Genomic DNA, 114064 nt, shown 5'->3' on the forward strand with positions numbered 1-114064 from the left:
CGACGAGGAACAGGGCGTGTCCTTCACCCTGCCCGAGGAGGCAGAGGGGGATCGCTATGAGGCGGCGCTGGAGATCGGAGAACCTCCGCGCCGTGGCGAATGATACCGCCGACCATCATGACATACAGTCGTGGATGTATGGTTTACATTCACGACTGTATGCGTGTAGTCTCTGTCGACTCTTGACGCGCTCAACGGGATAGCAAGGCATGAAAACGATCATCCAGAGGAGCCGGGCCAGCCTGCTGGCGCTGGCCTCGAGCCTGATGCTGGCAGCCTGTGGCCAGGAAGAGGTCCCGCCACAACAGGCCGGCGGAGGGGACGCCCCGCCCCGGCCCATGCAGGTGATGGAGATGGCGCGCCAGGACATCCCCCTGGACAAGTCCTATCCCGCCAAGCTGCGCAGCGAGAACGAGGTGACCCTGGTGGCCCGCGTGGATGGCTTCCTGGAAGCCAGGCACTTCGAGCCGGGGGAGTTGGTGGAGAAGGGCGACAGCCTGTACTCCATCGAGCCGGACCTCTACGAGTCCGTCGTGGCCCAGCGCGAGGCCGACCTGGAGAGCGCCGAGGCCGAGCTGCTGCGGGCCCAGCGCGATGCCAACCGCTTCCGGCAGCTGCTCAGCCAGAACTCGGTGAGCCGTCAGCAGTACGACCAGGCCCTGGCGGACCAGAACGTGGCGCGGGCCGCGGTGGCCCAGGCCGAGGCGGCCCTGGCCAATGCTCGGATCGATCTCGGCTATGCCGACGTCACCGCCCCGGTGACCGGCATGATCGGCCTGAGCCGGGTGAATGTGGGCAATCTGGTGACCGCGGGCACCGAGCTCGCCACCATCACGCCCCTGGATCCGCTGGAGGTGCGCTTCCAGCTGCCCCAGGAGGACGCCTTCGCGCTGCGCCGCCAGCTGAATGACCAGGCGATCAGCGATATCGGTGCCCATCTGGAGCTGCCCGCCGGCGACGGCGGCACCCTGAGGGGGCACCTGGACTTCCTGGGCTCGCGGGTCGACGAGGCCACCAGCACCGTCCAGGCCAAGGCGACCTTCGCCAACCCCGAGGCGCGGGTGCTGCCCGGCCAGTTCGTGCGGGTGCAACTCGAGGGCGTGAAGCGCTTCAACGTCATGGCGGTGCCCGAGATCGCCCTGACCCAGGGGCTGATGGGGCCCCAGGTCTTCGTGCTCGACGAGGACGACAAGGCCAGGGCCCGCACCGTGCAGCTCGGCGAGGTCGCCGGCCCCTGGCAGCTCTTGCGCGATGGCCTCGAGAGCGGTGAACGAGTCGTGGTGAGCGACCCCGCGGGCCTGCAGCCCGGCACGCCCATCGCCGCACAGGCCTTCGACGGCGATGCGGAGGCCCTGATGGCCCAGCAGACCGCTGCCGGCCCGGAGCCGGCAGGCGCCTCCGCGGCCGCCTCGGCCGAAGGGGACGGCAGGCAATGAACGTCTCCAACTTCTTCATCAAGCGGCCGATCTTCGCCTCGGTACTGGCCATCATCCTGACGCTGATCGGGCTGATGAGCATGCGGGTGCTGCCCATCGAGCAATACCCGAGCGTGGTGCCGCCCACGGTCTCGGTCAACGCCACCTTCCCGGGGGCCGACGCCGAGACCGTGGCCCAGACCGTGGCCGCGCCCCTGGCCGAGGCCATCAACGGCGTCGAGGACATGCTCTACATGACCTCCACCAGCGCCGACAATGGCTCGATGCAGCTGCAGGTGGCCTTCAACATCGGCACCGACGGCGACATCAACACCATCAACGTCAACAACCGGGTACAGGGGGCGCTGTCCCAGCTGCCCGAGGCGGTGCAGGACCAGGGCGTGACCGTGGAGCTGCGCTCCAGCTCGATCCTGATGCTGGTCTCGCTGATCTCCCCCGAGGGCGACTACGACCGCACCTACCTGCAGAACTATGCGACCCTCAATGTCCTGGACGAGCTGCGCCAGGTCCCCGGAGTCGGCGATGCCGAGGTGCTGGGGGGTGGCGAGTTCGCCATGCGGGTGTGGATGGACCCGGACAAGCTGGCCCAGTACGACCTGACCCCCGCCGAAGTCGCCTCGGCGATCCGTGCCCAGAACACCGAGGTGCCGGCGGGCAACCTGGCGGCCACGCCCCAGTCGGACCCGCGTGCCTTCACCTACACCATCACCGCCGGGGGGCGGCTGTCGAGCACCGACGACTTCCGCGAGATCTTCCTGCGTACCAACCCCGACGGCTCGGCGCTGCGCCTGGGCGATGTGGCGAGCATCGAGCTGGGGGCGTCGTTCTACGGGGTCGAGGCGCGGCTGAACGGCGGCACCATGGCGCCGATCATCATCAACCAGCAGCCCGGGGCGAACGCCCTGGAGACCGCCGGGGCGGTCGAGGCCGCCATGGACGAGCTGGCCGGCCGCTTCCCGCCGGGGCTCGAGTACGTGGTGCCCTATGACACCACCCAGTTCATTGATGCCTCGGTGGAGACGGTGCTGCATACCTTCATCGAGGCCTTCCTGATCGTCGGCGTCATCCTGTTCATCTTCCTGCAGAACTGGCGCTTCACGGTGATCGCCATGTCGGTGGTGCCGGTCTCGGTGCTGGCGACCTTCGCCGGCTTCTTCGCCTTCGGCTTCACCATCAACCTGCTGACGCTGTTCGCCCTGGTGCTGTCCATCGGCATCGTGGTCGACGATGCCATCCTGGTGGTGGAGAACGTCGAGCGGGTGCTCGGCGAGGACGAGGAGGTCACCGTCCGCCAGGCGACCGTGCAGGCCATGCGCGAGGTGGGCGGGCCGGTCATCGCCACCTCGCTGATCATGGCGGCGGTGTTCGTGCCGGTGGCCTTCCTGGGCGGCTTCACCGGGCAGATCTACCAGCAGTTCGCGCTGACCATCGCCCTCTCGGTGGCCTTCTCGGCACTGATGGCGCTGACCTTCACCCCGGCGCTCTCGGCGATCTTCATCAAGCGCAAGTGGCACCAGACGACCACGGCCTTCGGCCGTGCGGTGGGGACCCCGCTGCGGCTCTTCGACCGCCTGTTCGCGGGCATCACCGCGGTCTACATGTGGATCGTGAAGGCGCTCGTGCGCTTCTGGGGGCTGGCGCTGCTGCTCACCGCCCTGGTGGGCGGCGGTTCCTGGTGGCTCTACCAGAGCACGCCGTCGACCCTGGTGCCGGAGACCGATCAGGGCATCGTGCTGGCCGCGGTGCAGCTGCCGGATTCCGCCTCCCTGGCGCGGACCCGGGACTACATGGGGCGGCTCAGCGCGGCCATCGAGGAGATCCCCGGGGTCAAGTACTCCTCGGCGGTCGCCGGCTACGACATCCTGTCGAGCTCGGTGAACACGGCCCGGGGCATCATCTTCGTCAACATGGACCCCTGGGAGGAGCGGACCCTGACCGCCAGCGGCCTGGTCGGTCGCATCATGCAACTCGGCGCCCGGCTCGAGGGTGGCTCGGCCATGGCCTTCAACATGCCGCCGATCATGGGGCTGTCGACCACCGGCGGCTTCACCGGTTACCTGCAGTCCTTCGAGGGCGCCACGCCCCAGGAGCTGTACCAGGCCTCGCTGAAGGTGATGCAGGCGGCCGGCCAGCATCCCGCGCTGAAGCAGGTGTTCACCACCTTCAACGTCAACGTGCCGTCCTTCCGCGCCGAGATCGACCGGCAGAAGGCGCTCAGCTACGGCGTGGCGCTGGAGGACCTGAATGCCACGCTGTCGAGTACCTTCGGCAACGGCTTCGTCAACTACTTCAACTACCAGAGCCGCAACTTCCAGGTCTACCTGCAGAACGAGGACGAGTTCCGCAGGACGCCGGACGACGTGTCCAGCATCTACGTGCGTGGCGGCAATGGCGAGCGCATCCCGCTCTCCGAGTTCGTGACCCTGGAACGCCAGGCGGCGCCGGCGGTGGTCACGCGCTTCGGTGTCTACACCGGGGCCCAGTTCCAGGGCGGCCCCGCCCCGGGCTACAGCTCGGGGCAGGCGATCGCCGCCATGGAGGACATCGTCGCGGAGCAGCTCGGCGACGGCTGGGGCATGGGCTGGACCGGCACCGCCTACCAGGAGAGTCAGGCGGGCAGTGCGGCGACCCTGGCCATCGTCTTCGGCCTGCTGATGGTGTTCCTGATCCTGGCGGCGCAGTACGAGAGCTGGTCGTTGCCGCTGGCGGTGCTGACCGCCACGCCCTTCGCCTTCCTGGGCGGGGTCGGCGGCATCTTCCTGCGCGGCCTCGATACCAGCGTCTACGTGCAGATCGGCATGCTGGTGGTGGTCGGCCTGGCGGCCAAGAACGCCATCCTGATCGTCGAGTTCGCCGAGCTGCAGCGTCGCGAGATGGGCAGGTCGATCCGCGAGGCCGCGGTGACGGCGGCGGAGCTGCGCTTCCGGCCGATCGTCATGACCTCCCTGGCGTTCATCTTCGGCACCCTGCCGCTGGCACTGGCCACCGGGGCGAGCGACACCAGCAGCCACCATATCGGGACCACGGTGGCGGTGGGCATGGCCTCGGTGGCGGTGCTCGGCAGCCTCTTCGTGCCGACCTTCTATGCCATGATCGCCGCGGTATCGGACTGGCTGCGGCGCAAGACTCGCCCGGTCGACCGGGAGGGCGAGACGGCGCTGGCCCACGATGCGCCCTGACCCTGCGGCAGCGGTCGGCGGGCACCGTCTCCCGGGGGGCGGTGCCCGCCGCCGTTTGGGGCGTCGCGGCCGCCGGGACGGCGGCCCCGTCTATGCTGTGGGTCAGGAGCACGTTGCCGACTCACCCGCTGGCCGGAGGCGCCGCCATGAATACCCTTATCGATCTCGCCACGAGCTTTCCGCTGGTCGTCTTCACGGGGCTGCTGGTGCTGCTGGCCGTCTACTGGCTACTGGTGCTGCTGCGCCTGGCCCCGACCGAGCTCTTCGAGCACGACAGCCTCAAGGAGGAGCACCTGGCCAGCACCATGGTCTCGCTGGGCTTCGCCGGGGTGCCCGTGTCGCTGGCGCTGAGCGTGCTGATCGTCCTGGCGGGCGGGCTGACCCTGGTCGTCGAACTGGCGGTGCTGCGCTGGCTGCCCCTGGGCCTGTTCCGGATCCCGCTGGGGGTGCTGGTCCTGTGGGGCGCCTTCGCCCTGGCCTCGCCCCTGGCGGCCGGGCTATGCCAGCGACTGCATCCTCGACTGCACCGTGCGCCCGAGCGCCTGCCGCGGTGCCTGCTCGGCGAACGGGTGCGCGTCACTGCCGAGGCCGGCGCCGATGGGCGCGTCACGGCCGTGCTGGACGAGGATGACCGTCATGAGGTGGTATTGCTGGGCAAGCCGGGCCACCTGCCCAGGCCGGGCGAGCGATACGTGCTGGTCAAGTACCTGCCGGAAGCCGACGGCTATCGTGCGGTGCCGGAGCGGGACTTCCTGGACGCCCATACGCGGCTGATGCGCCTGCACATGCGCAAGCGCCACCGTCGCCCCGGAGGACGCAACGGCTCGGCGTCCTCCGCTTAGGAGCCTGTCGGACCCGACGCTGATCTGCAGCGATCGGTCAAGTCCGACAGGCTCCCGGGGTGACCCACCTAGGCGGGCGGGGGATGGCGGCTCAGCAGGGCCAGCTGGGCATCGACCAGGACCATGCCATGCTCGCGCAGGGAGAAGGCCTGGGTGTCGCGCAGCCAGTCATGGAACAGGCCGCTGAGCAGCGTCTGCAGCAGGCGGGTGGCGAGTGCCGGGGCGATGTCCGCCCGAAGCAGGCCCTGGGCGTGGGCCGCGTCGAAGTAGTCCCCCAGTGCCGCCAGGCACTCGTCGGCCATCTCGCTCTGCATGGCGCCGGGGTCGATGTCGCTGAAGAATTCGCAGCGGTGCACGAGGATGGCATGCACGCGGCGGTGACGGGGCTGCTCCAGGCGCAGGAAACCCTGCTGGCAGCCCAGCCGGATGGCCTGGAGGGGCGAGGCGGCGGCGGCCGGGTCCTCGGCCTCGTCGACCAGCTCCTGGAAGGGCATGCGGACCCGGTCCATCATCGCCCGGAACAGGTCGGCCTTGTTGCGGAAGTGCCAGTAGACGGCGCCCCGGGTCAGTCCGGCGTGGCGGGCGATCTGCTCCAGGGAAGTGCGGGCCACGCCTTTCTCGAAGAACACCTCCTCGGCGGCATCCAGCAGTGCCGCCCGGGTGGCCTCGGCTTCGGCCTTGGTACGTCTGGCCATGGGGATTTCGCCTCCGGGAGAAAGTCGTCTCATTCTACCGGAGCCGCCGGCTGTTTTACATTCGTTCGTGTATGCCAATCGCCGCTTCGGGGCTCGTCATTTGCCGGTGCCGGGCGTATAACGGGACATGAGAAAACACTGTTTTTGACATACTGTTGTTGCCATACAAGGATGGCCCATGTCCCGTGCCCCCTTCGAACTCGCCGGCGTCCGGGTGGCGCCGGGATCCCGCAGCCAGATCGACGTGCCCGTGGCGCGTCTCTATACCCATGCCCCCCTGTACATCCCGGTGGAGGTGGTGCATGGGCGCCAGCCCGGACCGGTGATGCTGGTGTGTGGCGGCATCCATGGCGACGAGATCAATGGCGTGGAGATCGTGCGACGCCTGCTGCGCTCCCGCCAGATCCAGCGCCTGCGCGGGACCCTGATCGGGGTGCCCATCGTCAACGTCTTCGGCTTCGTGCAGCACAGTCGCTACCTGCCGGATCGCCGTGACCTCAATCGCTGCTTTCCCGGCAGCGAGGCCGGCTCCCTGGGGGGGCGGGTGGCGGCCCTGTTCCGTCAGCAGATCGTCGACCACGCGACTCACATCATCGACCTGCATACCGGCGCCATCCATCGCACCAACCTGCCCCAGATCCGGGCCCAGCTCACCCCCGATGGCGAGACCGAGCGCATGGCCAATGCCTTCGGTGCGCCGGTCATTCTCAACGCCGACCTGCGCGAGGGGAGCCTGCGGCACTATGCCCAGACCCGGGGCACCCCGGTGCTGACTTACGAGGCCGGCGAGGCGCTGCGCTTCGACGAGTGGGCGATCGCCCCCGGGGTGCGGGGCGTGTTGCGGGTGATGCGCCGGCTGGGCATGCTCAGCGGCGAGCAGCGGCGACGCTCCCCGCCGGCGGCGGAGGTCGCCAATGGCTCGAGCTGGGCGCGGGCTCCCATCGACGGCATCCTCAGGCCCCGGGTACGGCTCGGCGCACGGGTGGCCAAGGGGGAGTTGCTGGGGCGGGTCGCCGACCCCTTCGGCAACGCCGAGGGGGAGGTGCGCTCCATTGCCGACGGCATCGTCATCGGCATGGGGCGACTGCCGCTGGTCAACGAGGGCGAGGCGCTCTTCCACATCGCCCGCTTCGATGCCATCGAGGAGGCGGAGAGTGCCGTGGAGACCTTCCAGTCCAGCCTGGAACCGCCCCCGGATGCGCTCTATTGACGGCATGCGGGGAGGCACGCAGCACTGCGTGGAGTGGCCAGGCGTTCTATGATGAGAAGTTCGCCATCCACCAGACGAGAGATCTCCCATGCAGTGGTCGTTTTCCCGGCGCGCCCAGGCGCTGACCAGTTCCGCCATCCGTGAAATCCTGAAAGTGACCGAACAGCCGGACGTGATCTCGTTCGCCGGCGGCCTGCCGTCGGCGGCCACGTTTCCGGTGGAGGCGATGCGGGCGGCGACCCGCAAGGTGCTGGCGGAGCGGGCGGAGAGCGCGCTGCAGTACGGGCCGAGCGAAGGCCTGGGCCCGTTGCGCGAATGGATCGCGGCGCAGCACTCCTCCGACGGCAGCGAGGTGCGGCCCTCCCAGGTACTGTTGACCACCGGCTCCCAGCAAGCGCTGGATCTCATCGCCAAGGCGTTGATTGATCCCGGCAGTCGCGTGCTGGTGGAGACGCCGACCTATCTCGGCGCGCTGCAGGCCTTCTCGCTGTTCGAGCCGGACTACGTGTCGGTCGCCAGCGATGAGCACGGGCTGCTGCCCGAGGCGCTGACCCCCGAGGTCATCGAGGGCGCGCGCTTCCTGTACGCGCTGCCCAACTTCCAGAACCCGACCGGCCGCCGGCTGCCGCTCTCGCGGCGCGAGGCGCTGGCGACGCTCGCTCGCGAGCAGGGCCTCCCGATCGTCGAGGACGACCCCTACGGCGATCTCGACTACCAGGGCGAACGGCTGGCCAGCCTGCGCTCGCTGGCGCCGCAGCAGGTGATCCACCTGGGGTCTTTCTCCAAGGTGTTGGCACCGGGGCTGCGACTGGGCTACGTCATCGCCGACGAACCCCTGATCGCCAAGCTGGTGCAGGTCAAGCAGGCCGCCGACCTGCATACGCCCAGCTTCACCCAGCAGGTGGTTCACGAGATCGTCAGCCAGGGGTTTCTGAACGAGCACATTCCGGGCATTCGCGCGCTCTACGCCGAGCGCTGTGGGGCCATGCTCGCGGCATTGGAACGCCACATGCCGCGCGGCGTGCACTGGAACCGGCCCGAAGGGGGCATGTTCATCTGGGTGACGCTGCCCGAGGCGCTGGACAGCACCTCGCTGCTGGGCGAGGCGATCCGCGAGCGGGTGGCCTTCGTGCCGGGCGCGCCGTTCTATGCCACGGCGCCCCGTGCCAATACGCTGCGCCTCTCGTTCGTCACCGTCGCGCCGGCGCGGATCGAGGAGGGCGTCGAGCGCCTCGGGAGGCTCATCGCCACGCACCTGGAAGGCACCGCGGCGCACCGTCCCGTGCTCTGAGGCCTCGGGGGCGGCGTCAGGCGGGCGCCGCCTCCTGCTCGGCGACCAGGCCCAGGGCGTCGTCGAAGACGGCCAGCCCCGCGCCCTCGCGGTGGGCGTGTTCCGAGAGATGACGGCGGAACTTGCGCCCGCCGGGGCAGCCCTGGAAGAGCCCGAGCAGGTGACGGGTGAGATGATTGAGCCGCGCGCCTTCCTCGAGGCGGCTGGCGATATAGGGACGCAGGGCCTCGGCCGCGGCATGGCGGCTCGCCGCCGGGCCCGGTTCACCATAGAGACGCCGGTCGACGCCGGCCAGCAGCCAGGGGTTCTGGTAGGCCTCGCGGCCGACCATCACGCTGTCGACCTGGCTCAGCTGTTCCCGGCAGTCGTCGAGGGTCTTGAGCCCCCCGTTGATGCCGATATGCAGCTCGGGGTGCTGGGCCTTGAGCCGGTGGACCCGGGGATAGTTCAGCGGCGGGACGTCGCGATTCTCCTTGGGAGACAGGCCTTCCAGCCAGGCCTTGCGGGCATGCACGATGAACACCTCGCAGCCGGCCTCGGCGACGGTGTCGATGAAGCGGGCCAGGTCGGCGTCCTCGTCCTGATCGTCGATGCCGATGCGACACTTCACGGTGACCGGGATCGACACCGCCGCGCGCATGGCCTCGACGGCCGCGGCCACCTTGCCGGGGTGCGCCATCAGGCAGGCGCCGATCAGGTTGTTCTGCACCCGGTCGCTGGGGCAGCCGACATTGAGGTTCACCTCGTCGTAGCCCCATTCCTCGGCGATGGCCGCGCACTCGGCGAGCTCGCCGGCGTCGCTGCCGCCGAGCTGCAGCGCCAGCGGGTGCTCCACCGGGCCGTGGCCGAGGAAGCGCACGCGCGGGCTGCCGTGAAGGATGGCGCCGGTGGTCACCATCTCGGTGTACAGCAGGGCGCGCCGGGTCAGGGTCCGGGCGAAGGCGCGATAGTCGCGGGTCGTCCAGTCCATCATCGGCGCGACGGAGAAGGTGCGGTCGAGATCGGTCATCGGGCATCACGGGCAAGGGGCCAGGGAGAGCGTATTCTACCAGTCGCGACGCAGGTTGCGAGGGGGCGGCGGGTGCCGACGCCGACACGACCGGCCCCTTCGCCCGACATATCCCCCATACTGCACCCATCGGCGAGGCGTTTCGCCTTGCCGCCGCGAGGAGCGAGGCATGCATGACGATCTCACCACCTCCCAGCAGGATCTGCTGGCCCGCGTGCTCCAGCACGGGGGCGTGCTGTCGGCGCCCTTCGGGCATGTCGGGGAGGACAGCCAGTTGCCCGGGATGCTGAAGGATATCGATCGCCTGGAAGCTCAGGGGCTGCTAAGGGTGCTGCGGGAGGCCCGGGGGGCGCCGGAGCGCCTCGAGCTCACCGAGGCCGGCTATGCCAGCCTGGGCATGACCTGATCGGCGAGCGCTGCCGCGTCAGCGCCTATGCTAGGAGAAGCGGCGGCGAACGGCCCGTCGCCTCGAAGCATGTTCAGGCAGGAGACACGGCATGAGCGATCGGCAGCAACAGCTGGAACGGCTGCGTGACGAACTCAAGGAGCGGCTGGAGCGCTATCGGGCGCACCGGCAGCGTGCAGGCGGTCCGGTGGACAAGGACATGGAGGATCAGCCCCTGCAGACGCGGGACGACGAGGTGGTGGCCTCCCTCGAGGCCGAGGCCGAGGAAGAACTCAGCCAGGTACGACACGCCCTGGCCCGCATCCGCGAGGGCCAGGGGGATATCTGCGAGCGCTGTGGCGAGGTCATCGACGCCGGACGCCTGGGGGCCGTGCCCTATGCCACCCTGTGCCGCGACTGCAGCACGGCCTGATCGGAGCAGGCGGCACTCGATGTTAGGCTGGCGATGGAGCCATGGTCACGGAGGGCGTGCATGAAGGCATGGAGATGGTGTGGCGTGGTCGGTGTGCTGCTCTTGCTGGTCGGCTGCGGCGGCAGCGAGGATGCCGATTCCGCGTCCGATGACACGGAGCGGCTCGGCGGTGTGGCCCAGCCTCAGACACAGGCACAACCGACGGCGCCATCATCACCCGAGGTCGCCCCCCTCGACGAGGCCGTGGCGGTCGACGTCTCGGCGCGACTGCGCAGTGACCGCCGCCTGCTGGTCGAGGGCACCACCAACCTGCCGGATGCCACTCGCCTGCAGGTCCTGGTGGAGCGCGAGGCGAGCGGCGTGCGCTGGCAGGAACGCACCGAGGTCGAGGGTGGCCGCTTCGCCGCGGGCCCGTTCGGCCCCGGCAGCGGCCTGCCGGATGGTGGCTATCGCATTACGGTCAACATGCCGGCCGTGAGCGTCCAGGTCCCCGAGGTCCGGGCACGTCTCGGTGAGGAGGGGGAGCACCTGAGCGGTCCGCTGGTGCAGGAGTCTCGCCATGGACTGGGGCGGGTGATCAGTGCCAGCGAGCGATTCCTGGTCGGCAGCCAGCCGAGGCGGACCACCGACCAGGTGGAGGTGCAGTCACTGGAGTGAGGAGGCGAGGCCGCTCAGAGGGGCTCGTGACGCCACAGGGCCACGAGTTTGGCGATCAGGCGGCAATCGGGCGTGTAGGGACGGGCCTCGGCGTCATCCTGGCCCTGGAACATCAACTCCCCGGTGGGCCCCTGATGGACCCGGCGGATCTCCAGGCGGCGGCCTTCCTCGACGAGATACAGGCCCGGCTGGCGGAAGATGTCGGTGGGTGCGACGGCCGCCAGGTCACCCTGGCACAGGAAGTCGAAGGTCTCGCCCGGGGCCGGCGTCACCAGGTGACAGTCACCGTCCCAGCGCTGGCCCGGCGTCAGCTCCATCGGCAGCTCGATGCCCTTGGAGTTGCTGGCCTGCCAGGGCTCGGGCAGCTCGTGGCGCAGGTAGAGGGGGGCGGGACGCGATGTGCCGCCGTCCAGTAGCGCCGAGAGCGGACAGTTCAGGGCATGGGCCAGGGCCACCAGCCGCTCGTGGCCGATCTGCTTGATGGCCCCGGACTCCCAGTAGGAGATGGTCACGTCCGAGACGCCGACTCGGCGAGCCAGGGCGGCCTTGTTGAGCTTGGCCTCCAGCCTGAGCTGCTTGATCCGTGGGCCGAGTGTATCCATGACGCATACCTGTCAGTGTTTGGAAAGGAAGCATGGTCCGTGATCGTCCATGGCTGTGCAATAGTGCGGATCAACGATCGATCATCCCGTGTTGCTGTCGTCACCAGGAAATCGGCTCGTCGTTCCCGTCGCGAAAATCGCCGCTGCCTGCCGGTGTCTGCCGCCCCAGGCCCCCCGGCCGGCGCAGTTCCACCGCGGCGGTCTTCATCAGTACCGGTCGGAGGCACCGCTCACCAGGGCCGAGAAGCCGTCGGGAAGCGGGGGCAGCATGGTCGCTCCGTGGGTCGTCGAGATGGCCAGGAGTGGACCGCCGAGCTCGGAAATGATTCCACGGCCACGGCTGCCGGCCATGGGCGAGGTGCGTATAATGCGGCCATCCGCCCTGGCCTCAGGGCCTCATTCCCACCATTGGACCAAGGACGACATGACCGTACGTACTCGTATCGCGCCGTCTCCCACCGGTGACCCCCATGTGGGCACTGCCTATATTGCCCTGTTCAACCTGTGTTTCGCGCGCCAGCACGGCGGGCAGTTCATCCTGCGGATCGAGGACACCGACCGGGTGCGTTCCACCGAGGAATCGGAGCAGATGATCCTCGACTCGCTGCGCTGGCTGGGGCTGGAATGGGACGAGGGGCCCGATGTCGGCGGCCCGCACGGCCCGTACCGCCAGAGCGAGCGCGGCGATATCTATGGCGAGTATGCCAGACAGCTGATCGAGGCCGGCCATGCCTTCCGCTGCTATCGGACCAGCGACGAGCTCGACGAGCTGCGCGAGGAGCGCAAGGCCGCCGGGCTGCACCTGGCGCTCAAGCCCGCCGACCTGGCCCTGCCCGCCGAGGAACAGGCCCGCCGGGAGCGCGAGGGCTGGCCCCACGTGGTGCGGATGTGGGTGCCGGCCAGCGGGACCTGCGTGGTCGAGGACATGCTGCGGGGCGTCATCGAGGTGGACTGGGCCCAGGTCGATGCCCAGATCCTGCTCAAGTCCGACGGCATGCCGACCTACCACCTGGCCAACGTGGTCGATGACCACCTGATGGGGATCACCCATGTGCTGCGCGGCGAGGAGTGGATCAACTCCGCCCCCAAGCACCAGCTGCTCTACGAGTACTTCGGCTGGAAGATGCCGGTGCTCTGCCATATGCCGCTGCTGCGCAACCCGGACAAGTCCAAGCTCTCCAAGCGCAAGAACCCGACCTCCATCAACTACTACCGGCGCATGGGCTTCCTCCCCCAGGCGGTGACCAACTACCTGGGTCGCATGGGCTGGTCGATGCCCGACGAGCGCGAGAAGTTCACTCTCGACGAGATGATGAGCCATTTCGACATCCAGCGGGTGTCCCTGGGCGGGCCGGTCTTCGATCTGCAGAAGCTGACCTGGCTGAATGGCCTCTACATCCGCGAGGACCTCGACGACGAGGCCTTCCTCAAGGCCCTGCGCGACTGGGCCTTCAACGAGGACTACGTCCGCCGGATCCTGCCCCAGGTGCGCCCGCGGGTGGAGACCCTGTCCGATGTCATGCCGCTGGCCGGACACTTCTTCTCGGGGCTGCCGGCGATCGAGGAGGGCGACTTCGACGCGGTCAAGCTGGGCCGCGAGGAGCTGGTCAAGCTGCTGCAGTTCCTGGTGTGGCGCTTCGAGGTGGTCCCGGCCTGGCACAAGGAGAGCCTGCTTGCGGAGGTGAAGGCGCTCGCCGCCCATTTCGAGCTGAAGATGAAGGACTTCCTCGCCCCGGTCTTCATCGCCGTCACCGGCTCGCCTTCCAGCACCTCGGTGATGGACGCCATGGCCATCCTCGGCTCCGACATGACTCGGGCCCGTCTGCGCCACGCCATCGCGGTGCTCGGCGGCGTGTCCAAGAAGCAGGCCAAGCGCTTCGAGAAAGAGTACCGCGAACTCTAATGTAATAGGAAAACGCAGAAGTTCCGTCGCGAGCGACGATAGGCTGGTCGCCGCCGGAGCACAGCGCCCGCAGTGTAGCCTGCTACATGAGGAGCGCGAGCACCGCCGGCGGCCAGGATATCGAGCGCAGCAGGAAATTCTCGTTTTCCCGTTGACGAAGGCGAGGGGAATCAGTATTATACGCCTCGTCTTCACGAGATGCGGGGCCTTAGCTCAGCTGGGAGAGCGCGACACTGGCAGTGTCGAGGTCAGCGGTTCGATCCCGCTAGGCTCCACCAGCGTCTCGAGCGAAGACGATGCGTCCCATTCGTCTAGTGGTCCAGGACACCGCCCTTTCACGGCGGGAACAGGGGTTCGAACCCCCTATGGGACGCCACTCCTCCAGATTATCCCCAGGCGCTGAAGGCGTCTTTTTTTGTGTCCGCTTGCTGGGTGTCCTGCCATCCGATGTCGGTCATTTCTCATACTGTCGCATGAGGAAAGTGGTACATTTCCTCTTGACTTGTCCACGAGCCCTGTTCCTGCGGCCGTTTCTGTGAATAATTCACCCGCCAGGCCCCGTGCCAGTGGGCTTCTTGGTTTATTCCTTTAAAATCAACAAATTAGGTTAGGTTAAAAATTGATCAATTTAAGGCGAAGCCGCTGTTCATGGCGATTCGAGGCGCTTGTCTAGGGGTTTTGAACAGGTTTATCCACAGAATGTGTGGAAAACGCTACAGCGAGTGGGGGAGGGCAGGAGAGGCGAGCCGGGCTGCCGGGAGGCGGGAGCGCAGGACCGCGCTCCCGCCCGGGGGTGTCACGCCTTGTCCGGGTCGCGCAGGCGGCGCAGCAGGGAAGAGGTGTCCCAGCGGCCGCCGCCCATCGCCTGGACGTCAGCGTAGAATTGATCCACCAGGGCGGTCACCGGCAGCCGGGCGCCGAGGCGTCGTGCCTGGTCCAGGCAGATTCCCAGATCCTTGCGCATCCAGTCCACCGCGAAGCCGTGCTCGTACTCATCTTCGATCATGGTCCGATGACGGTTGTCCATCTGCCAGGAGCCGGCGGCCCCCTGGCTGATCACCTCCACCACCCGGAGGGGATCGAGCCCCGCCTTGTCGGCGAAGTGCAGGCCCTCGGTCAGGCCCTGGATGAGTCCGCCGATGCAGATCTGGTTGACCATCTTGGTCAGCTGGCCGCTGCCGGCCGGCCCCATCAGGGTCACGGCGCGGCCATAGTGCTCGAGCAGCGGGGCGGCGAGCTCGAAATCGGCCAGCGCGCCGCCGCACATGATGGTCAGCGTTCCCCGTTCCGCGCCCTGCTGGCCGCCGGACACGGGGGCATCGACGAAGCCGATGCCGTGCTCACGGCAGGCGGCGTCGAGCTCGGCGGCCAGCTCGGCGGAGGCGGTGGTGTGGTCCACCAGCAGGCTGCCGGCGGCCATGCCCTGCAGGGCGCCATCGTCGCCCAGGGCCACCTGGCGGACATCGCCGTCGTTGCCCACGCAGACCAGCACCAGGTCGGCGCCGTGCGCGGCCTCGCGTGGGGTGGGGTGGTGGCTGCCGCCATGCTCGGCCACCCAGGCGGCGGCCTTGTCGGCGGTGCGGTTGTAGACCCGGACGTCGAGGCCGGCGCCGGCCAGGTGGCCGGCCATGGGGTAGCCCATGACGCCCAGCCCGATAAAGGCGACGGTGGAGATGTCTTGCGGCATGTTCGGTTTCCTCGCTTGACGATCTTCGAAACGCAGAAGGCCGCCCGGGGGCGGCCTTCTTCAGGGGATGACGCGGGGTGACGGCTCACTCGCCGGGGTAGTCGCGCTGGTCGTAACCCACGTAGAGCTGGCGCGGGCGGCCGATCTTGTAGCTGGCGCTGATCATCTCGTGCCAGTGGGAGATCCAGCCGATGGTCCGGGATACCGCGAAGATCACGGTGAACATGTTGGTCGGGATGCCCATGGCCTTGAGGATGATGCCGGAGTAGAAGTCGACGTTCGGGTACAGCTTGCGCTCGATGAAGTACTCGTCTTCCAGGGCGATCTGCTCCAGGCGCTTGGCGATCTTGAGCTGGGGGTCGTCGGCCATGCCCAGCTCGGCCAGCACCTCGTCGCAGGTCTCCTTCATGACCTTGGCCCGCGGGTCGAAGTTGCGGTAGACGCGGTGACCGAAGCCCATCAGCTTGAAGGGGTCGTCCTTGTCCTTGGCGCGGTCGACAAAGCGCTGGATGTTCTCCTCGGACTCGTCGCCGATCTCGTCGAGCATATTCAGTACCGCCTCGTTGGCACCGCCATGGGCCGGGCCCCAGAGGGCGGCGATGCCGGCACTGATGCAGGCGAAGGGGTTGGCGCCGGTGGAGCCGGCCAGGCGCACCGTGGAGGTGGAGGCGTTCTGCTCGTGGTCGGCATGCAGCATGAAGATGCGGTCCATGGCCTTGGCGTAGACCGGGTTGATCTTGTAGTGCTCGCAGGGGTTGCTGAACATCATGTAGAGGAAGTTCTCTGCATACTGCAGGTCGTTGCGCGGATAGTTGAACGGCTGGCCGACGTTGTACTTGTAGGACATGGCCGCGAGGGTCGGCATCTTGGCAATCAGGCGGATGGCGCTGATCTCGCGGTCTTCCTGCTTGGTGATGTCCAGGTGGTCATGGTAGAAGGCCGCCAGGCCGCCGACCACGCCGCACAGGATGGACATCGGGTGGGCATCACGACGGAAGCCCTTGTAGAAGTTCGCCAGTTGCTCGTGGACCATGGTGTGGCCGCGCACGCGCCCCTCGAAATCCTGGTACTGGGCCTTGTCGGGCAGTTCGCCGAACAGCAGCAGGTAGCTCATCTCGACGAAGTTCGAGTTCTTGGCCAACTGCTCGATGGGGTAGCCGCGGTGCAGCAGCACGCCCTTGCCACCATCGATGTAGGTGATGGCCGACTGGCAGGAGGAGGTCGCCATGAAGCCGGGGTCGTAGGTGAACAGGCCCTGTGCACCGAGGCCGCGCACATCGATGACGTCTGGCCCCACGGTGCCCGAGTAGATCGGCAGCTCGATCGGCTGGTCCAGACCCTCTACCGTCAATGTCGCTTTCCTGTCAGCCATAACTGGCCTCCTCTCGAGTTCATGGTGGCGCGATAAGTCGTGATTTCGCAGAACTTGCCGGCGAAAAGGTTCGCCCACTATAGAAGCGTCTTCGAGATTGTCAATTAGCCCATTGACCCTCCAGCGATGTACGCCTCTCTTCTCGTTGTATAGGTCTTGCATGGAAAATGGTGCTCTGCATCATCTGCAGCCCCGGCCCGACGCGGCTCGCAGCGTCATCGGGACAAGCCGCCTGACGTCGGGATTTCGGGCACGCTTCGGGACCTTCCACCATGGTCGAGTCGGCGGGACGCCATTTGTCATGGGTGGGGCATAACCCTATAATCTTGTCGCGCGACTGGCAGGAAACGACGATCACGACCCCCGCGTCATGATCTTGTCCCTTCCCGAAACCACCGCCCGTGTCGGGCCTCGCCCGAGCGCCCATCCGCGGGCCAAGAGAGTGTGTAGAGAGCCGTGAATAGCAAACGACCCGTAAATCTGGATCTGTCCACGATACAGTTCCCCCTCCCCGCCTTGACGTCGATTGCCCACCGCATCACCGGCGTCATCCTTTTCATCGGCCTGATCTTCGCCTTCTGGGCCCTCGACACATCACTGTCGTCGCCCGCCGGCTTCGCGGCCGTGAACGATGCCCTGGCTCACAACTTCCTGGCCAAGCTGGTCGCCTGGGGCCTGCTGTCGGCGCTGGCGTTTCACTTCGTGGCGGGCATCAAGCACCTGCTGATGGATATCGACATCGGCGTGACCCTAGAGGGGGGTGTCAAGAAGGCACAGATCACCGTCGTGGTGAGCGTGGTCCTGATCATTCTGGCTGGAGTCTGGGTATGGTAACCAACGTCACGAACTTCGGGCGCAGCGGTCTATCCGACTGGCTCGTCCAGCGCGTCTCGGCCATCATCCTGGCCCTCTACACTCTCTTCATCGTCGGCTATCTGCTCCTCAACCCGGGCCTGGATTACGCGGCCTGGAGCGGGCTCTTCGCCCAGACCTGGATGCGCATCTTCTCGCTGCTGGCCTTCGTGTCCCTGTCCGCCCACGCCTGGGTCGGTCTGTGGACCGTGACCACCGACTATCTCAAGCCGACCGGCATCCGTGTCGCCACCCAGACCGTCATCATCCTGGCCATCTTCGTGTTCCTGGTCTGGGGCATCCAAGTTCTGTGGGGAGCCTGATCCATGTCCAACCTGCGTAGCCTGACCTTCGACGCCATCATCATCGGCGGTGGCGGTGCCGGTCTGCGGGCCGCCCTCGAGCTGGCCAAGTCCGGCAAGAAGACCGCCGTGCTCTCCAAGGTCTTCCCGACCCGTTCGCACACCGTGTCCGCCCAGGGCGGCATCACCTGTGCCATCGCCTCCGCCGACCCCGACGACGACTGGCGCTGGCACATGTATGACACCGTCAAGGGGGGCGACTACATCGCCGACCAGGACGCGGCCGAATACATGTGCTCCGAGGGCCCCAAGGCGGTGTTCGAGCTCGAGCACATGGGGCTGCCGTTCTCCCGCTTCGACAACGGCCGCATCTATCAGCGCCCGTTCGGTGGCCAGTCCAAGAACTTCGGTGAGGGCGGTCAGGCGGCCCGTACCTGTGCCGCCGCCGACCGGACCGGCCATGCGCTGCTGCATACGCTCTACCAGAACAACCTGAAGAACAATACCACCTTCCTCAACGAGTGGTACGCCGTCGATTTGGTCAAAAACGCCAACGGCGATGTCGTCGGCTGTATCGCCATGGACATCGAGACCGGGGAAGTGGTTCACGTCAAGTCCAAGGCCACCGTGCTGGCCACCGGCGGCTCCGGCCGGATCTATGCCTCCACCACCAATGCCCTGATCAATACCGGCGACGGCATCGGCATGGCCCTGCGCGCCGGCTTCCCGATGCAGGACATGGAGATGTGGCAGTTCCACCCCACCGGCATCTACGGCGCCGGCACCCTGGTGACCGAGGGCTGCCGCGGCGAGGGCGGCTACCTGGTCAACAAGGACGGCGAGCGCTTCATGGAGCGTTACGCCCCCAACGCCAAGGACCTGGCCGGCCGCGACGTGGTCGCCCGCTCCATGGTCATGGAGATCCTCGAGGGCCGCGGCTGCGGCGAGAAGGGCGATCACGTCTACCTCAAGCTGGATCACCTGGGCGAGGAGGTGCTCGGCAAGCGCCTGCCGGGTATCGTCGAGCTGTCCAAGACCTTCGCCCACGTGGACCCGGCCAAGGAGCCGATCCCGGTGGTGCCGACCTGCCACTACATGATGGGCGGCGTGCCCACCAATGTGCATGGACAGGCGATCATGCAGGACGCCGAGGGCAACGACAGGATCGTGGGCGGCCTGTTCGCCTGCGGCGAGGCGGCCTGTGTCTCGGTCCATGGTGCCAACCGCCTGGGCGGCAACTCGCTGCTCGACCTGGTGGTCTTCGGTCGTGCCGCCGGCATGTTCATCGAGGGCGCCCTCAACGAGGGCATCGAGTACCTCGATGCCAGCGAGTCCGACGTCGAATCGGCCATGCAGCGCATGAATCGCTGGAACGCGTCCGAGAGCGGCGAGACCGTGCCCGAGCTCAAGCGCGAGCTGCAGGACATCATGCAGAATGCCTTCGGCGTCTTCCGTCAGGAGGACAACATGCAGAAGGGCGTCCAGCAGCTGGCCGAACTTCGTGAGCGCATCGACAACGCCTACCTGCCGGACAAGTCTAACACCTTCAACACCGCCAGGGTGGAGGCGCTGGAGCTCGACAACCTGATGGAGGTCGCCGAGGCCACCGCCATCGCCGCCCTGGAGCGCAAGGAGAGCCGTGGCGCCCATTCCCGCTACGACTACCCGGACCGCGACGACGTCAACTGGCTGAAGCATTCGATGTACTTCCCGGCCGAGAAGCGACTGGGACAGCGCGACGTCAACTTCGCGCCCAAGGCCGTCGATATGTTCGAGCCGAAAGTCCGCACTTACTGAGGGGAGTCACGATGTCCAAGCTTCAGGTATCCCTGTACCGCTACAACCCGGAAACGGACTCCGCCCCCTACATGGAGGAGTTCCAGGTCGACACCCAGGGTCGCGACCTGATGGTGCTGGATGTGCTGCATCTGGTGAAGGAACAGGACAACGGCCTGGCCTATCGCCGCAGCTGCCGCGAGGGCGTGTGCGGTTCCGACGGCATGAACATGAACGGCAAGAACGGCCTGGCCTGCATCACGCCGCTGTCCGAGGTGGTCAAGAAGGGCAAGCTCACGCTGCGTCCGCTGCCCGGCCTGCCGGTCATCCGTGACCTGGTGGTCGACATGGGGCTGTTCTACAAGCAGTACGAGCGCATCCAGCCGTACCTGCAGAACGACCAGCCGGCGCCGGCCATCGAGCGCCTGCAGTCACCGGAGGAGCGCGACAAGCTCGACGGTCTCTACGAGTGCATCCTGTGCGCCTGCTGCTCGACCGCTTGCCCGTCGTTCTGGTGGAACCCGGACAAGTTCGTCGGCCCGGCCGGCCTGCTGCAGGCCTACCGTTTCCTGGCGGATTCCCGGGACGAGGCCACCCGCGAGCGCCTGTCCGAACTGGAGGACCCGTTCTCCGTGTTCCGCTGCCGCGGCATCATGAACTGCGTGGCCGTATGCCCGAAGGGGCTCAATCCGACACGGGCGATCGGCAAGATCCGCGAGATGTTGCTGGCGAATGCCACTTAAATCGTGGCCGTCGGCTTGTTATCATACATGTCGGCCCTGAGCTGCGGCATGTGGTCGCAGCCCTGACCCGGTGTGTCGTCGAAGAGCCGGTGCCTTGCGCACCGGCTCTTGACCATCGAATGACAGGTATCCGGCCCCCGGCAGGCCAGCCCCGATGTCGTCATGGGTGAGCCGTGACGACGCCGATACCACCCCATCAGTGCAGGGTGACCGAGAAATGCAACAAGGCATAATGGAGTTGATGTGGCGCTCCTCCCACGTCAGTGGCAGTAATGTCCACTATGTGGAAGCGCTCTACGAGCAGTACCTCGATGATCCCTCTGCCGTTCCCGACGAATGGCGCCAGTACTTCGACCAACTGCCGAGACCCGACGGCAGCGCCACCAGCGACGTTCCGCTTGCCCCGACCCGAGAACAGTTCTATCAGCTAGGCCGTCAGCGCCGCACCGCCCAGGCCGCCGCCGCCACCGAGAGTGACGCGAGCCGCAAGCAGGTCAAGGTGCTGCAGCTGATCAACGCCTACCGCTTCCGCGGGCACCAGAAGGCCAAGATCGACCCCCTCGACCTGCGCAGCCCGATCCCGGTGCCCGACCTGGACCTGTCCTTCCACCAGCTCTCCAAGGCGGATCTGGACACCGAGTTCCAGACCGGCTCCTTCTTCCTCGGCGTGGACAAGGCGCCGCTCAAGGAGATCGTCGAGGCGCTGGAGCAGACCTATTGCCGCAGCATCGGCTGCGAGATCATGCATATCGTCGACACCGAGGAGAAGCGCTGGCTGCAGCAGCGCTTCGAGTCGGTGCGCAGCGCCCCGAAGTTCAGCGACGAGGTGCGCAAGCACGTGCTGGAGCGCTTGACCGCCGCCGAGGGCCTGGAGAGCTACCTGGCCTCCAAGTACCCGGGCACCAAGCGCTTCGGCCTGGAGGGCGGCGAGTCCTTCATCCCCATGATGGACGAGCTGATCCAGCGCGCCGGGGGCTACGGCACCAAGGAAGTGGTGATCGGCATGGCCCACCGCGGGCGTCTCAACGTGCTGGTCAACATCCTCGGCAAGAACCCCTCCGAGCTGATCGACGAGTTCGACGGCAAGAAGGTGGTCGAGCGCGGGTCCGGTGACGTCAAGTACCACCAGGGCTTCAGCTCGAACGTCATGACGCCGGGCGGCGAGGTCCACCTGGCGCTGTCGTTCAACCCCTCCCACCTGGAGATCGTCGCGCCGGTGGTGGAGGGCTCGGTGCGGGCCCGACAGGATCGCCGCAACGACCATGAGGGCGGCAAGGTGCTGCCGATCAACGTGCACGGTGATGCGGCCTTCGCCGGCCAGGGCGTGGTCATGGAGACCTTCCAGATGTCCCAGACCCGCGCCTATCGCACCGGCGGCACGCTGCACATCGTGATCAACAACCAGGTGGGCTTCACCACCTCGCACCCGGAAGACTCGCGCTCCACCGAGTACTGCACCGATATCGCCAAGATGGTCCAGGCGCCGATCTTCCACGTCAACGGCGACGATCCCGATGCCGTGCTGCACGCCACCCAGGTGGCGCTGGACTACCGCCAGCAGTTCAAGAAGGACGTGGTCATCGATCTGGTCTGCTATCGCCGCCGCGGCCACAACGAGGCGGACGAGCCCTCCGGCACCCAGCCGATGATGTACGGCAAGATCAAGGATCACCCGTCCTCGCGGTCCCGCTACATCGAGCGGCTGGTCAAGGAGGGGCTGCTCAGCGACGACGACGCCAAGGCCATGATGGAGAAGTACCGGGACGACCTGGTGGCCGGCAACCACGTCGCCAATGCCCTGGTGCAGAAACCCAACACGGCGTTGTTCGTCAACTGGAAGCCCTACCTGGGCCACGAATGGTCCGGGCACACCGATACCAGCTTCGACCTCAAGCGCCTGCAGCACCTGGCGGCGCGCATGTGCGAGATCCCCGATGGCGTCGCCGTCCAGCGCCAGGTGGCCAAGATCTATGACGATCGCCGCAAGATGCAGGCCGGCGGCATGGCGACCAACTGGGGCTTCGCCGAGACCCTGGCCTACGCCACCCTGCTCGATCAGGGCCATCCGGTCCGCCTGACCGGCCAGGACGTGGGACGCGGCACCTTCTCGCACCGCCATGCGGTGGTGCACAACCAGAAGGACGGCTCCACCTACGTGCCGCTGCAGCACCTGACGGACGGCCAGCCACGCTTCACCATCCACGATTCCTTCCTGTCGGAAGAGGCGGTGCTGGCCTTCGAGTACGGCTACGCGACCACGGCGCCCAACGACCTGGTGATCTGGGAAGCCCAGTTCGGCGACTTCTTCAACGGCGCCCAGGTGGTGGTCGACCAGTTCATCTCCTCCGGCGAGACCAAGTGGGAGCGCCTGTGTGGCCTGACCATGCTGCTGCCTCATGGCTACGAGGGGCAGGGCCCCGAGCATTCCTCGGCGCGCCTCGAGCGCTTCCTGCAGCTGTGCGCCGAGCACAACATGCAGGTCTGCGTGCCGACCACCCCGGCCCAGATCTTCCATCTGCTGCGCCGCCAGGTGATCCGCAAGCTGAGAAAGCCGCTGGTGGTGATGTCGCCCAAGAGCCTGCTGCGCCACAAGGAGGCCACCTCCAGCCTCGACGAGCTGGCCAACGGCACCTTCCAGATGGTGCTGCCCGATCAGGGGGAGCGTGAGGCGAAGCCGATCGAGCGCATCATCCTGTGTGCCGGCAAGGTCTACTACGACCTGGCCAACTGGCGCGAGGAGAACGCCCGGGACGACGTGGCCATCCTGCGCCTGGAGCAGCTCTACCCCTTCCCCGAGGAGGAGCTGTTCGAGGCGATCCAGGACTACACCAACGTCACCGAGGTGGTGTGGTGCCAGGAGGAACCGCTCAACCAGGGCGCCTGGTACCCCAGCCAGCACCACATGCGCAGCGTGGCCGAACGCCTCAAGGTGGGCCTGGGCGGCAAGCTCAAGTTCGCCGGCCGTCCGGCCTCGGCGGCACCCGCGGCGGGCTACATGTCCGTGCATACCGAACAGCAGCGCCAGCTGGTGGAAGACGCCTTCAACCTCTAAGGCAGCCCACCGGGACGAGAGAGAACACACAAGGGAAACGACATGGCTACCGAGATCAAGGCACCCACCTTTCCGGAATCCGTTGCCGAAGGCAGCGTGGCCGCCTGGCACAAGAAGCCGGGCGACAGCGTCGAGCGTGACGAGCTGATCGTCGAGATCGAGACCGACAAGGTGGTGCTCGAGGTCGTGGCACCCGAGGCCGGCACCCTCTCCGAGGTGCTGGTGGAGGAAGGCGATACCGTGGAGTCCGAGCAGGTGCTGGGCCGCATCGGCGAGGGCGCCGCGAGCGGCGGCGAGAAGGGCGGTGCCGAGGCCGCGTCCGAGTCACCGGCCAAGCCCGAGCCCGAGCCCGAGGCCAAGCCCGAGCCCGAGCCCGAGGCCAAGCCCGAGGCCGAGGCGCCTGCCGGCGGCGGCCAGCAGCACGAGGTGAAGGCCCCGACCTTCCCCGAGTCCATCCAGGAAGGCACGGTGGCCAGCTGGAACAAGCAGGTCGGTGAGGCGGTCAAGCGCGACGAGGTGCTCGCCGAGATCGAGACCGACAAGGTGGTGCTCGAGGTGGTGGCGCCGGCCGATGGCGCGCTGTCCGAGATCAAGGCCGAGGAGGGCAGCCAGGTCGAGTCCGAGGCCGTGCTCGCGCTGTTCACCGAGGGGGCCGGCGGCGAGGTCGCCCCGGCCGCCGGTGAGGGCAGGGCCGCGGCGTCCGCCGATGACGGCGCCAGCGACGAGAAGGTCGGCGACAAGATCCTGGCCCCGGCCGCTCGCAAGCTGGTCGCCGAGCACGACCTCGACGTCGCCAGGATCGAAGGGACCGGCAAGGGGGGCCGCATCCTCAAGGAAGATGTCCAGAAGGCCGTCAAGGACGGCTCCGCCAAGAAGGCCGCCAAGCCGGCCGGTGCCAAGGCCGCCGCGGCGCCGGCCCCGGCCGTCGAGGGCGAGCGCCCCGAGAAGCGCGTGCCGATGACGCGTCTGCGCAAGACCATCGCCAAGCGCCTGGTCGAGGCCCAGCAGACCGCCGCCATGCTGACCACCTACAACGAGGTGGACATGGGCGCGGTCATGGACCTGCGGTCCCAGTACAAGGACTCCTTCCTCAAGGCCCACGACACCAAGCTCGGCTTCATGGGCTTCTTCGTCAAGGCGGCCTCCGAGGCGCTCAAGCGCTTCCCGGACGTCAACGCCTCCATCGATGGCACCGACATCGTCTATCACGGCTACCAGGACATCGGCGTGGCCGTGTCCACCGACCGTGGCCTGGTCGTGCCGGTGCTGCGCGATACCGACAGCATGAAGATCGCCGACGTCGAGAAGGGCATCGTCGATTTCGGCAAGCGGGCCCGCGACGGCAAGCTCGGCATCGACGAGATGCAGGGTGGCACCTTCACCATCACCAACGGCGGTATCTTCGGCTCGCTGATGTCGACGCCGATCCTCAACCCGCCGCAGACCGCCATCCTGGGCATGCACAAGATCCAGGAGCGGCCCATGGCGGTGAACGGCCAGGTCGAGATCCGTCCGATGATGTACCTGGCGCTGTCATACGATCACCGCATGATCGACGGCAAGGACGCGGTCCAGTTCCTGGTGACCCTCAAGGAACTGCTCGAGGATCCGGCGCGCCTGCTGCTGGATATCTGATCCGCGGACCGCACAACGTATCTCAGCGAAGCGCAACCCATAGGAGCCAACATGGCCGACAAGTTTGATGTGATCGTCATCGGTGCGGGCCCCGGCGGCTACGTCGCCGCCATCCGTGCCGCCCAGCTGGGCCTGAAGACCGCCTGTGTCGAGAAGTGGATCGGCAAGGAAGGCAAGGTGGTCCACGGCGGGACCTGCCTGAACGTGGGCTGCATCCCGTCCAAGGCGCTGCTGGAGGCCTCCCACAAGTTCGTCGAGGCCAAGCATGACTTCGACGACATGGGGATCGTGGCCGGTGACGTCACCATGGACGTCAAGAAGATGATGGCGCGCAAGGACAAGATCGTTAAGAACCTGACCGGCGGCATCGCCGGCCTGTTCAAGGCCAACGGCGTCACCGCCCTGGAAGGCACCGGCAAGGTGACCGGCAGCAAGCAGGTCGAGGTCACCGACAAGGACGGCAAGGCCGCCACCTATGAGGCCGACAACATCGTCGTCGCCGCGGGCTCGGTGCCGGTGGAGATCCCGCCGACGCCGATGACCGAGGACCTGATCGTCGATTCCACCGGTGCCCTGGAATTCCAGGAAGCGCCCAAGCGCCTGGGCGTGATCGGTGCCGGGGTCATCGGCCTGGAGCTCGGCAGCGTGTGGAGCCGCCTGGGCAGCGAGGTCACCGTCCTCGAGGCCCTGGACGACTTCCTGCCGATGGTCGACAAGGACGTGGCCAAGGAAACCCAGAAGCTGCTCAAGAAGCAGGGCCTGGACATCCGCATGGGCGCCCGGGTCACCGGCTCCGAGGTCAAGGGCACCGAGGTGGTGGTCAAGTACTCCGACGGCAAGGGCGAGCAGGAAGTCACCTTCGATCGCCTGATCGTCTGCGTCGGTCGCAAGCCCTACACCAAGGGTGTGATCGGCGAGGGCGTCGGCGTCGACCTCGACGAGCGGGGCTTCATTCACGTCGACGACCAGTGCCGCACCAGCGTGCCGGGCGTCTACGCCATCGGCGACTGCGTGCGCGGCCCGATGCTGGCCCACAAGGCCTCCGAAGAGGGCATCATGGTCGCGGACATCATCGCCGGCCACAAGGCCGAGATGAACTATGACGCCATCCCCAGCGTCATCTACACCTTCCCGGAGGTGGCCTGGGTCGGCATGACCGAGCAGGATGCCAAGTCCGCCGGCATCAAGGTCAAGACCGGTGCCTTCCCGTTCGCCGCCAGCGGCCGCGCCATGGCCAACAACGCCACCGAGGGCCAGGCCAAGGTGATCGCCGACGCCGAGACCGATCGTATCCTGGGCATGCACATCGTCGGCCAGCACGCCGGCGAGATGATCGCCCAGGGCGTGATCGCCATGGAATTCGGCTCCAGCGCCGAGGATCTGGCGCTCTCCTGCTATGCACACCCGACCATGTCGGAGGCCGTACACGAGGCCGCGCTGGCCGTGGAAGGCCATGCCATCCACATGGCCAACCGCAAGAAGAAGTAAGACAACAAGCGCCGCCCGCGGGCGGCGCATCCCTTCCGGCCACGTATCGGGAGGGGTCGGTGGTAGCCTGACCCTCGCGCCGCCCGGGCGCCGTCACGGTTACCGTTCGAGTCACATGCAACCAATGGCATGAATCGATGAACCTTCACGAGTATCAGAGCAAGCAGCTGTTTGCCGACTATGGTCTGCCGGTTTCCAAGGGCTTCGCCGTCGACACCCCGGAAGAGGCGGCGGAAGCCTGCAAGAAGATCGGTGGCGAGATGTGGGTCGTCAAGGCCCAGGTGCATGCCGGGGGTCGCGGCAAGGCCGGCGGCGTCAAGCTGATCAAGAGCCCGGAGGAGGCCAAGGCCTTCGCCGAGCAGTGGCTGGGCAAGAACCTGGTGACCTTCCAGACCGACGAGCACGGTCAGCCGGTCGCCAAGATCCTGGTCGAGAACTGCACCGACATCGCCAACGAGCTCTACCTGGGGGCCGTGGTCGACCGCGCCACTCGCCGCGTGGTCTTCATGGCCTCCACCGAGGGCGGCGTGGAAATCGAGAAGGTCGCCGAGGAGACCCCCGAGAAGATCCTCAAGGCCGAGATCGACCCGCTGGTCGGCGCCCAGCCGTACCAGGCGCGTGAGCTGGCCTTCGCCCTGGGCCTCTCCGGCGACCAGGTCAAGCAGTTCACCAAGATCTTCCTGGGTCTGTCCAAGCTGTTCCACGACAAGGATCTGGCGCTGCTCGAGATCAACCCGTTGGTGATCACCGACGAGGGCAACCTGCACTGCCTCGACGCCAAGATCAACCTGGATGGCAACGCGCTGTACCGTCACCCGGACCTGCAGGCCATGCGCGACCCCTCCCAGGAGGATTCCCGCGAGTCCGAGGCCGCGGCCTGGGACCTGAACTACGTGGCCCTGGACGGCAACATCGGCTGCATGGTCAACGGTGCCGGCCTGGCCATGGGCACCATGGACATCATCAAGCTCAACGGCGGCCAGCCGGCCAACTTCCTCGACGTGGGGGGCGGGGCGACCAAGGAGCGGGTGGCCGAGGCATTCAAGATCATCCTCTCCGACGATTCCGTGAAGGCCGTGCTGGTCAACATCTTCGGCGGCATCGTGCGCTGCGACATGATCGCCGAGGGCATCATCGGCGCCGTCGAGCAGGTCGGTGTCAACGTGCCGGTGGTGGTGCGTCTCGAGGGTAACAACGCCGAGCTGGGTGCCGAGAAACTGGCCTCCAGCGGTCTGAACATCATCGCTGCCAAGAGCCTCACCGATGCGGCTCAGCAGGTCGTCAAGGCAGCGGAGGGCAAGTAATGAGCATCCTGATCGACAAGAACACCAAGGTCATCTGCCAGGGCTTCACCGGCGGCCAGGGGACCTTCCACTCCGAGCAGGCGATCGCCTACGGTACCCAGATGGTCGGCGGCGTGACCCCGGGCAAGGGCGGCCAGGAGCACCTGGGCCTGCCGGTGTTCAACACCGTCAAGGAAGCCGTGGCCGAGACCGGCGCCGAGGCCAGCGTGATCTACGTGCCGGCCCCGTTCTGCAAGGACTCGATCCTCGAGGCCGCCAATGCCGGCGTCAAGCTGATCGTGTGCATCACCGAGGGCATCCCGACGCTTGACATGCTCGACGTCAAGGTCAAGTGCGACGAGCTGGGCGTGCGCCTGATCGGCCCCAACTGCCCCGGCGTGATCACCCCGGGCGAGTGCAAGATCGGCATCATGCCGGGCCATATCCACCAGCCCGGCAAGGTCGGCATCGTGTCGCGTTCCGGCACCCTGACCTACGAGGCGGTCAAGCAGACCACCGACCACGGCTTCGGCCAGTCCACCTGCGTGGGCATCGGCGGCGACCCCATCCCGGGCTCCACCTTCATCGACATCCTCGAGCAGTTCGAGAAGGATCCGGCCACCGAGGCCATCGTGATGATCGGCGAGATCGGCGGCACCGCCGAGGAAGAGGCCGCGGCCTATATCAAGGCCAACGTCTCCAAGCCGGTTGTGTCCTACATCGCCGGCGTCACCGCGCCTCCCGGCAAGCGCATGGGCCATGCCGGTGCCATCATCGCCGGTGGCAAGGGCACCGCGGACGAGAAGTTCGGCGCCCTGGAGGCCGCGGGCGTGAAGACCGTGCGCTCCCTGGCCGAGATCGGCGATGCCCTGAAGGAGGCCGCCGGCTGGTAAGCCGAGCCATCCTGCCGGTAGCGCACAAAGGGCACCCTCGGGTGCCCTTTTTCGTCGCCGCGCGGTGGCGGCTCAGTCGGCGGTGCGCCAGCGATCCCGCCCCTCGCGCTTGGCCTCGAGCAGGGCCTCGTCGGCGCGCTGGATGGTCGTCGCATAGTCGTCGTCGAGGCGATGCTGGGCCACCCCGACGCTGGCGGTGAGGCGCAGCCGCTCGCCCTCGAAGGTGACGCTCAGGGCGCGGAGCCGCTCGCACAGCCGGGCCACCAGGGTCTCCGCCTGGTCCAGCGAGGTGGCCGGCAGCACCACCAGGAATTCCTCGCCGCCCCAGCGGGCGCAGTGATCGGCCCCGCGCAGCTCGCTGGCCAGGGTCTTGGCCAGGGCGACCAGCAGGCGGTCCCCGGCCGCATGGCCGTGGTGGTCATTGATGCGCTTGAAATGGTCGATGTCGATCATGGCCAGGGTGAACACGCGTCCATGACGGTGTGCGTCCGCCGCCAGGCGCTGGAGCTGCTCGTGGAGCAGGCGACGGTTGGCCAGGCCGGTCAGCGGGTCCAGGGTCGCGGCGTCCGCCAGGGCGGCGTTGCGCTCGCGCAGCAGCGCCTGGTAGCGGTCGGCGATGCGCGACAGCTTGCGCTGGCGCTTGAGCTGGCGCTGCAACTGGTGACGCGTGGCATGGAGATCCTCGTGGGCGGTCTGCTGGAAGCCGTCGGCAATGCTGATCAGGCGCTCGAGGCGCTCGCGCTGTTCCAGGTGGTGGGCATAGAGCTGGCTCAGGGCCTCGTGCAGCGGATGCCCCCGATAGGCGTCGCTGTCGATCAGCGCCGCCACCCGGTCGAGAAGCGCCTGGTCCTGGGGCGTCATGGGGAGGCCTGCATTGCCGTGATGGCGAAGGGGTAGCTGCAGTCTTCCTTGAACTCCTCGGCGAGTTCGGCGATGCGCTCGTTGCGGCTGTCATAGCGCCAGATGACGCCGACCTCGCGACCATTCTGGTGGGCCTCCTCCAGCAGGTCGAAGATATCCATCATCGCCTTCACCGAGCTGGTGTTGAGGTAGACGAGCCCGAGGTCGAGAGTGAGGGGGGTCGTGGCCCGGGCGAGGAAGGCTTCCGTCCAGTCGGTGACCTGGCGGAACAGCTCGTAGGAGTTCTCCGGATAGGAATCGCCTTGCATGCTGAGCCGGCCGGCCTGCCAGTCGCTCTGGATCGCGGGGGTGGACGAACTACCGGGAATGTTCAGATCTTGGATCATGGGTAGGGTCCGGATTAGATAGTGGCTGTCAGGCTAAAGAAGCTTAGCCCCGAGGGCAACGCCTGAAGCGAGGCCGCCAGTGGCTGGCTGGACTTGCGGGCCATATCGATCAGCCCCAACCCCGCACCGCTCTCGGCATCCTCCCGGGGACGCCGCAACTGCTGTTTGTAGGCCTGCTTGAGTGCGGCGGCGTCGAGACTGGCCAGGCGTTCGACGGTCTCGACCAGGCGCCGCCCGTCGGCCGCTTCCACCAGGTTGCCCGCCGAGACCAGGTAATGCCCCTGGGGATCCCGGGCCACGGCCAGGGTGGCGGTGGCCGTGTGTTCGTCATAGCCCTGGCTGCGGGCATACTGGCGGATGTTCTGGGTCATCTCGATATAGACCGCGAACACGTCCATCGCCTCGGAGGGCGCCGCGGACTGGCTGTTCATGTAGTTGCGCAGCGCATGGCCGATCTCCTCGATCAGGCTGCGGGAGATCGGGCCGTTGAAGCACAGCATGATCCCTTGCTGCAGGTAGTTGTCGCGCAGTGTCAGCAGGTCCATGACACCTCCTGGTGGACGGGACGTTCGGGATGGGTGGTGAACGCGCCGCTCGCGCTCGGCGTGGTCGGGGTCTCGTCATCGAAGCGGAAGCTCAGCAGGGTGATGTCGTCACGCTGGGGCAGCTCGCCGCGGTAACGGTCGAGGGCCTCGCCGAAGGCCTCGACCTGGCGGTGCAGCGGGTCGTTGGCATGGCGCCTGAGCATCGCCTCGAAGCGAGTGTGGCCGAAGCCGAAGCCGTATTCACCGCCGGCCTGGTCGAGGAAGCCGTCGGTGGCCAGGGTGTAGGTCCAGCCCCGGTGCAGGGGCATATCCTGGTTTTCATAGGTCATGGCGCGCTTGTCGCCCAGGGCGCGCTTGCCGCCGGCCTGGACCTCGAGTCGGTCGCCGTCGCTGGCATACAGCGACATCTTGGCGCCGGCGAAGGTCAGCCGGCCGGCCCCGGGATCCACCCAGACCAGGCCCATGTCCATGTTGGTGGCGATCGAGCGGGGCAGGGTGTCCTTGTGCAGGGTGCTGCGGTTCTGGCGGTCCGTCTCGTTGAGGATGGCGGCGGGATCGTCGGCGCCGACATGAAGGATGGCATTGTCGATGATGGCCCGGGCCAGCATGGTCATCAGCGATCCCGGCACCCCATGGCCGGCACAGTCGATGACCCCCATCAGCCAGCCGCGTTCGGTGGCACGGAACACGTAGAAGTCGCCGCCCACCACATCCCGGGGTCGCCACATGATCGCGTGATGACGGGGCAGGTGATCCTGCAGTTGGCGGCTGGGCAGGATCGCGCGCTGGATGATGCTGGCGTATTCCAGGGAGGCATCGATCTGGCGGCGGGCCCGGGCCATCTCGGCGTTGGTCTGCTCCAGGTCCCGGGTGCGCTGACGCACCTTGTCCTCCAGGTCCTGGGTATGGCGCTCGACCTGACGTGCCATGTGCGAGAAGTCCCGTGAGAGCTCGCCGATCTCGTCGCCGCGCTCGGTGGGCAGGGCATGGTCGAAATCGCCGCCGGCGATGGCCCGGGCAGACTGCTGGAGGCGCCGCAGCGGGCCGAGGATCAGGCGTTCGATACCGAAGGCGAAGCCGGCCATCAGGATGACCAGGATCAGGGTCAGGGCAATGACCAGTGACCACAGCCAGCGGTTCTCGAGGATCGGGGCCGCGTCCAGGTCCAGGGCGGTGACCAGCAACCATTTTAACTCCGGGATATAGCCGACGCTGAGCAGGCGGGGTTCGCCCTCCAGGGTGGCCTCCAGGCTGTGGACCTGGCCGGGACGGCGCATGGCCGCCTGCATGGCCGAGCTCAGTCGTTCGCGTTGGGACTCGTCCCCGAGCATCGACGGCAGGCGTTGTGCCTCGCCCGCCTCGAGGGCGTCGGCCCCGGAGTTGAAGGCCAGTCGCCGGCGCTCGGGGTGAGCCTGGAGATCGCCCCGGGGGTTGACGATCATCGGCGTCAGGCCGGGGGTGTCGTCACGGAGGAAGCGATCGAGGAAGCGGGTCAGGTCGAGGGCGCCGCCGGCAAGCCCCAGGACACGACCGTCGTGCCGGATCTTGACGTTGAACCAGACCTTGGCCAGGCCGAGCTTCTGGTCCACGTTGACGTTGATGTTGTAGGCCCCGGTGCTGTCCATGGTCGAGAAATACCAGGTGTCGTCGGGATCCTCGGGGGAGAGCCGGTAGCGGGGCGAGTGGCTCTCGGCTCGCGTGCCGTCGTTGAAGTAGTAGTCACCGGTGGCGTGGTGAATCACGAAGTAGGCATCGCCGCTGAACTGCCAGCGAAAGCCCTCCGCCTCGCGGAAGAAGCGCTCGCGCTTGACGGGATCCTCGGGGGCCAGGAGCCACTCCCGGGTCACCACCGAGTCGGCGAGGCGGCGTGACAGCGCCAGCTCCCGGGAGACGGGGGTGAGGATCTTCTGCATGTGCAGCAGAGTGTACTGCTCGGCATAGCCGCTGGCGAAGTGGCGTCGGACATCGTCGATCGCCTGCCAGCCGATCAGCAGTGCCGGCACCAGCGCGAGCAGGCAGGCGATCAGCAGCGTCACGGTGGACTTGCTGCGTAGTCCCCAGGGGTTGGCCATGGGCAGCTTCCTTGGCGTCGTCCCGCTTGTGTCGCTCGGGACGGACTAGTTTTGTAATGAATTGTGACTACTATGGCACATACCGAAGTGTAGTGTATTAACGGCCAGGGGACGTGCGAGCAGGACGACCGGGGAGACCCAGGGTGCCCCGGTCGGCTCGCGAACTCAGCCGGCGACTTCCTCGATCGCGGTGTTGCCCAGCCCGAGGACCTGGACGTCCAGGGCGTGGCCTGCCGCGTCCTCGGCGGTCATCTCGGCGGGCGGCGTGTCCTCGCCGTAGGCCTTGAAGGCGAAGCGCCAGGCCTCGCCGGGGGCGAGGGTGAGATCGCTGTCGTCCCGGACCCGGTAGCCCCCGTCCCCGCCGGTGAGATCGCCATTCCACAGGGTGTCGATCTGGGCGGGCAGCATGAAGCCCAGTTCCGGGTCGATGATGTCGTCATCGGAGACGTTCTCGACGAAGACCTCGGCGACATGGCCCGAGGACCACTGGCTGGTGATATTGCCGGTGACCAGCAGCTCGGCGTCGTCATCCAGCAGGGCGGGGGTCGCTCCCCCCTTGCCGAGGATCTCCAGGGGCTGACCGTTCTCGTCCCGGGCTGCGAGGTTGGCCGGTGCGGAGTCGTCCCCGTAGGCCTTGAAGGCGAAGCGCCAGCTGTTCCCCGGGGCTAGGGTAAGGTCACTGTCGTCCCGCACCCAGTAGCGGTCGGCATCACGGGTGACATCGCCGTTCCACAGGGTGTCGAGGTCGGCGGCCAGGTCGAAACCGACCTCGGGATTGATGATGTCGGCATCGGAAACATTCTCGACGAACACTTCCGCGACATAGCCTGAGGACCAACTGCTGGTGACATTGCTGGTGACCTTCAACGCCGGGTCGTCGCCGCCACCGCTGAGGATCTCCTCGGGGCTGGGCATCGCCAGCGGCGAGGCGCGGAAGGTATTGCCCGAGGTCAGGTGCAGGGTGATGCCGTCGCCGAACACCGCGAACTCCATGTCGGTCAGGGTGTCCTGGCTGCCCTGGCCGGTGATGATGACGCCGTTCTCGCTTTCGCTGATCTCGTGGTCGGCGAAGTCGCCGGTGTAGCGCGCGGTATCGACGCCCAGGCCGCCTTCGAGCCGGTCGGTACCGTCGTACCAGTCGTCGCCGGGCCCGCTCTGGAGGAGGTCGTCGCCGGCACCGCCCAGCAGCACGTCGTGACCCAGGCCGCCATTCAGGTAGACGCCGTCGTCGGAGCCCTGGACCTCGTCATCCCGGCGCGAGCCGATCAGGTAGTCGAACACCACCTCGTTGGCCTCGGGATCGGTGGGTGCCCCGAAGCTCACGCCCCCCTCGTTGACATACAGCGCCGATGACAGGGCATCGGCTTCCGGGTCCCGCTCCGAGCGCAGGACCCGGACACTGTTGTCGTGATCCCGGCCGCCGTGGAAGTTGACATCGCGATCGGTGAAGGCAATCTCGGCCTCGTTGCCCACCGAGGAACGCCAGGAGGCGAAGACCAGGCTGTGGCGCATGCCACTGTCCTCGAGGCCGGTGAACTGGCCATCGTAGCTCTCGTGCAGCTCAAAGGCGTAGCCATTGCCGCCACTGCCCTTGTTGAAGGCGCCGTGGGCCTCGAGATCCTCGGCGACGGGGTCGAGGGTCCGGGAGAAGCGGAAGGCCGTGGAGGGGCCGTCATTCACCTGGATGTCGGAGAGCCGGGTATCCGTGGTGCCGGTCAGCAGGACGGCGTTGAAACCGGTCAACTCGTCCAGGGTGTTCTCGAAGGTACCGGGGGCGGGGGTACCCAGCGTGAAGTCGACACTGAAGCCCTCGAGGGTGACGTTGTCCACGGTCTCCATGCGGGCGACCTGGGTCTTGCCGGCTTCGAAGTCGAAGGGGACGCCGCGATCGAGGGTGATGGTGTCCCCCTCGATCGACTCGACTCTGGCCATGCTGGTGCGCAGCTCGGCGTATTGCACCTTGCGCCAGGAAGTGTCGCCGATCGCGTCGAAGAAGGCGTCGTCATTGTCCTGCCAGATGCGCAGGGTGTCGCCGGCCTGGAGGTCGTGGCCGTCCGCGAGGGTCAGCTGGCGGGTGCCCTCGCTGACATCGGCGGCGAGTTCCCCCGTGTAGGTCTTCTCCGTCCCGTCGAGCCGGATGGCGTAGTCGTTGCTCGACAGGGCCCAGTCACTGAGGGTCAGCACCGTCTCGCCGGCACCGGCGCCGATCAGGGAGATATCGGAGCGCGAGATGAGCAGGGCATCGTCGAGCTCGTAGTGGCCGGCGGCGAGGTGCAGGGTGGCCCCACTCGGCGCCTCGTCGATCAGGGCCTGCAGATCGTCGGCGGTGATCGAGGGATCGATATCGATGGTGGTCATGGGGACTGCCCTCCAGAAGCGCCTTGAATGTCGACACTGTGGTCATGTCGAGCCAGGTGATGTGGCGGTCCGGGCCGTCATGGCCCTCACTGGACACGCCGTGGCGTGGTCGGCGCCGTATCGCGTCTGATACCCACGACCGCCGTCCTTCTGCCGCCACGATGGCTGCGAATCCTAACTAGAGTTGTCGGTCAAGTAAAAACGGCCTCGCACCCTTCCGATGGGCGGGGTTGCGGGCATTTTTTGCGGCCATTTCCGGCGATAACCCGGCCATGTTCTGTAAGGAATTGATGTGCGGGGGATTTGGAGAGCCAATGAAATGACATTAGGATTATTTCATTAAATAGTTTGCATATCTCCTGTAACAATGAATCTTGATTTATAGTAAAAAAGTATGAATATCCCGCCTGGCGACCCTGTCCGCTTTCCTGTCGTGACCGGTCTGGGGCGGGTGGGGCATCCCGGCTGACGCCATCGGGCGACAGGGCACGAAAAAGGGCACCCCGGGGGTGCCCTTACATCACCGCAGACGTCGCGCAGCCGGCCTCAGGCGGCGACTTCCTCGATCGCAGTGTTGCCCAATCCGAGAACCTGCACGTCCAGGGATTGGCCCTGCGAATCGCTGGCCGTCATCTCCTCGGGCAGCGTGCCGTCGTCGCCACTGGCCTCGAAGGCGAACCGCCAGGCCTCGCCCGGGACGAGGGTGTTGGCGTTGTCGTCCTGGACCCGATAGCCGTCCGTCCCTCCGGCGAGGTCGCCGTTCCACAGGGTGTCGATCTCGGCGGGCAGGTCGAAACCGAGCTCCGGGTCGACGATATCGTCATCGGAGACGTTCTCGACGAAGACCTCGGCCACGTAGCCATCGGACCAGTCGCTCGTGACGTTGCCGGTGACCAGCAGCTCGGCATCGTCGTCCAGCAGCGCCGGCGTCTCGCCGTCGCCGGCGAGGATCGCCTCGGCGTCAGGTGTTTCGAGGGCCGTGCCGGCGAAGGCGTTGCCCGAGGCCAGGTGCAGGGTGGTGCCGTCGCCGAAGACCGCGAACTCCATGTCCACCAGGGTGTCCTCGCTGCCCTGGCCGGTCACCACGGGGCCGTCCTCGGTAAAGGCGATCTCGTGGGCGGAAAAGTCGCCCGTGTAGCGCGCGGTATCGACGCCCTGGCCACCGTCGAGCCGGTCGGTGCCGTCATACCAGTCAGCGCCCGGCCCGCCCTGGAGGATGTCGTCGCCGGCACCGCCCAGCAGCACGTCGTGACCCAGGCCGCCATCCAGGTAGACGCCGTCGTCCGAGCCCTGGATCTCGTCTTCGCGGCGCGAGCCGAGGACGTAGTCGAAGCTCACCCGGTTGGCCTCGGCGTCGGTGGGGGCGCCGAAGCTCTCGCCGTCCTCGTTGACATACAGGGTCGGCGACAGCTCGTCGGCCTCCGGGTCCCGTTCCGAGCGCAGGACACGGACGCTGTTGTCATGATCGCGCCCGCCGTGGAAGTTGATGTCACGGGTGGTGGACGCCACCTCGACGTCGTTGCCCACCGAGGAGCGCCAGGAGGCGAAGACCAGGCCATGGCGCATGCCGCTGTCCTCGAGGCCGGCAAGCTGGCCGTCGTAGCTCTCGTGCAGCTCGTAGGCGTAGCCGTTGCCGCCGCTGCCCTTGTTGAAGGCACCGTGGGCCTGCAGGTCGTCGGCCTGGAGGTCCATGGCCCGGGAGAAGCGGAAGGCCGTGGACGGGCCATCGTCGACCCGGATGTCCTCGAGATCGCTGTTCACCGTACCTTCCAGGTGCACCGCACGATAGTCGGTCAGGTCGTCCTTGGTGTTCGAGAACTCGCCGGCGTCGGCCTCGCCGAGCTCGAAGTCGACGCTGAAGCCCTTCAGGCCGACGTTATCCACCGTGTCGAGTTTCTCCACCTCGGCCTTTCCCGACTGGAAATCGAAGCGGACGCCGCGATCGAGGGTGATCTCGTTGCCCTCGACGCCGGTGATCTTGGCCATGCTGGTACGCAGTTCCGCGTGCTCCGCCTTGCGCCACGAGCTGTCACCGATCGCGTCAAGGAAGGCGTCGTCGTTGTCCTGCCAGACCCGGATGGTGTCGCCGACGGCCAGTTCCTGGGTGCCATCCAGTGTCAGGCGGCGAGCACCCACCCCCGCATCGGCGGCGAGTTCCCCGAGGTCGGTGTTCTCGCTGCCATCCACGTGAATCGCGTGGTCATCATTTCGCGACAGGGCCGTATCGGTGAAGGTCAGGCGTGTGTCGCCGCTCCCCGCGCCAACCAGGGAGACATCGGAGCGGTCGATGGTGATGGCATCGTCGAATTCGAACTCGCCGGCGGCGAGTTTCACGGTGCTGCCAGGGGCGGCATCCCGTATCAATGTCTCGAGTTCATCGGCACTGATGTCTGTGCCAACCTCGATGGTTGAGCTCATTAAAGGTCTCCTTTTTGTCTAAATTTTGCGACACCTGGCTTGGCCACTGCCATCCGATCGGCACGATGATTTCGGCGATAATTCGGCACGAAACTGTCGTTGATCAGAGACGGTCATTATAGGTTGATGAAGGGCAGGGTGGCAGGTATGGTGCCGATCGTTCCGTGATAAGACACGGCTTTTTTAGTGTTCTATATGGCATTGAGGGGCGTCAACGGCGCGCGGGCAATGGCCTGGATCGTTCGCTGATGTCGATCGACAATCGGCTTATCTGAAGCAGGGAGGCAGGGCAGGGCTCCGGGCCGAGGGGGCTCTGCATTCCGGATATGCATTATGGCGTCTGACTCGAACACCACACCGCACCACGCGCTGACCGCCTGTCGGGGCTCCCTGCTCTGGGTGGCCGGGTTCAGCCTGTGTCTCAACCTGCTGATGCTGACGCCGGCCCTGTACATGCTCCAGGTCTACGACCGCGTGATCACCACCGGCAGCGAGGAGACCCTGCTGATGCTGACCCTGGTCGTGGTCTTCCTGTTCATGGTGGTCGGCGGCCTCGAATGGGTGCGGGCGGGCATCCTGGTGCGCCTCGGCAACCGCTTCGATGCCTGGGTCAGCGAGCCCCTGCATGCGGCGATGTTCCGGCGTGGCCTGCGCCACGCGGCGGGGCAATCCGCCTGGCCGCTGGACGACCTCGCGACCCTTCGCCAGGGACTGGCCGGGGGGGGGCTGCTGGCCTTCTTCGATGTCGTCTGGGTGCCTGTCTATCTCGGCCTGCTGTACCTGTTCGATCCCTGGTTCGGGGGCTTTGCCAGCCTCGCCGGTGTCATTTTGCTGGCGCTGGTGGTGGCCAGCGAGAAGGCCACTCGAGGGCTGCTGGACGAGGCGGGGCGCGAGCAGAGCGGGGCCCGGGAACTGGCCGCCGGTAATCTGCGCAATGCCGAGGCCCTCGACGCCATGGGCATGCTGTCGAGCATCGCCGGACGTTGGCTGACGCGTCATCGGGGCGGTCTATGGATGCAGTCGCGGGCCAGCGACCGGGCCGCGATGCTGTCGAGCCTGACCCGGGCCCTGCGCCTGCTGCTGCAGTCGCTGATCCTGGGGCTCGGTGCCCTGCTGGTGCTCGAGGAGCGTATCACCCCGGGGATGATGATCGCCGGGTCGATCCTGCTGGGACGCGTGCTGTCCCCCGTGGATCAGCTGGTCGGCAGCTGGCGCGGCATCGTCGGGGCGCGGGCCGCCTATCGTCGCCTCGAAGCGCTGTTTCGCGAGCAGCCGCCCTCGCCCCCGGCCATGTCACTGCCCCGCCCCGAGGGCCGGCTGGCCCTGGAGAACGTCACGGCCGGGGCGCCGGGTGGGGCTCGCCCCATCGTGGCCGGCATTGACCTGCGCCTCGAGCCGGGCGAGCAGGTCGGCATCATCGGTCCCAGCGCCTCGGGCAAGTCGACCCTGGCGCGGCTGGTGCTGGGGGTCTGGCCGGCCTGGGACGGCTGCGTGCGCCTGGATGGGGCGGATATCGCGCGCTGGGATCGCGAGGCGCTGGGCCCCCACCTCGGCTACCTGCCCCAGGACGTCGAGCTGTTCAGTGGCACCATCGGCGAGAACATCGCCCGCTTTGCTACGGTCGACAGCGACAAGGTCATCGAGGCCGCCCGTCGTGCCGGCGTGCACGAGATGATCCTGCGGCTTCCCGATGGCTATGACACCCGCATCGAGGCGAGTGGCGGCGTGCTCTCCGCCGGCCAGCGCCAGCGCATCGGCCTGGCCCGCGCGCTCTACGCCAAGCCCGCCCTGGTCTTCCTGGACGAGCCCAACAGCAACCTCGATCATCGCGGCGAGCAGGCCCTCGCCCACGCCATGGGCGCCCTGCGGGAGGAGGGCGTCACCCTGCTGGTCATCAGCCACCGCACGGGTGTGCTGCGCGGGGTCGACCGCCTGCTGGTGCTGGAGAGTGGGCGGGTCCGGCTGTTCGGCCCGCGCGATCGCGTGCTGGCGCGGATGGCGGGCCGCGATAGCGAGGCAGGGGCCGGCAAGGTGGCCCGTCGTCGGACCAGCGATTCGGAGGCACCATGAGTCATTCTTCCCCTGCCAAGTCCTCCCGGGTGCCGCCGGTCGGCGACCGGCTCCACCGTCGCCTGGGGCTGGCGCTGGTGCTGGTCTGCCTGTGCGGCTTCGGCGGCTGGGCCGTGTCGGCCGAGCTGGCCGTCTCGGTCATCGCCCCGGGGCGGGTCACGGTCGCGTCCTCGAAGAAGACGGTGCAGCACCTCGAGGGGGGCATCGTCCAGCGCATCGACGTCGAGGACGGCGACCGCGTCGAGGAAGGCCAGTCCCTGGTGGTGCTGGACGACACCCGGGTCGAGTCGCGCCTGCAGATCGCCCGCTCGCAGTACCTGATCAATCGCGCCGCCGAGGTCCGCCTGATGGCCGAGCAGGCCGACCAGGACACGCTGCGTTTCCCCCCCGAGCTGCGCGACCCCGAGCAGGCGCGGCTCCAGCAGTTGACGGCCGTGCAGCGCGGCCTCTTCCATGCTCGCCGGGAGGCCCTCGACGGGGCCCTGGCCTCGCTGGACCAGCAGACCGAGCAGCTGCACCGGCGTATCGAGGGGCGCGAGTCGATGATCCGGGTCAGCCGCGATCAGCTGGCCTCGCTGCGCGAGGATGCCGAGGCCTACCGTTCGCTGTTCAAGGACGGCCTGGGGGACAACCGTCGCCTGCGGGAGCTGGAGCGGGAGATCCTGCAGTATCAGGGCGAGATCGAACAGCACCGCACCGAGATTGCCCGCCTGCGCTCCCGGATCAGCGAGAACGACCTGCAGAAGCAGGTACGCATCCAGGAATTCCGCCAGGAGGTGGGGGAGCGCCTGCGCGAGACCCGCCGGGAGATCGCCGACGCCGAGGAGCGCCTGACGGCGCTGCGCGACCAGCGCCGCCGTACCACCATCGCGGCCCCGGTCGCGGGGACGGTGGTGGGCCTGGCGGTGCATACCCGAGGCGCGGTGATCGAGCCGGGCACCACGATCCTGGAGATCGTCCCCCGGGGCGAGGCCTTCGTCGTCGAGGCGCGGGTCGCCGACCAAGACATCGACAATGTCTACCCGGGGCAGCCCGCGGAGATCCGCTTCAGTGCCTTCAACCGTGGACGCTCGCGGGTCATCGAGGGGACCGTGCGACGGGTCTCCGCCGACAGCTTCGAGGACGAGTCGACCGGGCGCCGCTTCTACAAGGTGCGTCTCCGCGTGAGCGAGGCCGAGCGGGAGGCGATGCCCGAGGCGATGCGCCTGATGGCCGGGATGCCGGCCGAGGTCCGCCTGCACACCGCCAGCCGGACACTGGCCAGCTACCTGGCCAAGCCGGTCACCGACATGCTGGCCCGGGCCCTGCGCGCGGATTGAGCCGGGCGCGGGTCAGGCGGGACGCCGTGCGCCGGCCCGATCCCGCCGCCGCAGGGCCGTACCGACCATGGCGAGGAAGACCGGCGCCCCGGCCAGCAGGTAGACGTGATAGGTGACGAAGCGCCACACCACCACGGCGGCCCCCGCCGTGGCCGGGCCCACCAAAGGCATCAGCAGCATGCCGGTCCCGAGTTCCGCCGCTCCCGCGCCCCCCGGCAGCAGGCTCAGCTGGCCGGCGGCCATGGCCAGCATCTGCACCAGGAAGGTCCAGGCCCAGCCGACCTCGGCCCCGAGGCCGGCCAGGGCCAGGTAGAGCAGGCTGTAGCGCAAGAGCCAGTGGCCCGCACAGCACAGCATGACCAGCGTCAGGGTATGGCGCGGCAGGCGCAGGGTGGCCAGCAGGGCGTGACGGAAGCGCAGCAGGCGTCGCGCCAGCCAGGGTCCCCGGTGACACGGCGCCCGATGCAGCGGCGCCCGACGCAACAACCCCGGCAGGCGGTGGATCAGCAGTGCCAGGCTCGCCAGCAGCAGGGCCAGGCCGGCGATGGCCGCCCCCAGCAGCCCCGGATGGGGCCAGCTCGCGGCCTGCCACAGCGATCCCGCGGCCAGCCCGACCAGTGCCAGCAGGAAGAACAGCAGGTCGCAGCACTGGTCGGCCAGGAACACTGCCGAGCCCCGGGTTGGGGGCAGCCCGCGCCGGGCCAGCAGCACCAGCAGCGTCGCCGGGCCGCCACTGCCGCCGGGCGTGGCACAGAGCGCGAACTCGCTCGCCATCACCATGCCCAGCGCCCGGCGCTGGCCCAGGCGCCCGGCCCGCCCGGCGAGCAGCAGGCGCAGGCGCAGGGCATTGAGGTTCCAGCCCAGCGCGACCATGGCCAGCATCAGGGCCAGCAACGGGACGGGGAAGGTGCGCAGCGCCGTCAGGCTCCCGGGGCCGCCGATCAGCACGGGCACCACCAGCGCCAGGACCAGAGCCAGTGCCAGCCATCCCGCGCGCGCCCCGAGGCACGTCGGCCGCGGGAACCCCTCAGCCATGCCGCGCCTGGCCGGTGGTCGCCGGCGCCGGAGTCAGCTCACCATAGTGGTCCAGCAGGCCATCGATGACCGTGTCCCAGCGGAAGCGTCGCTCGACGTGGCGCCGGGCGTGGCGCCCGCTGGCCGCCACGTCGTTGAGGAACAGTTCCTCCACGGCGCGGGCCATGTCCTCCGCCGCGAGGGGATCGCAGAGCCGCCCGGCGCCCAACGGCACGTTCTCGATCAGCGCCCCGGCCCGGGCCGCCACCACCGGCAGGCCACAGGCCATGGCCTCCAGCGCCACCAGGCCGAAGGTTTCGCGGGTCCCGGCATGCAGCATGGCGTCGGCGCTGGCCAGCGCCCTGGCCACCTCCCGCCGGTCGCAGTAGCGGGAGATCACGCTGACGTTGTCGGGCACCCGGGCGGGCATGCCCGGCCCCATCAGCAGCAGGTGGTAGGGCGGGCCCAGCCGCTGCATCACCCGCAGCAGCACGTCCACGTGCTTCTCCCGGGAGTTGCGTCCGGCGAAGACCAGCAGCCGGGTATCGGGGTCGAGCCCCAGTCGGGTGCGCAGCCCCGGGTCGGCCCGCTCGGGGTGGAAGGTCGTGAGGTCGACGCCCAGCGGCTGCACCCGCACCCGTTCGATGCCCCAGCCGGCGAGCCGCTCGGCCATGGTCCGGCAGGGGGCCAGCACGCTGTCGAAGCGGCCGTAGAGATCGGCCACGTAGCGCTGCAGACGGCGGCGCACGCCGGCGCCGAAGCGGTCGCCCATCAGTCGCGGCAGGTCGGAATGGTAGAAGCCCACCACCGGCACGCCCAGCGCCTGGCCGGCGTCCAGGGCCGCCCAGGCGGTGACGTAGGGGTCGCCGGCCTCGATCAGGTCGGGGGCGAGCCCGACCAGGGCCTCGCGCCAGGGGGCGCGACGCAGCGGGAAGCGGTAGCCCTGGCCCAGTGGCAGCCGCAGGGCGGGCAGGGCATGCATGTCGCCCAGGCTGTCGCGCTCGGCGCCGGGAACCAGCAGGCTGGTGCGCAGGCCGGGCCGGGTGGCGAGGCTGCGCTGCTTGGCCTGGAGGTAGGTGCGCACGCCGCCGCTCGAGGGGGCATGGAACATGGTGACGTCGGCGATATGCAAAGGGTCCCTCCCGCGCGGGCCGGTGGTTCACCCATCAGGCTACGCGCCCTTTGCGACAGTTCGACGACAGCCGGAACGCAAGACGGCGGCCCGCAGGCCGCCGTTGCAAGGGAGGGCTCGCGCGCCGCGGCTCAGTCGACCGGGCGGCCGACCAGCGAGCGGGTCGCCTCGCGGGCCTCGGTCAGCGCGACCCGCAGGTGATCGCCGAGCTTGAAGCGCTCCTCGCCCTCGATCTGGATGCGGCCTTCCTTGTCGTCGATCACCACCTTGTCGCGGTCGCTGTGCATCAGCGGCGCCGGGATGAAGGCGGTGGCGCCGTTGGCGGTCAGGCGGACCCGCATGCCGCCGCGGTTGATGGCGATGATCTCGGCATCGAAGGCCTCGCCGGCCTCGGCGGAGGGGCTCAGGTAGCGCACATAGAGCCAGTCCTTGACGTCGCGCTCGGCCATGCGGTTGAGCCGCCGGCGCTCGGTGAGCTGCTCGGTGAGCGCCTGGCTGGCCTCCGCCGGGGCCTGTTCGCCCTTGAGCACCCGCTTGATCAGCCGGTGATTGACCATGTCGCCGTACTTGCGGATCGGCGAGGTCCAGGTGGCGTAGGCCTCGAGGCCCAGGCCGAAGTGGGGGCCGGGGCGCGCGGACATGCTGGTGAAGCCCTGGAAGCGGCGCAGGCGCGCGTCCAGCCAGGCGTCATCGCGTCCCTCGAGCTCGCGCTTGAGCTCCCGGTAGCGGGGCAGCTCGGTGAGCGCCTCGGGGGCCACCGCGATGTCCTGGGCGGTGAGGAACTCGTGGGCGGCCTCGGCCTTCTCCGGCTCGAAGGCGCGGTGGACGTTGAAGATGCCGTGGCCCACATGCTCGGCCAGCAGGTGCGCGCAGCAGGCGTTGGCCGCGATCATCGACTCCTCGATCATGCGGTTGGCGATGCGCCGCTCCTCGGTACGGATGTCCAGCACGTTGCCCGCCTCGTCCAGGTCGAAGACATAGTCGGGACGGTCCTTGAACACCAGGGCGTGCCGGGCCCGCCAGTCGGCCCTGGCCTCGGTGAGCGCGGCCAGGGCCTCGAGCTGCTCGCCGACGGCCTCGCTCGGCGCCCAGTCGCCCTGGCCCTCGAGCCAGTCGGAGACGCGGTCATAGGCCAGCTTGGCATGCGAGCGGGCGGTGGCGGCGAAGAAGCGGTAGTCGCCGAGGCCGCCATCGGCCTCGATATCCAGGCGGCAGGCCAGCACCGGGCGGTCCCGCTCCTCCCACAGCGAGCAGAGGTCGTCGGCCAGCTGCTCGGGCAGCATGGTCACGTTCTGGCCCGGTAGATAGACGGTGAAGGCGCGGGTGCGGGCCTCCAGGTCGGCGGCGTGGCCTTCCTCCACATAGGCGGTGGGATCGGCGATGGCCACGGTCAGGCGCCAGCCACCCTCGGCGCGCGGCTCGACGCGCAGGGCATCGTCCATGTCCCGGGTCTTCTCGCCGTCGATGGTGAAGAAGGGCTCGGCGGTCAGGTCCTCGCGCTCGAGACCCTCGTCGCGCAGCGGCCAGTCATCGCCGGCATCGGGGCATTCCTGCTCCAGGGCATGACGGGCCAGGGTCACGCGCCATGGCACGGCCGGATCGTCGGTCTTCGCCACCAGCTCGTCGATCTGGGTGAAGAAGGCGCGGTCGTCGGGCTTGAGGGGGTGGCGCACCAGCCGGGCCACCACCCAGTCGCCCTCGCCGATGCTCGCCTCGTCGAGGCTGCGCTTGATGCGCGCCTTGAGGACGTTGTTCACCGAGGGGTGGTCCGGAATCACCGCCAGGCGCCCGTCGCGCTTCTGCACGCGGGCGATGAAGCGTTCCATGCCGGTCTCGACCAGGGTGTCGGGCTCCACGGACTTCTTGTCGCCCTCCTCGTGAAGGACGGCCCCGACCCGGTCGCCATGGAGGACCTGCTTCATGGCGGGGGGCGGCACGAAGTAGGACTCGCCGTCGTCGGTCTCGAGGAAACCGAAGCCGCGGTCGGTGGCCTTGATGACCCCCTCGACGCGGGGCGTGTTGTCGCGGATCTGTTGCTTGAGCTGAGCAAGCACCGAGTTGTTCTGCAGCATGGTCACGATCGATTGGCGGGATAAGGGGGCCACTATACGGATTCCGCCAGCCCGCGCCAATCGGCGCGTGGCGTCGATTCACGTCCCCTTGCCGTCGGCGCCACCGGCCGGGCTTGCCGGCGTTCCGGGCCGGGGCCTACGGCGGCGATGCGACCAAGGTCTAGGTTAATTGGTATTTGATTGGTACTGCTTGTGGTCTACATTGGTATTATCACGATGCCTGGACGAGACTGACCATGGATACCCGCCTGCAGCAGCTTCACCTCGATACCTCCCTGTCCACCCCGCTCTACCACCAGCTGGCCAGCCGGCTGGAGCAGGCCATCGAGGCGGGTGCCTGGCAGGCCGGCGAGGCGCTGCCCTCCGAACGCAGCCTGGCCGAGGCCCTGGACGTCTCGCGCATCACCGCCCGCAAGGCCCTGGACCGCCTGGCGGAACTGGGGCTGATCCGCCGGACCCGGGGCTCCGGCACCTTCATCACGCCGCGCCTCAACCAGCCGCTGACCCGGCTGGTGAGCTTCACCGAGATGCTCACCCAGCGCGGCTTCTCCCCGCGCTCGCACTGGCTGTCGCGGACCCTGGCCGCGCCCACCGCCGAGCAGAGCCTGCGCCTGGGGCTCGCCGGGGATGCACGGGTCGCCCGGCTCAAGCGACTGCGCCTGGCCGACGGGGTGGTGATGGCGGTGGAGGAAAGCTGCCTGCCGGAGGCGGTGCTGCCCGAGCCGGAGGCGGTGGAGACCTCGCTGTACGCGACCCTGGACGCGGCGGGCAAGCCGATCGCCCGGGCCCTGCAGCACGTCAGCGCCGTCAACGCGGACGCCGAGCTGGCCCGACTCGCCGAGGTCCCCGAGGGCCAGGCCCTGCTCGAGGTCACCCGCCTGGGGTATCTCGCCGACGGCACCGCCGCGGAGCTGACCGTCACCTACTGCCGCACCGACTACTACGACTTCGTGGTCGAGCTCACTCGCTGACAGGAGCCCCTCATGCGCTACGGCAACGTCCTCACCCTCGACGGCTGGCGGCTCGGCGAGCTGCGCTGGCGCGACGGGCGGATCACGGCCCTGCCCGAGGCGCCGGTGGATCCCGACACCAACGATCATCCCCGGATCCTGCCCGGCTTCATCGACCTGCACGTCCACGGCGGTGGCGGGGCCGACGTCATGGAGGGCGGCGCCGCCCTGGCCACCGTGGCCCGTACCCATGCGCGCTTCGGCACCACCAGCCTGCTGGCCACCACCATGACCGCGCCGGACGCCGAGATCCGCCGCGTGCTCGGCGAGATCGGCGCCTACCTGGAGGCGCCCGAGGCGCTGGCCAGCCGGGTGCTGGGCGTGCACCTGGAAGGCCCCTACATCAATCCCGGCAAGCTCGGCGCCCAGCCGTCCCATGCCCGGCCCGGCGTGATCGAGGAGGTCGAGGCCCTGAGTCGCCTGGCCCCGATCCGCCTGCTGACCCTGGCCCCGGAGTTGGCCGGCCACCACGAGCTGATCCGCTGGCTCAGCGATCGGGGCGTGCGGGTGCAACTCGGCCACACCCTGGGCAGCTACGAGGACGGGGTGGCGGCGCTGGAGCATGGCGCCTGCGGCTTCACCCACCTGTTCAACGCCATGACCGGGTTGCATCACCGCAAGCCCGGCATGGTCGGGGCGGCCCTGGCCCACGCCGACTACGCCGAGTTGATCCCCGACCTGCTGCACGTGCATCCCGGGGCCATCCGCACCGCGCTGCGCTGCATCCCCCGGCTCTATGCCGTGACCGATTCCACCGCGGCGGCGGGCATGCCCGACGGCGAGTACCGCCTCGGCGAGCAGGCCGTCACCAAGTGCCTGGGCGGCGTGCGCCTGGCCGACGGCACCCTGGCCGGCAGCACCCTGACCATGGACCAGGCGCTGCGCAACCTGGTGAGCCTGGGGCTGACACTCGCCGAGGCCTCCGACCGACTGTCGCGCTTCCCCGCCGACTTCCTGGGGCGGCAGGACATCGGGCGGCTGGCGCCGGGCGCGCGCGCCGACCTGGTGGTGCTGGACCCTGACCTCAACCTGCGGGCCGTCCATGTGGCAGGCCGACGCGTCGAAGGAGATTCCCATGTCACTGATGCTTGAAGAGGCACGCAATGCCCCGGAGCGAATCCGCGGCCAGCTGCAGCGCAACGCCGAGGCCCTGGCGGCCCTCGGTGCCCGCCTGCGCCAGGCGCCCCCCCACGGCGCCATGACCGTGGCCCGGGGCAGTTCCGACCATGCGGCGACCTATCTGGCCTATCTGGTCATGAAGCACCTGGGGCGCCCGGTGGCCTCGGTCCCGCCGTCGCTGGCGACCCTGGCCGAGGCCCCCTGGCGGCTGGCCGGGCAGCTGGCCGTGGCCATCTCCCAGTCGGGGCAGAGCCCGGACCTGGTCGCCGCCCAGCGCGCCCTGGCCGGCGGCGGGGCCCGCACCCTGGCGCTGGTCAACACCCCCGAGTCGCCGCTGGGCGCGGCCAGTGACGACGAGCTGCCGCTCTACGCCGGCGAGGAGCGCAGCGTGGCGGCCACCAAGAGCTACCTGGCCACGCTGTCCGCCGCCGCCCAACTGGTCGCCGGCTGGGGGCCCGACCGCACCCTGGGCGAGGCCCTGGTGGGGCTGCCCGAACGCCTGGCCCGGGCCAGGGAGCAGGACTGGTCGGCGGCCATCGAGGCGCTGGTCGGGGTCGAGCGGATGATGGTGGTCGGCCGGGGCCCTGGCCTGGCGGTGGCCCAGGAGGCGGCGCTCAAGTTCAAGGAAACCTGTGCCATCCAGGCCGAGCCGTTCAGCGGCGCCGAGGTCCGCCACGGCCCCATGGCCCTGGTGGGGCCGGGCTACCCGGTGCTGGTGTTCGCGCCGCCCGGCGCCGAGCAGGCGGGCCTGCTCGAGCTGGCCGACTGGCTGGAAGGCGTCGGGGCGAGGGTGCTGCTGGCCGCCGATGCAGGCGTCGCCAAGCGTCGGCTGACCCTGGCCGATGCCGGTCACGACGACCTGCAGCCGCTGTCGGTGATCCAGAGCTTCTACGGCATGGCGGCGGACCTGGCCGCGGCTCGGGGGAGCGATCCCGACCGGCCGCGACACCTGCGCAAGGTCACCCGCACGCTCTAGGGTTCACTACTCACAACAACAACCTCATGGAGACTTCCATGCCTACCCCCTCCCTGACATTGCTGGCCCCGGTCGACGGGGTCGTGCTCCCGCTGAACGAGGTGCCCGACCCGGTCTTCGCCGAGCGCACCCTGGGCGAGGGCATCGCCCTGGACCCCCTGGGCGACGTCCTGCACGCCCCCTGTGACGGCGAGGTGGTGCAATGCGCCCGCACCCGCCATGCCATGACCCTGCGCACGCGCGACGGTGTCGAGCTGCTGCTGCACCTGGGGCTCGACACCGTCGCCCTGGACGGCGAGGGCATCATCCTCCAGGTGAGCACCGGCGAGCGGGTGAGCGCCGGCCAGCCGCTGTGCCGTTTCGATCCCGACCTCCTGGCTCGGCGCGCCACCGCCCTGATCACGCCCCTGGTGGTCACCGAGCCGGGCGGCTGGCGCCTCGCGCCGGTGACGCTCCGTGCCGGCGCCCGGGTGGCCCGGGGGGAGCCGCTGCTGACCCTGACCCCGGGGGCGGGCGAGGCGACCTCGCCCGCCGGCGAGGGGCCGCAGGCGTCCCGTGAGCTCCGCCTGGCGCTGGCGGCCGGGCTGCATGCCCGGCCGGCGGCCCGGCTGAGGGCCATCGCCCGGGATCAGGGAGTGACGCTGCGGGTGGTCGCCGCCGCGGGGACGGCCGACGCCGATAGCCTCAGCGCCCTGATGAACCTCGGGCTCGCCGAGGGCGCGGCGCTGACCCTCGAGGCTCGGGGCGAGCGGGCTTCGGCGGCGCTGGATGCGGCCGAGACCCTGTTGACCACCCCCGAGGCCGAGGCGCCCGCGCCCGAGGTCCCCGCGGTCACGCCGGCCGTCCCGGCGGGCGAGGGCCAGCTGTCCGGCCTGGTGGCCAGCGCCGGTCTGGCCCTCGGCCCCCTGGTCCACCACGTGCCGGCCTTGCCCCGGGTGCCCGAGGCCGGGGAGGGCGTCGAGGTGGAGGCCGCGCGGCTGTCCCGCGCCTTGGGCGAGGTGGACGCGGCTCTCGATGCCGCCCGGCACCGGGCCGAGGCGGCCGGCCAGGAGGCCGAGGCGGAGATCTTCGCCGCCCACCAGGCCTGGCTGGCCGATCCCGACCTGTACGCCGCCGCCGAGTCGCGCCTGGCGGCCGGGCGCAGCGCCGGCCAGGCCTGGCGCGAGGCCCTGGACGACGAGGCCGAGCGACTGGCTGGCTCCGGCAACGCCCTGCTGGCCGCGCGGGTCGCCGACCTGCGCGACCTGCAGCGCCGGGTGATGAACGGGCTCGCCGAGGCGCCCGCGGAGGAGGGCGGCGACCTGCCCGAAGGCGCCATCCTGCTCGCCGAGGACCTGACGCCCTCGCAGTTGGTGACGCTGGCCGAGCGCTCACCGGCCGGGCTCTGCCTCGCCGCCGGCGGCACCACCTCCCATGTGGCGATCCTGGCCCGGGCCCGCGGGATTCCCTGCCTGGTGGCCATGGGGCCGGGGCTGGCGGGGCTTTCCGGCGAGCGCGCCGTGCTCGATGCCGAGGCCGGCGTGCTGGAGCACGCCCCGGACGCCGAACGCCTGGCGCGGGTCGAGGCGGCCATCGCCGAGCGCGCCGAGCGGGCGGCCCTTGAGCGCGAAGCCGCCCGGGCGCCGGCGGTCACCCGGGACGGCCGCGAGGTCGAGGTCGGCGCCAATATCGGCTCCGCCGCCGAGGCCCGACTGGCCGCGGAGGCCGGCGCCGACGGCATCGGCCTGATGCGCAGCGAGTTCCTGTTCCTCGAGCGCTCGAGCGCCCCGGACGAGGACGACCAGCATCGCGAGTACCAGGCCGCGGTGGACGCCCTGGACGGCAAGCCGGTGATCATCCGCACCCTGGATATCGGCGCCGACAAGCAGCTGCCCTACCTGCGCCTGCCGGTGGTCCCCAACCCGGCCCTCGGCGTGCGCGGGGCACGCCTCTGGCAGAGCCATCCGGAACTCCTCGATACCCAGCTGCGCGCCCTGCTGCGGGTCTCCGCCCCCGAGCGGCTGCGCATCATGGTGCCGATGATCGCCGATGCCGGGGAGCTTGCCTGGGTGCGTGGCCGCCTCGAGGGCCTGGCCGAGTCCCTGGGCCTGACCCGGCTGCCGGCACTGGGCGCCATGATCGAGGTGCCGAGCGCGGCCCTCGGCGCCCGGCGGCTGGCCGCCGAGGCCGACTTCCTGTCCATCGGCACCAACGACCTCACCCAGTACACCCTGGCCATGGACCGTGAGGAGCCACGCCTGGCGGCGCGGGCCGACGTCCTGCATCCCGCCGTGCTGGCGCTGATCGAGGCCACCGTGAAAGGGGCCGCCGGGGCCTGTCCGGTGGGCGTCTGCGGTGCCGCCGCCGGCGATGACCTGGCGGGCCCGCTGCTGGTGGCCCTCGGCGTCGACGAGCTCTCCGTGGAGCCGGCCCGGGTGCCGTCACTCAAGGCCGCCCTGCGCCGCCTGGACGCCGCCGCCCTGGCCGAGACGGTCCCCGAGCTGCGGGCGCTCGACGACGCCGCGGCGGTGCGCCAGCGCCTGACGGCCTGGTTCGCCACGGACGCCACCACCACAACGACACCCTGCGAGAGGATGCCCTCATGAGCCCCACCCTCGGTTCCCGACTCATGGCCGGCCTGCAACATCTCGGCCGCTCCCTGATGCTGCCCATCGCCGTGCTGCCGGTCGCCGGCCTGCTGCTGCGCCTGGGGCAGCCGGACCTGCTCGACGTGCCCTTCGTCGCCGAGGCGGGCAACGCCATCTTCGCCAACCTGGCGCTGATCTTCGCCATCGGCGTGGCGGTGGGTTTCGCCGACGACAGCAACGGCGCCGCCGGCCTGGCCGGGGTCATCGGCTACCTGGTGCTGGATGCGGTGCTCACCGCGCTCAACCCCGATATCGACATGGGAGTGCTGGCCGGGATCATCATCGGCAGCGTGGCGGGCCTGCTCTACAACCGCTACAAGGCCATCGCGCTGCCCGACTACCTGGCCTTCTTCGGCGGGAGGCGCTTCGTGCCCATCGCCACCGGGCTGGCCGCCGTGATGTTGGGGGTCACCTTCGGCCTGGCCTGGCCGCCGGTGCAGCAGGGCATCGACGCCCTGGGCCAGTGGCTGATCGATGCCGGCGAGCTGGGGCTGTTCGTCTACGGCGCGCTGAACCGCCTGCTGATCGTCACCGGGCTGCATCACGTGCTCAACAGCCTGGTGTGGTTCGTGTTCGGCAGCTTCGAGGGGGCCAGCGGGGATCTCAACCGCTTCTTCGCCGGCGACCCCACGGCGGGCAGCTTCATGGCCGGCTTCTTCCCGGTGATGATGTTCGGCCTGCCGGCGGCGGCCCTGGCCATGTACCACGCCGCGCCCCGGGGGCGACGCGCCACCGTGGGCGGCCTGCTGCTGTCGCTGGCGTTGACCGCCTTCCTCACCGGGGTGACCGAGCCCATCGAGTTCACCTTCATGTTCCTGGCGCCGCTGCTGTACCTGGGTCACGCGCTGCTGACCGGGGTGTCCATGGCGCTGATGCACTGGCTCGACGTCAAGCTGGGCTTCACCTTCTCCGCCGGGGCCTTCGACTATGCGCTGTCCTACGGGCTCGCCACCCAGGGCTGGTTGATGGTGCCGGTGGGCCTGGCCTACGGCGTTGTCTACTACGGCCTCTTCCGCTGGGCCATCGCGCGTTTCGACCTGCCGACCCCGGGCCGCGAGCCGGCGAGCGAGGCCGCCGAGGCGGCGCCCCAGCCTTCTGGCGAGCGGGGGCCGGCCTTCGTCGCCGCCCTGGGCGGGGCGGCCAACCTGGCCAGCGTCGGCGCCTGCACCACCCGGCTGCGCCTGGTGCTGGAGGATGCCACCGTCATCGACGAGCCCGCCCTCAAGGCCCTTGGGGCCCGCGGCATCCTGCGCCTGAGCGGTGGCGGCCTGCAGGTGATCCTCGGTCCCATCGCCGACGGCGTGGCCGACGAGATTCGCGCGGCCATGGCCGCCGAGGGCGTGACCGAGCCGAGCAACGCTTCGCCGGGCGAGGCTGCCGCAACGGCCGTCGGCGCCGAGCCGGCGCCAGTGCCGGATGCCGAGCGGGTCGGCCGTTGGCTCGAGGCGCTGGGTGGGGTGGACAACCTGCGTCGCCTGGAGGCCCTGGCCCACAGTCGGCTGCGCGTCGAGCTGGCCGACGAGGCCCGACTGGATGGCGCGGCCCTGGCCGCCCTGGGCTGCCGGGGGACCCAGTCTCTGGGGCAGGGGGCCTGGCATCTGGTGGTCGGCGACCAGGCGGCGCCGCTGGCCCGTGCCCTGGACACCGGTGGCTGAGTGCCGCCCCGAGGGCGTGAAGCGTTCCCGGGACTGATAGAATGGGCGGACACTCTTGCAAGCGGAGGGCGCCGCCCATGTCGGCCCACCTGATCGTCAGCGACCTCGACGGCACCCTGCTCGGCGCGGACCATGCCCTGGCGGACGTCACCGTCGAGACCCTGCGGGCCCTGGCGGCTCGGGGCCACCATATCGCCCTGGCCTCGGGCCGCCACTACCGTGACATGCTGGCATTTCGCGACCGCCTCGGCATCGCGGCCCACCTCGTCAGCACCAACGGCGCCTATACCCATGAACCCGACGGCACCCTGGTGGCCGCCCGCCACCTGCCCGCCGCGCTGGCCCGCACGCTGATCGCGCTGCCGCGGCCCGTCGGCGTACGGCTCAACCTCTACCACGACCACGAGTGGGTCATCGACGCCGAGGCGCCGGAGCTGCTGGCCCTGCACGCCCATACCGGCTTCGGCTACCGGGTCGTCCCGCCGGCGTCCCTGGACGGCGAGCGGGTAGGCAAGGTGCTCTATATCGGGGACCCCGAGGCCCTGGACGGACTGGAGGCCGAGGCCCGTCGGCTGGTAGGGGAGACCCTGCATATCACCTATTCCACGGACAACTCCCTGGAGCTCATGGCCGCCGGGGTCAACAAGGGCACGGCCCTGGAGGCGCTGCTGGCGCGGCTCGACGTGTCGGCCGAGCGCTGCCTGGCCTTCGGCGACAACCTCAACGACACCGAGATGCTGGCCCTGGCGGGGGAGGCCCACATCACGGCCAACGGCCACCCGGCCCTGGATCGCGCCGTCCCCGGGGCCCGGCGGATCGGCCATCATGACCAGGCCGCGGTGGCCCGGCTCCTGGCCGAACGCTTCGCCCTCTGACCCCCTGCCACCTTGGTGGTATCGTCCGACGCGAGCGGGCTCGCTATGCTGGGGCCACGCGGGGGCGGACCGCCGGTGACCCCGCGCGGCCCGGCCCCGCGGCCGGGGGGGCGCTTCCCCTGCCCCGGCACTCCCTCCGCCCGGCCTTGGCGCAGGCCGGCGACTTCTCCGCCCCCGGAGGCCCGATGAATGTCTACGATCCCGCCTTCCTCGACGCCCAGGTCCGCCGCACGATGGCCTTCTACCACCCCCGAGCCATCGATCCCCAGGGTGGCTTCTTCCACTACTTGCTCGACGACGGCGAGATCCTCGATCGCTACCATCGCCACCTGGTCTCCAGTGCCCGTTACGTAGTCATCTATGCCCGCTTCGCCCGCCACAGCGGTGGCGAGGAGTATCGCCACTGGGCCCGCCACGGGCTGGCCTTCCTCGAGCGGGCCCACTTCCAGACCGCCACCCAGGGCTATGCCTGGACCCTGGACGGCGGGGTGGTCGAGGACGACACCCAACACTGCTATGGGCTGGTCTTCGTGCTGCTGGCCTATGCCGAGGCGCTGCGGGCCGGCATCGCCTCGGCCCGGGAGGGCCTCTACGCCACCCATCGCCTGCTGCAGAAACGCTTCTGGGAGCCCCGCTGGCAGCGCTTCGCCGACGAGGCCGACCGACACTGGCGGCTCACCGGCTACCGCGGCCAGAACGCCAACATGCATGGCTGCGAGGCGCTGATCGCCGCCTACGAGGCCACCGGCGACAGCGACTTCCTCGACCAGGCGCTGGCCATTGCCCGGGCCATCACCTCGGCCAATCGCGACCATCCCCATGGCTGGATCTGGGAGCACTACGATGCCCAGTGGCGGCCCGACTGGGACTACAACCGCGACGACCCGGCGCACCTCTTCCGCCCCTGGGGCTATCAGGTGGGGCACCAGACCGAGTGGGCCAAGCTGCTGGTGCTGCTCGAGCACCACCGGCCCGGGGCCTGGCTGGTGCCTACTGCCGAGCGGCTCTTCCTGTCCAGCGTGGCCGCGGGCTGGGACCACGAGCATGGCGGCCTGGTCTACGGCCTGGATCCGGCGGAGCGGGTCTGCGACGGCGACAAGTACTTCTGGGTGCAGGCCGAGAGCCTGACGGCGGCGGCGCTGCTCGGCGTGCGGACCGGCCGGGCCGCCTACTGGCGCTGGTACGAGCGGCTCTGGGACTACAGCTGGCACCACCTGATCGATCATCGCCATGGCGGCTGGTACCGCCTGCTGTCCCCGGACAACCGGCGTTACTCCGACGTGAAGAGCCCCGCGGGGAAGGTCGACTACCACACCATGGGCGCCTGCCATGACGTCATGGCGGCGCTGGCCCGGCAAAATGTTTCAGGCCCGTAATGTCATGGCACCAGGGCACTCAATGCACGGTGATCACGCTGCACTCGGCGGCATGGCTGACCTTGTGGGAGACGCTGCCCGTGAGCAGCCCGCGCAGATCACTCAGGCCACGGCTGCCCATGAGGATGGCATCGACGTCCCGGTCCTTGGCCACCTCGAGGATGGTGCGGGTGGGGTCGCCCTGACGGATCAGCATCTCGACATGGGGCGCGCCCAGGTCACGCGCCTCCTCGGCGGCCTTCTCGAGCATGCGCTGTGCCTGGCGGGCCGGCTCCTCCCGAGAGGCCTCGACCGCCTGGGTCCCCACGCCCCAGACCAGTGGCGGGCTGTGGGGCAGGGCCTCGGGGATGTGCAGCAGCAGCAGGAAGACCTCCTGGTGGCGCGCCAGCTGGCAGGCCAGCGAGAGGGCCTTGCGTGCATGGGGGAAGCCGTCGATGGGGACCAGGATGGAACGGAACATGGCAGACACCTCCTTGGCACGGCGGAGACCCGCCCCCTCGGCCGGCTGGCGGCGGGGGGCGGTGTCACAAGGCCATGAGGCGCGGGGGTCAGTGGACGGTGATCACGCGGCAGTCGGCGCCGTGGCTGACCTTGTGAGAGACGCTGCCCACCACCAGGCCCCTGAGGTCGCCGAGCCCGCGGCTGCCCATGACGATGGCATCCACTCCGCGCTGCTTGGCCTCACCCAGGATGCTCAGGGCGGGATTGCCCTTGCCGATCACCGTGTCCAGGTCCTTGACGCCCAGCGCTCGGGCCTCCTCGCTGGCCTTGTCGAGCAGTTCCCGACCGAGCTTCTCGCGCTTCTCGAGGGTGGCGCCCAAGGGCACCGCGCCGATCCCCCACACCAGCAGGGGCTCGTGCTCCAGGGTCTCGGGGATGTGCAGCAGGACGAGCCGGCCGTCTTCCTGTCGGGCCAGCTTGCTGGCCACGCAGAGGGCCAGGCGCGAGTGTTCCGACCCGTCGATGGGAACGAGGATGGACTGGAACATGGGGGAGCTCCTTACATGTCGGTTGGGGTATCCTCCAGCCTAGCCGTCCTTGGGCGCGACGTGGTGACCTGCATCAAGTCCCGGACCGCTCCGGCGGCGTCTCGAGGCGGCGCAGCCGGCCCCACAGCTCCCGGCGCAGGTCGACGAGCCGCGGCCGGTCCCCCTCGGCGAAGGCCAGGGGGCGGGTCAGCCGCTGGGCCCGCAGGCCCAGCCGGGCCCCGAGCAGGCCGACGCCCAGCCCCTGGCCGGCCCGGGTCGACAGCCGGCCGGCCAGGTTCAGTGACAGCAGCTCCATGCCCGCCTCGCCGGCCATCTCGCTGGCCCCGGCGAAGGCCATGTCGCGCAGCACCTGGCGCAGCAGGCGGAGGCGGGCCGCATAGCCGAGTTCCAGCCCGTAGAGCCGGCAGAGCCGGTCGATGAGCGCCAGGTGGCGCCAGGCCACCAGGGCCATGTCCACCAGGGTCAGCGGGCTGACCGCCACCATCACCGCCGTCTCGCCGCTCATCCGCGAGATCAGCCGGCGGGCCTCGCGGTCCCTGGGTCCCAGCAGGTGATGGGCCAGCAGGACCTGGATGTCGCCGCCGTCATGATGGGCCTCCCGGGCCGCGAGGAACCCCCGCCAGTGGGGATGGTCGTCGTCCAGGGACAGGCGGCGGCGCAGGGCCTGGGCCGTGGCCATGGCCTGCCGGGGGGAGGCCTCGGGCAGGGCGGCCAGCGCCTCGCGCAGTCCCTCGTGCCGGCGTAGCCGACGCAGCCGCCACAGCTCCCGACCCAGGGCGCCGGCCCCGACGCCGATGGCCCCCAGGCCCACCAGACCCCAGCCGAGCCCCAGCCAGTCATCCGCGGCCAGCGCCACCGGCAGGGACAGCACCAGCTCCGCCGTGCCGAGCCCGAGCCCGGCGACCAGCAGTGCCAGCAGGCCCCAGCGGCGCCGTCGGGGTGGGGTCAGGCTCTCGCTCACGGCCTGCTCGGCCTGGCCCGGCGGTTCGGCGGCCACGCTCAGGGGGCGGCTGTGGTGATCCGGGGTGAAGGCCTGGCCGGGGGCCGGGGGCTCGGGCGCCGGACGGTCCTCCAGGGTGAAGCGTCGACCCGGGCGGGGGTCGGTATCGCGGGGCGCGGTCATTGCAGCTTGTCTCCGATCAGCCAGTCCAGGGCGGCGTCCATGCGAATGTGCGGCAGGGCGCCAGCGTCCCGGGGCAACGGGCGGAAGGCGGTGAAGGTGAAGCCCTGGCGGGCCCAGAAGTCGGCGTCGGGCAGACGGCTCGGCACCTCGCCGGGAAACAGCAGGGCCTCCTCGCCCGCCAGGGTGGTGCCGCTCAGGGCCGGTTGCCGCTGGCCCTGGTGATGGACCTCGCGGGCCTCGGTGGCACGGATGGCGGCCAGCGACAGCGCGCGCACCGGCACGTTGGCGAAGTGCAGGTCCTTGAGCGGCTCGGCCAGCAGGGTCTCGATCAGCCCGGTCATCCGTGCGTGCTGCTCCGGGGTGACATGATCCGCCTTGGTGGCGGCGATGGCCAGGCGGTCGATGCGCGGGGCGAACAGCCGCGACAGCAGGCTGCGCCGGCCATAGTCGAAGCTCTGCATCAGCCGGCCCAGCGCCCGGGACAGGTCCTCGAAGCGTTCCGGGCCGGCATTCAGCGCGCCGAGGATATCCACCAGGACGATCTGGCGGTCGAAGTGGCGGAAGTGGTCCCGGTAGAAGGGCCGCACGATATGCTGCTGGTAGTGACGGAAGCGCCGCGCCAGGGTGGCATAGAGGCTCTCCGGTGGCAGCTGGGCCAGCTGCGCGGGATCGGCGTCGGCGATGCCCGGCAAGGGAAAGAACTGCAGCACCGGGGCCCCCTCGAGTTCGCCGGGCAGCAGGAAGCGGCCCGGCTGGAGGTCCGAGAAGCCGGCTTCACGGGCCGCCCTGAGCCCCTCGGCATAGCGCTCGGCGATCTCGGCCAGGCGTCCCTCGTCGACCTCCCGGGCCGGGTCCAGGGTCGCCACCTCCCGCTGCCAGTCGGCGAACAGGGCCTCACGGGCGTCGCCATGGCCGGTCTGGGAGCGACACCAGCTCGGGTAGTCGTGGCCCAGCAGCGGCAGGTCGAGCAGCCACTCGCCGGGATAGTCGAACAGGTCCAGGGTCAGGCGGCGGGTCTCGCCGCCCATCAGCCCGGGCCGCTGCGGCCGGTAGCGCAGCACCAGGCGCAACTCGCTGATGCCCCGGGTGGGCTCGGGCCAGCGGGGCGGGCGGTCGTCCAGGGCCGACATGGCCCGGTCGAAGGGGAAGCGGGGCACGCCGAGGTCGTGCTGCTCGACTCGCCGGGCCCCGAGCAGGCGGCCGTCCCGGGCCGCCGGCAGCAGGTCCAGGCGGGCCTCGAGGCCGGCATGGCGCAGCTGGTTGACCAGCGAGGTGAGGAAGGCGGTCTTGCCCGAGCGCGACAGGCCGGTCACCGCCAGGCGCAGCTGGCGGTCCCGGCCTCGTTCCAGCAGGTCGTGCAGTTCCCGGGTCAGGGGTTGGCGCATGGCGTGGCGTCCGTGTCGGCGATCAGTGGGGCGTGATCTGGGGGCCCTGGCGGCGCATCACAAGGTGTCGCCAGGCCAGGGCCAGGACCGGCAGCAGGCACAGTGGCAGCAGCACCGCGTTGAGGCGGTCCCAACCCAGCGTGGTGACGAGCGGGCCGGCGAGCAGGGCGGTCAGGGTCACGGTGGTGAAGACCAGGAACTCGTTGGCGGCCTGGGTGCGCGCCTTCTCGGCGGGGCGATAGGCTTCGGTGAGCAGCCCGGTGGCCGGCAGGAAGGTGAAGTTCCAGCCCAGGCCGAGCAGGATCAGGCCGGCATGGAAGCCGCCGAGACCGGCCTCGAGGTGGGCCACCAGGGCGCTGGCGACGAGCAGGGCGCAGCCGGCGAGGATCATGCGGCTGGCGCCGAAGCGGGCGGTGAGCCGGCCGGTGACGAAGGAGGGCAGGAACATCGCCACCACGTGCCACTGTATGGTGGTGGCGACATGATCGAAGGGCAGGCCCTCCGCGGACATCGCCAGGGGCGTGGCGGTCATCGCCAGGTTCATCACCCCGTAGCCGATCAGCGCCGCCGTCACTGCGACGATGAAGGTTGGCTGGCGCAGGATCTCGCCGAGGGGCCGGGCCTCGCCCCCGCCATGGGTGCGCTCCGGCGGGGGCAGGCGGATCAGCGACAGCACGACCAGGGCCAGCAGGTAGAGGCCGCCGAGCCCCAGGAAGCTGCCCAGGAAGGGGACCTCGGCGAATTCCCGGCTGTGCCGGGCCAGCCAGGGGCCGAAGAAGGCGGCCAGCACCCCGCCGCCCATCACCAGGCCGATGGCGCGGTCGCGCAGGCTGGCCGGCGCCGCCTCCACCGCCGCGAAGCGGTAGAGCTGACCGAAGCCGATACCGATGCCGATCAGCCAGGTGGCCACCAGGAAGAGCAGGAAGCGCTCGCCGCTCAGGGCCTGTATCGCCAGGCCCACCCCGGCCAGCCCCAGCAGGTTGCCTAGCATGAAGCCGCGGCGTCGGCCCAGTCGGGCCATGATCAGCGAGGCCGGGATGGTGGCGCACATCAGGCCCAGCCACTGGGTCGCCACCGGCGCGGTGGACCAGGCGGGAGCGGGCGCCAGGGCGGCGCCGATCAGCGGCGACACGGCGATCAGCAGGATGTTGCCGCTGATCAGCAGGGCCTGGCACAGCGACAGCAGGGACACGGCGAGGGGCATGGGGCCTCCATGGCAGGGGGAGGCCCATGGTGGGGCTCCCCGGCGGATGACGACCTTGAATCTTCCCACCGTGTCGCGAAGCGCGCAAACGCGACGCCCTGCCAGGAGGCAGGGCGTCGCAGGGGCGGTCGGGCGGGGCGGGGTCAGCCGGCGAAGGCGACGTAGATCGCGACCACCAGGATCAGCAGCGCCATGCCGGCCGGCACCGCGCCTTTCCAGGGCGTCAGGTCGACCGCGCCACTGTCCTCGTGTACCCAGGGGGTCTCGCGGGGACGCAGCTTGCCGATGATCAGCATCACAGCCACCAGCAGCGCGAACACCATGGCCACGAAGTGGAACTCGTGCATCACCACCGGCAGCTTGTCGAAGGGCGGGATGAAGTAGCCGGCGAAGATCAACAGACAGCCGCCGATCAGCGCGATCTTGGCCGCCATGGGCGGGACGTGGCGGGTCAGCAGACCCACCACCACCACGGCGAGGATGGGGATGAAGTAGATGGCGTTCATCTTCTGCAGGTAGCTGAACAGGCTCTCCTGGCCCGCCAGCAGCGGGGCGATGGTCATGGCCGCGATCGCCATGATCCAGCCGAAGACCTTGCTCGAGCGCACCACCTGCGCGTCGCTGGCCTCCTTGTTGAGCACGGCCTTGTAGAGGCCCAGGCTGAACAGGGTGGTGGTGGAGTTCAGGGCCGAGTTGAACGACGACAGGATGGCGCCGACCATCACCGCGGCGAAGAAGCCGGTGAGCGGCGCGGGCAGCACGTTGAACACCAGGTGGCCGTAGGCTTCATCGGCCACGACGCCCTGATCCGCATAGAGGTGGTAGGCGATGATGCCGGGCAGCACCAGGTACAGCGGCCCGAGCAGCTTGAAGAAGCCGGTCAGCAGCACGCCCTTCTGGCCCTCGGCCAGGGTCTTGGCGGCGAAGGTCCGCTGGATGATCTGCTGGTTGGTGGTCCAGTAGAAGACATTGATCAGGAAGACGCCGGTGAACAGGGTGAAGAAGGGCACCTGCTGGTCGGCCCGGCCGATGGAGTCGAGCTTGTCGGGGTTGGTTTCCTTGAGGATTTCCCAGCCGGCCATGACGCCGCTGCCGTCGCTGATCGCCTGGAGGCCGAAGTAGACGATCACGAAGCCGCCGGTCAGCAGGCCCACGCCGTTCAGGGTGTCGGAGACGGCCACGGTGCGCAGGCCGCCGAACAGGGCGTAGACGGCCCCGATGAGGCCGACCACCCAGACCGTGAGCCACAGCAGGGTGGTATCGGACTGGATGCCGGTCAGGCCGTGCAGGTCGAGCATGCCCTGCAGGCCCATGGCGCCGGAATAGAGGATGATCGGCAGCAGGATCACCGCATAGGCGATCAGGAAGATCACGTTGCAGATCAGTTGGGTGCCCTTGTCGAAGCGGATCTCCAGCAGCTGCGGCAGGGTGGCGATACCGCTCCTCAAGAAGCGCGGCAGGAAGAACAGCGCCAGCGCCACCAGGGCGATGACCGCCACCACCTCCCAGGCCATCACGCTCAGGCCATCGCTGAAGGCCGAGCCGTTGAGCCCCACCATCTGCTCGGTGGAGAGGTTGGTCATCAGCAGGGAGCCGGCGATCAAGGGGAAGGTCAGGCTGCGTCCGGCGAGGAACATGCCGCCGGTGCTGGTGTGGTCGTCGCGGCGGGTGATGCGCCAGGTAATGAAGGCGACCAGTCCCGTGAAGAACAGGAAGGAGGCGAGGGTCAGGGCATGCATATCGGAAAATTCCTTACATTTGGCGAAGAATGGCAGCGTCGTCCAGTGAAGCGGCTAAAATTTATGTAAGTTTACAACCATGACGGGGCAGTCTAGTGGACCACCCCGTGCACGCTATACGCCTTTCGTCTAGCATCAGGGGGGTGGGACCACGCCCGTGGGTACGGGTTCGACCAGTCCCAGCAGTTGCACCAGCACCGGCGAGGTGGCGATCAGGAAGCCGAGGACGGCGAGCAGGCGGCCAACCAGCCGATGCCGCTCGCGCCTCGCCAGGGTCAGGCCGGCGATGCAGACCACCAGGCCGACGATGTTGAGGGCGTAGCCGAGCATCTGGAGGAGTTGATAGGCGGTCATGGGTCTCTTCGGGTGGTGAGTGAAGGGCGTGTCGCGAAGGCAATGCCGGGGATGATACCAGTCGGGACCCGCACGGGGCCCGTCTCGACGGGGAGGCTGCACGCCATGGCCGGCAGGCAGGCAAGCACGGTACTCGACTTCTGGTTCGGCGCACTCGCCCCGGCCCAGTGGTTCCGCAAGGACCCCGAGCTCGATGCCGAGATCACCCGGCGCTTCGCCGCCACCCTGGCGGCGGCACGCCGGGGGGAGCTCTGGGCGTGGCGCCGCTCGCCCCGCGGGCGGCTGGCCGAGGTACTCGTCCTCGACCAGTTCTCGCGGCATATCCACCGCGATACCGGCGAGGCCTTCGCCGCCGATCCGGTGGCCCTGGTGCTGGCCCAGGAAGCGGTGGCCCGGGGCGATGATGCCGAACTCTCCGCCCACGAGCGGGCCTTCCTCTATATGCCCTACATGCACAGTGAATCGCTGGTCATCCACGAGGAGGCGCTACGCCTGTTCGACCAGCCGGGACTCGAGGACAACCTGCGCTACGCGCATCGCCACCGGGAGATCCTCTCCCGCTTCGGCCGCTACCCCCATCGCAACGCCATGTTGGGACGCCCCTCCACGCCGGAGGAGCTGGCCTTCCTGGAACGCCCGGGGTCTTCCTTCTGACCGCGAGTCCGGGCACCATCGGCGGGATCACCAACCGGAAAGGAGAACGGCATGGGTATCATCGCCTGGTTGATCATCGGCGGCCTGGCAGGCTGGATCGCCGGCCATATCATGCGCGGCGGGGGCTTCGGCCTGCTGGGCAACATCGGGGTGGGGATCGTCGGCGCCGTGGTCGGCGGCGGCCTCTTCAACCTCCTCGGCCTCCAGGCCGGGGGCTTCATCGGCTCGCTGGTCACCGCCGTGGTGGGGGCCGTGGTGCTGCTCTGGGTGATCGCCAAGGTCAAGAAGGCCTGACAAGCATTGCCGCCCCGACCCGTTGGCCACGGGTCGGGGCGAGGGCGTCAGGCGAACTGCGGCTCGAGCACCTGACGGTGCAGGGCCTGGCCCGCCGCATCCATCAGCGTCACGGTCAACGCCTCGCTCTCGCCGTCCAGGTCGACCCGGCCGAAGAACTGATAGCCCGCCGAGGGGGGCAGGTTGGCGCGCCCCTCGGGCGGGGCCTTCTGGAAGACCACCCGGGGGCCGAAGGTGTCGTCCAGTTCCCCCGGCCCGAAGGTGCCGGCGTGCAGGGGACCGCTGACGAACTCCCAGAAGGGGGCGAACGCCTTGAAACGGGCCCGTTCGGGGGCGTAGTGGTGGGCGGCCGTGTAGTGCACGTCGGCGGTCAGCCAGACCACGTTGTGGATCCGTTCGTCGCGCAGCGTCCTGAACAGGCCCGCCAGCTCGGCCTCGCGGCCCGAGGGCTCGCCCGGTGCGCCGTTGGCTACCGCCTCGAAGGCGTCGCCGTCCTGCACGACCAGGCCGATGGGCATGTCGGAGGCGATGATCTTCCAGGTTGCCGTGGAGCGCCGCAGGGCCTGGCGCAGCCAGGCCAGCTGCTCGCCGCCGAGCAGGGCGCCGCCGACCGCCGAGCGATTGCGGCCGTTGGCATCGCGGAAGGAGCGCATGTCCAGCATGAACACCTCCAGGCTCGGCCCGTAGGCGAAGCGCCGGTGGATGCGGCCGGGCGCCTCCGGCCGCTGGCGCAGCGGCATATGCTCGAGGAAGGCTCGCCGGGCCCGGGCGGCGAGCAGGGGGACATTGCGCTCCGTGTAGCGGTCATCCTCGAGCCACTCGCCGGGATACCAGTTGTTGAGGGTCTCGTGGTCGTCCCACTGGGCGAGCATCGGGACCTCGGCATTGAAGCGCCGCAGGTTGGCATCCATCAGGTTGTAGACGTGCTGCCCGCGGAACTCGTCGAGGGACTCGGCCACCTTGCGCTTGGCGGGGGTGACCAGATTGCGCCAGGTCTCGCCGTCGGGCAGTGCGACGCTCTCCTGCAGGGGGCCGTCGGCGTAGACGGTATCGCCGGAATGGATGAAGAAATCGGGGCGCTGACGACGCATCGTCTCGTAGGTGGTCATGCCGCCGCGGGCCTCGTCGATGCCCCAGCCCTGGCCGGCGGTATCACCGGACCACACGAAGCGCACGTCGCGGCGCCGCGTCGCGGGCAGGCGCAGCCGCCCGCTGATGGGCTCGCTGACCGCACGGTGGTCGCCCAGGGCGGCGAAACGCACCCGGTAGTGCACCTCGTCCATGCCGGCGAGGCCATCGACATCCAGCCTGGCGGTCAGGCCGGAGGCGGGTAGCGCGTCGGGGCCATGCAGCCAGCGGGCCCCATGGAAGTCGGGGTTGTCGGCGATCTCGAGCAGCATCCGGGCGGGGCGGTCGACCCGCGACCAGAGCATGACGCGATCCTCGAGCATGTCGCCGCTCATCACCCCCGAGGGCATGACCGGGCGCCGGCGTTCCGCCAGCACGATCGCCGGCGCCGCCGCCATGGCGCCCAGGGTGGCGCCTCCCTTGAGTCCGAGTGCCAGTACCTGCCGACGGCTAACGCCCATGGTGTCCTCCTTTTCCACGCTGGATGTGCCGGTCATCCTGCCGGTCGCCGATGACGCTTCGGGGTCACTGCGGTGACAGTCCAGGGCAATCGCAGTTGGGTGGCGAGGGGCGCAGGGGACAGGTCGTAGAGGGGGTCCTACGCCAAGGATGGCGTCGGTAGCGCCCAGGGAGGGGTTCACAGCGCCCCCTCGTAGACCTGTCGACGGATCAGCCCCGAGCGGCAATGCTAACTGCGATAGCCCTGGGTGACAGTCCTGATCGCGCGACAAGTCCGGTCGCGGGCGTTAGCATGTGGAGCGAACGCGCGCCCGACCAGTGGACGTCCGGGGCCGACGAGGGCAGAGCCATGAGGAGCACATGTACCTGTTGAAACGGATCAGCACGGCCCTGATGCGCGGCATCGCCGACATGGGCTGGGGGCTGCTCGGGCTGTTGCTGATCGCCTACCTGCTGCTCGCCTACGCGGGCCTGTCGGCCACCGGCGAGCAGGCGCTGGTCGCCTCCCCCACGACCTTCCTCTACTACATGATCGTGACGGTCTCCACCGTGGGCTACGGCGACGCCTCGCCGGTGACCCCGGCCGGGCAGCTGATGGTCGCGCTCTTCATCATCCCGGCGGGGATCGGGCTGTTCGCCACCCTGCTCGGCAAGGCCTCGGCCTCCGTCATCTCCCAGTTCACCAAGCGCCTCTACGGAGAGCAATCGATCATGCAGCAGGATCATATCGTCATCGTCGGCTTCAACGCCTATACCGAATCGCTGGTCGCCCAGGTCCGCGAAGAGGCCCGGGAGGGGCAGCTGCTGGCGCTCTGCGTGGACGAGGCCGCGCCGGCCAAGAATCCCTTCCTCGAACAGGGGGTGGAGTACTTCCGGGCCGCCACCCTGAGCGATGAGAGCCTCTACGAGCGGGCCTCGGTCAGGGATGCCGCCCTGGTGGTGGTCGACGTGGAGGACGACAGCGAGACCAACCTGGTGTGCATGCACCTGGCGGCCATCGTCGCCGAGCGCTGCATCATCACCGCCTACGTCAAGAACCAGTTGGTGGGGCGCCTGCTCGAGACCCACTGCCCCAGGGTCAACGTGATTCCCTCCTTACACCAGAAGATGCTGGTGAAGGCCGCGATCGATCCGGGTAGCGAGGAGGTCCTGCGCCAGCTGGTCGATGTCGATCAGGCGCAGACCCAGTATTCGACCCGGCTCGACGGCGTGACGGGTCCGCTGCGGGTCGACCGGCTGGCCGGTCGGCTGCGCGCGCGATGTCGCGCCGCCTTGATCGCCATTCGCCAGGCGGGAGAGCTGCATCCGACCCTGAACCCCGACGACGAGGCCCTGGTGCACCCGGGGGACGAGGTCTTCTACATCGCGAGCCGGCGCATCGGCGTGGCGGAAATGGCCGAGCACCTGGCCGGCGGGGAGCCGGACGCGCCCTGAGCGCGTCCGGCCGTCGGTAGGGCAGGGCGCCGGGGCGAGGCCCCGGCGCGGGGGTCAGGCGCTGGCGGCCGTCTTGCTGCCCACCAGCTCCTCGAGGGACTCCTCAATGATGGCGAGCCCTTCCTCGAGGATCTCGTCCTCGATGGTGACCGGCATCAGGAAGCGGATGGTGTTGCCGTAGAGCCCGCAGGACAGCAGGATCAGTCCCTTCTCGCGGGCCTTCTTGCACAGGGCGCCGGCCAGGTCCGCATCCGGGGTGTGGCTGGCCTTGTCGGCGACCAGGTCGACGGCGGCCATGGCGCCCATGTTGCGGGCGTTGTCGACGCAGGCGAAGTCCTGCTGCCACTTCGCGAAGCGCTCGGCCAGCTTGTCGCCCAGCGCCTGGCTCTTCTCGAGGATGCCTTCCTGCTCGAAGACCTCGAGCACCGCCAGGGTGGCGGCACAGGAGACCGGGCTGCCGGTGTAGGTGCCGCCCAGGGAGTTGCCGCCGGAGGCGTCCATGTGCTTGTCGGTGCCCACCACGGCGGAGATCGGCATGCCGTCGGCCATGCTCTTGGCCATGGTGATGATGTCCGGTTCCACGCCGCTGTGCTCGATGGCGAACATCTTGCCGGTGCGTCCGAAGCCGGACTGCACCTCGTCGACGATCATCAGCATGCCGTGCTCGTCGCAGATCTCGCGGATCGCCTCGAGGAAGCTGGCCGGCGCCGGGTAGAAGCCGCCCTCGCCGAGCACCGGCTCGAGCACGATCGCCGCGGTGTCCCTGGGGTTGGCATCGGTCTTCAGGGCCATCTTCAGGCCGCGCAGCGCCTCGTCCTCGCTGACCCCGTGGTAGGGGACCGGGTAGGGCGCGCGGAAGACGTTGCCCGGCATGGTGCCGAAGTCGGTGGCGTAGGGCGCGACCTTGCCGTTCATGGCCATGGTCATGAAGGTGCGGCCGTGGTAGCCGCCGTCGAAGCAGATGACGTTGTTCTTGCCGGTGGCCGCGCGGGCGACCTTGACCGCGTTTTCCAGGGCCTCGGCCCCGGAGTTGGCCAGCATCACCTTGGCATGGCCGCGCACCGGGGTGACCTGGCTGAGCTTCTCGGCCACCTTCACGTAACCCTCATAGGGCATCACCGTCTGGCAGGTGTGCATCACGCGGTCGAGCTGGTCCTTGACCGCCTGAACCACCTTGGGATGGCGATGGCCGATGTTGAGCACCCCTATGCCGCCGGCGAAGTCGATGAGGCGATTGCCGTCGGCATCCCAGATCAGGGCATTCTCGGCTCGGTCGGCAAACTGGGTGGCCGGGCTCGCGGCGCCGCTGGCGACATAGCGCTGCTTGAGCTCGTTGAGTTGGGCGTTCGTCATGGGTTGTCTCCAGTTGAGAAAAGCGTTGCGGGCGATTACAGGCCGCCGACACAGACGTATTTTAGTTCAGTGTACTCGTCCAGACCGTGGTGCGATCCCTCACGCCCCAGGCCCGATTCCTTGACGCCGCCGAACGGCGCGAGTTCGGTGGACAGCATGCCCTCGTTCACCGCCACCATGCCGTATTCCAGGCCCTCCATGACCCGCCAGATACGCCGGTAGTCGCGGGCATAGAAGTAGGCGGCCAGGCCGAATTCGGTGGCATTGGCCATGGCCACGGCGTCCTCGTCCCGCTCGAAGCGGAACACCGGGGCCAGCGGGCCGAAGGTCTCCTCGCTGGCGACCCGCATGGTGTCGGTCACCTCGCCGATCACCGTGGGCTGGAAGAAGGTCCCGCCCAGGGCGTGGGGCTCGCCGCCGCACACCAGCCGACCGCCCTTGGCCAGGGCATCGGCGATATGCTCGCGGACCTTGTCCACGGCGGCCTGGTTGATCAGCGGCCCCTGGACCACGCCCTCCTCGAGGCCGTTGCCCACCCGGAGCTCGGCCACCCGGGCGGCCAACTTGTCGAGGAAGGCATCAAAGACGCCGGCTTGGACCAGCAGGCGGTTGGTGCACACGCAGGTCTGTCCGGAATTGCGGAACTTCGAGGCCACCGCACCTTCCACCGCGGCATCCAGGTCGGCATCATCGAAGACGATGAAGGGCGCGTTGCCGCCGAGCTCCATGGACGCCTTCTTGACGGTGCCGGCGCATTGGGTCAGCAGCCGCTTGCCCACCGCGGTGGAGCCGGTGAAGGAGACCTTGCGCACCCGCGGGTCGGTGGTCAGCACCTCGCCGATCTCGGCGGGCCGCGAGGCCGTCACCACGTTGATGACCCCGGCGGGGAAACCGGCGTCCTCGGCCAGCCTGGCCAGCGCCAGGGCGGTCAGCGGCGTGGCCTCGGCCGGCTTGATCACCACCGGGCAGCCGGCGGCCAGCGCCGGGGCGCACTTGCGGGTGATCATCGCCAGGGGAAAGTTCCAGGGGGTGATGGCCGCGACCACCCCGATCGGCTCGCGGAACACCAGGATGCGCTTGTCGGCGCCGTGGCTGGGCAGGGTCTCGCCCGCCACGCGCTTGGCTTCCTCGGCGTAGAACTCGACGAAGCTGGCGCCGTAGGCCACCTCGCCCAGGGACTCGGCCAGGGGCTTGCCCTGCTCGCGGGTCATCAGCCGGGCCAGGGCGTCCTGGTGGGCCATGATGCGCTCGAACCAGCCGCGCAGCAGGGCGGCGCGCTGCTTGGCCGTCTGGCGTCGCCAGGCCGGCCAGGCGGCCTCGGCGGCGGCCACCGCCGCCCGGGCATCCTCGGCGGTGAGGTCGGGGACCTCGGCCAGGACCTCGCCGGTGGCCGGGTCGGTGACAGGGAAGCGGCGCTCGGCGTCGCGCCAGTGGCCGGCGACATAGGCCTTGTCGATCAGCAGCTCGGGTACGGCGTTCATGGGCTCTCCGACTCGGGGTGGTCATGTTGTTTGACGAGTGTGCATTATTTAAAACAAAACGCCAAGACCGCGGCCTGGGCCTTTTGTCGCGAAGCGCTCCGCGGCATCGGCGCGAGCCGCCGCTTTCCGTTACACTATGTCGCCGAATTATTGTGTGTGGCGCCCCAGTGCCCGTCCCCGAGCATGGTGGGTGCGTCCGTTACCCGATCCGGAAGTATGGCGAGGTGAGCCTTGGTCGATCCCTTGAATGCCTGGTGGGCCCAGCAGCTGGTGCTGTGTGACTGGGCCTTCGCACCCGACCCCCTGACGCTGGAACCCGAGGTGGCCGTGGCCCGCCTGGGGAGCCTGGGCGTCGTCGACCGCGGCGAGCTGGGCTGGCGCCTGCTCGAGGCCCTGGGGATCGGCGATCCCGACCCGGCGCGGCTGCTGTCGGCGCTGGAGGTCACCGCGCTGGCCGGGGCGGCGGGCTGGCTCAGCGAGGCCCGCGCCCGTGACTGGGCCCAGCGCCTGGCCGAGGAGATCAGCGCCCACCACCCGGAACTGGACGACTGGCTCGCGGCCCTGTGCCGGGCGCGCAGCGACGAAGGCTGGGTACGCGGCGATGACGGCTTCAGCGAGGCCTGCGAAGCCCTGGCGACCCTCGAGCACGAAGGGGAGGGCGTGACCTGGGACCTGCTGCGGGAGTGGCTGGTGGTCAATCGCCGTTCCCTCGTGCTGTGGCCGGAGGCCCCGGAGGAACGGGTCTGGCGGCTCCGGGCGGCCTTCTCGCCGGTGCTGGAGCTGCCAGCCGACGCCCTCGACTGGCAGGGGCTGGCGACCTGGCTGGCGGAGGACTGGCAGGTCACCGGTCGCGACGAGCTGATCCGGGTGCTGCTATGGCTGGCCGCCCAGGGCGACCGGCAGGCCTGGGATCTCGATGCCACCCGCCTGCTGGCGGCCGGCGACCCCGAGCGACAGGCCTGGCTCGAGGGACTCGCGCTCCAGGAGGTCGCGGCGGGCCGTGTGCTGCTGGGGTTCGTGGAGCGGGGCGAGCCCCTGGAGTGGGCCGCCTGGGACTGGCTGCGGTTGATCGACCTGGCCTGGGCCGGCGCCTGCCTGGGCTGGCTCGACGAGTCGGAGGCCCGCGATTTCGCGGGCCACGGGACGGATCTGGTGATGCGACGCTACAGCGACTGGTCGGCCCTGGCCCGGGCCTACCAGCGTGGCCGCAGCCTCTTCGAGGCCCGCGACCTGCTCGGTGAGCTGGCCGCCGACTGGGCGCTGCTGCTGCAGTCCCCGGTGAGTCCCTGGAAGCCCCCCCTGCAGGGGCTGGTCGACGAGGCGACGCTGGAAGCCTCGCGGTCGGCCATGCGCGCCTGGCGCCGGGATCCCCGCCACTGGGTGCTGGCCCTGGCCGCGGTGCGCGAACCCGAACTGGCGGGGCGCCAGGGCATCGACCCGTCGCTGCCCCCGGCGCGTCGAGAGGATGCCCGGGGCTATCTCGCCGAGACCCTCGACCTGCATGTCGACGAGGGCGTCGAGGCCCTGTCGCGCTACTGGTTGCCGGCCCAGGCCCACCATCTCAACCAGCTGGCGGCGGATGCCGCCCACGGCGCCCTGCCGCCGGCCCAGACGTGCTTCGGCCACGCTGCCCCGGCCGACCTGGCGGGGCGCGACGCCCTGGGGCGCGCCAGCCGCCATGCCGCGACCATCCACATGGCCGAGAAGTACGCCTTCCACCTGCAGATGGCCATGGACAGCGGGCTCTTCGATGGCGAGCGACTGGCGGCGCTGGCCGCCTCGCTGCACGGCTCGCTGTGTCGCTTCTACCCGGATGCCCGTCGCCTGCTGTCGGCCTGGGCCCACTGGGAGGCGCTGCTGCCCGAGCCCGACCAGCCCTCGCTGGTCGCCGAGATCCGCTGGCACCTGGACGATCCGGGCAGTCTCTTCCACTGGCTGGACTGGCGTCCCCGGGCGTGGCAGGAGCCGGGCCCGCGCCCGAGCCTGTCGCACTTCACCGCCATGGCCCTGGTGGGACCGCTCAACAGTGCCGCCTGGAGCCTGCCCCAGCCCGAGAGCGAGCGGGAGTGCGTCTCCATCCACGAGTGGGTCGACGGCCACTATGGCCTCCATGGCCCCGCCGATCTCGGCGAGTTCCTCGATTACCTGCTGGAGGTCGGGGATCGCCAGGAGTACCAGATCAACTATGCCCCCTATACCCTCAACCGGGCCCGCCTGCAGTCGGAGATCGCGACCCTGGAGTCCGGCGAGTGCGGCGAGGAGGAGCGCAACCACCTGCTGCGCCTGCAGCGCGTGCGTGACGACGAGGACGGCTGCAACGACCTGAACCTGGCCGCCTGGGACCTGGCCCAGGCGGTGGACCTGGCGATCGCCGGCCGTCAGCTGGGCTGGCTCGGCGAGGCGGAGTTCCTCGAACGGCTGGAACGGGCCCATGGCCTGGCCGCCCGGCACTATGGCGGCTGGGAGGAGTATGCCCGGGGGCTCTACGCCGGCTTCTCCTTCTTCATGGGCGAGACGGCGGAGCGCGAGGCCTTCCTGGCCGGCTTCCGCCAGGCCCTGGTGAGCTGGCTGGCCGCCGCGCCGCCCCTGGCCGGTCCCTGGGCGAGCCTCGACTTTCCCGGGGCGCGGCCCCGGCACTGGGCGCCGATGCACGTGGACACCCTGCCCGGCGACGGCCGCCAGCTCCATTGAGGGGGCTCGCCAGCGCCCCCCGTGATGGCTATCATGCGGCGAGTGTCCGCTCGGCCGCGGTCCCCGGATGCAGGGAAGCGTGAACAGAGGAGTGCAAGCAGGGATGCTAGGCCCGAGATCATGTCGTCACCTCCTGGTGGTGCTGTCATTGACCCTGCTGACCGGCTGTGCCGCCTCCGGCGGCGGCCCCGAGCCGGTGGAGGACTATTTCGCCCGTGACCTGCCGGGGCTCGACCGCGGGCCGCGGATGTCGCCGGTCGACAACCCCATCCTCGCCGCCCGGGGGCTGCGCAACCCGCCGCCGTCGCTGATCCGGCGCGCCCTGCTGGCCCAGCACCGGCGCTGGTTGGGCACCCCCTATCGGCTGGGCGGCACCACCCGTCGGGGCATCGACTGCTCGGCCCTGGTGCAGCACGTGTTCGCCGACACCTTCCGCCTCGAGCTGCCGCGCACGACCCTGCAGCAGGTGTACGAGGGCGAGCCGGTGGCTCGGGAAGCCTTGAGGCCGGGGGACTTGGTGTTCTTCCGGCCGCCCGGGGTGAATCGCCACGTCGGCATCTACGTCGGCGAGGGCCGCTTCCTGCATGCCTCCACCTCCCGTGGCGTCAAGCTCTCCTCCCTGGACAACCGCTACTGGCGACGCCATTACTGGCAGGCCCGCCGGCCGCTGGATACCGTGCACCTGGCGAGGCGCCTCGACGCCCGGCTGCTGGCCCGCGGCGAGGGGTGAGCCCGGCGCCTCAGCGGTTGGCCAGCACGAAGTCGACGAAGGCCTGCTCGGCACGGGACAGGTAGGCGCCCTCGGCCCAGGCCAGGGACAGGTCGAGCCAGGCGGGCGGGTCGAAGGACACCGCCGCCAGCTCCGGTTCCTCCACCACCCGGCGCAGGAAGGTGGTGATCCCGAAGCCCCGGCGGACGATCGCCTTGGTCAGCGGGATCAGGTTCGACTCGAAGGCGACGTCGGCCTCGGCGCCCCGCTCCCGGGCCAGGGCGTCGACGAATTCCCGGTGGAAGTAGCCGTCCTGGAAGAGCACCAGCGGCTCGGCGAAGAAGGCCGTCGGCGGGACGCTCGTCCGGCCGGCGAAGGGGTGATCCCGGGGCACGCAGACCACCATCTCCTCCCGCACCAGGTGACGCCGTGTCAGGTGGCGGCTGGCGCCGTCGTCGATGACCACGCCGAGGTCCAGTTCGCCGGCGGCGATCATCTGCTGCAGGCGACGCGCCCCGGCCTCCACCACGGTGAGACGAAGGCCTCGCCCTCTGGGGTGAGGGGGATGCGTCGCTCATGGCGCTGGAACAGCGTCAGCCCCAGGCGACGCTCGAGGTTGGCGATGGTCTGGCTGACCGCGGACTGGGCCACGTGCCGCTCGCGGGCGGCCGCGCTGAAGCCGCCCCGGTCCACCACCGCGAGGAAGACCTCGAGGGTCCGCAGGTCGAAGGGTAGGGTCATAAGCCGAACCGATGGATGCTATCACTATCTTCTGTTTGGCTGATCATTGTGCGCCGGCGATCATGCGCTGCCAACCCGGAGGTGACCATGATCGACGTCCACAGCCGCGCCTGGTGGCGTGCCACCCTGGCGCTGTGCCTCGGCTCCTTTCTCGTCTTCATCAATCTCTACGTGCCGCAGCCGCTGCTGCCGTCCCTGCGTGAGGCCCATGGCGTCTCCACCCTGGCGGCCAACCTGGTCATGGCGGTCTCCACCCTGGCCCTGGCCGCGTCCTTGCTGGTCTTCGGCCCCCTGTCGGATGCCATCGGCCGCGCCGGGATCATGCGCGTCACCCTGCTGCTGTCCGCGGCCCTGTCGCTGGGCCTGGCCCTGGCGCCGAGTTTCGAGGTCCTGCTGGTGCTGCGCGCCCTGCAGGGCTTCGTGCTGGGTGGGCTGCCGGCGGTGGCGATCGCCTGGATGGGCGATGAGTTCGAGCCTCCGGCGCTGCTCCCGGCGGTGGGGCTGTATATCGGCGCGAACTCCCTGGGCGGCATCAGTGGGCGGGTGATCGGCGAGGCCGCCGGGGGGCTCGTCGCCCACCTGCGCAACCCCCGGCTCAGGGGAGCCTACCTGCTCGGCGGGTTGAACTTCCTGGTGTTCATCAACCAGTACAGCTATATCGCCTTCCGCCTGTCGGAGGCGCCCTTCGGGCTGGGGGCCCGCTGGCTGGGGCTGTTGTTTCTCACCTACCTGGGGGGCACCCTGGGCTCGAGCCTCTCGGGCCGGCTGTCGCGCCGGCTGTCGCCGCCGGCCTGCATGGCCCTGGGCACGCTGGTGTTGATGGGCGGGACCCTGATGACACTCGCCGGGTCGCTGGTGCTGATCCTGGCCGGGTTGACGGTCAATGCCTTCGGCTTCTTCCTGGCCCATTCCATGGCGTCCAGCTGGGTGGGGCGCCAGGCGACACGGGCCCGCGGCAGCGCCTCGGCCCTCTACCTGGTGTTCTACTACACGGGCGCGAGCCTCGGCGGGCTGTGGCTCGAGCCGTTCTGGCGCAGTACCGGCTGGCCGGGGGTCGTGCTGGGGTCCTGGCTGGTGCTGGGCCTGACGCTGTCGATCGCCCTGCGCCTGTGGCGCGACGAGCGGCGTAGCGGCGAAGGCCTCACCGGCTGTGCGACCGACTGCCCCGTGGCTCAGTGGCGACCGCTGGGTTCGGCCTCGTTGCCCCAGATCTCCTCGAGCCGCTCCGAGCGCCCGCAGGCCGACTTGTAGTAGTTGTAGCGCATCGAGTTCTCCTCGTAGAAGTTCTGGTGGTAGTCCCCGGCCGGGTAGAAGGCCTCGAAATCGATGATCTCGGTGGCGATGTCCCGGTCGAAGCGCTCGGCCACGGCCTGGTGGCTGGCCTCGGCGAGTTTCCGCTGACGTTCGTTCATGGGGAAGAGGGCGCTCTGGTAGGTGCGGCCCTCGTCGCAGAACTGGCGGTCCACGGCGAAGGGGTCGATGTTGCGCCAGAAGACGTGGAGCAGGGTGGCGTAGTCGACCGTATCGGGGTCGTAGTCGACCTTGACCACCTCGATATGGCCGGTGCCCCCGGCGGAGACCTGCTCGTAGGTCGGGTCTTCCACGTGGCCCCCGCTGAAGCCGGAGGTGGTCTCGACCACGCCCTCGACCTTGTCGTAGGCCTGTTCCATGCACCAGAAGCAGCCGCCGGCGAAGACGGCGCTCTCGGTCTCGGCGGCCAGGGCAGGGGATGTCAGAGCGGCGATGAGCAGGATAGTACCCCACCGGCGGCCAGTGGGCGTGCTGGTCATGGTGTTGCTCCCTGTCTGAAGGATGTAGATTCAATAGTCCGATGGAAGTGGGAATCCTTACAAGTCTGAACTGTAAGGATTCCGCTGTCGCCGCGACCGAAGGCGTTGTCCTGACCAGCGACCGGGTTCCACAGGGAGTGACCGAATTGACCAAGCGCCGCCTGATACTGCTCAGCCTCATCGCCCTCGCCTTCGCCGCCTTCTTCCTCTCCGGCGCCGATCAGGCGCTGACCCTGGACAACCTCAAGGCCGAGCAGGTCCGCTTCCAGGCCTGGCTGGCCGAGGACCCTGTCACGGTGGCCGGTGGCTTCTTCGTCATCTACGTGGTGATGGCGGCCCTGTCGCTGCCCGGCGCGACCCTGCTGACCCTGCTGGGTGGCGCCCTGTTCGGCTTCGGCTGGGGATTGCTGCTCATCTCCTTCGCGAGTTCCCTGGGCGCCACCCTGGCGGCGCTGATCGCCCGGACCCTGGCCCAGGAGCCGCTGGAGCGACGCTTCGCCACCCAGCTCGGGCGCATCAATGCCGGCATCCGTCGCGAGGGGGCCTTCTACCTCTTCACCCTGCGGCTGATCCCGCTGTTTCCGTTCTTCGTCATCAACCTGGTGATGGGCCTGACGCGGATGCCCCTGACCACCTTCTACTGGGTCAGCCAGCTGGGCATGCTGCCGGGCACCGCGGTCTACGTGAATGCCGGCCGCGAGCTGGGGGAGCTACAATCGCTGTCCGGCATCCTCTCGCCGGGCTTGATCGGGTCCTTCGTGCTGGTCGGGCTCTTCCCCTGGATCGCCCGGGGCCTGGTGGCTGTCGCCAAGCGCCGCCGGCTGGCCCGGCGCTTCGCCCGGCCGACCCGCTTCGGCCACGATATCGTGGTGATCGGCGGCGGTTCGGCGGGACTGGTGGCGAGCTACATCGCCGCCGCGGTCAAGGCGAAGGTGGTGCTGGTGGAGCGCGACAAGCTGGGGGGCGACTGCCTGAACACCGGCTGCGTGCCCTCCAAGGCGCTGATCCGGGCGGCCCGGGCCGCGGAGGAGATCCGTCGGGCGCCGCGCTACGGCGTCAGTGCCGGTGCGCCTGAGGTGGACTTCGCCGCGGTCATGGCGCATGTCCATGGCGCCATCCGCGAGGTCGAGCCCCACGACAGCCGGGAGCGCTACGAGGGCCTGGGGGTGGAGGTCCTCGAGGGCGAGGCGCGGCTGGAGGACCCCTGGCGGGTTCGGGTCGGCGAGCGAGTGCTCACCACCCGGCACGTGATCATCGCCAGCGGCGCCGCGCCCCGGGTCCCGCCCCTGCCGGGCCTGGAGGGGATCGAGGTATTGACCTCCGACAACCTCTGGCGGCTCGCGTCGCTGCCGGATCGCTTGCTGATCCTCGGTGGCGGTCCCATCGGTTGCGAGCTCGGCCAGAGTTTCGCGCGCCTGGGCAGCCGCGTCACCCTGGTGGAGATGGGCGGGCAGCTGCTCCCCCGGGAGGACCATGACGTGGCCGCCGAGATCGAGACGTGCCTGCACGCGGAAGGCGTCGAGGTACACCTGGGGCGTCGCGCCACGCGGGTGGTCGAGGTCGAGGGCGAGGGCGGTGGCCATGGCCTGGAGGTCGAGGATGGCGAGGTCACCACCATCCTGCCCTTCGACCGTCTGCTGGTGGCGGTGGGGCGCCAGGCCAACGTCGAGGGCCTGGGCCTGGAAGCGCTGGGGGTGGAGACCCGCCCCGACGGCACCCTGGCGGTGGATGGGACCCTGCAGTCGGTGCTGCCCAACGTCTGGGCCTGTGGCGATGTAACGGGGCCCTACCAGCTGACCCATGCCAGCGCCCATCAGGCCTGGCATGCTACCGTCAACGCCCTGTTCGGCGAGTTCAGGCGCTTCCGGGTCAGCTACCGGGCGTTGCCGGCGGTGACCTTCACCGAGCCCGAGGTGGCGCGTGTCGGCCTCAACGAGCGCGAGGCAATGGAGCAGGGCATCGCCTTCGAGGTGACGCACTACTCGCTCGCCGAGCTGGACCGTGCCATCGCCGATGGTCACCGGGAGGGCTTCGTCAAGATCCTCACCGTCCCGGGCAAGGATCGCCTCCTGGGGGCCACCCTGGTGGGGGTGGGGGCTGGGGAGATGCTGGCCGAGTTCACCCTGGCCATGACCCAGGGGATCGGCCTCAACAAGCTGCTCGGGACGATCCACCCCTATCCGACCCGCTCCGAGGCGGTCAAGGCCACCGCCGGCGTGTGGAAGAACGCGCACAAGCCGGAGCGCTTGCTGGGCTGGTTGGCCCGCTACTTCGCCTGGCGTCGGGGCTGAGCCCCGGTACTGCCCCGAGCGAGGAGATCCCATGCTCGACCGCTGGACCATGCCGTTGACCCAGAGACCCCTGCTGCGCCTGGCCCGCTGGCTGGCCGCCGCCGGCGTGCGCCCCGACCAGGTCACCCTGCTGGCCTTCCTGGTCGGCATGCTGGCATTGCCGCTGCTGGCCTGGGAGGCCTATGGCTGGGCCCTGGTGGCGGTCCTGATCAATCGGCTCGGCGACGGCCTGGACGGGGCCCTGGCTCGCCTCACCCGGCGGGCCAGTGACGCCGGGGGCTTTCTGGATATCGGCCTCGACTTCGTCTTCTACGCCGCGGTGGTGCTGGGCTTCGCCCTGGCCGACCCGGCCGCCAATGCGCTGGCCGCGGCGGTGTTGCTGTTCGCCTTCATTGGCACCGGCACCTCCTTCCTGGCCTTCGCGATCATGGCCGCCCGGCACGGGTTGGACCGGCCGCACTTCCCGCAGAAGGCCTTCTACTACCTGCATGGTCTCACCGAGGGCACCGAGACGGTGCTCGCCCTGGTGGCCTTCTGCCTGTGGCCCGCCCATTTCCCGGTGCTGTCCGGCGTCTTCGCGGCGGCCTGCCTGGTCACCACCGCAATGCGCCTGTGGGGCGGCTACGCCACCCTCAAGGCGTTGCCAGGGTAGGCCGGAGCGCCCGACATGAAAAAGGGGGCAGCCACTGGCTGCCCCCTTTTGCAACGAGGCGCGCGACCGGGCCGCGGCGCTCTGCCATGACGAGCGATCAGTGCTCGTCGCCGCCCTCGCCATGGACGTGACCGTGCTCGATCTCTTCCTGGCTGGCCTCGCGAACCTCGGCGATCTCGACGTCGAAGTTCAGGGTCTGGCCGGCCAGCGGGTGGTTGCCGTCGACGGTGACGGTGTCGCCCTCGACCTGGGTCACGGTGACCATCAGCGGGCCGCCCTGGGTCTGGGCCTGGAACTGCATGCCCGGCTCCACGTTCTCGACGCCCTGGAAGGCGTCGCGCGGAACTTCCTGTACCAGCTGCGGCTGGACTTCACCGTAGCCTTCCTCCGGCGCGACCGTGGCCTGGAGCTTGTCGCCTGCCGCACGACCTTCCATTTCCTTCTCGAGACCCGGAATGATGTTGCCGGCGCCGTGGAGATAGGTCAGCGGCTCGCGGCCTTCCGAGCTGTCCAGCACTTCACCTGCATCGTTGGTCAGGGTGTAGTGGAAGGCGACAACGGAATTCTGCGCAATCTGCATTGATGAACCTGTTGGTGAGTGCATGTAAGAGAGTATGGTAACGTGGCATCCGGGGAGCTGTCAGGGGCGAGGGACAATTTTCAGGTTGAAAATGCGTATCCTGAGCGATATTCACGACTCGCGGCGTGGTTGCGTGGCCCTCCCGGCAGGGATACCCTTGCAGGATTCGCTTTTCCCACCTGCCATCGATGTCCCTGCTGGAGACCGCCATGACCGTAACCCTGATCTGGCTGATCGCCTTCGCCGTGATCCTCTTCCTGTGCCTGTCCCGCTGGGAGGCCTCCGTCAGCGCGCTGTTGAGCAAGCTGCTGCCCGCGGTGCTGCGCAGCGAGGATGACCGCTGGGTGTGGAGCCCGGCCATTGCCGTGCTGGGGGCCACCGCCATCGTGCGTCCGGTGGACATGCTGCTGACCCTGATCCTCATCGGCCTGATCACCTGGGTCGTCGTCAAGCTGGGCGGCTGGGCGATGAACAAGGTCGACCTGCACTGAGGTCGACGGCCGGCGCCCCGGTGATCGTTCGATATTGGAAAAGGCCCGCGGAGTGATCCGCGGGCCTTTGTCGTCATGCCGTCCGGGCGGTGCGCGATCCGGTCGGCGCGACCCGGTCAGCGTGACCCGGTCAGCGTGACCCGGTCAGTAGGGCACCACGCTCACGCTGGAGCCGCTGCCGACCAGCCGTACCCGCTGGCCGACCTGGAAGGCCTGGTCGGCCTTCTGTACCACGACCACGCTCTGGCCGTTGTCTTGGCGGACCTCGATCTCCCAGGCGGGGATGCGGTTGGTGGATTCCTCGATCTTGCTGCCGGCCACGGCGCCGCCCAGCGCGCCCGCCACGGTGGCGAGCTGGCGCCCCGAGCCGCCGCCGACCTGGTTGCCGAGCAGGCCACCGATGACCGCGCCACCGCCGCCGCCGAGCAGGCCCCCGGCTCGGCTATCGGCCTGGATCTGCACCCGGCGCAGGGCGGTGATGGTGCCGAAGGTCACGCTCTGGGCGGCCTTGGCCTGGTTGCCGGTGTAGACGTTGCCCCCATAGGGCGCCGTGTTGGCACAGCCGGCCAGGGTCAGGGTGCCCAGGACCAGGGCGGGAAGAAGACGTTTCATGCAGGAACTCCTTGGCATCACGGGCGCGCCCTCTGAGTGGGGCGCCCTTCCGGTGGTGTCACGAGTCTAGCGAGGTGAGCGGGATTGGCCAACCGGTCGCCATCGCGTCCCGGAACGAAAAGGGGGAGGCTAGGCCTCCCCATGGGTTCCAGTCTCGTTGTCTTCGACGCCGATCAGCCGAACTGGTTCATGGTATTGTCCTTGCCGCCGGCCTTGAGCGCCGCCTCGCCGTGGAAGAACTCCTTGTGGTCGTCACCGATGTTGGAGCCGGCCATGTCCTGATGCTTGACGGTGGCGATACCCTCGCGGATCTCGCGGCGCTGGACGCCGGCCACGTAGGCCAGCATGCCTTCCTCGCCGAAGTAGCCCTTGGCCAGGTTATCGGTGGACAGGGCCGCGGTGTGGTAGGTCGGCAGGGTGATGAGGTGGTGGAAGATGCCGGCCTCGCGGGCGCCATCGCGCTGGAAGTTGCGGGTCCACTCGTCGGCCAGTGCCGCCAGCTCGGTGTCGTCGTACCTGGCGTTCATCAGGTCGGCGCGGTCGTAGGCGCTGAGGTCGCGGCCCTCCTGCTCCCAGGCGTCGAAGACTTGCTGGCGGAAGTTCAGGGTCCAGTTGAAGGACGGCGAGTTGTTGTAGACCAGCTTGGCGTCCGGGCAGACCTCGCGGATGCGGTTGACCATGCCGGCGATCTGGCCGACGTGGGGCTTCTCGGTCTCGATCCACAGCAGGTCGGCGCCGTTCTGCAGGCTGGTGATGCAGTCCAGCACCACCCGATCCTCGCCGGTGCCCGGCTTGAACTGGTAGAGCCCGGAGGCCAGGCGCTTGACCTTGACCAGCTTGCCGTTCTGCTTGATGACCACGTCGCCGTTGTCGATATCGGAGGCCGAGGTGATCTCGTCGCCGTCCAGGTAGCCGTTGTACTGGTCACCCAGGTCGTCGGGTTCCTTGGTCACGGCGATCTTCTGGGTCAGGCCGGCCCCCAGCGAGTCGGTACGGGCGACGATCACGCCGTCCTCCACGCCGAGCTCCAGGAAGGCATAGCGCACGGCGTTGATCTTGGCGATGAAGTCCTCGTGGGGCACGGTGACCTTGCCGGCCTGGTGACCGCACTGCTTCTCGTCGGAGACCTGGTTCTCGAGCTGGATGCAGCAGGCCCCGGCCTCGATCATCTTCTTGGCCAGCAGGTAGGTGGCCTCCGCATTGCCGAAGCCGGCGTCGATGTCGGCGATGATCGGCACCACATGGGTCTCGAAGTCGTCGATCCTGGCGATCAGCTCGTCGGCCTTGGCCGGGTCACCGGCGTTCCTGGCCGCTTCCAGGTCGCGGAACAGGTGGTTCAGCTCCCAGGTGTCGGCCTGGCGCAGGAAGGTGTAGAGCTCCTCGATCAGCGACGGCACGCTGGTCTTCTCGTGCATCGACTGGTCGGGCAGCGGGCCGAACTCGGAGCGCAGGGCGGCGACCATCCAGCCGGAGAGGTAGAGGTAGCGACGCTTGGTGGTGCCGAAATGCTTCTTGATGGAGATCAGCTTCTGCTGACCGATGAAGCCGTGCCAGCAGCCCAGCGACTGGGTGTACTGGGCGCTGTCGGCGTCGTAGGCGGCCATGTCGTCGCGCATGATCCTGGCGGTGTAGCGAGCGATGTCCAGGCCGGTCTGGAAGCGGTTCTGCAGCCGCAGGCGGGCCGCATGCTCGGGGTTGATGTTGTCCCACTTGCCGCGCTGGGCCTCGCGCAGCTGGGTCAGTGCCTGGAGTTCGTCTTTGAATGCTGCCATGGGGCCATCCTCTCGATCGCTGGGGTATCTCGTCTCGACGGCGTCACCGGGAGGCGGCGTCGTCACCGCTGGAATCGCCTGTTGCACCATTCGGCATGGCCTTATGCTGCACCTGCGAAGTCCTGTTAGGTTCGTAGAGTTCCCAGGGCCTGTCTCTAGGGCCTTGGTCGAACCCGGGCGAGTGGGGGAGCGGGGCCGCGACCACAGGCGACCTGCCCTGGCTCGGCGGCTCCCTCACGCGTCTTGGGATCCACTATGGCCCGGCATGGCGGGCGTGAACAATTGATCCTTGGGGGCAGGCAGCGTTGTAGCCCGACTACAGGAAGGTCGGGAAATAGGCTTTTCTTGTAGTCGGGTTCCCCCGGACGGGTGGCGGGAGGCCTCAGTCGCTCAGCCGGCGGACCATGTTGCGATGCGGGATGCCGGCCTCGAGAAAGACCTCGCCCTCGGCCCGAAAGCCCAGCCGCTCGTAGAAGGCGAGGGCATGGGTCTGGGCGGCGAGCTCGACCGCGGCGAAGCCCCGCCGGCGGGCGGCCTCGATGGCCGCCTCCATCAGGGCCACGCCGATGCCCAGGCCGCGGGCCGCTTCCAGCACGGCGACCCGGCCGATATGGCCATCGGGCAGCAGCCGGGCGGTGCCCACGGCGACGCCGTCGTGCCAGGCCAGGAAGTGCACGCAGTCCGGGTCGCGGCCGTCCCATTCCTCGTCCCGGGGGACGGCCTGTTCCTCGATAAAGACGATCCGGCGTATCTGGGTTGCCTCGGCGCCCAGCTCATCCCAGCCGCCCTCTTCAATGGCCAGCTCTGTCTCTTTCAATTCTCTTCTCCTGGCAAGACATTGTCTTCCTTGCTCCTTGCTCCTTGCTCCTTGCTCCTTGCTCCTTGCTCCTTGCTCCTTGCTCCTTGCTCCTTGCTCCTTGCTACTCCTCGAAATCATCTGCCCAGGCCAGGCTGCCGGCGTCGAGCAGGCGGGCGAGCACCCGGGGGGCCTCCTCATGGGCCAGCAGACCGGCGTCGAGAGGCGCGCCGTCGGCCAGGGCCCGGGCCAGGCCGACCGAGCAGGCCAGGCCGTCGCCATCGGCGAACAGCGTCGCCCGGTCGCCGCCCAGCGCGCGCCAGGCGAAGCGCGAGCCGGGGCTGCGCTCCAGCGGCTCGCCTGCCTGTAGGGCGGCGACAAGGGCATCGGGGGCGGTGGGGGTCTCGGCGGGCACCAGCTGGTCGACGTACTTGGGCTGGGTCATCACCCGGCCGAACCACTGGGCCAGCTGGTCCGGATCGTCGAGGGTCTCGAGGATCAGCGCGCGCATGCGCGCCAGCGACGCGTCGTCGAGCTCGGCCGGATCGGCGGGCGGCGCCATGCCGGCGTCGCCGTAGCGCCGGGAAGCCGGTAGCTGTTCGCCGATGTAGTCGGCGAAGGAGGTGATGGCCTCGTCGGCCGAGGGGGCGCGGAAGCCCACCGAGAAGGTCATGCAGTCCGCGGACTGGCTGACGCCATGGTGGGCCCAGGCCGGGGGCAGGTAGAGCATGTCGCCCGGCTCGAGGATCCAGTCCTGGCCGGCCTCGACCTCGAAGCGCTCGAGGATGCGCAGGTCGAGGCCGTCGAGGATCGCGGCGTCATCGGGGACCTGGCCGCCGAGCTGCCAGCGCCGCTGGCCGCTGGCCTGGAGCAGGAAGACGTCGTACTGGTCCACATGGGGGCCGACGCTGCCGCCGGGCGGTGCATAGCTGACCATGATGTCGTCGAGGCGCCAGCTCGGCAGGAAGTCGAAGGCCTCGAGCAGCGCGGCCACCTCGGGCACGTAGTGGTCCACCGCCTGCACCAGCAGGGTCCAGTCGCGCTCCGGCAGTCGGGCGAAGGTGGTATCACTGAAGGGGCCGTGGCTGACCTGCCAGGGGCCCTCGGGGCCGTGCTCCTCGACCAGGCGGGCCTCGATGTTCTCCTCGCAGGCCAGGCCCGCCAGTTCGTCGGGCTCGAGCGGGCTCTCGAAGTCGGGGAAGGCGCCGCGGATCAGCAGCGGCCGGCGCTGCCAGTGGTCGCGCAGGAAGTCGGCGGCGGTGAGGCCGCCGAGCAGGGTGAGGGGTTCGTCTGGTGACATGGACTCGCGCTCGCGAAGGGGTGAAACGGCGACAGGCGCCGTCTGGCGCCTGTCGGGATACTAGCATGTCGCTGCCCGGGGCAGCGGGGGGAGCGGCTGTTCCGGGGACAGGTCTGTGCGAGGGCGCTGTGAACCCTTCCCTGGGCGTTACCTTTGCCATCCATGGCAAAGGACCCTCTCAAGACCTGTCCCCGGCGCCGCTCACCATCGCCGCCAGCTTCCGGCTTCCAGCTTCCGGCTTACAGCCGGCGCGCCTGTTCCTCGGCATTGCCGATATAGGTGGCCGGGGTCAGCGCCTTGAGTTCGTCCCTGACCTCGGCGGGCAGCTCCAGGGTGTCGATAAAGGCGGCGAAGCCGGCCTGGTCGATGCGCTTGCCGCGGGTCAGCTCCTTGAGCTTCTCGTAGGGCTTCTCGATACCGTAGCGGCGCATCACCGTCTGGATCGGCTCGGCCAGCACCTCCCAGCTGTTGTCGAGGTCCTCGGCCAGGCGCGCCGGGTTGGCCTCGAGCTTGCCGATGCCCTTCAGCGAGGCCTGGTAGGCGATCAGGCCGTAGGCCAGGCCGACGCCCAGGTTGCGCAGCACCGTGGAGTCGGTCAGATCGCGCTGCCAGCGGGAGATCGGCAGCTTCTCGGCCAGGTGGCCGAGCACGGCGCTGGCGAGCCCCAGATTGCCTTCGGAGTTCTCGAAGTCGATCGGGTTGACCTTGTGGGGCATGGTGGAGGAGCCGATCTCGCCGGCCACGGTGCGCTGCTTGAAGTAGCCCAGCGAGATGTAGCCCCAGACGTCGCGGTCGAAGTCGATCAGCACGGTGTTGAAGCGGCAGATGGCGTCGAACAGCTCGGCGATGTAGTCGTGGGGCTCGATCTGGGTGGTATAGGGGTTGAAGGTCAGGCCCAGGCCCTCGACGAAGGTTCGGGCATTGGCCTCCCAGTCGACCTCCGGGTAGGTCGCCAGGTGGGCATTGTAGTTGCCCACGGCGCCGTTGATCTTGCCGAGGATCTCCACGGCCTCGATCTGCCTGAGCTGGCGGCGCAGGCGGTAGGCGACGTTGGCCATCTCCTTGCCCAGGGTGGTGGGGCTCGCCGTCTGGCCGTGGGTGCGCGAGAGCATCGGCTGGGCGGCCTGTTCCTCGGCCAGGCGGGCCACTTCGTCGGCCACCTGGTGCATCATCGGCAGCAGGGCGCCGAGGCCCTCCCGCAGCATCAGGCCGTGGGACAGGTTGTTGATGTCCTCGCTGGTGCAGGCGAAGTGCACGAACTCGGTGATGGCGTGCAGCTCCGGCTGGTCGGCGATGCGCTCCTTGATGAAGTACTCCACCGCCTTGACGTCATGGTTAGTGGTGCGCTCGATCTCCTTGATGCGCTCGGCATCGGCCACCGAGAAGTCGCGCACCAGGGCGTCCAGGGCCGCGGTGGCCTCGGCGGAGAGCGGCGGTACCTCGGTGATCTGGGGGTGGCCGGCGAGGCGCTGCAGCCAGCGGGCCTCGACGGTGACCCGGGCACGGATCAGCCCGAACTCGCTGAAGTGCTCGCGCAGGGCCTCGGCCTTGCTGCCGTAGCGGCCGTCGACGGGGGAAAGGGCGGTGAGGGCGGTCAAGGGGAGAGACGTGGGCTGCATGGGCTCGTGTTCCGGATGGGCGTGAAGGGAAAGGTTCAGTTCAGGGTGTCGAGGGTCTTCTTGAGGGTGCCCCGCTGGAAGACCAGCTTCCAGCGGCGTCCCCCTTGCTGGTGCCAGAGCAGGGCGAAGCGGATGCCGGCGAGCAGGCAGGCGCGGACTCGCTCGGGCATCATGCGACTCTGCAGCAGCGAGGGGTCGCCCTGGACGACGATGCGTGTCTTGAAGGTCGAGATCGTCTCCTGGTAGGCCTCGCCGAGGCTGGCGATGACGTTCTCGTGGGTCTCGCCGAAGTGCTCGGCCTGGCCCTGGATGCGTGTGAGGCGTCGGCCCAGCTCGTCCATCATGTCGTCGTTGCCGCGCAGCTTGCTCATCAGCATCAGCAGCGAGAAGCCGTAGCGCATCACCACCGGGTTCGCCTGGCGGCGGCCCAGCACGCTCTCGAGGATCTCGAGTCCGCGGCGCAGGTTGTTGGGGTGGCCGCCGTAGATGGCCTCGAAGCTCGACGGCTGGGTGTCCAGGGTGGCATGGATCAGGGTGTCCCAGGCGCGCTGGTCGACCTGGCCGGTGCGGGCCAGCTCGTCGACCAGGCTGGCGGCCTGGAAGACGCCGGCCAGCGCCAGGGTCTGGCGGGCCGCCGGGGTCTCCGGGGCGCGGTGGATCGGCGTGGTGCCGTTCATCGGCGGGCCTCCGGGGCGTTCCAGGTGTCACGGATCACGCCGCCGCCCAGGCAGACGTCTCCGTCATAGAGCACCAGCGACTGGCCCGGCGTCACCGCCCGCTGGGGGGCGTCGAAGCGGACCTCGACGCCGCCGTCGGCGTTGACCCGCATCTGGCAGGGCACGTCGGCCTGGCGATAGCGGGTCTTGGCGGTGAGGCGCCCCTCGCGGGCCGGTGGCTCGCCGGCCACCCAATCCATGGCCTCGGTGGCCAGGCTGTCGGTGTAGAGCAGCGGGTGATGCTTGCCCTGGACGGCGATCAGCACGTTGCGCTCGAGGTCCTTGCCGGCCACGTACCAGGGCGCGTCCGGGTAGTCGGCCAGGCCGCCGATGCCGAGCCCCTGGCGCTGGCCCAGGGTGTGGTACATCAGCCCCATATGCTCGCCGATCACGTCGCCGTCCGGGGTCTCGATGGTGCCGGGCTGGGCCGGCAGGTACTGCTTCAGGAAGTCGCGGAAGCGTCGCTCGCCGATGAAGCAGATGCCGGTCGAATCCTTCTTGCTGGCCGTCACCAGGTCGTGGCGCTCGGCGAGGGCGCGGACCTCGGGCTTCTCCAGCTCGCCCACCGGGAAGAGGGTGCGGGCGATGGCGGCCTCGGGGACGGCATGCAGGAAGTAGCTCTGGTCCTTGTTGGCATCACGCCCCTTGAGCAGCCGTGGCCGGCCGTTGCGCACCGCCTCGCGCACATAGTGGCCGGTGGCGATCCGCTCGGCGCCGAGCATCTCGGCGTACTCGAGGAACACCTTGAACTTGATCTCGCGATTGCAGAGGATGTCCGGGTTCGGGGTGCGGCCGGCCCGGTACTCGGCGAGGAAGTGCTCGAAGACGCTGTCCCAGTACTCGGCGGCGAAGTTCGCGGTGTGCAGGGGGATGCCGAGTCTGGCGCACACGGCCTCGGCGTCCGCCAGGTCGGCCTTGGCGGTGCAGTACTCGGTGCCGTCGTCCTCGTCCCAGTTTTTCATGAACAGGCCTTCGACCTCGTAGCCCTGCTCGAGCAGCAGCAGGGCGGATACGGAGGAGTCGACACCGCCGGACATGCCGACGATGACCTTGCCTTGGGTGGCTGTCATGGCGTTCTCGGATTGGATGGGTCGCAAATGGGCGGGGATTATACCCGATATCGGCACGATGCTTCGAGTGCTCCTGACCCCCAGCGTAGGGCTAGGGCGGTTAGCTGTGTCGCTCGGGGCGGATCCGGCGACAGGTCTTCGAGGAGGCGCTGTAAACCCTTCCTTGGGCGCTACCGACGCCCTGCGGCGCTCTCGCGTCCCGCTCCGCTTGCAGGTCCGGTGCTGGCCATCCATGGCCAGCCCGTTCGGAGCCGTGCTCCTCACCCATGGCGTAGGACCTCCTCTCCGACCTGTCCCCGGTGCCCCTCGTCATATCCAACTGCGATAGCCCTGGACTCCGGCGTCGCGATTTGCTGGGGGATCAGCGCTCGTGCAGCACGTCCATGGGGAAGGTGCGCCCGGCCAGGGCGTCACGCAGTCGGCGCATCACCAGGGGGCTGCGCAGCCGGTCCTCCCGTTCCAGGGTCTCCAACTCCTCGAGGGTCAGCCAGTGCACGGCGTGGATCGCCGGGTCCAGGGCGTTGCCGAGGTGGGCCAGGGCCATGCCGAAGAAGGCGTGGCTATGAAAGGTCTTGCCGTCCGGGGCCTGGAAGACATAGAGGCCCAGGTAGTCGGTGATGCCCACCTGCCAGGCGGTCTCCTCGCGCAGCTCGCGCAGGGCGGCGTCGCGGATGCGCTCGCCGGGCTCCAGGTGGCCGGCGGGCTGGTTGAACTGGGTGCGGGGACCGCCGCGGTCCTCCTCCACCATCAGGTAGCGGCCGGCGCGCTCCACCACGGTGGCGACGGTGACGAAGGGGTGCCAGCGGTTCATGGGCGTTTCCTCGGCGGGCGGCGGCGCTGGGCCGGTGGCTTGGGGGCATGCAGGGTCTCGCGGCGCCACTCGCCGGGGGCCAGGCCGTCGAGCCGCCAGGGGCCGATGGCGACCCGCACCAGGCGCAGGGTGGGAAAGCCGACGTGGGCGGTCATGCGCCTCACCTGGCGATTGCGGCCCTCTTCGATCGTCAGCTCCAGCCAGGTGGTGAGCGGGTGGCGCCGGGGGTCCAGCGGCGGGTCCCGCTCCGGCAGGCCGCTCGCGTCGAGGCGGCGGACCCTGGCCGGCCGGGTGAGGCCGTCCTTGAGCTCGACGCCGTCCCGCAGCGCCCGCAGGGCCGCCTCGTCGGGCGCGCCCTCCACCTGGACCCGGTAGGTCTTGGGCTGCTTGTGGCGCGGGTGGGCGATGCGATGGATCAGCTCGCCGTCATCGGAGAGCAACAGCAGGCCCTCCGAGTCGTGGTCCAGGCGCCCGGCGGGATAGATGCCCGGCACGTCGATGACGTCGGCCAGGGTCGCCCGACGCTCGCCCGTCGCCGCGGCACGGTCGGTGAACTGGGAGAGCATGCGGTAGGGCTTGTGCAGGAGATAGAGGGCGCTCATTCGACCAATGTCTTGCTACCATGGATTGTCGACAAATACCCGGCCAAGCCTACTCCGAGCCGTGGGGTGAATGCTATACTCCGCGCTCCACTGAACAGACCAGACAGGGGAGTTCTCAATGGGGTTCCAGAAAATTGTCGTTCCCGAAGGCGGCACCAAGATCACCGTCAACACCGACAACACCCTGAACGTGCCGAATGAGCCGGTCATCCCGTTCATCGAGGGTGACGGTATCGGGATCGACGTGACGCCGGCCATGAAGATCGCCATCGATTCCGCCGTGCAGAAGGCCTACAACGGCGAGCGCAAGATCCACTGGATGGAGGTCTACGCCGGCGAGAAGGCCACCCAGGTCTACGACGCCGACACCTGGCTGCCGGAAGAGACCCTCGAAGCGGTCAAGGACTACGTGGTCTCCATCAAGGGCCCGCTGACCACCCCGGTGGGCGGTGGCATCCGCTCCCTGAATGTCGCCCTGCGCCAGAAGCTCGACCTCTACGTGTGCCAGCGTCCGGTGCGCTGGTTCGAGGGCGTGCCGAGCCCGGTGAAGAAGCCCGGTGACGTCGACATGGTGATCTTCCGCGAGAACTCCGAGGACATCTATGCCGGCGTCGAGTGGAAGGCCGGCACCCCGGAAGCCGACAAGGTGATCAAGTTCCTGCGCGAGGAAATGGGCGTCACCAACATCCGCTTCCCCGAGATGTGCGGCATCGGCGTCAAGCCGGTCTCCGAGGAAGGCACCAAGCGCCTGGTGCGCCAGGCCATCCAGTACGCGGTGGACAACGACCGCGCCTCGGTGACCCTGGTGCACAAGGGCAACATCATGAAGTTCACCGAGGGGGCCTTCAAGGACTGGGGCTATGAGATCGCCAAGGACGAGTTCGGCGCCGAGCCGCTCGACGGCGGCCCCTGGATGACCTTCAAGAACCCCAGGACCGGCAAGGACATCGTGGTCAAGGACGTGATCGCCGACGCCATGCTGCAGCAGATCCTGCTGCGTCCGGCCGAGTACGACGTCATCGCCACCCTGAACCTCAACGGTGACTACATCTCCGACGCCCTGGCCGCGGAAGTCGGCGGCATCGGCATCGCGCCGGGCGCCAACCTGTCCGACGCCGTGGCCATGTTCGAGGCGACCCACGGCACCGCGCCCAAGTACGCCGGCCAGGACAAGGTCAACCCGGGCTCGCTGATCCTCTCCGCCGAGATGATGCTGCGCCACATGGGCTGGGTCGAGGCCGCCGACCTGGTGCTCAAGGGCATGGAGAAGGCCATCTCCAAGGGCGAGGTCACCTATGACTTCCATCGCCAGATGGAAAACGCCACCCTGTTCAAGTGCTCCGAGTTCGGCCAGGCCGTCGCCGACAACATGTAACGTCCGGCGCCGCGACCTGGGCCCCCGTCCGCCTGGCGGACGGGGGCCCTTTTGCGTCCTGGCCGCCCCGGCGTGAACCCTGTCGCGCCAGAGGCGTCCAATCACGGTTGAGACGCTCCGCGGTGCTTGGCTTGTCGATATCGATAGTGATGCTTATGTTCAAGAGAAAGGAGGAGGGCATGGTGGACCGTCTCGCTGTGCCCCGAGCCGGGATGACGCGTCCCTCGGGGCCTGAGGAGGAAGGCGACGACGACCTGGCGGTCCAGGCGTCGGAGCCGGAGCTGGCGCAGCCGCCGATGTACAAGGTAGTGCTGCACAACGACGACTTCACACCCATGGAGTTCGTCGTGGAGGTCCTGCAGAGCTTCTTCAACATGGACAACGAGACCGCGGTGCAGGTGATGCTGGCCGTGCATACCCAGGGCAAGGCCACCTGTGGCGTCTTCACCCGCGACATCGCGGAAACCAAGAGTCATCAAGTCAATCAATATGCACGAGAGTGCCAGCATCCGTTGCTGTGCGACATCGAGGCAACGGATTGACCGTCGGCATGGTCGAAGGGAGGACTGGCGTGCGTTGGCGGGGTGACTTGCAACGCCGTCGTTTGTACCCGATGTTGATGATGCCGGGCCGAGTTAGATCCGACGCAAGCCCTAAGCGGCGAGAAGGGGACTGCCATGCTGAGCAAAGAACTTGAACTGACCCTGAACACGGCCTTCACCGTGGCACGCTCCAAGCGCCACGAGTTCATGACCGTGGAGCACCTGCTGCTGGCGCTGCTCGACAATGCCTCGGCGGCCGATGTGCTGCGTGCCTGCGGGGCCAACCTCGACAAGCTGCGGTCCGACCTGCAGGATTTCATCAATTCCACCACGCCGCTGATTCCCGAGGACCAGGGCGACCGCGAGACCCAGCCGACCCTGGGCTTCCAGCGGGTCCTGCAGCGCGCCGTCTTCCACGTGCAGTCCTCCGGCAAGAGCGAGGTCACCGGGGCCAACGTGCTGGTGGCGATCTTCTCCGAGCAGGAGAGCCAGGCCGTCTACTTCCTCAAGCAGCAGAACGTGGCCCGGGTGGACGCCGTCAACTATATCGCCCACGGCATCTCCAAGGTGTCCGGTCACGGCCAGAGCCCCAGTTCCCCGTCTCCCGAGGCGGAGGATGCCGAGGAGGCGGGCGGCGAGCCCGGCGGCAATCCGCTCACCGGCTACGCCACCAACCTCAACGAGCAGGCGCGGATGGGCAAGATCGATCCGCTGATCGGGCGTGACCACGAGCTCGAGCGGGTGGTGCAGATCCTCGCCCGGCGGCGCAAGAACAACCCCCTGCTGGTCGGCGAGGCCGGCGTCGGCAAGACCGCCATCGCCGAGGGGCTGGCCAAGCGCGTCGTCGAGGAGGACGTGCCCGAAGTGATCGGCGACGCCGTCGTCTACTCGCTGGACATGGGCGCGCTGCTGGCCGGCACCAAGTACCGCGGTGACTTCGAGAAGCGTCTCAAGAGCCTGCTGGCCGAACTGCGCAAGCAGCCCAATGCCATCCTGTTCATCGACGAGATCCACACGGTGATCGGTGCCGGGGCGGCCTCCGGCGGGGTGATGGACGCCTCCAACCTGCTCAAGCCGCTGCTGTCCTCCGGCGAGCTGCGCTGCATCGGCTCCACTACCTTCCACGAGTTCCGCGGCATCTTCGAGAAGGACCGGGCGCTCGCCCGTCGCTTCCAGAAGGTCGATGTCATGGCGCCCTCGGTGGAGGACACCATCCGCATCCTCAAGGGGCTGCGCTCGCGCTTCGAGGAGCACCATCGCCTCAAGTACACCGATGCGGCTCTCGAGAGCGCCTCGCGGCTGGCGGATCGCTATATCAATGACCGCCACCTGCCCGACAAGGCCATCGACGTGATCGACGAGGCCGGGGCCCATCAGCGGCTGCTGCCGCCGGAGGTGCGGGTCGACACCATCGACGTCGACCAGGTCGAGGCGGTGGTCGCCTCCATCGCGCGGATCCCGCCGAAGAGCGTGTCCAGCTCCGATCGCAAGCTGCTGGCCAACATCGACCGCGACCTCAAGATGCTGGTGTTCGGCCAGGACGAGGCCATCGACAGCCTGGCGGCGGCCATCAAGCTGTCCCGGGCGGGCCTCAAGTCGCCGGACAAGCCGGTGGGCAGCTTCCTGTTCGCCGGTCCCACCGGGGTCGGCAAGACCGAGGTTGCCCGCCAGCTGGCGCATATCATGGGCATCGACCTGGTGCGCTTCGACATGTCCGAGTACATGGAACGCCACACCGTGTCGCGGCTGATCGGTGCGCCCCCGGGCTACGTCGGCTACGACCAAGGCGGCCTGCTCACCGAGGCGATCACCAAGCAGCCCCACTGCGTGCTGCTGCTCGACGAGGTCGAGAAGGCCCATCCGGAGGTCTTCAACCTGCTGCTGCAGGTGATGGACCACGGTCGCCTGACCGACAACAACGGCCGGGAGGCGGACTTCCGTCACGTGATCCTGATCATGACCTCCAATGCCGGGGTCGAGCAGGCCACGCGGCGTTCCATCGGCTTCCAGACCCAGGATCACTCCACCGATGCCATGGAGGTCATCCGCAAGACCTTCTCGCCGGAGTTCCGCAACCGCCTGGACGGCATCATCCAGTTCCATGCCCTGCCCACCGAGGTGGTGCGCAACGTGGTCGACAAGTTCCTGATCGAGCTCCAGGCGCAGCTGGACGAGAAGCGCGTGCAGCTCGACGTGGACGAGGCCGCCCGGGACTGGCTGGCCGAGAAGGGCTACGATCCGGACATGGGGGCAAGGCCCATGGCGCGGCTGATCCAGGAGAAGCTCAAGAAGCCGCTGGCCGAGCTGATCCTCTTCGGCGAGCTGGCCGAGCATGGCGGGGTGGTGCACGTCAGCGTCGAGGACGGCGAGTTGCACCTGGCCTCGGAGTCGGAGCTGGCCGACGCGCCCTGATCACGGCGCGTCAACCGCTCCCATGAACACAGCGCCCTGTCTGCGGACGGGGCGTTGTTCGTCTGGGGAGGCGCGATCGGTAGGTGGGCCGGCGGGCCCGGCAGGGCTCAGCGGGAGCGGTAGACGATGCGGCCCTTGGACAGGTCATAGGGAGTCAGCTCGACCTTGACCTTGTCGCCGGTGAGGATACGGATGTAGTTCTTGCGCATCTTGCCCGAGATATGGGCGGTCACCACGTGGCCGTTCTCGAGTTCGACCCGGAACATGGTGTTGGGCAGCGTGTCGACGACGACGCCTTCCATTTCGATATGGTCTTCGCGTGCCATATAGGCGATTCCTCGCTGGTGATAACGAAAGAAGAACGGCACGTGCTGCGGTGCGTCCGCCCGTGCCGATCAGGATAGCGCGATATTGTGCCGCATGCCGGTCGTCAAGGCAAAAAGGAGTGCCGGTCGGGGAGCGTGGGTAGGCCATCGCTCCTTTCGAACCCGCGGTGGTGGGACAGGCGCTCAGCTGGGGATCAGGCGACGCCAATGGCGTCCCTCGAGCATTTCCAGGGGCTGGAAGGCCTGCTTGTAGGCCATCTTGCGGCACTCGCGGATCCAGTAGCCCAGGTAGACATGGGGCAGGCCCAGTTGGCGGGCGCGCTCGACCAGGCTGAGCACGGCGTAGGTGCCCAGCGAGCGGCGCTCGAAGGCCTCGTCAGGGTCGAAGAAGGTGTAGATGGCCGAGAGGCCGTGCTCCAGCTGGTCGAAGGCCGAGACGGCCAGCAGGCGGCCCTCGAGGCGCAGCTCCAGCAGGCGCGCATAGTCCTGGTCCAGGGTCAGGAAGGTGCGGTACTGCTCATGGCTCGGCGGGTACATGTCGCCGTCGCTGTGACGGGTACGGATGTACCGCGCATAGAGGGCATAGTGTTCGGCATCGAAGAGCGCGGGACGCACCCGCAGCTCGAGGTCCGCATTGCGACGGACCAGCTTGCGCTGGGTGCGGTTGGGGGCGAAGTCGGCCACCGGGATGCGCACGGAAATGCAGGCACTGCAGCCCTCGCAATGGGGACGGTAGAGATGCCGGCCGCTGCGGCGAAAGCCCAGCAGGGCGAGGGCGTCGTAGACGCCCCCGCCCGGCGACTCCTGGGGGTCGAGAAACAGCGTCGTCGCCTCGCGTCCCGCCAGGTAGCTGCAGGCGTGCGGCACGGTCAGGAAGAACCGCAGGTCGCGTATCGGCTGCCGGGGAGTGTTGCTGCTCAAGGCTGCCGTCTCCTATGCATGCGGGGCCCGTTCAACGTGCGGCGTCGAGTCTCGCGAACGACCATGCCGGCGCCAGGAGGGTGCAGGCCTCCTCGACCCGGGCGGTCTCCGGCATCTCGCTCAGCCACTGTTCAAGATAGCCGATGAACTCTTCCCGGGCGATGTCCCGGGCCCCCAGGCTGGCCAGGTGGGCGGTGTGCATCTGGCAGTCGATCAGCCGGCCGCCCTCGGCGGCCATGCTGCGTGCCAGGGCCACCAGGGCGACCTTGGAAGCGTCCGACACCCGGGAGAACATCGACTCGCCGAAGAATACCGGACCCAGCGCGATGCCGTAGAGGCCGCCGACAAGGCGCTCACCCTGCCATACCTCCACCGAGTGGGCCGCACCGAGGTGGTGCAGCCGGGCATAGGCGACCTGCATCTCGGCGGTGATCCAGGTCTCGGGCTGGCCGTGACGGGGCGCCGCGCAGGCTGCGACCACGGCCTCGAAGGCGCTGTCGGCGGTCACCCGGAAGCCGCCGTTGCGCAGGCGCTTGGCGAGGCTGCGGCGCACCCGCACCTCCTCGGGGAAGAGCACCATGCGCGGGTCCGGGCTCCACCACAGGATCGGCTGCCCCTCGCTGTACCAGGGAAAGATGCCGTGGCGGTAGGCGGCGAGCAGCCAGGCCGGGCTCAGGTCGCCGCCGGCGGCCAGCAACCCGCCCGGGTCGGCGAGGGCGGTGGACACCGGGGGGAAGCGGACGGGGCGCTCGGGGAGCCAGGGCAGCATGGTGTCGTGTCTTCCGGATAACGTGAGTCCCCAGTGTGACGGGCCTGGTGGTGGGGCTCAAGTCACCACCTGCCCCTGTAATGGTCGGCCTTGGCTCGGTATGATTGGTGGCCGTGGAATCCGGAAGACGCCGTGTGGCGCAAGGGAGATGGCCGCTTGACTGCCAAGAACAAGTCCACGCCGCACAGCCGTGCGGCGAACGCCAAGGAAACGGCAAGACGCTTCGGCCTTCGGCTGCAGGGCTCGGCGCGGGAAGGCGTCGTGATCCTGTTGCTGGCGGCCTGCGTCTTCCTGTTGCTGGCGCTGTACAGCTTTCGTCCCGAGGATCCGGGCTGGTCGCGCAGCGGCCCGGAGACCGAGGTGGCCAACTGGATGGGCGCCTTCGGGGCCTGGCTGGCCGATGTGCTCTATTCACTGTTCGGCGTCAGTGCCCTGTGGTGGCCCGGCATGCTGGGCTTCGCCGCCTGGTGGCTGATCCGCTCGCGGCAAGTGCACCTGGAGTGGGATGCCACCGCCCTGGCGGTGCGCTGCGGGGGGCTCGTCCTGCTGCTGCTGGGCACCACCACCCTGGGCGCGCTGCATTTCTATCATCCCGAGAGCACCCTGCCCTATGCCGCCGGGGGCATCCTCGGGGAGGGACTGGTCGGCGCCCTGCTGCCCCTGGTGGGCAGCGGCGGCACCTCGCTGCTGGCGCTGGCCGCCATCCTGTGTGGCGTGCCGCTGTTCACCGGGCTGTCCTGGCTGACGGTGATGGACGAGCTGGGCCGCCTGGCCCTGCTGGCCTGGCGCTGGGTCGCCGAGCGCTTCGCCTTCCGGCGTGAGACCGAGGCGACCGAAGCGGATGCGATGGATGAGCCGGCCCCGCGCCGTGAGGCGGCGCCAGGGCCGGTCGACGAGCCCGATCCAGCGCCGCGTCCCGCCTGGTGGCGGCGACTGCTGCCGGGACGTGCCGAGTCGGCCATGCCGGCGCTGCAGGCCGCCGGCGGCCGTCGCGATCCAGGCTTCGGCGATGACGGCAAGACCGAGATCCCCTGGGACGTGCCCGAGCGCACGCCGTCCGCCAAGCGCCCCGAGGCGGCCTATACCGCCCGCGAGCCGAAGGTGTCGCTGGAGCCCTCCGTGCCCCTGGGGGCGGCGTCCGGTGCCGCCCCCTCGCGCGAGGCCCCCCCGGCCGCGCATCGCGACGAGCCCGAGCCGCTCCGGGCGACCCGCGACGAGCCGGAGTTCGCCGAGCCCCCATCGTCGCCGGCGACCGCGCCCTCGGCCTTCGTGACGCCGAAGGCGCCGCCCTCGGCCGACCCTGCTCCTCCGCGCGAGCCGTCGCTGTCCGCCCGGAACGAGCGACCGAGCCCCGCGCCGGCCGGGTCGAGCGAGCCGCGGGCCGAGGCGCGCCCGGCAACCCCTGAGGCCGCCCCTCGGCCCGCCGAGGGCGACTCGGGGTCAACCGGCGATGACGCCGGCGAGCCCCGCGGCCCGGCCACGCCGCGTCGGGTGCCCGAGGTCGTGCCCGAGCCGGTCCTGCCGGATGACGACGACGCGCCCCTGGCACCCTGGCAGGCCGAGACCCGTCCGGTCGCCGAGGAGCCGGCGGCCCCGCGGCCAAGCCCGCCGTCCCCGGCCGAGGGGACGGCGACCGATGACCACGACGGCCCCCGGCAGGCCACCGCCGAGCAGGCCCGGGAGGCGACGGACGACGCTGCCCCCACCCTGTGGACCGTGGAGCACCTGCAGAGCCAGCGGCCGGAGATGGAAGCCTTCGCCGACCCCGAGGGCGAGCTGCCCAGCCTGCGACTGCTCACCCCGCCCCAGGCCCATCAGCCCAATTACTCGGACGCCCAGCTCGCCGAGATGGCCGAGTTGCTGGAGGTGCGGCTGCGCGAGTACGGGGTCAAGGCCGAGGTGGTGGACACCTGGCCGGGGCCGGTGATCACCCGCTTCGAGATCAAACCGGCGGCCGGGGTGAAGGTCTCCAAGATCAGCAACCTGGCCAAGGACCTGGCGCGCTCGCTGATGGTCAAGAGCGTGCGGGTGGTGGAGGTGATTCCCGGGCGTCCCACGGTGGGCATCGAGATCCCCAACCCCCATCGGGCGATGATCCGCCTGCGCGAGGTGATCGACTCCGATCGCTATCAGCACGAGGCCTCGGCGCTGACCCTGGCGCTGGGCCAGGACATCGGCGGCGGCCCGGTAGTGGCCAACCTCGGCAAGATGCCTCACCTGCTGGTGGCCGGGACCACCGGCTCGGGCAAGTCGGTGGGGGTCAACGCCATGCTGATCTCCATGCTGCTCAAGGCCAAGCCCGACGAAGTGCGCATGATCATGGTGGACCCCAAGATGCTGGAACTGTCGGTCTACGACGGCATTCCGCACCTGCTGGCGCCGGTGGTCACCGACATGAAGGAGGCGGCCAACGCCCTGCGCTGGTGCGTGGCCGAGATGGAGCGGCGCTACAAGCTGATGGCGGCCATGGGCGTGCGCAACATCGCCGGCTTCAATGCCAAGCTCGACGAGGCCGACCGAGCCGGGGCCCAGGTCGCCGACCCGCTGTGGGAACCGCAACCCTGGGAGATGCACCAGGCGCCGCCGGTGCTGGAGAAGCTGCCCTATATCGTGGTGGTGATCGACGAGTTCGCCGACATGTTCATGATCGTCGGCAAGAAGGTCGAGGAGTTGATCGCGCGGCTGGCCCAGAAGGCCCGCGCCGCCGGCATCCACCTGATCCTGGCCACCCAGCGGCCCTCGGTGGACGTGGTGACCGGCCTGATCAAGGCCAACATCCCCACCCGCATGGCCTTCCAGGTTTCTTCGAGGGTCGACTCGCGCACCATCCTCGATCAGGGCGGCGCCGAGAACCTGCTGGGCCACGGCGACATGCTCTACCTGCCGGCGGGATCCGGCATGCCGACCCGGGTGCACGGCGCCTTCGTCGATGACGACGAGGTGCACCGGGTGGTCGAGGACTGGAAGCGTCGCGGCGAGCCGGAGTACATCGAGGAGATCCTCTCCGGCGGCGTTTCCGCCGACGCCCTAGCCGGCCTCGAGGCCGAGGGCGGCGGCGGCGACGACGATGCCGAGCAGGACGCCCTCTACGACGAGGCGGTGGCCTTCGTCACCGAGAGTCGCCGGGCCTCCATCTCGGCGGTCCAGCGCCGCTTCAAGATCGGCTACAACCGGGCCGCCCGCCTGGTCGAGGCGATGGAGATGGCCGGCGTGGTCTCGACCATGGGCACCAACGGGGCCCGCGAGGTCCTGGCGCCGCCACCGGCCGGTGACTGAGGCCGCCCCGATCATGCAACCACCATGCAACGCGCGGCCGGGATGCAACCCGCCGCGGCACCCCGGGTCCGAGACACAGGACGCGACCATGGACCCGCTCAGGGAGACAGTGAGATGACAGTGAAGACGACCCTTGCCGCCCTGGCCCTGGCGGCGCTGGCCCCGGCCTCGGCGCTGGCCAGCGAAGGCGCCGACCGGCTGGCCCGGATGCTGGAGCCGGTGCAGACCTACGTCGCCGACTTCGACCAGCAGATCCTCGACAGCAGCGGCCAGCGCCTCCAGGAGGCCAGCGGGCAGATGTGGCTGTCCCGCCCGGGGCGCTTCCGCTGGGAGGTGGAGGCGCCCTACGAGCAGATCGTGGTGTCCGACGGCGAGCAGGTGACCCTCTATGACCCGGACCTGCAGCAGGCCACGGTCCAGGCGCTGGACGAGCGGGTCACCCATACCCCGGCGCTGCTGCTCTCCGGCAGTGCCGACGAGCTCACCGGGAGCTACGAGGTGTCGCGCAGCCAGCAGGGCGCGGCGGAGACCTTCACCCTGCTGCCGAAGAGTTCCGACACCCTGTTCGAGGAGCTCAAGCTGACCTTCTACGGCGAGCGGCTGGGCTTCCTGCAGATGACCGACAGCACCGGCCAGCGCACCGCCATCGAGTTCGATGACGTGCAGCAGAACGTCGAGGTGCCCGATGCACGCTTCCGCGTGGACCTGCCCGAGGGCACCGACGTGATCCGCGAATCCCGATAAGCGGGGACACCCGGCGACCCTGATCGCCCCCGGGAAAGACAGCTTCCCCGGGGGCGATGTCGTTCAGGTCGCGTCGAGCGAGTGAGGCGACCGTCGCCACAGCCAGCCGTACACGAGCAGGCAGGCGCCGAGCAGTGCCAGGCCGAAGACGGCCAGGGCGTCGGCCTGGCCGAGGTGCTCCATCAGTGCGCCGATGACGACGACCGGCACGCTGAAGCCGAGGTAGGCCATCAGGAAGAAGCCGGCGCTGGTGCGGGCGTTTCTGGGCGACCCGCGATGACTCAGGGCGTTTCCCGATCGGCGGCCGCATCGAGCTCGGCACGCCACTCCTGCATCTGCTTGAAACGCTTTTCCTGACCGTAGTCGCTGGGGGCGTAGAAGCGCTCGACCGGCACGTCCTCCGGCCAGCAGTCGTGGGCGCTGCCGGCGGGGTAACCGTTGGGCTCGTTGTGCGCGTAGCGGTAGCCCTCGCCATGGCCGAGCGACTCCATCAGCCTGGTCGGAGCGTTGCGCAGGTAGGTGGGCACCTCGAGGCGCGGCTGGGCGGCGGCGAAGGCCTTGGCCCGCTTCCAGGCCTGGTCGATGGCGTTGCTCTTGGGGGCCACGGCCAGATGGATGGCGGCGTGGGCGATGGCGCGCTGGCCCTCGTAGTCGCCGAGGCGCAGGTAGGCGTCCCAGGCCGATATGGCCAGCGGCAGTGCGCGGGGGTCGGCGTTGCCCACGTCCTCGGAGGCGATGGCGGTCAGCCGGCGGATCACGTCCAGCGGGTCGCCGCCGCCCTGGAGGAAGCGGGCGATGTAGAGCAGGGCGGCATCGGGACGCGAGGAGCGCACCGACTTGTGGACGGCCGAGAGCAGATCGTAGTAGTGGTCGCCCTGCTTGTCGAAGGCGCTGGCCTGATGGCCGATGACGTCCTCCAGCGCCTCGCGGGGCAAGCGCTCGCCGTCGCCTTCCGGGGTGGTGAAGTCGCAGGCGGTCTCCAGCAGCCCCAGGGCACGGCGGGCATCCCCGGCGGCGGCCCGTGCCAGCAGGGCCAGCACCTCGTCGTCCACGGCGATGCGCCGGGCGCCCAGGCCATGGGACGCGTCGGCGAGGGCCTGGTGCAGTACCCGGATCAGCTCTTCCTCCGACAGCGCCTTGAGCACGTGGACCCGGGCCCGGGACAGCAGCGCCGAGTTGACCTCGAAGGAAGGGTTCTCGGTGGTGGCGCCGATCAGCGTCAGCAGGCCGGATTCCACATGGGGCAGCAGGGCGTCCTGCTGGCTCTTGTTGAGCCGGTGGATCTCGTCGAGGAACAGCAGGGTGCCGCGTCCCTGCCCCTGGGCGGCCCGGGCGCGGTCCACCGCGGCGCGGATGTCCTTGACGCCGGCCATCACTGCCGACAGCCGCTCGAGGTGGGCGCCGGACTCCTCGGCGAGGATCTCCGCCAGGGTGGTCTTGCCGCTCCCCGGCGGCCCCCACAGGATCATCGAGCGCACCAGCCCGCTTTCGACCATGCGGCGCAGTGGCTTGCCGGGCCCCACCAGGGCCTGCTGGCCGACATAGTCGGCGAGCCGGCGCGGTCGCATGCGCCAGGCCAGGGGCGCGGTCTCCTCGGACGTGGCCTGCTGGAACAGGTCCATTTCTGACTCCTCCGCTGACGGCTGCTAGAGTGGATACGTCCAGTCTGGACTTTCGACCATGGATGGCGGGCAAACATCCCGATGGCAGGCTAGCTTGATAGCGCCATCGCGCATCACCGGGAACCCCACGGGACAAGGCGAGTCGAATCGAAGGTGCCTTGCGTCCATGTGCCTGATTACAGAGGAGGCCTCCGCAATGCCCATGCTGAATCAACTGCGCCAGGATCATGCCAATATGGCCCGCATATTGCACGTTCTGCAGCTCAAGCAGAAGACCCTGGCGGCCGGTGAACGGCCGAATTTCCAGCTGGTACGCGAAGTCGTGGACTATATCCTCGATTATCAGGAGGGGTTCACCCAGCCCCTGGAGAAGGTCTGCACCGAGCGGCTGAAGCAGGTGGTGCCCGAGTCCGAGGAGGTGACCGCGCGGCTGGCCAGGGACTACCGGGCGCTCAAGGCCCAGCTCAAGCGCCTGTCCGATGACCTCGACATGATCCTGATGGATGCGGTGATTCCCATGGACCGCTTCGCCGACGACCTCAGGGCCTATGTGGAGGCGCACCGCGCCTACCTGCGCGACGAGCGGGAGCTGCTCTTCCCGATGATCCGTGAACATTTCCAGGACGGCGATCTCGAGACCCTCGCCGAGTCCCTGCCCGAGGGCGCCGCCGAGAAGCTGGAGCGCCTGCAGGAAGCCTACCCGGAGCTCTATGCCGAACTGCGGGACGCGCCCGAACCCGCGACCTGAGGGCTGCCACCCCTCCCGACGGGGCACGTCATTGGCCCGGGCGGTGCGGCGGGACCGTCCGGGCGTCGTATGACGCCATGCACCTTCGAGTCCTCGCACGGCTGAGGTAGAATGCCCCGCATCCTGAGACGGGGCCTGACGCCATGCCGGACACCACCCTTGCCATTGCCTTGCCGACCGCGCCCTGCCGGGGGCCGCGGTGGTGGGCGCTCGGCCCGTCGGAGGTGGCCTGATGGCGGGGCCGATCCTGGTCTTCGATTCCGGGGTGGGCGGGCTCTCGGTGGTCGCGGCACTGCGCCGACGGCTGCCCGACGTGGCCCTCGCCTATGCCTGTGACAACGCCATGTTGCCCTATGGCGTCCGCGAGGACGACTGGCTGGTGGCTCGCATCCTGAGGGTCTGCCGGGCAGCGGTGGCCGCCAGTGGTTGCAGTGGCCTGGTGGTGGCTTGCAATACCGCCAGCACCCTGGCCCTCGAGGCGCTGCGCGCCAGCCTGTCGGTACCGGTGGTGGGGACCGTGCCGGCGATCAAGCCGGCCGCGGGGCTGAGCGAGAGTCGCCATATCGGCCTGCTGGCGACCAGTGCCACCGTGGCCCGCCCCTATACCCTGCGCCTGATCCAGGAGTTCGCCCGGGATTGTCGCGTCACGCGCCTCGCCGCCGACCCCCTGGTGGGCGAGGCCGAGCGCCTGGTGCTCGGCGAGACGCCCGACGTCGCCCGGCTCCGTCGCGTGCTGGCGCCGCTCGAGGCACTGCCCGACCTCGATACCCTGGTGCTGGGGTGCACCCACTTCCCGCTGCTGCGGGACCGGCTCGCCGAGGCCGCCCCCCGGCCGCTGCGCTGGGTGGATTCCGGCGATGCCATCGCCCGGCGTACCGGGCAGGTCGTCGTCTCGCCGCAGCGCCGTCCGGCGCTCGAGCTGGGCTGGGTGACCGCCCCGTCGCCGGCCCTCGCGCGCGGGCTCGCCGGCTTCGGCTTCGTCGACACTCGCCGGCTCGCCCTGGCCTGAGCGCCCCGGGCCCCGTTCCCTAGCCTTTCGTATCCTTTCGATCACCATCCAGGAGCCGCCGTGGCCATTCCCGTTGTCGATCCCGACCGCTATGACGACCAGCTCGCGGCCAAGCGCGAGCGCTTGACCGCGGAGTTCGCGCACTTCTCGCCTCCGCCGCTGGAGGTCTATCCCTCGCCGGCCAGCCACTACCGGCAGCGCTGCGAGTTCCGCCTGTGGCACGAGGGCGACGACCTCTTCTATGCGATGTTCGAGGTCGACCCCGCGGACCCCAAGCAGAAGACGGTGGTCCGGCTGGACGACTTTCCGGTGGCCAGCCGGCGCATCAACGCCTTGATGCCTCGGCTCCGCGAGGCCCTGCGTGACACGCCCGTGCTGCGCCACCGGCTCTTCCAGGTCGAGTTCCTCACCACCCTGTCCGGCGAGGCGCTGGTCACCCTGATCTACCATCGCTCGCTCGACGAGGCCTGGGAGGCCGAGGCGCGTGCCCTGGAACGGGCGCTGGACATCATGATCATCGGTCGGGCTCGCAGGCAGCGTCGGGTGCTGACCCGGGACCACGTCTGGGAGCGTCTGGCCGTCGACGGTCGCGAGTTCGCCTACCAGCAGGTGGAGAACAGCTTCACCCAGCCCAACGCCGAGATCTGCCGGGCCATGCTGTCCTGGGCGCGGAACGTCACCGCCGGCAGCGGTGACCGCGACCTGGTGGAGCTGTATTGCGGCAATGGCAACTTCACCGTCGCACTGGCCGAGAACTTCCGCCGCGTCCTGGCCACCGAGATCTCGCGGACCTCGGTGGCCAGCGCCAGGGAGAACCTGGCGGCCAACGGCATCACCAATGCCGAGGTGGGGCGCATGTCTGCCGAGGAGTTCGCCCAGGCCCTTCGCGGCGAGAGGGGCGGGCGGCGAGTCGCGGAGATGGGCCTCGACGACTACGATTTCTCCACGGTGCTGGTGGATCCGCCCCGGGCCGGGCTGGACGACGCCAGCTGCCGCCAACTCAGCGAGTACGAGCGGATCGTCTATATTTCGTGCAACCCGAAGACATTGGCAGATAACCTGGAGACCCTGACCCGAACCCATGAGGTGCAACGGTTCGCCCTGTTCGACCAGTTTCCCTGGACCCACCACTGCGAATGCGGGGTGCTGCTGACGAAACGGGACCGATCGCGGTCGTGACGGGTCGCGCCGACCTTGTCAAGGCGCGATGCGCAACCGACATGCACCATGAGCAAAAGGGCATGTCATTAGGGATGGTGCGGGGATTGACGTAAGCTCTTGACCCATGGGGCGGAAGGGTCGTTTCCCTACGTCAAGTGATCCCGGCCGCGTTTCGCGGCCGCTGGCAGTCGAGGTGATGGATGCTACAAGTCGCACACGAGGAGAGCCGTCAGGATCTGCTCAAGCAGCTCACGGAACGGCTGCAAAGCCGTCTGGACAAGGACAAGGCCGCGGCGGTCTACGCCTTCGCTCGGCTCTTCTACGCCAATGTGCCGCTGGAGGATCTCGCCGACCGACGGCTGGACGATCTCTATGGGGCGACCCTGTCGGTGTGGCACTTCATCCAGCAGTTCGAGCCCGATGCGCCCAAGGTGCGGGTCTTCAACCCGGACTTCGAGGAGCATGGCTGGCAGTCGACCCACACCTTCGTCGCCGTGCTCCACGAGGACATGCCGTTTTTGGTCGACTCGGTGCGGGTGGAACTCAACCGTCGTGGCATGACCGTGCATGCCATCCACAATGCCGTGCTGGCCGTGGAGCGCGACCAGGCGCATTGCCTCAAGGCCGTGGCGGGGACGAAGGACGCCGGGGCGCCCGCGGCACGGGAGTCGCTGATTGCCATCGAGGTGGATCGCCACTCCGACCCCGCCGAGCTGGAGGATATCGAGGCCAGCCTGCACGAAGTGCTGCGCGACGTGCGCACCGCGGTCCGCGACTTCGAGCCCATGTGCGAGCAGGCGCGGGCGGCCATCGCCGAGCTCGAGGCAAGCCGGCCCGAGCAGGTCGACCCCGAGGACCATGCCGAGGCCATCGCCTTCCTGAACTGGCTGCTCGAGGACAACTTCACCTTCCTCGGCTATGACGAGTACGAGGTCCAGGAGGACGGCACTCGCCAGCGCCTCGACAAGGTGGCCGGCAGTGAGCTCGGCGTGTTCCGCCTCGACCAGCCCCGTTATCGCGAGCGGATCCGCACCGACATGGGGGTCGATGGCGACCAGTTCGTGCTGGTGCCCCAGCTCTTGTCCTTCGCCAAGAGTGCCCACCACGCCCGGATCCACCGACCGACCTATCCCGACTACATCTCCGTCGACCGCTACGACGAGCACGGTAGCGTGATCGGTGAGCGGCGCTTCCTGGGCCTGTTCACCTCCACCGTCTACAACGACTCGCCGCGTCACGTGCCGATCCTGAGGCGCAAGCTCCAGTCGGTGATGGAGATCTCCGGCTTCAACCCGAAGGGGCACAACGGCAAGCAGTTGTTGCAGATCCTCGAGGTCTATCCCCGCGACGATCTCTTCCAGATCGACATCGACGAGCTGACCCAGACGGCGCTGGGCATCCTCGATATCCGCGAGCGTCGCCGGGTGCGGCTGTTCATCCGCGAGGACCGCTTCGGCAAGTTCTATTCCTGCCTGGTGTTCGTGCCCAGGGACGTGTTCTCCACCGAGCTGCGTTTGCGTCTCCAGGCGCTGCTGTGCGAGGAGCTCGACGCCACCTTCGGCGACTTCAATACCTACCTGTCGGAGTCGGTGCTGGCGCGGATCCAGTTCATCCTGCGCTTCAATGACCAGCGCCCGGTGGACTACGACATCAAGCGCCTGGAAGACAAGCTGGTCAAGTTGGCCCGCAACTGGCGCGACGACCTGCTCAACGCCTCCATCGAGGGGTTCGGCGAGGAGCAGGCCAACCTGCTGATGAGCCGCTTCCGCGATGCCTTCCCGGCCAGCTACCGCGATGACTTCAGCGCCCGCACTGCGGTCTATGACCTGCAGCATATCGGCGAGCTCGACGACGGCTTGCCCCTGGCGCTGTCGCTGTACCGGCTGATCGAGGAGGAGGGCAGCGGGGTCAACCTCAAGCTCTTCCATGCCGACGCGCCGATTCCGCTCTCCGACGTGCTGCCGATGATGGAGAACCTCGGGCTGCGGGTGCTCGGCGAGCGGCCCTACGGGGTCCAGGCCACCGATGGCTCCTACTGGATCCATGACTTCACCCTGGAGCACCATACCAGCGTCGAGGTGAACCTCCAGGAGATGCGCGAGCCGTTCATCGACGCCTTCCAGCGCATCTGGACCAGAGAGGCCGACAACGATGCCTTCAACCGACTGATCATCGGCGCCAACCTGGACTGGCGGGAAGTGGCGATGCTGCGGACCTATGCCCGCTACCTCAAGCAGATCCGCTTCGGCATGTCTCAGGACTACATCGCCACCACCCTGGTCAATCATCCCGAGATCACCCGGGAGCTGGTGACCCTGTTCGAGCTGCGCTTCGATCCCGCCGACCGCCCCGAGCCCAGCGAGATCACCGAGTGCGAGGCGCGCATCCTGGCGCTGCTGGACGAGGTCCCGAGCCTCAACGACGATCAACTGCTGCGCCGCTACATGGAGCTGATCCAGGCGACGCTGCGCACCAACTACTACCAGAAGGCCGACGACGGGCGCTTCAAGGACTACATCGCCATCAAGATGGAGCCCTCGCGGGTCTCCGGCATGCCCAAGCCGCGTCCCGCCTACGAGATTTTCGTCTGCTCGCCGCGGGTGGAGGGCGTGCACCTGCGGGGTGGCAAGGTGGCCCGCGGGGGGCTGCGCTGGTCGGACCGTCAAGAGGACTTCCGTACCGAGGTGCTCGGCCTGGTCAAGGCCCAGCAGGTCAAGAACGCGGTGATCGTGCCGGTGGGTGCCAAGGGCGGCTTCGTCTGCAAGCGCCTGCCGGAGGGGGGCGGTCGCGATGCCCTGCAGCTGGAGGGCATCGCCTGCTACAAGACCTTCATCCGCGCCCTGCTCGATGTCACCGACAACCTCGAGGGGGGCGAGGTGGTGCCGCCCCGCGACGTGGTCCGCCACGACGACAACGACATCTACCTGGTCGTGGCCGCGGACAAGGGCACCGCGACCTTCTCCGACATCGCCAACGAGATCTCCGCCGAGTACGGCCACTGGCTCGGCGACGCCTTCGCCTCCGGCGGGGCCAACGGCTATGACCACAAGAAGATGGGCATCACTGCCAAGGGCGCCTGGGAGTCGGTCAAGCGCCACTTCCGCGGCCTCGGCGTCAACACCCAGCAGGACGAGTTCAGCGTGCTGGGCATCGGCGACATGGCCGGCGACGTCTTCGGCAACGGCATGCTGCTCTCCGACCGGATCCGCCTGGTGGGGGCCTTCAACCACCTGCACATCTTCGTCGACCCCATCCCGGACGCCGCCGCCAGCTTCGCCGAGCGCCAGCGCCTGTTCGCGATGCCGCGTTCCAGTTGGGAGGACTACGACACCTCGCTGATCTCCGAGGGCGGCGGCGTCTTCCCGCGCAGCGCCAAGTCGATCCGCATCACGCCGCAGATGAAGCAGGTCTTCGGCATCCGCGAGGACAGGCTCTCGCCCAACGAGCTGATTCGCGCCATGCTGGTTTCCCGGGTCGACCTGATCTGGAACGGCGGGATCGGCACCTACGTCAAGAGCAGCGAGGAGACCGATACCCAGGTCGGCGACAAGGCCAATGATGCCCTGCGCATCGACGGGCGGAACCTCAACTGCCGCGTGGTCGGCGAGGGCGGCAACCTCGGCCTGACCCAGCGTGGCCGGATGGAGGCCGCCGCCAAGGGCGTGCGCGTCAACACCGACTTCATCGACAATGCCGGTGGCGTCAACTGCTCCGACCACGAGGTCAACATCAAGATCCTCATCGACGAGGTGGTCGCCCGGGGGGACATGACCGACAAGCAGCGCAACCAGCTGCTCGCCGAGATGACCGAGGAGGTCTCCGACCTGGTGCTGCGGGACAACTATCGCCAGACCCAGGCCCTGGACCTCGCCGAGCTGCTCTCCCAGCAGGGCATCGGCCCCTTCCGCCGCTTCATCAGCGAGCTGGAGGCCGCCGGCCAGATCGACCGCGAACTGGAGTTCCTGCCCAGCGACGAGGAGCTGCTGGAGCGGACCCATCACCACCAGGGCATGACCCTGCCGGAACTCGCGGTGCTGATCTCCTATGCCAAGAGCGTGCTCAAGGGGGACCTGATCGTCTCCGACGTGCCGGATGACCCGACCATCATCCGTTACGTGGAGCGTGTCTTCCCCGCGGTGCTGGTGGAGCGCTACCGCGACGAGATGTACGGGCACCGCCTGAAGCGCGAGATCGTGGCGACCCAGGTGGCCAACGACATGATCGACCACATGGGGGTGGTCTTCGTGCGCCGCCTGATCGACTCCACCGGCGCCGGCCGGGCGGACATCGCGCGGGCCTATGTCATCGCCCGGGACAGCTTCCAGCTGGCGCGTACCTGGGAGCAGGTCGAGGCGCTGGACAACCAGGTACCGAGCCAAGTGCAGTACTCGATGATGCTCGACCTGATGCGCATGCTGCGCCGCTCCACCCGCTGGTTCCTGCGTCAGCGCAGCGGCATGACCACCCGGGACGCCATCGACTACTTCGCCCCGCGCCTGGCTCAGCTGCAGGAGAACATCGGCAAGCGCCTGCGCGGCGAGGAGCATACCCAGTGGCAGCAGCGCCGCGTCGAGCTGGTCGAGGCCGGCGTGCCCGAGGCCCTGGCCAGCACCGTGGCCGCGGCCAACAGCCTCTATGCGGCCCTGGGCATCATCCACACCGCCCGGCAGACCGGCGACAAGCCTCAGCGGGTCGCCGAGATCTTCTACGAGGTCGGCGCGCGTCTCGAGCTGCCGTGGCTCCTGCAGCAGGTCACCCGCCTCGATGTCGCGGACAGTTGGCAGGCCAAGGCCCGGGAGACCTTCCGTGACGACATCGAGCGCCAGCAGCTGGCGCTGACGGCCAGCGTGCTCGGCATGGAGGAGGGGCCTCGCGAGACCGCCGAGCGCGTCGAGCGCTGGCTGTCGCTCCATGAGGGCATGCATCAGCGCTGGTGCCGCCTGATCGACGAGGTGGGCGGCGGCAGCCAGGGCGGCTTCCCGCTGTTTGCCGTCGCGGTCCGCGAACTGGTGGACCTGGCCGAGAGCAAAAGCGAGGCATAGTCCGGTCCGGCCTCCCCGAGTCCCGCTTGGTGCGGGGCCTGAAACGCGACCCCCCGCCATCTGGCGGGGGGTCGCGTTCGTGGCCGGTAGGGCGGGGACGGGTTACAGCAGGAAGAGCGTGGCCAGGCCCAGGAAGGACATGAAGCCCACCACGTCGGTGACCGTGGTCAGCACCACCGAGCCCGACAGGGCCGGGTCGATGCCCACCCGCTTTAGCAGCAGCGGGATGACGATGCCGGCCACGCCGGCGGCGAGCATGTTGATCACCAGGGCCGCGGCGATGATCACGCCGATGCCGAGGCTGCCGAACCAGAGCACCGCCAGGACGGCCACCACCAGGGCCCACAGCAGGCCATTCAGGGCGGCGATGCCGACTTCCTTGCGCAGCAGCCAGTTGCTGTTGGTGCGACTGATCTGACCCAGCGCCAGGCCGCGGATGGCCAGGGTCAGCGTCTGGCTGCCGGCGATGCCCCCCATGCTGGCGACGATCGGCATCAGCACCGCCAGGGCCACCAACTGGTCGAGGGCATCCTCGAAGCGCCCGATCACCCAGGCGGCCAGGAAGGCAGTGAGCAGGTTAATGCCGAGCCACACTGCCCGGCGCTTGGCGCTGGGCAGAACCGGGGCGAAGAGATCCTCCTCCTCGTCGAGGCCCGCCATGTTCATTAGTGCCTGCTCGGAGTGCTCGCGAATCACGTCGACGATGTCATCGATGACGATGCGGCCGAGCAGCAGACCCTGGTCGTCGACCACCGGTGCCGAGACCAGGTCGTGGGTCTGGAAGAGAGTGGCCACGTCCCGTGACTTCATGGCCACCTGGATGCTGTCCACCTCCGGGTCCATCAGGTCGGCCACCGCCTGCTCGGGGTCGTTGGCCACCAGCCTCGCCAGCGACAGCACGCCCATGAACAGGCCGTTGCGGTCGACCACCATCAGCGAGTGGGTGTTGTCCGGGACGGCCTCCCTCCAGCGCAGGAAACGCTGTACCGTCTCCAGGCTGACGTCGGCCCGCACGGCGATGGTGTCGGTGCGCATCAGGCGCCCGGCCGAGTCCTCCTCGAAGGCCAGGGTCTCCTGCAGGCGGGTGCGCTGCAGCTCGTCCATGGAGCGCAGCATGTCCTCGGCGACCAGCTGGGGCAGGTCCTCGAAGATCTCGGCGAGGTCGGTGGTGTCGAGGCCCGAGGTGGCCGCGACGATCTCGGCATGGTCCATGTCGTCGATGAGGGTGCTGCGGACCTCGTCATGGACATGCAGCAGCACCTCGCCGTCGACTTCCTGGGGGACGCGCTCCCAGAGCCGGATCCGCTCGTTGGGCGGCAGCGACTCCAGCAGCAGGGCGACTTCCGCGGGTTCCAGGTCGGCGATGACATCGTCGACCTTCTCCAGGTGCTCTTGTTCGAGGGCCAGGTGAATGCGCGACAGGCGGTGTTCCAGCGTCTCGGTCGTCTCGGTCATGTCGTCTCCCTGGCAGCGCGCCATTGAGGCCGCCTGTCAGCCTCGATGTGTCCTATGTTGGACTCCTGTTCCGTGCGTCAGTAGACCATAAAAGGAGCGTCACATGGCAGGTGCCGGCGAGGGCTATCACGAGAGCCGGTCGAGGAGCTGACGAACCCCGCCCTTCGGCGGGGTTCGTCGTGAAGGGGCGGCTGCGCTATACTCGCGCCCCGATTTCGGCCCGCGTGGTCCCGCCGCCCGTCAGGAGATGTCATGTATTCGCTTGCCCGCTCGCTGCTGTTCCGCCTCGACGCCGAGAAGGCCCATTCGGTCGCGCTCTCGGCGCTGGATCTGGCCGAACGCCTCGGGCTGTCGGGGCGGCTCGCCGGGGGGCGGGTCGAGGACCCGGTGGAACTGATGGGCCTGCGCTTCCCCAATCGGGTCGGCCTGGCCGCGGGGCTCGACAAGAACGCCGATCACCTGGATGCCCTGGGGGCGTTGGGTTTCGGCTTCGTCGAGGTGGGCACCGTGACGCCCAGGCCCCAGGACGGCAACCCTCGGCCGAGGCTGTTCCGCCTGTCCGAGGCCGGGGCCATCATCAACCGCATGGGCTTCAACAACGCCGGCGTCGACCATCTGGTCGAGCGGGTCCGGCGTTCCCGGTATGACGGCGTGATCGGCATCAATATCGGCAAGAATCTGACCACGCCGGTGGAGCGCGCGGTGGACGACTACCTCCTCTGCCTGCGCAAGGTGCATGCCCATGCCCACTACATCACGGTGAACATCTCCTCGCCGAATACCCCGGGACTGCGCAACCTGCAGTTCGGCGAGCACCTGGACCAACTGCTGGGGGCCCTGCGCGAGGAGGCGAGTCGGCTGGATCGTGAAGGCGGCCGGCGGGTGCCCCTGGCGGTGAAGATCGCCCCCGACATGGACGCCGAGGAAGTGCGCCTGGTCGCGGCGAGCCTCGAGGCCAACGGCATCGATGCGGTGATCGCCACCAACACCACCATCTCCCGGGAGGCGGTGGCGGGCCTGCCCGGAGCCGACGAGGAGGGCGGTCTCTCGGGGCGGCCGGTGTTCGAGCTCTCCAACAGGGTGATCCGCGAGTTGCGTCGTCACCTGCCTTCCATGCCGGTCATCGGGGTGGGCGGCATCGACAGCGGCCAGGCGGCGCTGGCCAAGGTCGAGGCCGGGGCCGACCTGGTGCAGCTCTATTCCGGTTTCATCTATCGGGGGCCGGCGCTGGTGGGGGAGTGCGCCCGGGCGCTGCAGCGGGGCTGAGAGGCACTAAAAAGCCCATGGCCTGGCCATGGGCTTGAGGGTTCGTCCTGTCGACGAGGTGCGATCCACCCGGACTCGGGGTCACATCACCATGGGGTTCTTGTGAATACCGGAGACGCCCGTCATGCCGGACCATTGATCTCCACGACCTTCACGCCAACCGCTCATCCAGTACTCGCGTAGATTGATATCTTGACTCGGACAGTCATCACGGGAACGACCTGAGAGACCCGCCTTGTACCCATGAACATAGGCACGCTGGAAGCGATCACGTTTCTGTCGTTTCATTGGACTACCTCTTGCTAAGGTACCGATTGAATTCGACGCACACACAGAGGAACGTCGAACCCGTGTTGTCGGGTCCCGTAAGGCGGCGTAAGACGCCGCCAGTGAGAAAGACCCATTGACAGGAACGCATGCGTTGTCAGGTAGCTACCACCTCATAGATAGCGCAACCCGGTCACCGCTGTCGACAGCTGATTTGTAACAAGACGTACACCCGGTCGTCACGATAACGAGGCGGGCCAGAGGCCACGCCGATGGACATCCCATGAGCGATACACGAGATCCTGATTCCCATGCCTATCTGGCCACCTGTCCCAAGGGGCTCGAGCTGCTGCTGGCCGACGAGCTGGCCGCGTTGGGGGCCGAGCCCGGCAAGACCACCGTGGCCGGGGTGCATTTCCGCGCCGACCTGGCCGGTGCCTACCGTGCCTGCCTCTGGTCGCGCCTGGCCAACCGGGTGGTGCTGTGCCTGGCCCGGGAGGAGGGGATCGAAACGCCCGAGCAACTGCGTGCGGCCACGGCAGGGGTGGACTGGCGGGCGCACCTGGCCCCCGGCGCGACCCTGGCGGTGGACTTCCACGGCCGCTCCGAGGCGATCCGCCACACCCGTTTCGGGGCCCAGACGGTCAAGGATGGGGTCGTGGATCGACTGCACGCCGAGGGGCTGGCCCGGCCCGACGTGGACACCCGGCGGCCCGACCTGCGCCTCTATGCGCACCTGCACCGGGGGCGCCTGATCCTGGGGGTGGACCTCTCCGGCGACAGCCTGCATCGCCGCGGCTATCGCCGCGACGTGGGCCATGCCCCCCTCAAGGAGAACCTGGCGGCGGCACTGCTGGTGCGGGCCGGCTGGCCGGCGCTGGCCCGCCAGGGGGCACCGCTGGTGGATCCCTTGTGCGGGGCCGGGACCCTGCTGATCGAGGCGGCGATGATCGCCGCCGACATGGCGCCCAACCTGCACCGTGAGCGCTTCGGCTTCCACGGCTGGGTCGGTCACGACGCGGTCCTGTGGCGCGAACTCAAGCGCGAGGCCGAGGCCCGGGCGAGCATCGGCCGCAAGCGCTGCCGCTGCCGGCTGTACGGCTTCGACCAGAGCCCGCCGGCGCTGTCGGCGGCCAAGGCCAATGCCATGCGCGCCGGCATCCCGGCGCTGATCGAGTTCCAGGGCGGGAGTCTTGCCGACCTGGCGCGCCCCAAGGTGCTCGGCGAGCAGGACCGGGGACTCGTGATCACCAACCCGCCCTATGGCGAGCGGCTCGGCGAGTTGCCGGAACTCGTCGGCCTCTATGCGACGCTCGGTGAGCGGGCGCGCCTCGCCTTCCCCGGCTGGCGGCTGGCGCTCTTCACCGCCAACCCCGACCTCGGCCACCGCACGGGGCTGCGCGCCTACAAGCACTATTCGCTGAAGAACGGGCCCCTGGATGCCCGGTTGCTGCTGATGGAGGTGCCGGAAGGCGCGGCCGACGGACGCGACGAGACGCCGGATGCACCTGGCCCCGTACGGCGCTCCGAGGGCGCGCAGATGTTCGCCAACCGCCTCGAGAAGAACCGCAAGCGGCTGAAGAAGTGGCTCAAGCGCTCCGGCGAGACCTGCTATCGGCTCTACGACGCCGACATGCCCGAGTATGCCCTGGCGATCGACGTCTACGGTGACCGGGTGCATGTCCAGGAATATGCCCCCCCGAAGTCCGTGGATGCCGGCCAGGCTCAGAAGCGGCTGTTCGATGCCCTGACGGTGATCCCCGAGGTGCTGGAGGTCGACCCGTCGCGGGTGGTGATCAAGCGCCGAGAGCGCCAGAGCGGCCGGGCCCAGTACCAGAAACAGGCGGCCAGCGGCGAGCGCTTCGAGGTTCGCGAGGGGCGGGCGCGGTTGTGGGTGAACCTGCGCGACTACCTCGACACCGGGCTCTTCCTGGACCACCGCCCGGTGCGTCGCCTGCTGGCCGAGCTGGCCCCGGGCAAGCGCTTCCTCAACCTGTTCTGCTATACCGCCACGGCCACCGTGCAGGCGGCGCTCGGCACCGAGCGGGATGGTGGCGCCAGCGACAGTGTCAGCGTCGACCTGTCCAATACCTATCTCGACTGGGCCCGGGACAACTTCGCCCTCAACCGCCTGGACCCGTCGCGGCACCGGGTGGTGCGCGACGATTGCCTGCACTGGCTGGAGACCGCCGGTGGTCAGTTCGACCTGATCTTCCTGGATCCGCCGACCTTCTCCAACTCCAAGAAGATGGCCGAGACGCTGGACGTGCAGCGCGACCATGGCCGGCTGGTACGCCTGGCCATGGCGCGCCTGGCCCCGGGCGGGACCCTGGTGTTCTCCAACAACCAGCGACGCTTCACCCTGGATGCCGACCTGGCCACGCGCTACGCCGTGGAAGATATCTCGGCGAAGACCTTCGATCCGGATTTCCAGAGACGACCCGACCTGCACCACTGCTTCCTGATCCGTCACCGTCAGGCGGGCGAGGGGGAGAGCGCATGAGACCTTCGATCCGCTCTCGATCTGGCAACCGCCGCTCGGACCTGCATCATTGCTTCCTGATCCGTCACCGTCAGGCGGACGAGGGGGAGGGGGCATGATTCGCCTGACGCTCTACACCACCCTGGGCTGCCACCTCTGCGAGGCCCTGGAGGCCTGGCTGGGGCGACTGGCCAGCGACGAGGTCACGCTGGAGCGAGTCGAGATCAGCGAAGACGAGGCGCTGATCGCGCGCTACGGGGTGCGGATCCCGGTGCTGAGGGATGCCGAGGGAAGCGAGCTGGAACGCGGCTTCGAGCCGGCGCGGCTGGCCGACTGGCTGGCGGCCCGGGGCTGGCTGGACGAGGCGGCCTGGAGAGAAGTCCGGGAAGGCGGGGAAGCGGGGCCGGAACCTCGGGGGGCGGAGATCCGGGGGGGACGGCGGTATCTGGGCTGACCCGGCTGCGCCGGGAGTTGTAAGCTTTAAGCTGTAAGCTATAAGAGAAAACCGTTACCGCAGATAGGGTGAGAGACAGCATCTCGGCTTACGGCTTACGGCTTACGGCTTACGGCTTACGGCTTACGGCTTACGGCTTACGGCTTACGGCTTACGGCTTACGGCTTATGGCTCGAGAAGCGAGAGCTGGCTGACCGCGTCTCGCCCCTCGGGGCTGTGGTCATCGGCCTCGAGCACCTTGCGGAAGCCCCGGGAAGCCTGGATGGTGGCCTCGTCGTCGACCCACATCATCGCCTGGGCGTGGTCGTCGGCGAGCTGGTGCTTCAGGCCGCCGAACTGGGTCCCGATCTGTCCCCAGGCGCGGCTGAAGATCCAGTCGCCGAACATGTCCTGGTGGACATGTACCAGCACGTAGTCATGGTCGGTTTCCCAGCGGACGATCACGGCGGCTCCCGGTGTCGGCGGCGGCGCAGGGCAGCGCCGCTCGTGTAACATAGGCCGGTATTGTAAGCCCTCATGGCCGGTGAACAAGCCATGCGGGCCAAGTGGCAGGAGAGAATCATGCGAATCGTCGTCGACGCCAATGTGCCGGCCGCCACGGAGTGCTTCGCGCCCCTGGGCGAGGTCGTGCGCCTCCCGGGTCGCGAGATCGATGCCGCCACGGTGCGCTCGGCCGATGCCCTGGTGGTGCGCTCCATCACCCGGGTCGACGAGGCCCTGGTGGCCGGATCGCGGCTGCGCTT

General features: G+C 68.9%; 95 protein-coding genes and 2 tRNA genes (2 of these 97 only partly in view). 52 read left to right on the forward strand and 45 right to left on the reverse strand.

Annotated elements, in window-relative coordinates:
• The 4 genes from FHR97_RS00510 to FHR97_RS00525 form a co-directional block, all read left to right on the forward strand.
• On the forward strand, positions 1–103 hold the end of the coding sequence (locus FHR97_RS00510) for a TolC family outer membrane protein (protein ID WP_183381823.1). It extends 1379 nt beyond the left edge of the window; 103 of the gene's 1482 nt are visible here — the last part of the coding sequence; its start codon lies off the left edge, out of view; its stop codon occupies positions 101–103.
• Positions 104–209: 106 nt separating this feature from the next.
• Positions 210–1436: an efflux RND transporter periplasmic adaptor subunit gene (locus FHR97_RS00515; RefSeq protein WP_183381824.1), complete on the forward strand. Its 1227-nt coding sequence runs from the start codon at positions 210–212 to the stop codon at positions 1434–1436.
• Positions 1433–4615, forward strand: a complete 3183-nt coding sequence (locus tag FHR97_RS00520) for an efflux RND transporter permease subunit (RefSeq protein WP_183381825.1) — start codon at positions 1433–1435, stop codon at positions 4613–4615. Before FHR97_RS00515 ends, FHR97_RS00520 begins: the two co-directional genes overlap by 4 nt.
• 146 nt (positions 4616–4761) lie before the next feature.
• Entirely contained in the window at positions 4762–5457 is a 696-nt protein-coding gene (locus tag FHR97_RS00525; RefSeq protein ID WP_183381826.1) for a hypothetical protein, read from the forward strand.
• Positions 5458–5525: 68 nt separating this feature from the next.
• Here the strand turns inward: FHR97_RS00525 and FHR97_RS00530 are convergent, their stop codons facing one another.
• A complete protein-coding gene (locus tag FHR97_RS00530; RefSeq protein ID WP_183381827.1) occupies positions 5526–6152 on the reverse strand; it encodes a TetR family transcriptional regulator in 627 nt (208 codons plus the stop codon).
• 178 nt (positions 6153–6330) lie between these two features.
• On the opposite strand from FHR97_RS00530, the gene FHR97_RS00535 reads away from it, so the two are divergent.
• Both FHR97_RS00535 and FHR97_RS00540 read left to right on the forward strand, forming a co-directional pair.
• Positions 6331–7362 (forward strand): succinylglutamate desuccinylase/aspartoacylase family protein, encoded by a 1032-nt coding sequence (locus FHR97_RS00535; protein WP_183381828.1) that lies wholly within the window; start codon positions 6331–6333, stop codon positions 7360–7362.
• A gap of 88 nt (positions 7363–7450) precedes the next feature.
• Positions 7451–8653: an aminotransferase-like domain-containing protein gene (locus tag FHR97_RS00540; protein WP_183381829.1), complete on the forward strand. Its 1203-nt coding sequence runs from the start codon at positions 7451–7453 to the stop codon at positions 8651–8653.
• 16 nt (positions 8654–8669) lie between these two features.
• On the opposite strand, the gene dusA is transcribed toward FHR97_RS00540, so the two are convergent.
• Positions 8670–9662 (reverse strand): tRNA dihydrouridine(20/20a) synthase DusA, encoded by a 993-nt coding sequence (dusA, locus tag FHR97_RS00545; protein ID WP_183381830.1) that lies wholly within the window; start codon positions 9660–9662, stop codon positions 8670–8672.
• A 169-nt stretch (positions 9663–9831) separates the two neighbouring features.
• Between dusA and FHR97_RS00550 the strand changes: the two genes are divergently transcribed.
• The 3 genes from FHR97_RS00550 to FHR97_RS00560 all read left to right on the forward strand — a co-directional run bounded on the left by FHR97_RS00550 (position 9832) and on the right by FHR97_RS00560 (position 11137).
• Positions 9832–10068, forward strand: a complete 237-nt coding sequence (locus FHR97_RS00550; protein WP_183381831.1) for a hypothetical protein — start codon at positions 9832–9834, stop codon at positions 10066–10068.
• Between the two features lie 91 nt (positions 10069–10159).
• Complete coding sequence (locus FHR97_RS00555; protein WP_183381832.1) at positions 10160–10480, forward strand: TraR/DksA family transcriptional regulator; 321 nt, start codon at positions 10160–10162, stop codon at positions 10478–10480.
• A 60-nt stretch (positions 10481–10540) separates the two neighbouring features.
• Positions 10541–11137, forward strand: coding sequence for a hypothetical protein (locus FHR97_RS00560; RefSeq protein ID WP_183381833.1), 597 nt, complete (start codon positions 10541–10543; stop codon positions 11135–11137).
• A gap of 14 nt (positions 11138–11151) precedes the next feature.
• On the opposite strand, the gene FHR97_RS00565 is transcribed toward FHR97_RS00560, so the two are convergent.
• Positions 11152–11739 carry a helix-turn-helix domain-containing protein gene (locus tag FHR97_RS00565; protein ID WP_183381834.1) on the reverse strand — a complete coding sequence of 196 codons (588 nt, stop codon included), beginning with the start codon at positions 11737–11739 and terminating at the stop codon, positions 11152–11154.
• Between the two features lie 424 nt (positions 11740–12163).
• On the opposite strand from FHR97_RS00565, the gene gltX reads away from it, so the two are divergent.
• From gltX to FHR97_RS00580, 3 genes are all read left to right on the forward strand, one after another.
• Positions 12164–13642 carry a glutamate--tRNA ligase gene (gene gltX, locus FHR97_RS00570; protein WP_183381835.1) on the forward strand — a complete coding sequence of 493 codons (1479 nt, stop codon included), beginning with the start codon at positions 12164–12166 and terminating at the stop codon, positions 13640–13642.
• 202 nt (positions 13643–13844) lie between these two features.
• Positions 13845–13920 (forward strand) — tRNA-Ala (locus tag FHR97_RS00575).
• Positions 13921–13942: 22 nt separating this feature from the next.
• Positions 13943–14018: transfer RNA gene (locus FHR97_RS00580), tRNA-Glu, on the forward strand.
• Between the two features lie 420 nt (positions 14019–14438).
• On the opposite strand, the gene FHR97_RS00585 is transcribed toward FHR97_RS00580, so the two are convergent.
• Complete coding sequence (locus FHR97_RS00585; RefSeq protein WP_183381836.1) at positions 14439–15329, reverse strand: NAD(P)-dependent oxidoreductase; 891 nt, start codon at positions 15327–15329, stop codon at positions 14439–14441.
• Between the two features lie 85 nt (positions 15330–15414).
• Complete coding sequence (gene gltA / locus FHR97_RS00590; protein ID WP_183381837.1) at positions 15415–16701, reverse strand: citrate synthase; 1287 nt, start codon at positions 16699–16701, stop codon at positions 15415–15417.
• A gap of 456 nt (positions 16702–17157) precedes the next feature.
• On the opposite strand from gltA, the gene sdhC reads away from it, so the two are divergent.
• The 9 genes from sdhC to sucD all read left to right on the forward strand — a co-directional run bounded on the left by sdhC (position 17158) and on the right by sucD (position 28725).
• Positions 17158–17535: a succinate dehydrogenase, cytochrome b556 subunit gene (sdhC, locus tag FHR97_RS00595; protein WP_183381838.1), complete on the forward strand. Its 378-nt coding sequence runs from the start codon at positions 17158–17160 to the stop codon at positions 17533–17535.
• Positions 17529–17876, forward strand: a complete 348-nt coding sequence (gene sdhD / locus FHR97_RS00600) for a succinate dehydrogenase, hydrophobic membrane anchor protein (RefSeq protein ID WP_183381839.1) — start codon at positions 17529–17531, stop codon at positions 17874–17876. Before sdhC ends, sdhD begins: the two co-directional genes overlap by 7 nt.
• A gap of 3 nt (positions 17877–17879) precedes the next feature.
• Positions 17880–19652 carry a succinate dehydrogenase flavoprotein subunit gene (gene sdhA / locus FHR97_RS00605; protein ID WP_183381840.1) on the forward strand — a complete coding sequence of 591 codons (1773 nt, stop codon included), beginning with the start codon at positions 17880–17882 and terminating at the stop codon, positions 19650–19652.
• Between the two features lie 11 nt (positions 19653–19663).
• Complete coding sequence (locus FHR97_RS00610) at positions 19664–20374, forward strand: succinate dehydrogenase iron-sulfur subunit (protein WP_183381841.1); 711 nt, start codon at positions 19664–19666, stop codon at positions 20372–20374.
• Between the two features lie 217 nt (positions 20375–20591).
• Positions 20592–23426: a 2-oxoglutarate dehydrogenase E1 component gene (locus tag FHR97_RS00615; protein ID WP_183381842.1), complete on the forward strand. Its 2835-nt coding sequence runs from the start codon at positions 20592–20594 to the stop codon at positions 23424–23426.
• Between the two features lie 42 nt (positions 23427–23468).
• Positions 23469–25061, forward strand: a complete 1593-nt coding sequence (gene odhB / locus FHR97_RS00620; protein WP_183381843.1) for a 2-oxoglutarate dehydrogenase complex dihydrolipoyllysine-residue succinyltransferase — start codon at positions 23469–23471, stop codon at positions 25059–25061.
• A gap of 51 nt (positions 25062–25112) precedes the next feature.
• Positions 25113–26549 carry a dihydrolipoyl dehydrogenase gene (gene lpdA, locus FHR97_RS00625; protein WP_183381844.1) on the forward strand — a complete coding sequence of 479 codons (1437 nt, stop codon included), beginning with the start codon at positions 25113–25115 and terminating at the stop codon, positions 26547–26549.
• A 137-nt stretch (positions 26550–26686) separates the two neighbouring features.
• Entirely contained in the window at positions 26687–27853 is a 1167-nt protein-coding gene (gene sucC / locus FHR97_RS00630) for an ADP-forming succinate--CoA ligase subunit beta (protein WP_183381845.1), read from the forward strand.
• Positions 27853–28725, forward strand: coding sequence for a succinate--CoA ligase subunit alpha (gene sucD / locus FHR97_RS00635; protein ID WP_183381846.1), 873 nt, complete (start codon positions 27853–27855; stop codon positions 28723–28725). Before sucC ends, sucD begins: the two co-directional genes overlap by 1 nt.
• 72 nt (positions 28726–28797) lie before the next feature.
• Here sucD and siaD read toward each other — a convergent pair whose 3' ends face one another.
• The 6 genes from siaD to FHR97_RS00665 form a co-directional block, all read right to left on the reverse strand.
• Positions 28798–29586, reverse strand: coding sequence for a biofilm regulation diguanylate cyclase SiaD (gene siaD, locus FHR97_RS00640; RefSeq protein ID WP_183381847.1), 789 nt, complete (start codon positions 29584–29586; stop codon positions 28798–28800).
• On the reverse strand, positions 29583–29972 hold the full coding sequence (gene siaC, locus FHR97_RS00645) for a biofilm regulation phosphoprotein SiaC (protein ID WP_221187630.1): 390 nt from the start codon (positions 29970–29972) through the stop codon (positions 29583–29585). Before siaC ends, siaD begins: the two co-directional genes overlap by 4 nt.
• Before the next feature lie 14 nt (positions 29973–29986).
• A complete protein-coding gene (siaB, locus tag FHR97_RS00650; protein ID WP_183381848.1) occupies positions 29987–30517 on the reverse strand; it encodes a biofilm regulation protein kinase SiaB in 531 nt (176 codons plus the stop codon).
• Positions 30505–32589 carry a biofilm regulation protein phosphatase SiaA gene (siaA, locus tag FHR97_RS00655; protein WP_183381849.1) on the reverse strand — a complete coding sequence of 695 codons (2085 nt, stop codon included), beginning with the start codon at positions 32587–32589 and terminating at the stop codon, positions 30505–30507. Before siaA ends, siaB begins: the two co-directional genes overlap by 13 nt.
• Before the next feature lie 165 nt (positions 32590–32754).
• Positions 32755–34947 carry a cellulose binding domain-containing protein gene (locus FHR97_RS00660; protein ID WP_183381850.1) on the reverse strand — a complete coding sequence of 731 codons (2193 nt, stop codon included), beginning with the start codon at positions 34945–34947 and terminating at the stop codon, positions 32755–32757.
• A gap of 546 nt (positions 34948–35493) precedes the next feature.
• Positions 35494–37365: a cellulose binding domain-containing protein gene (locus FHR97_RS00665; protein ID WP_183381851.1), complete on the reverse strand. Its 1872-nt coding sequence runs from the start codon at positions 37363–37365 to the stop codon at positions 35494–35496.
• 333 nt (positions 37366–37698) lie between these two features.
• Here FHR97_RS00665 and FHR97_RS00670 point away from each other — a divergent pair, with 333 nt between their 5' ends.
• Together FHR97_RS00670 and FHR97_RS00675 are read left to right on the forward strand one after the other, a co-directional pair.
• Complete coding sequence (locus FHR97_RS00670; protein ID WP_183381852.1) at positions 37699–39435, forward strand: type I secretion system permease/ATPase; 1737 nt, start codon at positions 37699–37701, stop codon at positions 39433–39435.
• Positions 39432–40754 (forward strand): HlyD family type I secretion periplasmic adaptor subunit, encoded by a 1323-nt coding sequence (locus tag FHR97_RS00675; protein WP_183381853.1) that lies wholly within the window; start codon positions 39432–39434, stop codon positions 40752–40754. Before FHR97_RS00670 ends, FHR97_RS00675 begins: the two co-directional genes overlap by 4 nt.
• Before the next feature lie 12 nt (positions 40755–40766).
• Here FHR97_RS00675 and gpgF read toward each other — a convergent pair whose 3' ends face one another.
• The 3 genes from gpgF to FHR97_RS00690 all read right to left on the reverse strand — a co-directional run bounded on the left by gpgF (position 40767) and on the right by FHR97_RS00690 (position 44972).
• A complete protein-coding gene (gpgF, locus tag FHR97_RS00680; RefSeq protein ID WP_183381854.1) occupies positions 40767–41789 on the reverse strand; it encodes a glucosaminyl phosphatidylglycerol flippase in 1023 nt (340 codons plus the stop codon).
• On the reverse strand, positions 41782–42900 hold the full coding sequence (gene gpgS, locus FHR97_RS00685; protein ID WP_183381855.1) for an N-acetylglucosaminyl phosphatidylglycerol synthase: 1119 nt from the start codon (positions 42898–42900) through the stop codon (positions 41782–41784). Before gpgS ends, gpgF begins: the two co-directional genes overlap by 8 nt.
• Positions 42901–43031: 131 nt before the next feature.
• The gene (locus FHR97_RS00690) at positions 43032–44972 is read right to left on the reverse strand and encodes an exoribonuclease II (RefSeq protein ID WP_183381856.1); all 1941 of its coding nucleotides are present in this window, start codon (positions 44970–44972) and stop codon (positions 43032–43034) included.
• Positions 44973–45208: 236 nt separating this feature from the next.
• Here FHR97_RS00690 and FHR97_RS00695 point away from each other — a divergent pair, with 236 nt between their 5' ends.
• From FHR97_RS00695 to FHR97_RS00725, 7 genes are all read left to right on the forward strand, one after another.
• Positions 45209–45943 (forward strand): GntR family transcriptional regulator, encoded by a 735-nt coding sequence (locus FHR97_RS00695; protein WP_183381857.1) that lies wholly within the window; start codon positions 45209–45211, stop codon positions 45941–45943.
• Positions 45944–45955: 12 nt separating this feature from the next.
• Complete coding sequence (gene nagA / locus FHR97_RS00700) at positions 45956–47074, forward strand: N-acetylglucosamine-6-phosphate deacetylase (RefSeq protein ID WP_183381858.1); 1119 nt, start codon at positions 45956–45958, stop codon at positions 47072–47074.
• On the forward strand, positions 47058–48077 hold the full coding sequence (locus FHR97_RS00705; protein WP_221187631.1) for an SIS domain-containing protein: 1020 nt from the start codon (positions 47058–47060) through the stop codon (positions 48075–48077). The genes nagA and FHR97_RS00705 overlap by 17 nt, the downstream gene beginning before the upstream one ends.
• Positions 48078–48115: 38 nt before the next feature.
• Positions 48116–50662 (forward strand): phosphoenolpyruvate--protein phosphotransferase, encoded by a 2547-nt coding sequence (gene ptsP / locus FHR97_RS00710; RefSeq protein WP_183381859.1) that lies wholly within the window; start codon positions 48116–48118, stop codon positions 50660–50662.
• Positions 50659–52359, forward strand: coding sequence for an N-acetylglucosamine-specific PTS transporter subunit IIBC (gene nagE, locus FHR97_RS00715; protein WP_183381860.1), 1701 nt, complete (start codon positions 50659–50661; stop codon positions 52357–52359). The genes ptsP and nagE overlap by 4 nt, the downstream gene beginning before the upstream one ends.
• 77 nt (positions 52360–52436) lie before the next feature.
• Positions 52437–53234, forward strand: a complete 798-nt coding sequence (locus FHR97_RS00720) for an HAD family hydrolase (RefSeq protein ID WP_183381861.1) — start codon at positions 52437–52439, stop codon at positions 53232–53234.
• A 185-nt stretch (positions 53235–53419) separates the two neighbouring features.
• Complete coding sequence (locus FHR97_RS00725; RefSeq protein ID WP_183381862.1) at positions 53420–54610, forward strand: AGE family epimerase/isomerase; 1191 nt, start codon at positions 53420–53422, stop codon at positions 54608–54610.
• A 19-nt stretch (positions 54611–54629) separates the two neighbouring features.
• On the opposite strand, the gene FHR97_RS00730 is transcribed toward FHR97_RS00725, so the two are convergent.
• From FHR97_RS00730 to FHR97_RS00760, 7 genes are all read right to left on the reverse strand, one after another.
• Positions 54630–55070, reverse strand: a complete 441-nt coding sequence (locus FHR97_RS00730) for a universal stress protein (RefSeq protein ID WP_183381863.1) — start codon at positions 55068–55070, stop codon at positions 54630–54632.
• Positions 55071–55158: 88 nt separating this feature from the next.
• Complete coding sequence (locus FHR97_RS00735; protein WP_183381864.1) at positions 55159–55599, reverse strand: universal stress protein; 441 nt, start codon at positions 55597–55599, stop codon at positions 55159–55161.
• Positions 55600–55672: 73 nt separating this feature from the next.
• A complete protein-coding gene (locus FHR97_RS00740) occupies positions 55673–56722 on the reverse strand; it encodes a TIGR01620 family protein (RefSeq protein ID WP_183381865.1) in 1050 nt (349 codons plus the stop codon).
• The gene (locus FHR97_RS00745) at positions 56719–58107 is read right to left on the reverse strand and encodes a YcjX family GTP-binding protein (protein ID WP_183381866.1); all 1389 of its coding nucleotides are present in this window, start codon (positions 58105–58107) and stop codon (positions 56719–56721) included. The genes FHR97_RS00740 and FHR97_RS00745 overlap by 4 nt, the downstream gene beginning before the upstream one ends.
• Before the next feature lie 22 nt (positions 58108–58129).
• A complete protein-coding gene (locus FHR97_RS00750) occupies positions 58130–59311 on the reverse strand; it encodes an MFS transporter (RefSeq protein ID WP_183381867.1) in 1182 nt (393 codons plus the stop codon).
• Between the two features lie 143 nt (positions 59312–59454).
• Positions 59455–61050 (reverse strand): solute:sodium symporter family transporter, encoded by a 1596-nt coding sequence (locus FHR97_RS00755; protein WP_183381868.1) that lies wholly within the window; start codon positions 61048–61050, stop codon positions 59455–59457.
• Positions 61051–61185: 135 nt separating this feature from the next.
• Positions 61186–61404: a hypothetical protein gene (locus FHR97_RS00760; protein ID WP_183381869.1), complete on the reverse strand. Its 219-nt coding sequence runs from the start codon at positions 61402–61404 to the stop codon at positions 61186–61188.
• A 105-nt stretch (positions 61405–61509) separates the two neighbouring features.
• Between FHR97_RS00760 and FHR97_RS00765 the strand changes: the two genes are divergently transcribed.
• Both FHR97_RS00765 and FHR97_RS00770 read left to right on the forward strand, forming a co-directional pair.
• Complete coding sequence (locus FHR97_RS00765; RefSeq protein WP_183381870.1) at positions 61510–62058, forward strand: DUF924 family protein; 549 nt, start codon at positions 61510–61512, stop codon at positions 62056–62058.
• A 51-nt stretch (positions 62059–62109) separates the two neighbouring features.
• The gene (locus FHR97_RS00770) at positions 62110–62352 is read left to right on the forward strand and encodes a GlsB/YeaQ/YmgE family stress response membrane protein (protein WP_183381871.1); all 243 of its coding nucleotides are present in this window, start codon (positions 62110–62112) and stop codon (positions 62350–62352) included.
• A gap of 47 nt (positions 62353–62399) precedes the next feature.
• Here FHR97_RS00770 and FHR97_RS00775 read toward each other — a convergent pair whose 3' ends face one another.
• A complete protein-coding gene (locus FHR97_RS00775) occupies positions 62400–63941 on the reverse strand; it encodes an alkaline phosphatase D family protein (RefSeq protein ID WP_183381872.1) in 1542 nt (513 codons plus the stop codon).
• A gap of 358 nt (positions 63942–64299) precedes the next feature.
• Between FHR97_RS00775 and FHR97_RS00780 the strand changes: the two genes are divergently transcribed.
• On the forward strand, positions 64300–65373 hold the full coding sequence (locus FHR97_RS00780) for a potassium channel family protein (protein WP_183381873.1): 1074 nt from the start codon (positions 64300–64302) through the stop codon (positions 65371–65373).
• Between the two features lie 54 nt (positions 65374–65427).
• On the opposite strand, the gene gabT is transcribed toward FHR97_RS00780, so the two are convergent.
• The gene (gene gabT / locus FHR97_RS00785) at positions 65428–66726 is read right to left on the reverse strand and encodes a 4-aminobutyrate--2-oxoglutarate transaminase (protein ID WP_183381874.1); all 1299 of its coding nucleotides are present in this window, start codon (positions 66724–66726) and stop codon (positions 65428–65430) included.
• Between the two features lie 35 nt (positions 66727–66761).
• Positions 66762–68207 carry an NAD-dependent succinate-semialdehyde dehydrogenase gene (locus FHR97_RS00790; RefSeq protein WP_183381875.1) on the reverse strand — a complete coding sequence of 482 codons (1446 nt, stop codon included), beginning with the start codon at positions 68205–68207 and terminating at the stop codon, positions 66762–66764.
• A gap of 231 nt (positions 68208–68438) precedes the next feature.
• Between FHR97_RS00790 and FHR97_RS00795 the strand changes: the two genes are divergently transcribed.
• Positions 68439–70898, forward strand: coding sequence for a DUF1266 domain-containing protein (locus FHR97_RS00795; protein WP_183381876.1), 2460 nt, complete (start codon positions 68439–68441; stop codon positions 70896–70898).
• 103 nt (positions 70899–71001) lie between these two features.
• Complete coding sequence (locus FHR97_RS00800) at positions 71002–71628, forward strand: C40 family peptidase (RefSeq protein ID WP_183381877.1); 627 nt, start codon at positions 71002–71004, stop codon at positions 71626–71628.
• Between the two features lie 10 nt (positions 71629–71638).
• On the opposite strand, the gene FHR97_RS00805 is transcribed toward FHR97_RS00800, so the two are convergent.
• Together FHR97_RS00805 and FHR97_RS20210 are read right to left on the reverse strand one after the other, a co-directional pair.
• Complete coding sequence (locus FHR97_RS00805; RefSeq protein ID WP_343065534.1) at positions 71639–72136, reverse strand: LysR family transcriptional regulator substrate-binding protein; 498 nt, start codon at positions 72134–72136, stop codon at positions 71639–71641.
• Positions 72100–72348, reverse strand: a complete 249-nt coding sequence (locus tag FHR97_RS20210; RefSeq protein ID WP_246403639.1) for a helix-turn-helix domain-containing protein — start codon at positions 72346–72348, stop codon at positions 72100–72102. The genes FHR97_RS00805 and FHR97_RS20210 overlap by 37 nt, the downstream gene beginning before the upstream one ends.
• 87 nt (positions 72349–72435) lie before the next feature.
• Between FHR97_RS20210 and FHR97_RS00810 the strand changes: the two genes are divergently transcribed.
• Complete coding sequence (locus FHR97_RS00810; RefSeq protein WP_183381878.1) at positions 72436–73599, forward strand: MFS transporter; 1164 nt, start codon at positions 72436–72438, stop codon at positions 73597–73599.
• Here FHR97_RS00810 and msrA read toward each other — a convergent pair.
• A complete protein-coding gene (msrA, locus tag FHR97_RS00815; RefSeq protein WP_183381879.1) occupies positions 73521–74138 on the reverse strand; it encodes a peptide-methionine (S)-S-oxide reductase MsrA in 618 nt (205 codons plus the stop codon). The two genes, FHR97_RS00810 and msrA, sit on opposite strands and share 79 nt — an antisense overlap.
• 146 nt (positions 74139–74284) lie before the next feature.
• Here msrA and FHR97_RS00820 point away from each other — a divergent pair, with 146 nt between their 5' ends.
• Both FHR97_RS00820 and FHR97_RS00825 read left to right on the forward strand, forming a co-directional pair.
• Positions 74285–76429 (forward strand): FAD-dependent oxidoreductase, encoded by a 2145-nt coding sequence (locus tag FHR97_RS00820; RefSeq protein WP_183381880.1) that lies wholly within the window; start codon positions 74285–74287, stop codon positions 76427–76429.
• A gap of 31 nt (positions 76430–76460) precedes the next feature.
• Positions 76461–77081 carry a CDP-alcohol phosphatidyltransferase family protein gene (locus FHR97_RS00825; RefSeq protein ID WP_183381881.1) on the forward strand — a complete coding sequence of 207 codons (621 nt, stop codon included), beginning with the start codon at positions 76461–76463 and terminating at the stop codon, positions 77079–77081.
• Positions 77082–77178: 97 nt separating this feature from the next.
• Here FHR97_RS00825 and FHR97_RS00830 read toward each other — a convergent pair whose 3' ends face one another.
• Complete coding sequence (locus FHR97_RS00830) at positions 77179–77661, reverse strand: FKBP-type peptidyl-prolyl cis-trans isomerase (protein WP_183381882.1); 483 nt, start codon at positions 77659–77661, stop codon at positions 77179–77181.
• 209 nt (positions 77662–77870) lie between these two features.
• On the opposite strand from FHR97_RS00830, the gene FHR97_RS00835 reads away from it, so the two are divergent.
• Positions 77871–78152: a hypothetical protein gene (locus FHR97_RS00835; protein ID WP_183381883.1), complete on the forward strand. Its 282-nt coding sequence runs from the start codon at positions 77871–77873 to the stop codon at positions 78150–78152.
• Positions 78153–78296: 144 nt separating this feature from the next.
• Here FHR97_RS00835 and FHR97_RS00840 read toward each other — a convergent pair whose 3' ends face one another.
• From FHR97_RS00840 to FHR97_RS00880, 9 genes are all read right to left on the reverse strand, one after another.
• Positions 78297–78764 carry an outer membrane lipoprotein gene (locus tag FHR97_RS00840; protein ID WP_183381884.1) on the reverse strand — a complete coding sequence of 156 codons (468 nt, stop codon included), beginning with the start codon at positions 78762–78764 and terminating at the stop codon, positions 78297–78299.
• A gap of 173 nt (positions 78765–78937) precedes the next feature.
• A complete protein-coding gene (locus FHR97_RS00845) occupies positions 78938–80536 on the reverse strand; it encodes an isocitrate lyase (protein WP_183381885.1) in 1599 nt (532 codons plus the stop codon).
• A 382-nt stretch (positions 80537–80918) separates the two neighbouring features.
• Positions 80919–81353, reverse strand: a complete 435-nt coding sequence (locus tag FHR97_RS00850) for a GNAT family N-acetyltransferase (protein WP_246403640.1) — start codon at positions 81351–81353, stop codon at positions 80919–80921.
• Between the two features lie 103 nt (positions 81354–81456).
• Positions 81457–82632 carry a cupin domain-containing protein gene (locus FHR97_RS00855; RefSeq protein WP_183381887.1) on the reverse strand — a complete coding sequence of 392 codons (1176 nt, stop codon included), beginning with the start codon at positions 82630–82632 and terminating at the stop codon, positions 81457–81459.
• A gap of 239 nt (positions 82633–82871) precedes the next feature.
• A complete protein-coding gene (gene purB, locus FHR97_RS00860; protein ID WP_183381888.1) occupies positions 82872–84251 on the reverse strand; it encodes an adenylosuccinate lyase in 1380 nt (459 codons plus the stop codon).
• Between the two features lie 35 nt (positions 84252–84286).
• Entirely contained in the window at positions 84287–84928 is a 642-nt protein-coding gene (gene hflD / locus FHR97_RS00865) for a high frequency lysogenization protein HflD (protein ID WP_183381889.1), read from the reverse strand.
• On the reverse strand, positions 84925–86037 hold the full coding sequence (mnmA, locus tag FHR97_RS00870) for a tRNA 2-thiouridine(34) synthase MnmA (protein ID WP_183381890.1): 1113 nt from the start codon (positions 86035–86037) through the stop codon (positions 84925–84927). The genes hflD and mnmA overlap by 4 nt, the downstream gene beginning before the upstream one ends.
• A 361-nt stretch (positions 86038–86398) precedes the next feature.
• Positions 86399–86848, reverse strand: a complete 450-nt coding sequence (locus FHR97_RS00875; RefSeq protein WP_183381891.1) for an NUDIX domain-containing protein — start codon at positions 86846–86848, stop codon at positions 86399–86401.
• Positions 86845–87450: a pseudouridine synthase gene (locus FHR97_RS00880; RefSeq protein ID WP_183381892.1), complete on the reverse strand. Its 606-nt coding sequence runs from the start codon at positions 87448–87450 to the stop codon at positions 86845–86847. The genes FHR97_RS00875 and FHR97_RS00880 overlap by 4 nt, the downstream gene beginning before the upstream one ends.
• A gap of 118 nt (positions 87451–87568) precedes the next feature.
• Between FHR97_RS00880 and icd the strand changes: the two genes are divergently transcribed.
• The 3 genes from icd (at position 87569) to clpA (ending at position 91779) form a co-directional block, all read left to right on the forward strand.
• Positions 87569–88825 carry an NADP-dependent isocitrate dehydrogenase gene (icd, locus tag FHR97_RS00885; RefSeq protein ID WP_183381893.1) on the forward strand — a complete coding sequence of 419 codons (1257 nt, stop codon included), beginning with the start codon at positions 87569–87571 and terminating at the stop codon, positions 88823–88825.
• A 179-nt stretch (positions 88826–89004) separates the two neighbouring features.
• Complete coding sequence (gene clpS, locus FHR97_RS00890) at positions 89005–89367, forward strand: ATP-dependent Clp protease adapter ClpS (RefSeq protein WP_183381894.1); 363 nt, start codon at positions 89005–89007, stop codon at positions 89365–89367.
• Positions 89368–89502: 135 nt separating this feature from the next.
• Positions 89503–91779 (forward strand): ATP-dependent Clp protease ATP-binding subunit ClpA, encoded by a 2277-nt coding sequence (gene clpA / locus FHR97_RS00895; protein ID WP_183381895.1) that lies wholly within the window; start codon positions 89503–89505, stop codon positions 91777–91779.
• Positions 91780–91886: 107 nt separating this feature from the next.
• Here the strand turns inward: clpA and infA are convergent, their stop codons facing one another.
• The 3 genes from infA to aat form a co-directional block, all read right to left on the reverse strand.
• Entirely contained in the window at positions 91887–92105 is a 219-nt protein-coding gene (infA, locus tag FHR97_RS00900; RefSeq protein ID WP_013332816.1) for a translation initiation factor IF-1, read from the reverse strand.
• Between the two features lie 183 nt (positions 92106–92288).
• Positions 92289–93026, reverse strand: a complete 738-nt coding sequence (locus FHR97_RS00905) for an arginyltransferase (RefSeq protein WP_183381896.1) — start codon at positions 93024–93026, stop codon at positions 92289–92291.
• A gap of 31 nt (positions 93027–93057) precedes the next feature.
• A complete protein-coding gene (aat, locus tag FHR97_RS00910; protein ID WP_183381897.1) occupies positions 93058–93795 on the reverse strand; it encodes a leucyl/phenylalanyl-tRNA--protein transferase in 738 nt (245 codons plus the stop codon).
• 156 nt (positions 93796–93951) lie between these two features.
• Here aat and FHR97_RS00915 point away from each other — a divergent pair, with 156 nt between their 5' ends.
• Both FHR97_RS00915 and lolA read left to right on the forward strand, forming a co-directional pair.
• On the forward strand, positions 93952–97071 hold the full coding sequence (locus tag FHR97_RS00915; protein WP_183381898.1) for a DNA translocase FtsK: 3120 nt from the start codon (positions 93952–93954) through the stop codon (positions 97069–97071).
• Positions 97072–97185: 114 nt separating this feature from the next.
• Positions 97186–97815, forward strand: a complete 630-nt coding sequence (lolA, locus tag FHR97_RS00920) for an outer membrane lipoprotein periplasmic chaperone LolA (protein ID WP_183381899.1) — start codon at positions 97186–97188, stop codon at positions 97813–97815.
• 63 nt (positions 97816–97878) lie between these two features.
• On the opposite strand, the gene FHR97_RS00925 is transcribed toward lolA, so the two are convergent.
• Entirely contained in the window at positions 97879–98046 is a 168-nt protein-coding gene (locus FHR97_RS00925; protein ID WP_183381900.1) for a hypothetical protein, read from the reverse strand.
• 50 nt (positions 98047–98096) lie between these two features.
• A complete protein-coding gene (locus tag FHR97_RS00930) occupies positions 98097–99437 on the reverse strand; it encodes a replication-associated recombination protein A (RefSeq protein ID WP_183381901.1) in 1341 nt (446 codons plus the stop codon).
• 202 nt (positions 99438–99639) lie between these two features.
• Here FHR97_RS00930 and FHR97_RS00935 point away from each other — a divergent pair, with 202 nt between their 5' ends.
• The 4 genes from FHR97_RS00935 (at position 99640) to FHR97_RS00950 (ending at position 107397) form a co-directional block, all read left to right on the forward strand.
• Complete coding sequence (locus tag FHR97_RS00935) at positions 99640–100185, forward strand: hemerythrin domain-containing protein (protein WP_183382466.1); 546 nt, start codon at positions 99640–99642, stop codon at positions 100183–100185.
• Positions 100186–100417: 232 nt separating this feature from the next.
• A complete protein-coding gene (murI, locus tag FHR97_RS00940; RefSeq protein WP_183381902.1) occupies positions 100418–101194 on the forward strand; it encodes a glutamate racemase in 777 nt (258 codons plus the stop codon).
• Between the two features lie 60 nt (positions 101195–101254).
• Positions 101255–102373 carry a tRNA (uridine(54)-C5)-methyltransferase TrmA gene (trmA, locus tag FHR97_RS00945; protein WP_183381903.1) on the forward strand — a complete coding sequence of 373 codons (1119 nt, stop codon included), beginning with the start codon at positions 101255–101257 and terminating at the stop codon, positions 102371–102373.
• A gap of 182 nt (positions 102374–102555) precedes the next feature.
• Complete coding sequence (locus tag FHR97_RS00950) at positions 102556–107397, forward strand: NAD-glutamate dehydrogenase (RefSeq protein ID WP_183381904.1); 4842 nt, start codon at positions 102556–102558, stop codon at positions 107395–107397.
• Positions 107398–107499: 102 nt separating this feature from the next.
• Here FHR97_RS00950 and mgtE read toward each other — a convergent pair whose 3' ends face one another.
• Positions 107500–108852, reverse strand: a complete 1353-nt coding sequence (gene mgtE, locus FHR97_RS00955) for a magnesium transporter (RefSeq protein WP_183381905.1) — start codon at positions 108850–108852, stop codon at positions 107500–107502.
• A 252-nt stretch (positions 108853–109104) separates the two neighbouring features.
• Here mgtE and FHR97_RS00960 point away from each other — a divergent pair, with 252 nt between their 5' ends.
• Entirely contained in the window at positions 109105–110118 is a 1014-nt protein-coding gene (locus FHR97_RS00960) for a quinone-dependent dihydroorotate dehydrogenase (protein ID WP_183381906.1), read from the forward strand.
• Positions 110119–110199: 81 nt separating this feature from the next.
• Here FHR97_RS00960 and rmf read toward each other — a convergent pair whose 3' ends face one another.
• Positions 110200–110406, reverse strand: coding sequence for a ribosome modulation factor (gene rmf, locus FHR97_RS00965; RefSeq protein ID WP_082042631.1), 207 nt, complete (start codon positions 110404–110406; stop codon positions 110200–110202).
• A gap of 262 nt (positions 110407–110668) precedes the next feature.
• Here rmf and rlmKL point away from each other — a divergent pair, with 262 nt between their 5' ends.
• Both rlmKL and FHR97_RS00975 read left to right on the forward strand, forming a co-directional pair.
• The gene (gene rlmKL, locus FHR97_RS00970; RefSeq protein ID WP_183381907.1) at positions 110669–112888 is read left to right on the forward strand and encodes a bifunctional 23S rRNA (guanine(2069)-N(7))-methyltransferase RlmK/23S rRNA (guanine(2445)-N(2))-methyltransferase RlmL; all 2220 of its coding nucleotides are present in this window, start codon (positions 110669–110671) and stop codon (positions 112886–112888) included.
• 94 nt (positions 112889–112982) lie between these two features.
• Positions 112983–113321, forward strand: coding sequence for a glutaredoxin family protein (locus FHR97_RS00975; protein ID WP_183381908.1), 339 nt, complete (start codon positions 112983–112985; stop codon positions 113319–113321).
• A gap of 165 nt (positions 113322–113486) precedes the next feature.
• On the opposite strand, the gene FHR97_RS00980 is transcribed toward FHR97_RS00975, so the two are convergent.
• On the reverse strand, positions 113487–113765 hold the full coding sequence (locus FHR97_RS00980; protein WP_183381909.1) for a hypothetical protein: 279 nt from the start codon (positions 113763–113765) through the stop codon (positions 113487–113489).
• Between the two features lie 117 nt (positions 113766–113882).
• On the opposite strand from FHR97_RS00980, the gene pdxB reads away from it, so the two are divergent.
• A protein-coding gene (pdxB, locus tag FHR97_RS00985) for a 4-phosphoerythronate dehydrogenase PdxB (RefSeq protein ID WP_183381910.1) crosses the window boundary here: on the forward strand, positions 113883–114064 show its start. 967 nt of this gene lie beyond the right edge of the window; the window shows 182 of its 1149 coding nt (coding positions 1–182); it begins with the start codon at positions 113883–113885; its stop codon lies off the right edge, out of view.

Origin of the sequence: Halomonas stenophila, from assembly GCF_014192275.1 — a bacterium.
Classification (GTDB): Bacteria; Pseudomonadota; Gammaproteobacteria; order Pseudomonadales; family Halomonadaceae; genus Halomonas; species Halomonas stenophila.

Bases quoted from the DNA above. Each gene is read 5' to 3' on its own strand.
- FHR97_RS00515 (WP_183381824.1), top strand. From the start codon at position 210: ATGAAAACGATCATCCAGAGGAGCCGGGCCAGCCTGCTGGCGCTGGCC.
- FHR97_RS00520 (WP_183381825.1), top strand. From the start codon at position 1,433: ATGAACGTCTCCAACTTCTTCATCAAGCGGCCGATCTTCGCCTCGGTA.
- FHR97_RS00525 (WP_183381826.1), top strand. From the start codon at position 4,762: ATGAATACCCTTATCGATCTCGCCACGAGCTTTCCGCTGGTCGTCTTC.
- FHR97_RS00530 (WP_183381827.1), bottom strand. From the start codon at position 6,152: ATGGCCAGACGTACCAAGGCCGAAGCCGAGGCCACCCGGGCGGCACTG.
- FHR97_RS00535 (WP_183381828.1), top strand. From the start codon at position 6,331: ATGTCCCGTGCCCCCTTCGAACTCGCCGGCGTCCGGGTGGCGCCGGGA.
- FHR97_RS00540 (WP_183381829.1), top strand. From the start codon at position 7,451: ATGCAGTGGTCGTTTTCCCGGCGCGCCCAGGCGCTGACCAGTTCCGCC.
- dusA (WP_183381830.1), bottom strand. From the start codon at position 9,662: ATGACCGATCTCGACCGCACCTTCTCCGTCGCGCCGATGATGGACTGG.
- FHR97_RS00550 (WP_183381831.1), top strand. From the start codon at position 9,832: ATGCATGACGATCTCACCACCTCCCAGCAGGATCTGCTGGCCCGCGTG.
- FHR97_RS00555 (WP_183381832.1), top strand. From the start codon at position 10,160: ATGAGCGATCGGCAGCAACAGCTGGAACGGCTGCGTGACGAACTCAAG.
- FHR97_RS00560 (WP_183381833.1), top strand. From the start codon at position 10,541: ATGAAGGCATGGAGATGGTGTGGCGTGGTCGGTGTGCTGCTCTTGCTG.
- FHR97_RS00565 (WP_183381834.1), bottom strand. From the start codon at position 11,739: ATGGATACACTCGGCCCACGGATCAAGCAGCTCAGGCTGGAGGCCAAG.
- gltX (WP_183381835.1), top strand. From the start codon at position 12,164: ATGACCGTACGTACTCGTATCGCGCCGTCTCCCACCGGTGACCCCCAT.
- FHR97_RS00585 (WP_183381836.1), bottom strand. From the start codon at position 15,329: ATGCCGCAAGACATCTCCACCGTCGCCTTTATCGGGCTGGGCGTCATG.
- gltA (WP_183381837.1), bottom strand. From the start codon at position 16,701: ATGGCTGACAGGAAAGCGACATTGACGGTAGAGGGTCTGGACCAGCCG.
- sdhD (WP_183381839.1), top strand. From the start codon at position 17,529: ATGGTAACCAACGTCACGAACTTCGGGCGCAGCGGTCTATCCGACTGG.
- sdhA (WP_183381840.1), top strand. From the start codon at position 17,880: ATGTCCAACCTGCGTAGCCTGACCTTCGACGCCATCATCATCGGCGGT.
- FHR97_RS00610 (WP_183381841.1), top strand. From the start codon at position 19,664: ATGTCCAAGCTTCAGGTATCCCTGTACCGCTACAACCCGGAAACGGAC.
- FHR97_RS00615 (WP_183381842.1), top strand. From the start codon at position 20,592: ATGCAACAAGGCATAATGGAGTTGATGTGGCGCTCCTCCCACGTCAGT.
- odhB (WP_183381843.1), top strand. From the start codon at position 23,469: ATGGCTACCGAGATCAAGGCACCCACCTTTCCGGAATCCGTTGCCGAA.
- lpdA (WP_183381844.1), top strand. From the start codon at position 25,113: ATGGCCGACAAGTTTGATGTGATCGTCATCGGTGCGGGCCCCGGCGGC.
- sucC (WP_183381845.1), top strand. From the start codon at position 26,687: ATGAACCTTCACGAGTATCAGAGCAAGCAGCTGTTTGCCGACTATGGT.
- sucD (WP_183381846.1), top strand. From the start codon at position 27,853: ATGAGCATCCTGATCGACAAGAACACCAAGGTCATCTGCCAGGGCTTC.
- siaD (WP_183381847.1), bottom strand. From the start codon at position 29,586: ATGACGCCCCAGGACCAGGCGCTTCTCGACCGGGTGGCGGCGCTGATC.
- siaC (WP_221187630.1), bottom strand. From the start codon at position 29,972: ATGATCCAAGATCTGAACATTCCCGGTAGTTCGTCCACCCCCGCGATC.
- siaB (WP_183381848.1), bottom strand. From the start codon at position 30,517: ATGGACCTGCTGACACTGCGCGACAACTACCTGCAGCAAGGGATCATG.
- siaA (WP_183381849.1), bottom strand. From the start codon at position 32,589: ATGGCCAACCCCTGGGGACTACGCAGCAAGTCCACCGTGACGCTGCTG.
- FHR97_RS00660 (WP_183381850.1), bottom strand. From the start codon at position 34,947: ATGACCACCATCGATATCGATCCCTCGATCACCGCCGACGATCTGCAG.
- FHR97_RS00665 (WP_183381851.1), bottom strand. From the start codon at position 37,365: ATGAGCTCAACCATCGAGGTTGGCACAGACATCAGTGCCGATGAACTC.
- FHR97_RS00670 (WP_183381852.1), top strand. From the start codon at position 37,699: ATGGCGTCTGACTCGAACACCACACCGCACCACGCGCTGACCGCCTGT.
- FHR97_RS00675 (WP_183381853.1), top strand. From the start codon at position 39,432: ATGAGTCATTCTTCCCCTGCCAAGTCCTCCCGGGTGCCGCCGGTCGGC.
- gpgF (WP_183381854.1), bottom strand. From the start codon at position 41,789: ATGGCTGAGGGGTTCCCGCGGCCGACGTGCCTCGGGGCGCGCGCGGGA.
- FHR97_RS00690 (WP_183381856.1), bottom strand. From the start codon at position 44,972: ATGCTGCAGAACAACTCGGTGCTTGCTCAGCTCAAGCAACAGATCCGC.
- FHR97_RS00695 (WP_183381857.1), top strand. From the start codon at position 45,209: ATGGATACCCGCCTGCAGCAGCTTCACCTCGATACCTCCCTGTCCACC.
- nagA (WP_183381858.1), top strand. From the start codon at position 45,956: ATGCGCTACGGCAACGTCCTCACCCTCGACGGCTGGCGGCTCGGCGAG.
- FHR97_RS00705 (WP_221187631.1), top strand. From the start codon at position 47,058: ATGTCACTGATGCTTGAAGAGGCACGCAATGCCCCGGAGCGAATCCGC.
- ptsP (WP_183381859.1), top strand. From the start codon at position 48,116: ATGCCTACCCCCTCCCTGACATTGCTGGCCCCGGTCGACGGGGTCGTG.
- nagE (WP_183381860.1), top strand. From the start codon at position 50,659: ATGAGCCCCACCCTCGGTTCCCGACTCATGGCCGGCCTGCAACATCTC.
- FHR97_RS00720 (WP_183381861.1), top strand. From the start codon at position 52,437: ATGTCGGCCCACCTGATCGTCAGCGACCTCGACGGCACCCTGCTCGGC.
- FHR97_RS00725 (WP_183381862.1), top strand. From the start codon at position 53,420: ATGAATGTCTACGATCCCGCCTTCCTCGACGCCCAGGTCCGCCGCACG.
- FHR97_RS00730 (WP_183381863.1), bottom strand. From the start codon at position 55,070: ATGTTCCGTTCCATCCTGGTCCCCATCGACGGCTTCCCCCATGCACGC.
- FHR97_RS00735 (WP_183381864.1), bottom strand. From the start codon at position 55,599: ATGTTCCAGTCCATCCTCGTTCCCATCGACGGGTCGGAACACTCGCGC.
- FHR97_RS00740 (WP_183381865.1), bottom strand. From the start codon at position 56,722: ATGACCGCGCCCCGCGATACCGACCCCCGCCCGGGTCGACGCTTCACC.
- FHR97_RS00745 (WP_183381866.1), bottom strand. From the start codon at position 58,107: ATGCGCCAACCCCTGACCCGGGAACTGCACGACCTGCTGGAACGAGGC.
- FHR97_RS00750 (WP_183381867.1), bottom strand. From the start codon at position 59,311: ATGCCCCTCGCCGTGTCCCTGCTGTCGCTGTGCCAGGCCCTGCTGATC.
- FHR97_RS00755 (WP_183381868.1), bottom strand. From the start codon at position 61,050: ATGCATGCCCTGACCCTCGCCTCCTTCCTGTTCTTCACGGGACTGGTC.
- FHR97_RS00760 (WP_183381869.1), bottom strand. From the start codon at position 61,404: ATGACCGCCTATCAACTCCTCCAGATGCTCGGCTACGCCCTCAACATC.
- FHR97_RS00765 (WP_183381870.1), top strand. From the start codon at position 61,510: ATGGCCGGCAGGCAGGCAAGCACGGTACTCGACTTCTGGTTCGGCGCA.
- FHR97_RS00770 (WP_183381871.1), top strand. From the start codon at position 62,110: ATGGGTATCATCGCCTGGTTGATCATCGGCGGCCTGGCAGGCTGGATC.
- FHR97_RS00775 (WP_183381872.1), bottom strand. From the start codon at position 63,941: ATGGGCGTTAGCCGTCGGCAGGTACTGGCACTCGGACTCAAGGGAGGC.
- FHR97_RS00780 (WP_183381873.1), top strand. From the start codon at position 64,300: ATGTACCTGTTGAAACGGATCAGCACGGCCCTGATGCGCGGCATCGCC.
- gabT (WP_183381874.1), bottom strand. From the start codon at position 66,726: ATGACGAACGCCCAACTCAACGAGCTCAAGCAGCGCTATGTCGCCAGC.
- FHR97_RS00790 (WP_183381875.1), bottom strand. From the start codon at position 68,207: ATGAACGCCGTACCCGAGCTGCTGATCGACAAGGCCTATGTCGCCGGC.
- FHR97_RS00800 (WP_183381877.1), top strand. From the start codon at position 71,002: ATGCTAGGCCCGAGATCATGTCGTCACCTCCTGGTGGTGCTGTCATTG.
- FHR97_RS20210 (WP_246403639.1), bottom strand. From the start codon at position 72,348: ATGACCCTACCCTTCGACCTGCGGACCCTCGAGGTCTTCCTCGCGGTG.
- FHR97_RS00810 (WP_183381878.1), top strand. From the start codon at position 72,436: ATGATCGACGTCCACAGCCGCGCCTGGTGGCGTGCCACCCTGGCGCTG.
- msrA (WP_183381879.1), bottom strand. From the start codon at position 74,138: ATGACCAGCACGCCCACTGGCCGCCGGTGGGGTACTATCCTGCTCATC.
- FHR97_RS00825 (WP_183381881.1), top strand. From the start codon at position 76,461: ATGCTCGACCGCTGGACCATGCCGTTGACCCAGAGACCCCTGCTGCGC.
- FHR97_RS00830 (WP_183381882.1), bottom strand. From the start codon at position 77,661: ATGCAGATTGCGCAGAATTCCGTTGTCGCCTTCCACTACACCCTGACC.
- FHR97_RS00835 (WP_183381883.1), top strand. From the start codon at position 77,871: ATGACCGTAACCCTGATCTGGCTGATCGCCTTCGCCGTGATCCTCTTC.
- FHR97_RS00840 (WP_183381884.1), bottom strand. From the start codon at position 78,764: ATGAAACGTCTTCTTCCCGCCCTGGTCCTGGGCACCCTGACCCTGGCC.
- FHR97_RS00845 (WP_183381885.1), bottom strand. From the start codon at position 80,536: ATGGCAGCATTCAAAGACGAACTCCAGGCACTGACCCAGCTGCGCGAG.
- FHR97_RS00855 (WP_183381887.1), bottom strand. From the start codon at position 82,632: ATGTCACCAGACGAACCCCTCACCCTGCTCGGCGGCCTCACCGCCGCC.
- purB (WP_183381888.1), bottom strand. From the start codon at position 84,251: ATGCAGCCCACGTCTCTCCCCTTGACCGCCCTCACCGCCCTTTCCCCC.
- hflD (WP_183381889.1), bottom strand. From the start codon at position 84,928: ATGAACGGCACCACGCCGATCCACCGCGCCCCGGAGACCCCGGCGGCC.
- mnmA (WP_183381890.1), bottom strand. From the start codon at position 86,037: ATGACAGCCACCCAAGGCAAGGTCATCGTCGGCATGTCCGGCGGTGTC.
- FHR97_RS00875 (WP_183381891.1), bottom strand. From the start codon at position 86,848: ATGAACCGCTGGCACCCCTTCGTCACCGTCGCCACCGTGGTGGAGCGC.
- FHR97_RS00880 (WP_183381892.1), bottom strand. From the start codon at position 87,450: ATGAGCGCCCTCTATCTCCTGCACAAGCCCTACCGCATGCTCTCCCAG.
- icd (WP_183381893.1), top strand. From the start codon at position 87,569: ATGGGGTTCCAGAAAATTGTCGTTCCCGAAGGCGGCACCAAGATCACC.
- clpS (WP_183381894.1), top strand. From the start codon at position 89,005: ATGGTGGACCGTCTCGCTGTGCCCCGAGCCGGGATGACGCGTCCCTCG.
- clpA (WP_183381895.1), top strand. From the start codon at position 89,503: ATGCTGAGCAAAGAACTTGAACTGACCCTGAACACGGCCTTCACCGTG.
- infA (WP_013332816.1), bottom strand. From the start codon at position 92,105: ATGGCACGCGAAGACCATATCGAAATGGAAGGCGTCGTCGTCGACACG.
- aat (WP_183381897.1), bottom strand. From the start codon at position 93,795: ATGCTGCCCTGGCTCCCCGAGCGCCCCGTCCGCTTCCCCCCGGTGTCC.
- lolA (WP_183381899.1), top strand. From the start codon at position 97,186: ATGACAGTGAAGACGACCCTTGCCGCCCTGGCCCTGGCGGCGCTGGCC.
- FHR97_RS00925 (WP_183381900.1), bottom strand. From the start codon at position 98,046: ATGGCCTACCTCGGCTTCAGCGTGCCGGTCGTCGTCATCGGCGCACTG.
- FHR97_RS00930 (WP_183381901.1), bottom strand. From the start codon at position 99,437: ATGGACCTGTTCCAGCAGGCCACGTCCGAGGAGACCGCGCCCCTGGCC.
- FHR97_RS00935 (WP_183382466.1), top strand. From the start codon at position 99,640: ATGCTGAATCAACTGCGCCAGGATCATGCCAATATGGCCCGCATATTG.
- murI (WP_183381902.1), top strand. From the start codon at position 100,418: ATGGCGGGGCCGATCCTGGTCTTCGATTCCGGGGTGGGCGGGCTCTCG.
- FHR97_RS00950 (WP_183381904.1), top strand. From the start codon at position 102,556: ATGCTACAAGTCGCACACGAGGAGAGCCGTCAGGATCTGCTCAAGCAG.
- mgtE (WP_183381905.1), bottom strand. From the start codon at position 108,852: ATGACCGAGACGACCGAGACGCTGGAACACCGCCTGTCGCGCATTCAC.
- FHR97_RS00960 (WP_183381906.1), top strand. From the start codon at position 109,105: ATGTATTCGCTTGCCCGCTCGCTGCTGTTCCGCCTCGACGCCGAGAAG.
- rmf (WP_082042631.1), bottom strand. From the start codon at position 110,406: ATGAAACGACAGAAACGTGATCGCTTCCAGCGTGCCTATGTTCATGGG.
- rlmKL (WP_183381907.1), top strand. From the start codon at position 110,669: ATGAGCGATACACGAGATCCTGATTCCCATGCCTATCTGGCCACCTGT.
- FHR97_RS00975 (WP_183381908.1), top strand. From the start codon at position 112,983: ATGATTCGCCTGACGCTCTACACCACCCTGGGCTGCCACCTCTGCGAG.